Source organism: Zunongwangia endophytica, assembly GCF_030409505.1.
In the GTDB taxonomy this organism is placed as follows: Bacteria; Bacteroidota; Bacteroidia; order Flavobacteriales; family Flavobacteriaceae; genus Zunongwangia; species Zunongwangia endophytica.
Genome location: NZ_JAUFPZ010000002.1, coordinates 3,402,634 through 3,517,976, shown reverse-complemented (window position 1 = coordinate 3,517,976; position 115,343 = coordinate 3,402,634). Strand labels below are relative to the sequence as shown.

Annotated in this window: 104 protein-coding genes, 1 tRNA gene and 1 pseudogene (2 of these 106 only partly in view); 43 read left to right on the top strand and 63 right to left on the bottom strand. The window is 35.0% G+C overall.

Translation table 11 applies throughout. The annotated features are described in order from the left end of the window. Both QWY91_RS15405 and QWY91_RS15400 read right to left on the bottom strand, forming a co-directional pair. Window positions 1-726: the beginning of a TAT-variant-translocated molybdopterin oxidoreductase gene (locus tag QWY91_RS15405; protein ID WP_290236395.1), read on the bottom strand. 2,340 nt of this gene lie to the left of the window's left edge; the window shows 726 of its 3,066 coding nt (coding positions 1-726); the start codon lies at window positions 724-726; its stop codon lies beyond the left edge, outside the window. A 47-nt stretch (window positions 727-773) separates the two neighbouring features. Further along, window positions 774-2,123 carry a c-type cytochrome gene (locus tag QWY91_RS15400; RefSeq protein WP_290236394.1) on the bottom strand — a complete coding sequence of 450 codons (1,350 nt, stop codon included), beginning with the start codon at window positions 2,121-2,123 and terminating at the stop codon, window positions 774-776. 224 nt (window positions 2,124-2,347) lie between these two features. Here QWY91_RS15400 and QWY91_RS15395 point away from each other — a divergent pair, with 224 nt between their 5' ends. Continuing rightward, entirely contained in the window at window positions 2,348-2,737 is a 390-nt protein-coding gene (locus QWY91_RS15395) for an SPOR domain-containing protein (RefSeq protein WP_290236393.1), read from the top strand. Window positions 2,738-2,820: 83 nt separating this feature from the next. Here QWY91_RS15395 and infB read toward each other — a convergent pair whose 3' ends face one another. The 3 genes from infB to rimP are packed head-to-tail and all read right to left on the bottom strand — an operon-like array spanning window position 2,821 to window position 7,441. Further along, on the bottom strand, window positions 2,821-5,688 hold the full coding sequence (infB, locus tag QWY91_RS15390; RefSeq protein WP_290236392.1) for a translation initiation factor IF-2: 2,868 nt from the start codon (window positions 5,686-5,688) through the stop codon (window positions 2,821-2,823). Between the two features lie 45 nt (window positions 5,689-5,733). Further along, the gene (gene nusA / locus QWY91_RS15385) at window positions 5,734-6,966 is read right to left on the bottom strand and encodes a transcription termination factor NusA (protein ID WP_290236391.1); all 1,233 of its coding nucleotides are present in this window, start codon (window positions 6,964-6,966) and stop codon (window positions 5,734-5,736) included. 10 nt (window positions 6,967-6,976) lie between these two features. After that, a complete protein-coding gene (rimP, locus tag QWY91_RS15380) occupies window positions 6,977-7,441 on the bottom strand; it encodes a ribosome assembly cofactor RimP (protein ID WP_290236390.1) in 465 nt (154 codons plus the stop codon). 161 nt (window positions 7,442-7,602) lie between these two features. On the opposite strand from rimP, the gene QWY91_RS15375 reads away from it, so the two are divergent. Further along, window positions 7,603-8,430 carry a universal stress protein gene (locus QWY91_RS15375; protein WP_290236389.1) on the top strand — a complete coding sequence of 276 codons (828 nt, stop codon included), beginning with the start codon at window positions 7,603-7,605 and terminating at the stop codon, window positions 8,428-8,430. On the opposite strand, the gene QWY91_RS15370 is transcribed toward QWY91_RS15375, so the two are convergent. Continuing rightward, window positions 8,427-9,941: a hypothetical protein gene (locus QWY91_RS15370; RefSeq protein WP_290236388.1), complete on the bottom strand. Its 1,515-nt coding sequence runs from the start codon at window positions 9,939-9,941 to the stop codon at window positions 8,427-8,429. The genes QWY91_RS15375 and QWY91_RS15370 overlap by 4 nt on opposite strands. 179 nt (window positions 9,942-10,120) lie before the next feature. Between QWY91_RS15370 and QWY91_RS15365 the strand changes: the two genes are divergently transcribed. Further along, window positions 10,121-10,339: a hypothetical protein gene (locus QWY91_RS15365; protein WP_290236387.1), complete on the top strand. Its 219-nt coding sequence runs from the start codon at window positions 10,121-10,123 to the stop codon at window positions 10,337-10,339. Between the two features lie 13 nt (window positions 10,340-10,352). Next, window positions 10,353-10,976, top strand: coding sequence for a metallophosphatase domain-containing protein (locus QWY91_RS15360; RefSeq protein WP_290236386.1), 624 nt, complete (start codon window positions 10,353-10,355; stop codon window positions 10,974-10,976). Here the strand turns inward: QWY91_RS15360 and QWY91_RS15355 are convergent. The 23 genes and pseudogenes from QWY91_RS15355 to QWY91_RS15245 form a co-directional block, all read right to left on the bottom strand. Then, window positions 10,973-12,313: a capsule assembly Wzi family protein gene (locus QWY91_RS15355; protein ID WP_494338489.1), complete on the bottom strand. Its 1,341-nt coding sequence runs from the start codon at window positions 12,311-12,313 to the stop codon at window positions 10,973-10,975. The genes QWY91_RS15360 and QWY91_RS15355 overlap by 4 nt on opposite strands. Before the next feature lie 148 nt (window positions 12,314-12,461). After that, a complete protein-coding gene (locus QWY91_RS15350) occupies window positions 12,462-14,849 on the bottom strand; it encodes a GumC family protein (RefSeq protein ID WP_290236385.1) in 2,388 nt (795 codons plus the stop codon). Between the two features lie 7 nt (window positions 14,850-14,856). Further along, window positions 14,857-15,645: a polysaccharide biosynthesis/export family protein gene (locus tag QWY91_RS15345; RefSeq protein WP_290236384.1), complete on the bottom strand. Its 789-nt coding sequence runs from the start codon at window positions 15,643-15,645 to the stop codon at window positions 14,857-14,859. 70 nt (window positions 15,646-15,715) lie between these two features. Continuing rightward, window positions 15,716-17,059 (bottom strand): undecaprenyl-phosphate glucose phosphotransferase, encoded by a 1,344-nt coding sequence (locus tag QWY91_RS15340; RefSeq protein ID WP_290236383.1) that lies wholly within the window; start codon window positions 17,057-17,059, stop codon window positions 15,716-15,718. A gap of 14 nt (window positions 17,060-17,073) precedes the next feature. Beyond that, window positions 17,074-18,261 carry a glycosyltransferase family 4 protein gene (locus QWY91_RS15335; protein WP_290236381.1) on the bottom strand — a complete coding sequence of 396 codons (1,188 nt, stop codon included), beginning with the start codon at window positions 18,259-18,261 and terminating at the stop codon, window positions 17,074-17,076. A gap of 10 nt (window positions 18,262-18,271) precedes the next feature. Next, entirely contained in the window at window positions 18,272-19,630 is a 1,359-nt protein-coding gene (locus QWY91_RS15330) for a nucleotide sugar dehydrogenase (protein WP_290236380.1), read from the bottom strand. Between the two features lie 19 nt (window positions 19,631-19,649). Further along, complete coding sequence (locus QWY91_RS15325) at window positions 19,650-20,501, bottom strand: sulfotransferase (RefSeq protein ID WP_290236379.1); 852 nt, start codon at window positions 20,499-20,501, stop codon at window positions 19,650-19,652. 4 nt (window positions 20,502-20,505) lie between these two features. Continuing rightward, window positions 20,506-22,386: an alginate lyase family protein gene (locus QWY91_RS15320; RefSeq protein ID WP_290236378.1), complete on the bottom strand. Its 1,881-nt coding sequence runs from the start codon at window positions 22,384-22,386 to the stop codon at window positions 20,506-20,508. 16 nt (window positions 22,387-22,402) lie between these two features. Then, a complete protein-coding gene (locus QWY91_RS15315; protein ID WP_290236377.1) occupies window positions 22,403-23,452 on the bottom strand; it encodes a glycosyltransferase family 4 protein in 1,050 nt (349 codons plus the stop codon). Between the two features lie 7 nt (window positions 23,453-23,459). Beyond that, window positions 23,460-23,849 (bottom strand): serine O-acetyltransferase, encoded by a 390-nt coding sequence (locus QWY91_RS15310; RefSeq protein WP_290236376.1) that lies wholly within the window; start codon window positions 23,847-23,849, stop codon window positions 23,460-23,462. A 58-nt stretch (window positions 23,850-23,907) separates the two neighbouring features. Then, on the bottom strand, window positions 23,908-25,119 hold the full coding sequence (locus QWY91_RS15305) for an O-antigen ligase family protein (protein WP_290236375.1): 1,212 nt from the start codon (window positions 25,117-25,119) through the stop codon (window positions 23,908-23,910). Between the two features lie 71 nt (window positions 25,120-25,190). Beyond that, window positions 25,191-26,399: a hypothetical protein gene (locus QWY91_RS15300; RefSeq protein WP_290236374.1), complete on the bottom strand. Its 1,209-nt coding sequence runs from the start codon at window positions 26,397-26,399 to the stop codon at window positions 25,191-25,193. Window position 26,400: 1 nt separating this feature from the next. After that, on the bottom strand, window positions 26,401-27,258 hold the full coding sequence (murB, locus tag QWY91_RS15295) for a UDP-N-acetylmuramate dehydrogenase (RefSeq protein WP_290236373.1): 858 nt from the start codon (window positions 27,256-27,258) through the stop codon (window positions 26,401-26,403). Next, on the bottom strand, window positions 27,255-28,550 hold the full coding sequence (locus tag QWY91_RS15290) for a flippase (protein ID WP_290236372.1): 1,296 nt from the start codon (window positions 28,548-28,550) through the stop codon (window positions 27,255-27,257). Before QWY91_RS15290 ends, murB begins: the two co-directional genes overlap by 4 nt. After that, a complete protein-coding gene (locus QWY91_RS15285) occupies window positions 28,550-29,863 on the bottom strand; it encodes a UDP-N-acetylglucosamine 1-carboxyvinyltransferase (protein ID WP_290236371.1) in 1,314 nt (437 codons plus the stop codon). The genes QWY91_RS15290 and QWY91_RS15285 overlap by 1 nt, the downstream gene beginning before the upstream one ends. Before the next feature lie 567 nt (window positions 29,864-30,430). Next, a pseudogene (locus QWY91_RS15280) lies at window positions 30,431-31,183 on the bottom strand (GDP-mannose 4,6-dehydratase); the annotation flags it as partial. A 125-nt stretch (window positions 31,184-31,308) separates the two neighbouring features. Then, window positions 31,309-32,703, bottom strand: coding sequence for a nucleotide sugar dehydrogenase (locus QWY91_RS15275; RefSeq protein ID WP_290236370.1), 1,395 nt, complete (start codon window positions 32,701-32,703; stop codon window positions 31,309-31,311). Window positions 32,704-32,748: 45 nt separating this feature from the next. Beyond that, window positions 32,749-33,522, bottom strand: a complete 774-nt coding sequence (gene cysQ, locus QWY91_RS15270; RefSeq protein WP_290236369.1) for a 3'(2'),5'-bisphosphate nucleotidase CysQ — start codon at window positions 33,520-33,522, stop codon at window positions 32,749-32,751. 41 nt (window positions 33,523-33,563) lie between these two features. Continuing rightward, window positions 33,564-34,823, bottom strand: a complete 1,260-nt coding sequence (locus QWY91_RS15265) for a sulfate adenylyltransferase subunit 1 (protein WP_290236368.1) — start codon at window positions 34,821-34,823, stop codon at window positions 33,564-33,566. A gap of 38 nt (window positions 34,824-34,861) precedes the next feature. Then, on the bottom strand, window positions 34,862-35,767 hold the full coding sequence (gene cysD / locus QWY91_RS15260) for a sulfate adenylyltransferase subunit CysD (RefSeq protein ID WP_290236367.1): 906 nt from the start codon (window positions 35,765-35,767) through the stop codon (window positions 34,862-34,864). A gap of 14 nt (window positions 35,768-35,781) precedes the next feature. Then, on the bottom strand, window positions 35,782-36,378 hold the full coding sequence (gene cysC, locus QWY91_RS15255; protein WP_290236366.1) for an adenylyl-sulfate kinase: 597 nt from the start codon (window positions 36,376-36,378) through the stop codon (window positions 35,782-35,784). Window position 36,379: 1 nt separating this feature from the next. Further along, the gene (locus QWY91_RS15250; RefSeq protein WP_290236365.1) at window positions 36,380-37,381 is read right to left on the bottom strand and encodes a mannose-1-phosphate guanylyltransferase; all 1,002 of its coding nucleotides are present in this window, start codon (window positions 37,379-37,381) and stop codon (window positions 36,380-36,382) included. Window positions 37,382-37,711: 330 nt separating this feature from the next. After that, window positions 37,712-38,185, bottom strand: a complete 474-nt coding sequence (locus QWY91_RS15245) for a UpxY family transcription antiterminator (RefSeq protein WP_290236364.1) — start codon at window positions 38,183-38,185, stop codon at window positions 37,712-37,714. Window positions 38,186-38,488: 303 nt separating this feature from the next. Between QWY91_RS15245 and QWY91_RS15240 the strand changes: the two genes are divergently transcribed. The 3 genes from QWY91_RS15240 to QWY91_RS15230 all read left to right on the top strand — a co-directional run bounded on the left by QWY91_RS15240 (window position 38,489) and on the right by QWY91_RS15230 (window position 40,972). Continuing rightward, window positions 38,489-39,025 (top strand): YceI family protein, encoded by a 537-nt coding sequence (locus tag QWY91_RS15240; RefSeq protein WP_290236363.1) that lies wholly within the window; start codon window positions 38,489-38,491, stop codon window positions 39,023-39,025. 21 nt (window positions 39,026-39,046) lie between these two features. Next, window positions 39,047-40,327 carry a hypothetical protein gene (locus QWY91_RS15235; protein ID WP_290236362.1) on the top strand — a complete coding sequence of 427 codons (1,281 nt, stop codon included), beginning with the start codon at window positions 39,047-39,049 and terminating at the stop codon, window positions 40,325-40,327. A 72-nt stretch (window positions 40,328-40,399) separates the two neighbouring features. Continuing rightward, complete coding sequence (locus QWY91_RS15230) at window positions 40,400-40,972, top strand: YceI family protein (protein ID WP_290236361.1); 573 nt, start codon at window positions 40,400-40,402, stop codon at window positions 40,970-40,972. A 2-nt stretch (window positions 40,973-40,974) separates the two neighbouring features. On the opposite strand, the gene QWY91_RS15225 is transcribed toward QWY91_RS15230, so the two are convergent. Then, a complete protein-coding gene (locus QWY91_RS15225; RefSeq protein WP_290236360.1) occupies window positions 40,975-42,768 on the bottom strand; it encodes an SLC13 family permease in 1,794 nt (597 codons plus the stop codon). Window positions 42,769-42,979: 211 nt separating this feature from the next. Here QWY91_RS15225 and QWY91_RS15220 point away from each other — a divergent pair, with 211 nt between their 5' ends. After that, complete coding sequence (locus QWY91_RS15220; RefSeq protein WP_290236359.1) at window positions 42,980-44,116, top strand: MFS transporter; 1,137 nt, start codon at window positions 42,980-42,982, stop codon at window positions 44,114-44,116. 30 nt (window positions 44,117-44,146) lie between these two features. Next, window positions 44,147-44,914 (top strand): helix-turn-helix domain-containing protein, encoded by a 768-nt coding sequence (locus QWY91_RS15215; protein ID WP_290236358.1) that lies wholly within the window; start codon window positions 44,147-44,149, stop codon window positions 44,912-44,914. 48 nt (window positions 44,915-44,962) lie between these two features. On the opposite strand, the gene QWY91_RS15210 is transcribed toward QWY91_RS15215, so the two are convergent. Further along, window positions 44,963-45,035 (bottom strand) — tRNA-Gln (locus QWY91_RS15210). A 233-nt stretch (window positions 45,036-45,268) separates the two neighbouring features. Between QWY91_RS15210 and QWY91_RS15205 the strand changes: the two genes are divergently transcribed. Continuing rightward, a complete protein-coding gene (locus QWY91_RS15205) occupies window positions 45,269-48,574 on the top strand; it encodes a glycosyltransferase family 117 protein (protein WP_290236357.1) in 3,306 nt (1,101 codons plus the stop codon). 54 nt (window positions 48,575-48,628) lie between these two features. Next, window positions 48,629-49,276 carry a polysaccharide deacetylase family protein gene (locus QWY91_RS15200; protein ID WP_290236356.1) on the top strand — a complete coding sequence of 216 codons (648 nt, stop codon included), beginning with the start codon at window positions 48,629-48,631 and terminating at the stop codon, window positions 49,274-49,276. Here QWY91_RS15200 and QWY91_RS15195 read toward each other — a convergent pair. Both QWY91_RS15195 and QWY91_RS15190 read right to left on the bottom strand, forming a co-directional pair. Next, the gene (locus QWY91_RS15195; protein ID WP_290236355.1) at window positions 49,273-49,569 is read right to left on the bottom strand and encodes a thioredoxin family protein; all 297 of its coding nucleotides are present in this window, start codon (window positions 49,567-49,569) and stop codon (window positions 49,273-49,275) included. The genes QWY91_RS15200 and QWY91_RS15195 overlap by 4 nt on opposite strands. A gap of 120 nt (window positions 49,570-49,689) precedes the next feature. Then, entirely contained in the window at window positions 49,690-50,904 is a 1,215-nt protein-coding gene (locus tag QWY91_RS15190) for a metallophosphoesterase (protein ID WP_290236354.1), read from the bottom strand. A 202-nt stretch (window positions 50,905-51,106) separates the two neighbouring features. On the opposite strand from QWY91_RS15190, the gene QWY91_RS15185 reads away from it, so the two are divergent. The 9 genes from QWY91_RS15185 (at window position 51,107) to QWY91_RS15145 (ending at window position 61,566) form a co-directional block, all read left to right on the top strand. Further along, the gene (locus QWY91_RS15185) at window positions 51,107-52,081 is read left to right on the top strand and encodes an isoaspartyl peptidase/L-asparaginase family protein (protein ID WP_290236353.1); all 975 of its coding nucleotides are present in this window, start codon (window positions 51,107-51,109) and stop codon (window positions 52,079-52,081) included. Window positions 52,082-52,100: 19 nt separating this feature from the next. After that, on the top strand, window positions 52,101-53,417 hold the full coding sequence (locus tag QWY91_RS15180; RefSeq protein WP_290236352.1) for a sugar MFS transporter: 1,317 nt from the start codon (window positions 52,101-52,103) through the stop codon (window positions 53,415-53,417). A 115-nt stretch (window positions 53,418-53,532) separates the two neighbouring features. Beyond that, a complete protein-coding gene (gene polA / locus QWY91_RS15175) occupies window positions 53,533-56,358 on the top strand; it encodes a DNA polymerase I (RefSeq protein WP_290236351.1) in 2,826 nt (941 codons plus the stop codon). A 152-nt stretch (window positions 56,359-56,510) separates the two neighbouring features. Next, a complete protein-coding gene (locus QWY91_RS15170; RefSeq protein WP_290236350.1) occupies window positions 56,511-57,551 on the top strand; it encodes an AI-2E family transporter in 1,041 nt (346 codons plus the stop codon). A 422-nt stretch (window positions 57,552-57,973) separates the two neighbouring features. Continuing rightward, a complete protein-coding gene (gene rplM, locus QWY91_RS15165) occupies window positions 57,974-58,429 on the top strand; it encodes a 50S ribosomal protein L13 (protein WP_290236349.1) in 456 nt (151 codons plus the stop codon). After that, window positions 58,429-58,815 carry a 30S ribosomal protein S9 gene (gene rpsI / locus QWY91_RS15160; protein ID WP_290236348.1) on the top strand — a complete coding sequence of 129 codons (387 nt, stop codon included), beginning with the start codon at window positions 58,429-58,431 and terminating at the stop codon, window positions 58,813-58,815. Before rplM ends, rpsI begins: the two co-directional genes overlap by 1 nt. A gap of 163 nt (window positions 58,816-58,978) precedes the next feature. Then, a complete protein-coding gene (gene rpsB, locus QWY91_RS15155) occupies window positions 58,979-59,863 on the top strand; it encodes a 30S ribosomal protein S2 (protein ID WP_290236347.1) in 885 nt (294 codons plus the stop codon). A gap of 89 nt (window positions 59,864-59,952) precedes the next feature. After that, complete coding sequence (tsf, locus tag QWY91_RS15150) at window positions 59,953-60,780, top strand: translation elongation factor Ts (protein ID WP_290236346.1); 828 nt, start codon at window positions 59,953-59,955, stop codon at window positions 60,778-60,780. Between the two features lie 63 nt (window positions 60,781-60,843). Continuing rightward, complete coding sequence (locus tag QWY91_RS15145; protein WP_290236345.1) at window positions 60,844-61,566, top strand: tRNA1(Val) (adenine(37)-N6)-methyltransferase; 723 nt, start codon at window positions 60,844-60,846, stop codon at window positions 61,564-61,566. 6 nt (window positions 61,567-61,572) lie between these two features. On the opposite strand, the gene QWY91_RS15140 is transcribed toward QWY91_RS15145, so the two are convergent. After that, a complete protein-coding gene (locus tag QWY91_RS15140) occupies window positions 61,573-62,802 on the bottom strand; it encodes a DEAD/DEAH box helicase (RefSeq protein WP_290236344.1) in 1,230 nt (409 codons plus the stop codon). Window positions 62,803-63,011: 209 nt separating this feature from the next. Between QWY91_RS15140 and QWY91_RS15135 the strand changes: the two genes are divergently transcribed. Both QWY91_RS15135 and QWY91_RS15130 read left to right on the top strand, forming a co-directional pair. Further along, window positions 63,012-64,187, top strand: coding sequence for an acyl-CoA dehydrogenase family protein (locus tag QWY91_RS15135; RefSeq protein WP_290236343.1), 1,176 nt, complete (start codon window positions 63,012-63,014; stop codon window positions 64,185-64,187). Between the two features lie 336 nt (window positions 64,188-64,523). Beyond that, entirely contained in the window at window positions 64,524-65,291 is a 768-nt protein-coding gene (locus QWY91_RS15130; protein ID WP_290236342.1) for a DUF3050 domain-containing protein, read from the top strand. Between the two features lie 58 nt (window positions 65,292-65,349). Here QWY91_RS15130 and QWY91_RS15125 read toward each other — a convergent pair whose 3' ends face one another. From QWY91_RS15125 to trmB, 7 genes are all read right to left on the bottom strand, one after another. Then, a complete protein-coding gene (locus QWY91_RS15125) occupies window positions 65,350-65,685 on the bottom strand; it encodes a 2Fe-2S iron-sulfur cluster-binding protein (RefSeq protein WP_270062611.1) in 336 nt (111 codons plus the stop codon). 42 nt (window positions 65,686-65,727) lie between these two features. Continuing rightward, window positions 65,728-66,789: an NAD(P)/FAD-dependent oxidoreductase gene (locus QWY91_RS15120; protein WP_290236340.1), complete on the bottom strand. Its 1,062-nt coding sequence runs from the start codon at window positions 66,787-66,789 to the stop codon at window positions 65,728-65,730. Between the two features lie 22 nt (window positions 66,790-66,811). Continuing rightward, entirely contained in the window at window positions 66,812-67,054 is a 243-nt protein-coding gene (locus tag QWY91_RS15115) for a NifU family protein (protein ID WP_290236339.1), read from the bottom strand. Then, a complete protein-coding gene (locus tag QWY91_RS15110) occupies window positions 67,055-68,197 on the bottom strand; it encodes an Mrp/NBP35 family ATP-binding protein (RefSeq protein WP_290236338.1) in 1,143 nt (380 codons plus the stop codon). A gap of 188 nt (window positions 68,198-68,385) precedes the next feature. Further along, window positions 68,386-68,730 carry an MGMT family protein gene (locus QWY91_RS15105; protein WP_290236337.1) on the bottom strand — a complete coding sequence of 115 codons (345 nt, stop codon included), beginning with the start codon at window positions 68,728-68,730 and terminating at the stop codon, window positions 68,386-68,388. Beyond that, the gene (locus tag QWY91_RS15100; RefSeq protein ID WP_290236336.1) at window positions 68,727-69,350 is read right to left on the bottom strand and encodes a LysE family translocator; all 624 of its coding nucleotides are present in this window, start codon (window positions 69,348-69,350) and stop codon (window positions 68,727-68,729) included. The genes QWY91_RS15105 and QWY91_RS15100 overlap by 4 nt, the downstream gene beginning before the upstream one ends. 7 nt (window positions 69,351-69,357) lie before the next feature. Then, complete coding sequence (gene trmB, locus QWY91_RS15095; protein ID WP_290236334.1) at window positions 69,358-70,032, bottom strand: tRNA (guanosine(46)-N7)-methyltransferase TrmB; 675 nt, start codon at window positions 70,030-70,032, stop codon at window positions 69,358-69,360. Between the two features lie 190 nt (window positions 70,033-70,222). Between trmB and QWY91_RS15090 the strand changes: the two genes are divergently transcribed. Continuing rightward, window positions 70,223-71,281: a glycosyltransferase gene (locus tag QWY91_RS15090; RefSeq protein WP_290236333.1), complete on the top strand. Its 1,059-nt coding sequence runs from the start codon at window positions 70,223-70,225 to the stop codon at window positions 71,279-71,281. Here QWY91_RS15090 and QWY91_RS15085 read toward each other — a convergent pair. Together QWY91_RS15085 and QWY91_RS15080 are read right to left on the bottom strand one after the other, a co-directional pair. Then, window positions 71,213-72,298, bottom strand: coding sequence for a sensor histidine kinase (locus tag QWY91_RS15085; protein ID WP_290236331.1), 1,086 nt, complete (start codon window positions 72,296-72,298; stop codon window positions 71,213-71,215). The two genes, QWY91_RS15090 and QWY91_RS15085, sit on opposite strands and share 69 nt — an antisense overlap. After that, window positions 72,298-72,981 carry a response regulator transcription factor gene (locus QWY91_RS15080; protein WP_290236330.1) on the bottom strand — a complete coding sequence of 228 codons (684 nt, stop codon included), beginning with the start codon at window positions 72,979-72,981 and terminating at the stop codon, window positions 72,298-72,300. Before QWY91_RS15080 ends, QWY91_RS15085 begins: the two co-directional genes overlap by 1 nt. Before the next feature lie 175 nt (window positions 72,982-73,156). Between QWY91_RS15080 and QWY91_RS15075 the strand changes: the two genes are divergently transcribed. From QWY91_RS15075 to QWY91_RS15060, 4 genes are all read left to right on the top strand, one after another. After that, window positions 73,157-75,910, top strand: a complete 2,754-nt coding sequence (locus tag QWY91_RS15075) for a TonB-dependent receptor (RefSeq protein WP_290236329.1) — start codon at window positions 73,157-73,159, stop codon at window positions 75,908-75,910. Window positions 75,911-75,964: 54 nt separating this feature from the next. Continuing rightward, entirely contained in the window at window positions 75,965-77,215 is a 1,251-nt protein-coding gene (locus QWY91_RS15070) for a beta-helix domain-containing protein (RefSeq protein WP_290236328.1), read from the top strand. 161 nt (window positions 77,216-77,376) lie between these two features. Beyond that, window positions 77,377-77,718, top strand: a complete 342-nt coding sequence (locus QWY91_RS15065; RefSeq protein WP_290236327.1) for a T9SS type A sorting domain-containing protein — start codon at window positions 77,377-77,379, stop codon at window positions 77,716-77,718. Between the two features lie 116 nt (window positions 77,719-77,834). Further along, window positions 77,835-78,812 carry a LuxE/PaaK family acyltransferase gene (locus QWY91_RS15060; RefSeq protein WP_290236326.1) on the top strand — a complete coding sequence of 326 codons (978 nt, stop codon included), beginning with the start codon at window positions 77,835-77,837 and terminating at the stop codon, window positions 78,810-78,812. Window positions 78,813-79,021: 209 nt separating this feature from the next. Here the strand turns inward: QWY91_RS15060 and tyrS are convergent, their stop codons facing one another. Further along, window positions 79,022-80,317: a tyrosine--tRNA ligase gene (gene tyrS, locus QWY91_RS15055; RefSeq protein ID WP_290236325.1), complete on the bottom strand. Its 1,296-nt coding sequence runs from the start codon at window positions 80,315-80,317 to the stop codon at window positions 79,022-79,024. A gap of 81 nt (window positions 80,318-80,398) precedes the next feature. On the opposite strand from tyrS, the gene QWY91_RS15050 reads away from it, so the two are divergent. Further along, complete coding sequence (locus tag QWY91_RS15050) at window positions 80,399-81,421, top strand: NAD-dependent epimerase/dehydratase family protein (RefSeq protein WP_290236324.1); 1,023 nt, start codon at window positions 80,399-80,401, stop codon at window positions 81,419-81,421. A 5-nt stretch (window positions 81,422-81,426) separates the two neighbouring features. Here QWY91_RS15050 and QWY91_RS15045 read toward each other — a convergent pair whose 3' ends face one another. From QWY91_RS15045 to QWY91_RS15035, 3 genes are read right to left on the bottom strand one after another with little or no spacing between them, the layout of a single operon-like run. Next, window positions 81,427-81,960 carry a DUF4296 domain-containing protein gene (locus QWY91_RS15045; RefSeq protein ID WP_290236323.1) on the bottom strand — a complete coding sequence of 178 codons (534 nt, stop codon included), beginning with the start codon at window positions 81,958-81,960 and terminating at the stop codon, window positions 81,427-81,429. Further along, window positions 81,960-83,303: a dihydroorotase gene (locus QWY91_RS15040; protein ID WP_290236322.1), complete on the bottom strand. Its 1,344-nt coding sequence runs from the start codon at window positions 83,301-83,303 to the stop codon at window positions 81,960-81,962. The genes QWY91_RS15045 and QWY91_RS15040 overlap by 1 nt, the downstream gene beginning before the upstream one ends. A 2-nt stretch (window positions 83,304-83,305) precedes the next feature. Then, on the bottom strand, window positions 83,306-84,034 hold the full coding sequence (locus QWY91_RS15035) for a polyprenol monophosphomannose synthase (RefSeq protein ID WP_290236321.1): 729 nt from the start codon (window positions 84,032-84,034) through the stop codon (window positions 83,306-83,308). A gap of 176 nt (window positions 84,035-84,210) precedes the next feature. On the opposite strand from QWY91_RS15035, the gene QWY91_RS15030 reads away from it, so the two are divergent. Both QWY91_RS15030 and QWY91_RS15025 read left to right on the top strand, forming a co-directional pair. Continuing rightward, window positions 84,211-84,801: a DUF4271 domain-containing protein gene (locus tag QWY91_RS15030; RefSeq protein WP_290237110.1), complete on the top strand. Its 591-nt coding sequence runs from the start codon at window positions 84,211-84,213 to the stop codon at window positions 84,799-84,801. Window positions 84,802-84,824: 23 nt separating this feature from the next. After that, window positions 84,825-85,571 (top strand): uroporphyrinogen-III synthase, encoded by a 747-nt coding sequence (locus tag QWY91_RS15025; RefSeq protein WP_290236320.1) that lies wholly within the window; start codon window positions 84,825-84,827, stop codon window positions 85,569-85,571. A gap of 86 nt (window positions 85,572-85,657) precedes the next feature. Here QWY91_RS15025 and pckA read toward each other — a convergent pair whose 3' ends face one another. After that, window positions 85,658-87,268, bottom strand: a complete 1,611-nt coding sequence (pckA, locus tag QWY91_RS15020; protein WP_290236319.1) for a phosphoenolpyruvate carboxykinase (ATP) — start codon at window positions 87,266-87,268, stop codon at window positions 85,658-85,660. Window positions 87,269-87,346: 78 nt separating this feature from the next. Continuing rightward, window positions 87,347-87,727: a DUF423 domain-containing protein gene (locus QWY91_RS15015; RefSeq protein ID WP_290236318.1), complete on the bottom strand. Its 381-nt coding sequence runs from the start codon at window positions 87,725-87,727 to the stop codon at window positions 87,347-87,349. A 45-nt stretch (window positions 87,728-87,772) separates the two neighbouring features. Between QWY91_RS15015 and QWY91_RS15010 the strand changes: the two genes are divergently transcribed. From QWY91_RS15010 to QWY91_RS14995, 4 genes are all read left to right on the top strand, one after another. Beyond that, entirely contained in the window at window positions 87,773-89,146 is a 1,374-nt protein-coding gene (locus QWY91_RS15010; RefSeq protein WP_290236317.1) for a saccharopine dehydrogenase family protein, read from the top strand. A 45-nt stretch (window positions 89,147-89,191) separates the two neighbouring features. Continuing rightward, window positions 89,192-89,662 carry an Lrp/AsnC ligand binding domain-containing protein gene (locus QWY91_RS15005; RefSeq protein WP_290236316.1) on the top strand — a complete coding sequence of 157 codons (471 nt, stop codon included), beginning with the start codon at window positions 89,192-89,194 and terminating at the stop codon, window positions 89,660-89,662. 41 nt (window positions 89,663-89,703) lie between these two features. Beyond that, window positions 89,704-90,009, top strand: coding sequence for a hypothetical protein (locus tag QWY91_RS15000; RefSeq protein ID WP_290236315.1), 306 nt, complete (start codon window positions 89,704-89,706; stop codon window positions 90,007-90,009). 78 nt (window positions 90,010-90,087) lie between these two features. Then, a complete protein-coding gene (locus QWY91_RS14995; RefSeq protein WP_290236314.1) occupies window positions 90,088-90,621 on the top strand; it encodes a ferritin in 534 nt (177 codons plus the stop codon). Between the two features lie 72 nt (window positions 90,622-90,693). Here QWY91_RS14995 and QWY91_RS14990 read toward each other — a convergent pair whose 3' ends face one another. Further along, entirely contained in the window at window positions 90,694-92,238 is a 1,545-nt protein-coding gene (locus QWY91_RS14990; RefSeq protein WP_290236313.1) for a glycine--tRNA ligase, read from the bottom strand. A gap of 62 nt (window positions 92,239-92,300) precedes the next feature. Next, a complete protein-coding gene (locus QWY91_RS14985; RefSeq protein WP_290236312.1) occupies window positions 92,301-93,185 on the bottom strand; it encodes a DUF8428 domain-containing protein in 885 nt (294 codons plus the stop codon). Between the two features lie 61 nt (window positions 93,186-93,246). Here QWY91_RS14985 and QWY91_RS14980 point away from each other — a divergent pair, with 61 nt between their 5' ends. Together QWY91_RS14980 and QWY91_RS14975 are read left to right on the top strand one after the other, a co-directional pair. Further along, window positions 93,247-93,927: a ComF family protein gene (locus QWY91_RS14980; protein WP_290236311.1), complete on the top strand. Its 681-nt coding sequence runs from the start codon at window positions 93,247-93,249 to the stop codon at window positions 93,925-93,927. Between the two features lie 84 nt (window positions 93,928-94,011). After that, on the top strand, window positions 94,012-95,628 hold the full coding sequence (locus QWY91_RS14975) for an Ig-like domain-containing domain (protein WP_290236310.1): 1,617 nt from the start codon (window positions 94,012-94,014) through the stop codon (window positions 95,626-95,628). On the opposite strand, the gene QWY91_RS14970 is transcribed toward QWY91_RS14975, so the two are convergent. Further along, window positions 95,620-96,405: an amidohydrolase gene (locus tag QWY91_RS14970; protein WP_290236309.1), complete on the bottom strand. Its 786-nt coding sequence runs from the start codon at window positions 96,403-96,405 to the stop codon at window positions 95,620-95,622. The two genes, QWY91_RS14975 and QWY91_RS14970, sit on opposite strands and share 9 nt — an antisense overlap. Before the next feature lie 148 nt (window positions 96,406-96,553). On the opposite strand from QWY91_RS14970, the gene QWY91_RS14965 reads away from it, so the two are divergent. After that, a complete protein-coding gene (locus QWY91_RS14965) occupies window positions 96,554-97,057 on the top strand; it encodes a DUF1440 domain-containing protein (RefSeq protein ID WP_290236308.1) in 504 nt (167 codons plus the stop codon). Window positions 97,058-97,339: 282 nt separating this feature from the next. Here QWY91_RS14965 and QWY91_RS14960 read toward each other — a convergent pair whose 3' ends face one another. Genes QWY91_RS14960 through QWY91_RS14950 form a run of 3 tightly spaced genes read right to left on the bottom strand, consistent with a single transcriptional unit; the run spans window position 97,340 to window position 102,463 of the window. After that, on the bottom strand, window positions 97,340-99,808 hold the full coding sequence (locus QWY91_RS14960) for a ligase-associated DNA damage response DEXH box helicase (RefSeq protein WP_290236307.1): 2,469 nt from the start codon (window positions 99,806-99,808) through the stop codon (window positions 97,340-97,342). Window positions 99,809-99,857: 49 nt separating this feature from the next. Beyond that, complete coding sequence (locus QWY91_RS14955; protein WP_290236306.1) at window positions 99,858-101,450, bottom strand: ATP-dependent DNA ligase; 1,593 nt, start codon at window positions 101,448-101,450, stop codon at window positions 99,858-99,860. Then, the gene (locus tag QWY91_RS14950; protein WP_290236305.1) at window positions 101,447-102,463 is read right to left on the bottom strand and encodes a ligase-associated DNA damage response exonuclease; all 1,017 of its coding nucleotides are present in this window, start codon (window positions 102,461-102,463) and stop codon (window positions 101,447-101,449) included. Before QWY91_RS14950 ends, QWY91_RS14955 begins: the two co-directional genes overlap by 4 nt. Window positions 102,464-102,675: 212 nt before the next feature. Here QWY91_RS14950 and QWY91_RS14945 point away from each other — a divergent pair, with 212 nt between their 5' ends. Beyond that, window positions 102,676-103,104: a tellurite resistance TerB family protein gene (locus tag QWY91_RS14945; RefSeq protein ID WP_290236304.1), complete on the top strand. Its 429-nt coding sequence runs from the start codon at window positions 102,676-102,678 to the stop codon at window positions 103,102-103,104. Here QWY91_RS14945 and fbp read toward each other — a convergent pair. Further along, window positions 103,101-104,111, bottom strand: coding sequence for a class 1 fructose-bisphosphatase (gene fbp, locus QWY91_RS14940; protein WP_290236302.1), 1,011 nt, complete (start codon window positions 104,109-104,111; stop codon window positions 103,101-103,103). The genes QWY91_RS14945 and fbp overlap by 4 nt on opposite strands. A gap of 107 nt (window positions 104,112-104,218) precedes the next feature. Between fbp and QWY91_RS14935 the strand changes: the two genes are divergently transcribed. The 5 genes from QWY91_RS14935 (at window position 104,219) to QWY91_RS14915 (ending at window position 109,104) form a co-directional block, all read left to right on the top strand. Continuing rightward, complete coding sequence (locus tag QWY91_RS14935; protein ID WP_290236301.1) at window positions 104,219-104,701, top strand: GNAT family N-acetyltransferase; 483 nt, start codon at window positions 104,219-104,221, stop codon at window positions 104,699-104,701. 76 nt (window positions 104,702-104,777) lie between these two features. After that, a complete protein-coding gene (locus tag QWY91_RS14930) occupies window positions 104,778-105,251 on the top strand; it encodes a GNAT family N-acetyltransferase (RefSeq protein ID WP_290236300.1) in 474 nt (157 codons plus the stop codon). A 3-nt stretch (window positions 105,252-105,254) separates the two neighbouring features. After that, window positions 105,255-106,511, top strand: coding sequence for an aspartate kinase (locus QWY91_RS14925; RefSeq protein ID WP_290236299.1), 1,257 nt, complete (start codon window positions 105,255-105,257; stop codon window positions 106,509-106,511). Window positions 106,512-106,556: 45 nt separating this feature from the next. Then, entirely contained in the window at window positions 106,557-108,359 is a 1,803-nt protein-coding gene (locus QWY91_RS14920; protein WP_290236298.1) for a GNAT family N-acyltransferase, read from the top strand. Window positions 108,360-108,453: 94 nt separating this feature from the next. Next, window positions 108,454-109,104 (top strand): SDR family oxidoreductase, encoded by a 651-nt coding sequence (locus QWY91_RS14915; protein WP_290236297.1) that lies wholly within the window; start codon window positions 108,454-108,456, stop codon window positions 109,102-109,104. A gap of 59 nt (window positions 109,105-109,163) precedes the next feature. On the opposite strand, the gene QWY91_RS14910 is transcribed toward QWY91_RS14915, so the two are convergent. The 7 genes from QWY91_RS14910 to QWY91_RS14880 form a co-directional block, all read right to left on the bottom strand. Then, window positions 109,164-109,580, bottom strand: coding sequence for an arsenate reductase ArsC (locus tag QWY91_RS14910; RefSeq protein WP_290236296.1), 417 nt, complete (start codon window positions 109,578-109,580; stop codon window positions 109,164-109,166). 225 nt (window positions 109,581-109,805) lie between these two features. Next, a complete protein-coding gene (locus QWY91_RS14905) occupies window positions 109,806-110,789 on the bottom strand; it encodes a 2-hydroxyacid dehydrogenase (protein WP_290236295.1) in 984 nt (327 codons plus the stop codon). Window positions 110,790-111,061: 272 nt separating this feature from the next. Further along, window positions 111,062-112,417 (bottom strand): magnesium transporter, encoded by a 1,356-nt coding sequence (gene mgtE / locus QWY91_RS14900; RefSeq protein WP_290236294.1) that lies wholly within the window; start codon window positions 112,415-112,417, stop codon window positions 111,062-111,064. Then, on the bottom strand, window positions 112,401-113,243 hold the full coding sequence (rsmA, locus tag QWY91_RS14895) for a 16S rRNA (adenine(1518)-N(6)/adenine(1519)-N(6))-dimethyltransferase RsmA (RefSeq protein ID WP_290236293.1): 843 nt from the start codon (window positions 113,241-113,243) through the stop codon (window positions 112,401-112,403). The genes mgtE and rsmA overlap by 17 nt, the downstream gene beginning before the upstream one ends. Window positions 113,244-113,264: 21 nt before the next feature. Then, window positions 113,265-113,573, bottom strand: coding sequence for a DUF4286 family protein (locus tag QWY91_RS14890; RefSeq protein ID WP_290236292.1), 309 nt, complete (start codon window positions 113,571-113,573; stop codon window positions 113,265-113,267). A 114-nt stretch (window positions 113,574-113,687) separates the two neighbouring features. After that, window positions 113,688-114,116: a hypothetical protein gene (locus QWY91_RS14885; RefSeq protein WP_290236291.1), complete on the bottom strand. Its 429-nt coding sequence runs from the start codon at window positions 114,114-114,116 to the stop codon at window positions 113,688-113,690. Further along, window positions 114,113-115,343: the 3' portion of a tetratricopeptide repeat protein gene (locus tag QWY91_RS14880; protein ID WP_290236290.1), read on the bottom strand. 554 nt of this gene lie beyond the right edge of the window; the window shows 1,231 of its 1,785 coding nt (coding positions 555-1,785); the start codon falls outside the window, past its right edge — the gene reads right to left on this strand; it ends in the stop codon at window positions 114,113-114,115. The genes QWY91_RS14885 and QWY91_RS14880 overlap by 4 nt, the downstream gene beginning before the upstream one ends.

Here is a 115,343-nt window from a genome sequence, read left to right as displayed (position 1 = left end):
TATAGCTTCGGCTTCACTAAAATCGTAGTTAGGCAAAGCTCTTCTCCCGTACCTAGACTCAAACGCAGAAAGCGCAGCATCTTCTGAAATAGCATCATAAGTAATATGCTTTACATTAGGATACTTCGCACTAAATTCCTGAATAAGTTTAGTTGTAGTAGGACTAGCAAATGTTTGGGTAAGTAAAACAACATCACCTGAAACTGCATTTAGCGCAGCACCCATTTCGCGGTCAAACTGTTCCCAAGATACATTCTTACCATCTATCATTGGTCGCTTTACTCTTTTCTTATCATATAAAGAAAGAACTGAAGCATGAACACGAGCACCACCGGCAGCTTTTACTTTTGCAAGATCATTATTCTCAATCTTAATTGGTCTTCCCTCTCTGGTCTTAACCAAAACACTTTGAAAATCAAAACCATTTGCAATTGTAGAAGCGTAATAATTAGCCACTCCAGGAACGATTCGTTCTGGCTGCACCACGTAAGGAATCGATTTTACAACCGGACCTTCACAGGCAGCGAGAGAAGCAGCAGCAGTACTAAACCCTACATACTTAAGAAAATCCCTTCTAGAAGTTTTTGAATTACTTAAAGATTCTTCATCTCCAAGAAAATCCTCAACAGGAATCTCTTCTGCAAATTCTTTTTGTTTTAGCGTCTCAACAACAGAGCTACCTTTTAGCTCTTCAACACTTTTCCAGTATTTTTTGTTTGATGACATATATATCTAGATATTTACTTCTTAATTTATATCTGCTATCGCAGTTATTAATAGTGGCATTTACCACATTCAAGACCACCCATTTCTGCTATCGTAAGCTCTTCTACACCATATTTCTTAGAAAGCTCTTCGTGGATTTTCTCATAATATTCGTTTCCTTCCATCTGCACACTAGTTTCACGGTGACAGTTTATACACCACCCCATAGTAAGAGGAGCTTCCTGATGTACAACTTCCATTTCCTGAATAGGACCATGACAGTGCTGACATTGTACTCCCGCTACGGTAACGTGTTGCGAGTGGTTGAAATAAACGAAATCTGGAAGATTATGAATTCTAACCCATTTTACTGGCTTCTCTTCTCCCGAGTATGTTCTAGTTGCAGGATCCCACCCTACAGCATCGTATAATTTTGCAATCTCACCGTCATAGAATTCTTTAGAATGATCTTCAGTAGCAGTTTCAGGTGCAACTTCAGAAATCGCTTTATGACAATTCATACAAACATTCAACGATGGAATTCCCGAAGATTTTGAAACTCTTGCTGAAGAGTGACAATACTTACATTCTATTCCGTTGTCTCCTGCATGAATTCTATGTGAATAATGAATTGGCTGTATTGGCTGATAACCTTGATCAACTCCAACTTGCATCAAAAATCCGTAAGCAAAATAACCAACCCCTAGAAGAACAACTATAGAGAAAACCAACACTAAAAATTGATTTTCTACAAAAGATTGCCAAATTGGCTTTCTTGTTGGTTTTTTAGGTAGTGATACTCCACTAGCTGCAGCAAAATTATTAAGAGTTTTATTCACCAAGAATAAAACGACTAACAGCATGATTAAAACGAAGATCAAAATACCCATTATGATATTCACGGAAACACCTCCACCGGATCCTTCCTGACCTTCAGCCCCTGCACCACCAGCAGCTGCCGGAGCAGATTCTTTTTGCGGCTGCTCTACATATGCAAGTATATTATCAATATCTTCATTAGATAATTGAGGAAATACTGGCATTGCAGTTCCATTGTATTCTTGATAGATAGCTTCCGCATCTGCATCACCAGAAGCTCTTAGCTCTGCATTGTTTTTAATCCATGCATAAAGCCAATCTTTGTCATGCCTAAGTGTAACTCCATGCAACGCAGGACCAATACTCGCAGAGTACGGTTTGTGACAAGCTGCACATAAAGAATTAAACAAACCTTTACCAGCGGCTGGATCTCCTAATTCTGCTGAGGCAGATGCATCATCTTTTCCTGCAGCTGTCTGCGGCTCTCCAGCCTCGACATCTGTAGAATCCTGAGAAAACCCCGTTGCAGAGAACGAAAGAAAAAACGCTACAATTAAGAGTAGTCGCGAAGTTGAGTGGCGGTATTTCACCTTTTTCATATTACAAGTTGAATTAACGTCTAAACTTTGGTACGGTTTTTAAGATTAAAATCTGTACGTAAAAACTCAGAATCGCACCATTAAATTCAGGCACAAAAGTAATACTTAAGTTCGATTTTGGGAATGTTACAGAAGTGTTAATCGGTAATTTATACTAGTTCTAAATAATAAAATGCCTAGAATCTTAGTTATTAAGTTTTACATTTGTCCATAAAATCATAGCTATGAATATTTTAAGCATACAAAATATCTCCTTAGGCCTATTCCTTAGTTTTTCAGGAATAGCTATTTGCCAGGAAAATTCAGGAAAGATTAACATTTCAGAAGATGCAATAGTTAGTAACTTAATAGATACTAAAACCGATCTTCAAAAATCTTATAAAATAGGTGATCGATTTGCCATTCAGGTCTTTAGCGGTAATTCTAAAGCTGCAAGTGAAGAAATAAAAAGCTATGAAGCACTTTATGATTACAGTGCCAGAATCAAATATGAAGAACCAAATTATAAAGTTTGGGTAGGAAACTTTAGAAACCGATTAGAGGCCGATAGAGCGCTTTTAATTTTAAAAGAGACTTATCCTTCAGCTTTTATTCCAAAACCTAAAAGAAAGTAGATCAACCAAATTTGTTGAGTATAAAAAAAAGGCCGCAAATTGCGGCCTTTTTTTATTCTTCATGATCGCCCTAAGGCGCACATTTATTTCAAGGTTTTCTTAACCTCTACTTCTCTAAAGGCTTCGATAACGTCGCCTTCTCTAATATCATTATAGTTTTTAACCTGCATACCACAGTCATACCCTTTAGCTACTTCTTTCACGTCGTCTTTAAAACGCTTAAGTGAAGAAAGCTCTCCGGTATAAATCACAACACCATCTCTAATTAATCGAATACCTGCGCTTCTGTATATTTTGCCTGAGGTAACCATACAACCAGCGATTGTACCGATTTTGGAGATTTTGAAGGTTTCTCTTATTTCAGCAGTACCAGTGATCTCTTCCTTCAATTCAGGAGAAAGCATACCTTCCATGGCATCTTTAAGATCGTTGATAGCATCATAGATAATAGAATATGTTCTGATGTCGATTTCTTCCTTATCGGCTATCTGTCTGGCGTTACCAGCAGGTCTCACGTTAAATCCGATTATAATGGCATCTGAAGCTGAAGCTAACAACACATCACTTTCAGTAATTGCTCCTACTCCTTTATGTATAATGTTTACCTGTATCTCTTCAGTAGATAACTTCTGGAAACTATCTGTTAAAGCTTCCACAGATCCATCCACATCACCTTTCAGGATAATGTTAAGTTCTTTAAATTCTCCAAGAGCTATACGACGACCAATTTCATCTAATGTAATATGACGTTGCGTTCTCACATTTTGCTCACGTTGCAATTGAGTTCGTTTAGATGCGATATCTTTAGCTTCACGCTCATCTACCATCACCTTAAACTTATCCCCTGCTTGTGGAGCTCCATCCAATCCTAAAATTGAAACAGGAGTTGATGGCCCAGCTTCTTTAATCTCGTGACCACGCTCATCATGCATTGCTTTTATCTTACCACTATGGCGACCTGCTAACACATAATCTCCGATTTTTAGTGTACCGGCCTGTACAAGTATCGTAGCCACATAACCACGACCTCGGTCTAAGAATGCCTCTACAACAGTACCATTAGCCACTTTATTTGGATTCGCTTTTAGCTCAAGAATCTCTGCTTCAAGAAGTACTTTTTCAAGTAATTCCTTAACACCCAATCCTGTTTTAGCTGAAATATCATGCGATTGAACTTTACCTCCCCAATCTTCTACTAGAAGATTCATTGAAGCTAATTTCTCTTTAATTTTCTCTGGATTCGCAGTTGGAAGGTCTGATTTATTAATTGCAAATATAATCGGAACTCCTGCTGCCTGAGCGTGAGATATTGCTTCTTTAGTTTGCGGCATCACATCATCATCTGCAGCAATCACAATTATCGCGATATCGGTTACCTGTGCACCACGAGCACGCATCGCAGTAAAAGCCTCGTGACCAGGTGTATCAAGGAAAGCTATTTTTTGACCTCCTTCTAATTCTACACCATAAGCACCAATATGCTGAGTAATACCACCGCTCTCTCCTGCAATTACATTTTCTTTACGAACATAATCCAGAAGTGATGTTTTACCGTGATCAACATGTCCCATTACAGTTACGATTGGAGCTCTTTCTACTAAATCTTCTGGAGCATCCTCTACAACTTCTACAGTTTCTTCTACATCTGCAGTTACAAAATCTACTTCGTAACCAAATTCGTCTGCAACGATAGATAAAGTTTCAGCATCAAGTCTCTGGTTCATGGTTACCATCATACCAAGAGACATACAAGCTGAAATCACTTTTGTTACAGAAACATCCATCATTGTAGCCACTTCACTTACCGTAACAAATTCTGTAACTTTAAGCACTTTAGAATCCGTTTCTTGTTGTGCAAGATCTTCTTCTGAACGCTGACGGTGTTGATCCCTTTTATCTCTACGATACTTAGCACCTTTACCTTTACTAGATTTACCCTGAAGTTTCTCTAGTGTTTCGCGCACTTGTTTTTGCACTTCTTCATCACTAGGCTCCGCTTTAGTAACTGGCTTACTACGCTGCTTTACATTACGCCCTTTATTGCGATTGTTACTAGCACCACCGCCTTGGTTAGGACCACCTTTAACGTCTTTGCTAATTCTGCGACGACGTTTCTTACGATTACCTTTCTTATCGTCGTTAGCCGCTGCTTTTTTATCGTCTTTCTTCTTTACAGGCTTTTTAAACTTAGAAAGATCAATCTTCTGACCAGTAAAATTAGGACCGTTTAATTTTGTATAGTTGGTTTTTATACGATTATCACCTTCTCCTTCAGAAGCTTCAGATTTCTCTTCGGCTTCTTCTTTTGTAGTTTCCTGTTTAGGCTCTTCTTTTTTAGGGGCAGCTTCTTTTTGATCCTTAGAATCCTCAGATTTTGGCTTAGGCTTAGGCTTTTGATCAGCTGGCTCTTGGGCTGGCTTGTCCTGCTGATTTTGCTCTTCCTTTTCCTCTTTCTTTGGTTCTTCTTTTTTAGGCTCTTCCTTCTTAGGCTCCTCCTTAGCGGATTCTTCCTTTTGAGGCTCTTCCTTCTTCTTATCTCCCTGTGGCTGATCTAGATCGATCTTACCTACCGGTTTAAGACCAGAAAGTTTAGTTCTAGAGGAAATCGCTTCTTGCTCTTCCTGCTTCTTGCGCTCTTGTTCCTCTTTCAGTTTTGCCTGATCGAGTTTTTCCTGCTCTTTTCTTTTCTCTTCCAGCTCGCGCTCACGACTCAGACGTAACTCCTCTTTCTCCTTTTTTCGCTCTTCACTTACCTCTTTGGAAGCTACTTTTTTGCTTTTATCTGTCTGAAACGCATCAAAAAGAACTTGATAAGTCTCCTGAGAGATTTTAGCAGTAGGACGTGCTTCAATATCGTGACCCTTAGAGTTTAAAAACTCCACAGCCCGGTCTAGCGAAATATTGAATTCACGTAATACTTTATTTAATCGCATTGTTTTTGCTTCAGCCATAAATTGCCCTCTAAATTAACCTCTTTTGTTTATTACTACAATATTTTATTCTTCGAATTCTTCGCGAAGAACATTGAATACTTCACGAATGGTCTCTTCCTCCAGGTCGGTACGCTTAATAAGATCGCTTACATCTTGCTCTAAGATACTTTTTGCAGTATCTAGACCAATTTTAGCAAATTCCTTAATCACCCAGTCTTCAATTTCATCAGAGAATTCGGATAATTCAACATCCTCTTCTACTCCTTCTCTAAAGACATCTATCTCGTAACCTGTTAATTGGCCTGCCAGTCTAATATTATGACCTCCACGACCAATTGCTTTAGAAACCTCTTCAGGCTTAAGCATTACTTCAGCCCTTTTATTTTCTTCATCAATTTTTATAGATGTAATTTTCGCAGGACTTAAAGACCTGGTTATAAATAACTGATCGTTATTTGTATAATTAATCACATCAATATTTTCGTTACCAAGCTCTCTCACAATACTGTGAATTCTTGATCCCTTCATCCCAACACAAGCTCCAACAGGATCAATTCTATCATCATAAGAATCTACCGCTACTTTTGCTTTTTCGCCAGGCACTCGTACTACTTTTTTTATGGTAATCAAACCATCAAAAACCTCAGGAATTTCCTGTTCAAATAATTTTTCTAAAAATACAGGTGCAGTTCTTGATAAAACTATGTTTGGTTTATTCCCTTTAAGCTCTACACTTTCGATAACACCCTTTACATTCTCTCCTTTTCTAAAGAAATCTGATGGAATTTGGCGATCTTTTGGAAGAACGATCTCATTCCCTTCATCATCTAAAAGGATAATTGCACGATGTCTAATATGATGAACTTCTGCAGTATAAATCTCTCCTTCAAGATCTTTAAAATGCTTGTAAATATTTGAATTATCATGTTCATGAATCTTAGAAATAAGATTTTGTCTTAATGCCAAAATTGCTCTACGTCCAAGATCTATTAACTTAACTTCTTCAGAAACATCTTCACCAACTTCAAAATCGGGTTCAATTTGTCGTGCTTCTTCTAGTGATATCTCCTGATTTGGATCTTCTACCTCACCATCGGCAACAACGACACGGTTTCTCCATATCTCCAAATCTCCTTTATCAGGATTTACAATGATATCAAAGTTATCATCCTCACCATACTTCTTTTTTAAAGCATTTCTAAATACATCTTCCAAGATCGCCATTAATGTTACACGATCTATCAACTTATCATCCTTAAACTCTGAAAATGAATCTATTAAGGCGAGATTTTCCATACTAAGACAATTAAAATGTTATCATAACTTTTGCTTCAACAACTGCTGAATATTCTAATACAGCTTCCTTCTCTACCGTTACCTTACCTTTACCAACCGGTTTAGGTTCACGTGCTTTCCAATGAAGTTTAATATCAGTTTCTGTAGCATCGATTAAATTTCCTTCAAATTTTTCATTTTCAGTTTTAACCTGCAACTTTCTACCAATATTTTTTTTAAACTGCCTAGGGAGCAGCAGTGGCTCAGATACTCCTGCAGAAGTTACTTCTAAAGAAAAATCCTCTTCCTCTCTATCTAAATTATGCTCTACCTTACGGCTCACATTAATGCAATCTTCTACAGATACTCCTTTATCACCATCAATAACCACTCTTATTTGATTATCAGGCAGCACCATAAGATCAATCAAAAATAAGGAATTATTCTCATCGAATGCCTCTTGTAGTAACTTTTCTACTTTCTCCTTCAACTCCATATTGGTTATAAAAAGAGGGGACTTTATGTCCCCTCGCTGTACTTTTTTTTAGTTTCAACGCTGCAAATATAATAATAATTCCCGAGAAAGAAAACCAGGCAATTAGGCAAAAATCTTTGTAAATTCAATATTGGTTTAAAAATACTCTAAAACTAACCGTTATGAAAAGGATTCTGGTTCCAACAGATTTTTCTAAAATCGCAGAGAATGCATTGAAATCTGCAGCAAAAATGGCTTCAAAATTTAATGCTGATATTTATTTGCTTCATATGTTAGATCTACCACTTCATCTTGTAGACCCGGTCTTGAAGAGCAGTGAAAATGTACCGGAAGCACTATATTTTATGAAGTTGGCCCATCAACAATTCAGCAAAATAAAAGATATGGATTTCCTAAAAGGCCTGAATATCTATGAATCTGTTCAGTTTAATTATGCTTTTAAAGGCATTACTGAATTTGCTAAAAATAACGACTGCGATCTCATTGTTATGGGATCCCACGGAAGCACTGGCTTTGAAGAAATGTTTATCGGATCGAACACCGAAAAAGTAGTTCGCCAGTCTGAAATACCAGTTTTCGTAGTAAAAAAAGAAATTTCTGACATCAATATTAAAAACTTCGTTCTTGCTACAGATGCAGATTTAGACAATAAAAAATCACTTTTGAAAGCCGTGGAATTTGCTAAATTATTCGAAACAGATCTTCATCTATTGTTTGTAAACACTCCCAACAACTTTACGACTACAAAACAGGCTTATGCAGATTTGGAGGAATTTCTTGAGGAAATAAAATTAAAGGATATTAAAAAACACATTTATAATGATGTGAGTATCGAAAAAGGGATTTTAAATTTTGCCGAAAAATATAACGCAGATGTAATAGGAATCATCACACACGGTAGAAAGGGACTTTCTCATTTTTTTAATGGAAGTATTAGTGAAGACTTAATAAATCATGCTACTAGACCAGTAATAACTTTTAAGCTTTAAATAAAAGTTTTAAGAGCGCCTTTTCGAATACATAACCACAGATAATTCCAGAATGATTTTGTTTTATCACGTTCTATTTCTAAACCCTTATTTGCATTTTCTCCACTTTCGCCGTTATGATTCACAAAAACATTTGCAACGGTTGTTAGAAAACCGCTTTTTTCTGTACCATCATTTTTAAGTACTTCAATCTTAAAATCTTTATAAGCGATATTCACCCCACCTGTCGCTTTAAACCTATTTCCAGAAAAATCGTATCTCATAGAGGTTATAGAACCTTCAGCTTTTACATTCATACCCGGCTTTAAAAAGCCATTCATACTTTTGGCAGAAAGTACTCCCATATTTCCGGAGACATTAAAGAAATCACTTGGATTGTTTACCTTAAACCCCCATTGAAGATTTAATGGAGCTTCATTCATAAAATCAGCGTTAGCACTAACACTTGTAGTAGGAAATTCTTTTTGATCGCTAAAATTTGTAAGATTGGCAATTGTTGCGTTAAGATTAGCAAAAATAACCTTTCCCGGTTCTCGATCAGCTTTCATCTTCTCTTCGTAAACAATCTTTGAATTTGAAATTTTTAGTGTATCCATCTTAAGTAAAAGTGACATTTTACGTAGCATTTCACTATACATTGGTTTTATTGAAGTATCATCTGGCAATGTTTTATCTCTGTAAATATCGAAATTGGCATTACTAATAAAAGCATTACCTATAAGGATTTTTAAACTATCGTTTCTAAATCCATAATCTGTATTTTCGAACCCCAAACTATCAATAGTTAGCTCGTACATATCCTTTTCTATCGGAGTATATTTTTGAAATTCCTGACGTGAATACTTTGAAGTTAAATGAAGGCTTTCTAAAAGCGTTTTTTTATTCTGAATATTGATTTTCGCAACATCTAATTGTTGTCTTTTATCCAAATTATATGTTACTGAATCTACTTCTAGACCAAATTGTCCAAATTCGAATGGAATTTTATTCTTAATAGTAGTACTATCGGCATGAATGTTTTCAATTTTAAAATCGAAGGATTTTACTATTAATTTACTTTTTGAGATACTATCCAAGATTTCAAAACTTCCTTCCTTGATCTGTATCTTATCAACCGTAATATCTTTATTGAACTTTTTAGACTTACTATCAGATTTATCAGCACTCTTAGATGTTTTATTTTTCGAATTATAAACTATTTGAGGGCTCTGAATTTCAAGTTTGTTCAATTTAATATTCTTACCAAAGAGAATTTTCCAATAGTTTAAGCCTGAGACCGTCAATTCATCAGATTTTAAATTAATAGTAGGTTTATTGAAATCTATCTGCGTTAAGCTGGCTTCATTTTGAAAAATATTAATGTCTAAAGTCTCGAATTTGAGTTCTGGCACCTCTTTTTCAAGTAAAGAAATTGCTTTTTTTTCGACAAATGAATTAGCGAAGAAACTTGCGATAATCACTAAGATTATAATTACTGAAATTACCGCGAGACCTATTTGTTTTTTGCTCAAGATGTTTATATTTAATTGAAATGTACAACTCTCAAAGCATGATGATACGCTGATTAAGAATTTTTAACTAAAATCTTTAAATTCAGTATTTTGCCGAAGTTAAATTTACGTCAAAAGCTAAAAATTATTACTGAAATACGGGATTAGAAATTATATTTGCAACAACTAACTACTAACCAATGATTTTTAAATTAAGCCTTAAGATATTGTTTGTAATTGCTGAAGTATTTTTGGCTTTTTACAGCTTTGCTATGAGCGATAGCTTATTGGTTAAATTTATTTTCTTCGCTTTTACAGCAGTAATCATTGCATTTGCTCTTACAAAAATCACTAATAAATTTTTACCTGTAGATAAAGATTATATCTCCAAAGAGCAGGAAGACGGTACTGGCGAATAATCTAAAGTAGCCTATGCGCTTAGTTTCCATTTCAGACACTCACAACAAACATGAAGCACTTAGTATACCAGATGCTGACGTAATCGTACATTGCGGCGATTTCACCGAAGCAGGATCGGAAAAAGAAACATTAGACTTTCTTGAATGGCTTTCTGCTCAGCCATACCAGCATAAAATACTCATTGCAGGAAATCACGATTTTTACTTAGAAAAACATCAGCAGGAAATTTCGAATATCATTCCTAGCAATATAATATATCTTAAAGATAGCGGAATCAATATTGAAGGGATTACTTTCTGGGGAAGCCCTTATACTCCAAGTGATGTTCATTGGGCATTCGCTTTAGAAAGAGGAAAAATGATTAAGGAAAAGTGGGATATGGTTCCGGAGGATACAGATATACTGATAACGCATACGCCGCCTTACAGCATTCACGATGAAAATATAGAATATAAGAATATTGGATGCGAAGAGTTGCTTAAAAAAGTGGTCGATATAAAACCGAAGTTTCATTTATTTGGACACGTCCATGATGATTTTGGAAGTAAGAAAATAGGACCAACGACATTTATAAACTCATCAGTTATGGATAGCAAATACAGACTAATGAATAAAATCTCAGTTTTTGAGATTTAGAAAAAAGATTTGGATACAGATAAACCTGCGGCGAAGTTGGAATTTTTGTCTGAAAAATCAACAGCACCCATTACATCTAAATCAAGAAAACTTCTCAATAATCCTACTTTTAGATAGGTAGATACGACTTCAGGCTGAACCTTAAATAAGGAGCGTTCATCATCTGCATCGTAATGCCTATATTTTAAAGAACCTACATTTTGATTAAATCCATAATTTCTCCTATAGCTTGCCTTAAATTCATAAGGAAAATAAAGTTTACCCTGAACACCAAAATGATGAGCAATCAATCTATTATTACCGACAGCTATATAATCACCACCATAGTCAGATAAATAAGTACTTGTTATAAATGGCAAACCAATCACTTTATTTTGATATGTCCATCCACTACTATAAACACCGTGATTAAAATAATTATCCCAAAGGTGCGGAGCGGTTTGGCTTTGATTCTTCGTATAAATAAATTCGTACACAAAAGAATTTATTAAGTGATCCTTTTTACCAGAGTCATAAAAAGCTCCATATCGACCATCAGGAAAATTTCTCATTGCACTACCAGATCCGTCTTCGAAAATACTGTTATAAAATAACTCAAATTCACCATTTTCAATTTTTCTATTGTACGACAACTCATAACTACCTAAATGATTACCTATCGCATTTTCCTGATCAGTAGGAAGAGAATTATCGCTACCTGCCCTACCTAAAAACATACGAACATATTCTTCAACTCCAATCGGTTGATTCTCATAACGGGAGTCTGAAGGATTTCCACCATATTGAACAATATGCCGAACACCCAATCTTAAAGTTGATGCGCTATTTAACTTATAGACTAGAGACAAATACTTATGGTGCACATGGGCATTCTCAGTAGCTCTATTATCATTCAAATAATATTCACTAAATAAAGCCTCGAATCCCAAATGATTATCTAATAGAAAATAAATAGGTCTGGATGTTTTCACCTCTATTCCCGGTAGAGAACGTGAGTTATTAGACCAAAGAATACTCTGATTTGTTGAAGCCAAACCATTGTACTTTAAGTCATCATGTTTTACTCCAACATTTATATTCAGAAATTTTGAAGAGTAATTAGCATACAATTCATCTACAAAGACATTATTATCGCCCCCTATTTCATTAAACTCATTACGATAAGTAAATCCAGAATGAAGAGTAAAAGCCGAGTTTTCGTTAAGATTTAATTTATAAGATGATTCAATAATAGCATATATATCTGTTTGCCTACCAACTCTTCCATAATTATTACTACGTAACCAAAATGGCAATGCACCATCGCCATTCACGAATGCGCCAGACTCCATATTCAATTGAAAACCCGTTTGCGAATACCCGACCGAGACAAAAAAATAGAATAAAACTAAAAAAAGACTTTTATTAAAATACATATTTTATCTCATATTAACATCAAAAAAATTTATGTATAGAAAATAACAATGCTTATTAATTTAAGGCTCACTAAAAGTGTTCCTTAAACTTTTCCCAAAAGCTTTTTTTATCAGCTCCATAAGAATATCCGTATTTATTGCCGTAACCAAAATTAGCGAGATCCACATCATTTAAAACAAAACTAACATCATGAAGTTTCCCTGCTTTTTTGGAATCAATTGGAAATTGTAACAAAGCCTTCTCAGTATACGCAGCCCTAACTACATAAAGCGTAAGGTCTGCATACTGACTAATCAAGAAAGTATCCGCTACTAACATACAAGGTGCCGTATCAAGAATAATGTAATCATAGCTTTCTTCTAGTGTACTAAGCATTTCACCCAAGCGACGATGCCTTAATAGTTCAGAAGGATTGGGTGGTATACTTCCTGAAGTTAAAAAATCTAAATTCTTATTATATTTGGTTTGCTCAATTAGATCATTCAATTTTAAATCTTCATTAATTAAGTAATCACTAACTCCTAATTGTTTTTTAGAGCCTACATCATACCGTTGTAATTGCGGATTTCGTAGATCAGCCCCAACCACGATCACTTTTTTGCTCATATTCGCCAATGTTAGCGCCAAATTTATGGAAGTAAATGTTTTTCCTTCTCCCTTCACTGTAGAAGTAACCAACATTTTAATTCCTTTTTGTTTATCACTTTTATTAATCAGCAAATATTGCATATTGGTAATTGCAATTCTAAAAGATTCTGCCAGTACAGAACGATCAGCCTCCGTTATTAAATGGCTTTGCTTTTTATCAATTCTAGGAATCTCACCAACAATTGGAATCTGCTTAGCCTTTCTCTCCAAATCATCTCTATGCTTAACTTTATTATTAAGAATATTCTTCCCATAAATAATACCGATTGGAATTAAAAAGCCTATTAGTAATCCTCCAAAAATTATCACTTTAGATTTAGGAGCTACGGGATTAGCATTTGTATAAGCATTATCCACTATTTTCGCTTTAGGAGCTGTTACCGCAAGGGAAAGTGAGTTCTCTTCCCTTTTCTGCAATAAGAACAAATACAATGCTTCTTTTATTTGTTGCTGACGGTCAATACCACGAGATTGTCGTTCTATGGAAGGAACCGAAGAAATTCGGGATTGAATTACTTTAGCCTCATTATTGAGCTCTTTCATAGAAATATCAAGATTGGCCTTTAAACGCCGCAAACTTTTTTCAACCACAGATCGCATTTGATCAATTTGCTGATCTAAACTTACTATAACAGGATTCTTTAATGTTGAAGACTCCAATATACGGTTCCGTTCTAAAACCAATTTATTATAGTCTGCAACCTGCTGGTTTACGCCATCTCCTTCCAAACCTAGGTTTGCAGGTAAAAGATCTGAATTATTCCCATCCTGCAGGTAATTCAACATAGCAGAAGCTAGTCCCAATTGGGTCGTCAACTCTTGCCGCTTTTTTTTATATTCACTTGCATTTTCCAAAAACAGCTCTGATTCCGCTTGAATATTAGTAAGCTGACGATCTTCCTTAAAAACTTCTTTATCGGTTTCCACGGAGTCTAATTCAAAATTTATAATTTTTAAGCGTTCGTTAATAAATTCAGCTGTATTTGAAGCTACTAAATTTTTATCTATAATAGCCTCTTTATTATATTCTATTATCAATTGATCTAGAACGTCCTGTGATTTGGCAGGAACCGCACCTTCTAAACCTAGTTGGATTAATGTGGAATTATCGTCTACCAATTGAGCGATCAGTCCTTTCTGGTAATAAGCTACAACCGACTCTATAGGCATAATACGAAATCCATATTCCAAAATTTCATTATTTGCTATAGGCTTATAATTCTCATCTTTCCTTATTACAATTTCAGCAAATCCTATATTTATAGGCTCTCCAAATTTCGCTTCAATTTTTTTGCCATCTTCATTATTTATTAAAATAATATTATTTTCCTCCCAAGAAATCCGAAATTCATTCTTCGCTTCCGCTGCAGAGTTAGCGAGCTGTTGTTCATTAAGTTTAAGAATATCCAATTTAAATGGTTCTTTAGAATACGATTCCCGTGTTACAAAAAAATCATAATTCAAATATTTAATATTAAGATCTAAAGAACTTATAGTTTTAGTCATCATCCTCTTAGACTTCAACAAGCCAATTTCATTTTCAATACTACTGGTTTTAAGCCCCTCTAATATACCCAGGTCTGTAAAAGAGGACAACCCTGAGGTTGCAGGAGACTTGGTATCCTCATCTTTAATTATAATTGTAGCATTTGTTAGGTACACCCGTTTCGATAAATTTAAATATATAAAAGCCAAAACAATCGCAACAAATACCGAGACTAAAAACCAAGGCCAGTACTTTAAATATTTTTGAATCTCCTCTCTTAGGTTAATCTCTTCTTCTTGAAAATTTTTAAATTCGCTACTCATAAGTAAACTATCGGGTTAATAACACAGCTAAAGAAACCAATACTGAGGCTATAGAAATATATACAGATGCATTACGATTATAATTTGCTGATTGCAACTGAGGTCCATTCGGCTCTACGTAAACCACATCGTTTTGCTGCAGATAATAAAATGGAGAATTAACAATATTCGAATCAGTCAAATCCAAATAAGCATGTTCTTTCTCACCATCTTTGGATTCACGAACAACGAGTATATTTTTACGTCTTCCATAAATAGTCAAATCCCCGGCGAGGCCTAAGGCCTTTGGCAGACTAAGATATTCATCGGTAACAGGAAAAGTTCCTGGTTGCTTCACTTCACCTAATATGGTAACCTGAAAATTTGATATCCTTACAAACACAATCGGGTTTTGTATATACTCAGAAATTTTTCCCTTCAATTTTTTAGATAATTCTTTTCTATTAAGACCAGCAACCTTAATAGTTCCTAAAATCGGAAACTGGATTTCGCCTTCAGCATTTACCAAATAATTTTGCAGAACGGGCGTACCATTCACTCGTAAATCTCCCATTTGCCCTCCGGCCATACCAGCTACAAAAGGTAGGTTAAATGGTGTTGCTGACTCCATATTTTCTGCGGACACAGTAATACTCAGTTGATCATTAGGTTTAATCTTCAAATTATCGTAAATAGAAGCATCTCCCATATCTTTAATTTGATCTAGGTTTTGAAAATATACCATCTCTTCACGTGACACACAAGACGATAGCAGCGCTAAACAAAATAAGCAAATAATAAATTTGGGTTTGAACATCAAAATAGATTTTAGGCTAAAATAATTTTTTAAAAAGATCTAAAAAATAAATTCTTAAATTTAAATAATATCAATAGGCATTTTCTTCTCCTCCTATTGCATTTAGTACGGTTTTAATAATGATTTTGACATCAAGTAATAATGACCACTTCTCTACGTAAAAAATATCCAAACGCGTACGATTAATTATATCAGATTTCACAACTACCTCCCCGCGATATCCCTTTATTTGAGCCAAACCGGTTATTCCAGGTTTCGCATAATGACGGACAAGGTATTTATCTACTGAATTTTCATACTCTCTCGTATGAGCTTCCATGTGCGGCCTTGGTCCTACCACACTCATATCACCATTAAAAACATTTATAAATTGAGGTAATTCATCAATACTGGTTTTTCGAATAAACTTCCCGATTTTGGTAAGCCTAGCATCATTTTTGGTCATCATCTTTGTATCTGCTTCTTTGTTTACTGCCATTGACCGAAATTTATAACAAAAAAAAGATTGTTTGTTTACCCCATGCCTTTTTTGTTTAAAAAAGATCGGTCCTCTAGACTCCAACTTTATTAACAAACCTATAACCGGAATCAGCCAGGATAATATAAAAAGAATGACCAAAGAAGAAAAAACGACATCAAAGATACGTTTGGTGTAACGTGCTACATCAGTATCTAGGGGCAATTTTCTTAAATTCAAAATCGGTACATTGCCAAAAAGCTCTACATTCATTGCCCTGGTATAAATTTCTTTATTATCCGGTACCATTTTTATTTTTACCAGATTATTATCACAAAAAGCTATCAATTCATTTATCTGATCGGAAGACAATCTTGAAACCATACAATAAACTTCATCTACAACATTATTCCGAATAAAATCAAAAGCTTTATCTACCTCTCCTAAATAAGTAATACTTTTAGAAGGATGATTATCAAAATATCCTTTATATCTATATCCCAATTCCGGCTGATCAAAAATCTGACGAATTTTTTTAAGCTTACGATCCCTACCAATCACCACAACGCTCACAAAGTTCCCGCCTTCCACGCGATAAATATCTCTTAAATAATAAAAAATATATCGGTATATAATAATGGTTACAAAAATAACCAATAACACTTTCAACTGATATGCCGGATAAATTGTAAGATTCCGAAAACTAAAATTAGTAAAGTAAGCCAATGAAAAAATTAAAAACAGACTTAATACTTTATGAAAATTAGTAAAAAAACGCTCATTACGCTTTGTTGGGTAAAAATCTATAGCAAAAGTAATAAGCAGCCAACTAAGATTATAATAAACGATGGACACCATATTATTATAAGTCTCATAACTTAGTGTAAACAGCGTTAGGTTAATAATGACCAAATGAATTAGAATAGAGAATGGTATGATTAAAACAGATCGTTTCATTTTTATCGATTAGATTAAGTATCTATATGAAGCAACCTTTGATAGAAAGAAATCAATTTAACGGACTCATAATCCCAGGATAACTCGTTAACCACCCTATTGTAGCCGAAATCTCCCATATAGCTTCTCACTTCTTTATTATCGAGCAAATATTCTATTTTATTTGCAAAATCTGTAACATCCTCAGCATATAAGGATGCCTCTTGAGCTGAAAATTGACCTTCTTTCAAATTGAATTGAACAATTGGTTTTTTCAGGGCCATATATTCCATAATCTTATTCATGGTAGAGAGGTTGTTCATCTCTGTTGGTTTATCAGGATTCACACATACATCTGCTGTATTCAATATATCGACTAAAAGTTGATCGGATACCCGACCGTAAAAATCCACATAGTTCTTAAGCCCCATCTCTACAGCCAAATCTTTGAGTATATCAAGATCAGATCCTCCACCTACAATAGCAACTTGTACATCATTTCTTTTTGCTACAATTTGCTTAACACTTTCCAACAACAAATCAATCCCTTCTTGCTCACCTATAACTCCTAAATATCCAATAAGATATTTTCTACCTTTTTTATATTCCAGTTTTGGCGGCTGCAATTTAAGCCTATCTAGTTTAGGCCCGCTTCTTACCACCTGTACGTTATCTTCCCTCATACCCCCTCTTCGAATGGCTATTTCTTTATAGGATTCATTTGTTGCGATACTCGCATCAGCATGTTTAAAAGTCTTCTTTTCAAAATACAGCATTAACCTATAAAAAAAATCCTTTTTATCATACTTGGCAATATAAAGCTCAGGATTAATATCATGGTGATCAAAAACATATTTGACACCTTTCTTCTTAAAAATTTTCGCTGTAAGATAAATTAAGTCCGGTGGATTACATCCATGGATCACATGGAATGGTTTTTTCTTATAAATCTGCCTAGCAAGTTTTATCTCCCAATATATTGCCCCTCCATACTCTATCAAATATCCTAATGCCCCTCTAGCTTCTAAAGGCAATGGGTGCCTATATATTTCTATACTATCTATTAATTCATAATCTTCCGTATACCCCTTCATTTTAGGGCAAATTATAGAGACATCCGCTCCATTAGTTTTAAGAGTGGTTGCTTCTTGCCAAACCCTTCTATCAAATGGAACGGGTAAATTTTCAACAATTATTAATATATGTTTTCCGTGTAGACTCATTTATTTTTCCTTAAATCACAGTATCTTCTGCTGATATATATTTTCCAGTTTCTAAATCTGTAGCCCAGTTTATACCGGTATAGTTTTTCTTATTCAAGAATTGATCTCCGAGCCGCACAAAATCGATAATAACCTTACCTTCAATATCTTCTAATTTTTCAATAAATTCTTTCTCCTTAGTATTAACTATTAACACATCCGAATCTTGAATTACCTGCTCCAAATCTGATGTTAACAATTTAGACAAATGTGGAATTCTAGCATCCACATAATCCTTATTTGTACCTGTAAGTAACGTCATATTTACATTCTTATCATAAATAGTAACATCTGCTCCTTTTCCTAATAAAGCTTCAATAACCCTCACAGCGGGACTATTTCTTAAATCGTCTGTCCCTTCTTTAAAACTTAACCCTAAAAAGCCTAACTTCTTGTTCCAGTATTTATAAATCAATTTGGTAGCCCTTGCAATTTGATTCTCATTAGTTTTATCGATACTATCTATTACAGGGGACTCTACATATAAGTCGTGCGCCAAAGTTTGAAGCCCCTTTAAATCCTTAGGCAAACATGAACCACCGTAAGCAAAGCCTGGTTTAAAATAATAAGGTGAAATATTCAATTGTTTGTCTTTACAAAAAATATTCATAACCTCATGGGAATCAATATCCAATTCACTACAAATATTACCCACCTCGTTTGCAAAAGATATTTTTAAAGCATGATAAGTATTGTTTACATACTTCATTATTTCCGCCACCTTTAGATCGGAAATTACAATCTCTCCCGGTAAGTCCTTATATAGTATGGCTAATTTCTCTGCAGCCTCTTTATTATCTGAGCCAATTAAGGTTAAGGGCGGGTTATAGTAATCCTTTACGGCAGTCCCTTCCCTTAAGAATTCCGGATTATCCACTACCGCGAAAGCCCTATTTCTTTTCTTTCCAGAACTTTTTTCTATGATATTTGCAATTTTATCACAGGTGCCCGGCATTACAGTAGAACGTAACGCAATAATATGGAAGCTATCTTTCTTACTAATCGCCTCTCCAATACTTTCGGCTACAGCAAATATATATTGCAAGTTTAAGTGCCCTTTTTCAGAACTAGGCGTACCTACAGCTATAATACTAACCTCAGAATCCATTACCGCCTTTTTAGCATCTTTAGTAGCCGAAATTCTTCCCCACTTATGTTGTTCCTGGATTATTTTATTTATATCCGCTTCAATAATAGTAGGTTTCCCATCATTGATTAAATCAATTTTGTTTTGGTTTACATCTACACCTATTACATTGTGCCCATTTTGGGCTAAACAACCAACGCTTACGCAACCAACGTATCCTAATCCGAAAATACTTATATTCATAGTTTTATTTTTATGCGATTTACTTTATATAATACCAAAAACCATTAATCAATAATGTTAGGTAATCTTTAATTCCGTTCGGACTTATTTGTTGATCACTCTTTTTAAGTATCACTCCACTCTTTAATCGAATACGATTCCCTTCAAAAATAAATCCCGTTTTTAGCTCCTTATTTTCTTTTATTAACTCAACAGAACTACTTAAATTTATCTTAAATTTAGATTGAATCTTATTTAAAACCTCTTCTGGCCTAGAAATAAAGTCTTCATATCTTATAGTGATTTTTTCATCTCTTTTAATAGTACATAAAAAACATAAACAACAAAGATTAACCAAAAAATAATATGCATTAGATGCTAAAAATCCCTTAGATGGTTGCTCGACATTTTTTTTCGAAAATGAATTAACAACGCTAATTGGATTTCTTTTTATATACACATAATTAATATTATGCCTTGAATTCACATGATTTTTCAATGACAATGCTCTCCCAGGATATTTTGAAGAATCTACTATATAATTTTCCCCTATTTCTTCATCCAAGGCATCTATAAATTTGTTTATATAATTCTTGTATCTAACACTTCTTTTTCTAAGGAAAAAATTCTTGAAAAAATATTTATGATATTCAATCTTATGTATAGTTTCGTCTAAACTATGATTAATATCTACTCTATCTTTTAGTTTATTAAAAATGCCTTTCCAAAAAATATAATTGGGAGTTGAAGAATCAAATCCGTGCGGCTCTCCTCTAAGTTTACAAAACTTTAAGATCTCCCCTGTATCAAAAATATCAGAATTATTACTTAGTGCAATACCAAGAAGTGTAGTCCCAGTTCTACCAGTTCCTAATATATAGATAATATTCATACTTCTAAAAAGTTATTACATAGTCCATTTTTTCGGACATATTATTTTTAAATTTACTAATTACCGTTAAGCCAACTTCTTTGTGTTCAAACTTTTCTGAAAACCAAGCTAAAAGAGGTTCTATATTCCCAGATTCATAGGATAATAAGCTCTTTTTATTTAAAACATTTAAAGAAACTCCATTTATCAATTGGAAACCATCCTCATTCTTCTCAGTTAAACTTAATGAAGGATGAATATTAAATATACTATCTATTGATATCTCCTTATTTTGAGGATTAATAATTTCATCACTGATTATAATTTTCCTATTCCTTTTATTGAAATTAATCCCCCTTACTAAAGTTACTCCAAATCTTTCTTTATACACATCAGAACTTACCAAAACAAAAGCTTCTTCATTATTATTCTTATATTGTAAAAGTTTGGCTTTAGAAGTTTTATCCCAACTCATTCTCGTTAATATTTTAGCATGATTTTCACCGTTAACAGAGAGAGTATTATGGGCATAAACCCCCCTAAAATAATCTCGAAAGTTTTTATAACGTTCGTGATATTGAAAAGTTCCATTATCCACAAAAACAGGTTTACTATTCACTCCTAATGTAAATGATAACTGATCAGAGTGCCCATGAGCCGACAACAAGTTATCCCCAATTGCTCCAAAATCAAATGTTAATTTTGTCTTACTCTTATTATCATATAAGAATAAATAACCAGAGTCTTTAAAAATAGTGTCTACAGGTTCATCAATAACTTTTCTAATTTTACTACAAACTACATCTCCACCAAACAACAATAAATTTCGACTATCAATAACTTCTGAAGTACTATATTTTGTATCATATAAGATATCTATAGATTGCAAGATGGATTTATGATAGTCAAAATTTTTATCCATAAATGGATATATTAAATGTCCATCATCACAATCACCAAAATGTGATAAATTATAGACCTCACAGTTAAACAAAAAGCACCCTCCAGCTATAATTTTTTCCCTTAATGACTCAATATTATACAAATAACCTAATTTAAGTTTTTGTATTAAAGATATAACAACGAGAGTATAATCTAGTGTTTCTGCATGATATCCTGTAGACAATTCAAAGTTAACTCCATCTTCATTAAATTGTCTGTCTACCTCCTTCAAGAACCATTTAACATATTTATTATGATTTGTTTCAAAAATCAAATCAAAAACGGCCAAACCACACAATTCAGCAAGCAAATGATTATTTGCTGATGAATACAAGGATAAATTGTTCCTTAAAAAAGTAACACCCTTAAATATCAATTCCTTAATTTCATTCTTGAGAATTTCATCTACTTCCGCTATTTGATCCAAAATCAATAAAGTATATATTAGATTTATATTTCTAATAGCTACTTCTATTCCACTTGTCCAGTGAATAGAATATAAAAACTTAACATCTCTATTAAAACTATTTACATGCTTTCTAATTACGTCAAGAGATTCGTTGTTTTTATTATTAAAGAAATTTAGTGCCAAAAACGGCAAAAAGTGTAATCTTCCTATATCTGAAATATATTTTACGTCTCCATACAAATCATAATTTTGTTTGTTATATAATGTAAAATACATTAACGGATGTCTTTTATTAGTATATGGGTCTGAATACCAATCAATACTTTCTTTAAGATTAACCGTCACTTTATTAAATATATTATATTCATAATCTACTGTAAAATCATTCGTATTCCAATCAATTACGGGAACATTCAGTTTATATGATTTTTTAGAATTATTTTTTAAATATTTAAGTTTAATATTTTGATTGAAAAATTGAAAAGTTCTGTAAAAGAGTAGTTCTTGAACAGAAATAGATTTAATTCTATTATAATAAAAGCCTAGACTTTTCATTAAAAGATAAATTTTATTATACTATTGAATTATAATATCCCATCAATCTTTCGCATACAGAACTAGGCATAAACATAGAACTCTTTTCTATATTATTCTCTGAAATTTTAGAATACAAATTATTATCAGAAGACAACCTTTTTATCACATTTGCAAAGTCCTTAGCATCTTTACTTTCTATAATGAATCCATTTCTTTCATGAATTATTATATCAGAAATTCCTCCTACAGGCCTAGAAATAACTGGCAATCCATACATAATTCCTTCTAAAATCGTTAATGGCAGACCTTCTGGATAGTAAGTAGGAAAAAATAAAATATCTGAGTTTAATAATGCCTTATGTTTATCTTCATCCCTAATATAACCAAGAAAGTCAATAGAGTCATCATTATTTGCCAAAGCAGCTATTTTCTCTTCTTCATTACCTGAGCCAGCAATAATTAACTTATATTTATTCTTCTGTTCTTTATTCAACAATTTTAACGTTTCAATTGCTTCATAAACCCCCTTTTCTTTTTGTAATCTAGCTATAAACAGTAACTTTATTTCATCATCCTGATTGATGACTCTTTTTTTTAATGGAAATGATAGAAATCTAGATTCAACGGCATTGGTCTCTATAATAATTCTGTTCTGAAAACCTAAATTTTTTAGTTTATCAGAAAAAACCTGACCTAAAACAATAGATAGATCTGCTTTCGCAAATGTCTTTTTAAAAATCCATTTCAAAAATTTAGACTTAAATATTGCCTCTTCATAATCATTTTCCCAGCCGTGCCAATAAACTACTAGTTTTTTCTTAGCAAGTTTAGCTATGTAAGCATAAATAGAATCTCTGAAAAAGGATTTTTTATTCAAAGATGGATTTAACTGAATGATATCAAAAAGCTTAACTAAGCTAAAAAACTCTATATACTTTTTTATAAAACCTAAAAAAGAAGGTAATTTACTATGTATTTGAAAAAGTTTAACATTATCATATCTATCTTGAATTTTCAAAACATTATATAAGACTGACACACCTCCGGGATTCGATAATTTTGGAACATTTATAAGTATTCTCATAGTATTTTTAGATATAATCCTCTATTTTAATATTTTCTTTTATCACCTTGGCTGGAACCCCTGCAACCACACAATTAGATGGAATATCCTTTACAACTACACTATTTGCCCCTATAACAACATTGTCTCCTATAATAACCGGCCCTAATATTCTTGCACCTGAACCAACATAAATATTATTTCCAAGCTTCGGAACAATATCTATTTTATTAGTTCCGCCTATAGTTACACATGTACTTATAGTGCAACTATATCCTATTTTCGTTTTTTTATTTATAACTACACCAAGACCACCATGACCTAGTTTAAAATTCTTTCCTATCTCGGCTTGATAGGGTACCGAGCATGAAAAAACAATATGGGATAATTTCGTTAAGATACTAGCTACAATAGACATATTATGTAAATATAACCAATTTGAAAATCTATATAAACGGACTACCATATCATTTCAATTAATATTTATAATTTTCATGTAAATTTCTTTTGGATATTATTTCAGCAAATAGAAAAGCTATTATTATAAGTAGCCAATAAATTTGGTGAGATTGAAATATACAAGCAATAACTAACATCCAAAGAACAACGTAATGCTCTACTTCTAAGGCGTACTTAAAAAGAGATTTTATATAAAAAATAAAAAAAAATAAACCAATAAAACCTGAAGAAACTAAAACATCCAAAAAACCATTATGCGAAAAAAGTCGCTTACCTATAGCATATTGCATATAATCCATACCACTATATCGCCCAGTACCAAAAAGAAAACTAACTATATCTAGAGTTCCCAGATATTGTAGCATGGTTTCCCAAAAAACTAAGCGTCCAGATCCTACCGACAACCCCGAACTATCATATACGTTCTTCTCATATAACCTCATCTGCAAAACTTCTGAAGTAATAAATGCATACAACAAAGCCATAACCGCCAAACTTGACATAGAAATAAAGCGTAATATCCGTCTATAATTTTTTTTGCTATATAAAAAGTTAAAGAGATATGCAGCTCCTAACATAGCCCATGCAGTTCTTACATAAGTTTTATATACGCATAATAACCCAAACAAAATTATTACACCAAGAACTATTTTCCCCCACAACTTTTCTATATTCTTCATCCTATAAAGTAAAATAATTGAACTTACAGAAAGTGTTATTGAAGCATTGTGTATATTTTTAAAATAACCAGTAAATAAAATTCCACTCGCTCCATATTTTTTCATATCATAAGATTCCACATCAATAACATCATTACTTAAAAATCCAAAAAAGTAAGGAGTACAGGCTAGTATCAATCCAATATTCAAATACATTATGAACAAACTAATTTGACTAGGTCTCAAAACAGAAAAAATAAAAAAAGAACCTAAAGGAATTATCAATTCAAGCATAAACATATCCAACTGCTGGGACATGTAAGCAAACTTATTAGTAAATGTAATAATGTGACATAAAGCTAAACAAATTCCCAAACGAAAAAATTTTGGCTTAGGGAATTTATACAATGGAACAAAGTACAAAGGAATTAGAATAATTAGGCCCTTTAGAAGAGCATAAACACTCGATAATTCATTTTTGGTTCCAGGAAAAGTAATTAAAAAAATACTTATAGAAGAAATAATTACTAAACTCCATTTTATCTTAATATTTCCTACACTTTTTTCCAACCGACTTTTTTATTATAGCGATAAACCAATTTCATAACGAAATAGCTGAACTTATATTTTCCTTATATATATTATTTACTTGCATATATATTTTTGAATATCACTTTTCTCAATACTTTTTGCAATCCATTAATTTTAATATATTTATAATACATAAAAATTTTAAATAGGATACGGTCTCTTAATGGCAAGTTATATGGTTTCTTTATAATTTTTAAATACAAATCAATATAAATACTTCTAGCCGACCTTACATCAAAAAAAGTTGTAGATATATATCTCATATATCTAGAGCATTCCTCCAAATAAGCTTTATCAGAAAGCACCTTTTTAAAATCAACTAAACGATCAAGATCCTTTTTCTCAGAAACCGACCTCTCCGAAAAATTGTAGGCAAAAAAATTATTAAAATTTGTTGATTCAACTAAATTTGGAAAAGAACCATTTTGACTATGTGTACCCGAAGGAATACCTAAACACGCAGCTTCCATAAAACTACGTCCACTACCAACACATATGTCTGCGATAGACAGTAAGCCTTTGGGGTCCCTAATATATTTCTCCTTATTTACGATTACAATTCCTGGAATATTCTTTACTCTATTATTAAAATCATTAAAAAAAAGTTCATCTTGAACAACCCCTATTATTATCAGTTTTATTCTTTTTGACGGCATTGAATCAATTAATTCCTCATACAATTCCACCGTTTGAATCAAAGACCTCTTATAGTATGAGGCGAATCTTGATATTTTAACTATCACTAAGTCATCTTCTTTAATTGAATATTCAATCTTAAGCTCACGAATTAAGGAAACATTTTGTTCAAAAGGTTTTATTCGGTTAGGTATCAAACTAATGTAGGAATCTTTAAATTTTTTGTTTTGTTTTAAAAATTCAAAATTCTCTTTAGAAAACAGCGAAATAAACTTGGATTTTGGAAAATAAGCAGGATTAACTCCTCCACATTTGGTTAAAAGACAATGATTAGAAACCTTTGAAACAAAATAAAATGAGAACATATCAAAACAGTGGATCATAGATAAATCCTCAGTCTTAATTACATCTAAAATATCTTTGGAGATAGAATTAAATGGCCTAATGGAGTCGATGTGAATGTAAGGCAATCCAGAATCTACAATAATAGGACTCATTTTTTCACTAACACATATTACAAAAACCTCAAACTCTTGAGATATTTCACCCGCAATTGTAACTAGACTATGAAAATGTCCTCCAATGCCCTCCTTAATACCAAAAATAGCATATCCAATTTTCATATTAAATGATTCTTTGTTCTATTTCAAGGTTAACTTCAAACTTTGTTAACACCTGATTTTGAACATACTTTATAAGATTAATAATATCTTCCCCAGTAGCGTTATCATAGTTAACGATAAAACCAGCATGTTTATTCGATACCATGGCTCCTCCTATTCTATAACCTTTCAGTCCTAATTCCTCAATCATTGGACCAACAAACTTATTGGGTGGTCTTTTAAACACACTGCCAGAATTTGGGAAATCTCGCGGTTGCTTAGCCCATCTCTTTTTCTCTATTTCTAGCATCTTTTTTTCAATCGCTAATTTGTCATTCTTCACTAATTTCAACAATGCTTTACATACAATCATATGTGGATTCCTTTGAAAGAAACTATTCCTATATTCAAAACCAATTTCCGACTTATCCTTACATTCAATTTCATCTGTATCTGGATTATAATACCATACTTTCACAATTAATCCATTCATATCCTCACCACTTGCTCCTGCATTCATAACTACAGCACCCCCCAAAGAACTAGGAATATCATAAAACACTTCCAACCCAGATAAAGAATGTTCCAACGCAAATGCTGTTAATTGTTTCATATTAGCCCCAGCTTGACAAATTAACTGATCTTCCCCAATTAACTCTATTTTATCATAATTACCTGAAAATACAACGAAATCTTCTCTATATTTTTTTTTTGATAAAATAATATTGTGCCCGCTTCCTATTAAAATTTTTTTTTTGGATTTGTTTGAGAATAAAGTCCGAATATCCTCATGGCTATCCGGAAAAAAAGCTCTTTCACAAACTGCTTTAAGTCTATATGAATTATAATTGGTTAAATCAAAATTGACAAAATCTCTCATTTTTTTATTTTATTTTTTACTTCCCTCAAAAAATCAAAATCATCTTTTTTAAACATAAGTATTTCCCCAATAGATATGTTTACTGTTCTAGAATAAACTATCAAAAAAATAATTGCACTAACAGAATAACTAATTGTTGAAGCCAATGCAGCACCATTTGCTCCAAACTCGGCAGCCCAACTATAATTTAATATTATGTTTAAAACTAAAGCAGGTAAAGTTGAAAATATAGCCAACCAAGGCTTGCCCCTCCCAGCTAAATCCATATTTAACACTTTAAATAATGTTAATAAAAAAATTCCTGGCAATAAATATTTTTGCACCGTCGAACTCTCTAAAAATTCTTTACCATAGAGTGCTACCATAATAAATTCTGAAAGTAGATAAAACACAATAGAACCAAACAGAATTATTACTAAACAAATGCGTAATAATTTGGTAACTTTAAAAGAAAAGTCTTTAGGGGCTTTTGAAGAAGCACTTCTAGCAAACACAATTGTACTCAATAAGGTTGGTACTTCCCATAGATATTGCACAATTGAAACTCCTTTTGTGTATAGTCCTACTTGCCTTTCAGAGGATAATCTTTCTAAAATTATGACATCAACTTTATAATTCAGATTAATAATAAGTAATGATATTGCATAAATAGCACCTAAACTAATCATCCGTTTCAGCACCTCTGATTTAAGTATAAATTTAAAACCTGTTATAATGGGCTTTAATTTCTTCCAAACGAAAAAAGTTAGAATTACATAACCAAGCGCTAAACCGATAAGAGCTCCTTTAACATCTAAAGGAAATACTATTATCAACAATACAAAAACTATTAACTTTATAACATTTGGTATCCAATTTACAGCGTTAAATTCTTTAATTTGGTTTTTACCTAAAAATATTCCGGAAGAGTATGTATTGAAAAGAGCGAAAGGGATAGGAATAATAGCCAGAAACAAAAGATGATTACTATATTCATTTTTTATAGTATAATTAACTAGAAAATAACAGACAATCAGACTAACAACACTACTAATAAACCATAATAATGAAACCGTTGAAAAAATTTCATTATCACTATATTTTTTTTGACCTACAAAATAGGTTGTTACCTGACGAATTCCAAGAGAACCGAATACCATAAATATATCAGGATAAACGGTTAAAGCGGCTATTACTCCATTACCTTCTGGACCTAAAAATCTAGCAGTTATAATACTTGTTGCAATACCACAAACTAAAACAGTGAGTCTACTTTTTGATACTGCAATTAAATCACTCCTAAATGAACCCATTACATCTTTTCAGGAAAATTTTCAGTTATTTCAATATTAATTCCGAGACCTTCCAATTTCTTTTCTAGATTATTATATCCTCTCAAAGCCATTTCTACATTTTCTATTTTAGAATCTCCATCAGCCATTAATGCTGCTAATACTACTGCCATACTTCCTCTTAAATCTGTGGATTTAGCTGTAGCCGAAGAAATTTTAGATTTCCCAACTGTTTTGATTTTACCGGTCTGCCATTCTATCGCATCATTATAAAATTTATTAAGCTCTTCGCAATATTTTAATCTTTCCGGATATCGATAGTCATATATTCTACTAACTCCATCAGCATGTAAGCCTAACAAAGTGTAAAAAGGTTGCATATCTGAAATAATACCTGGATGCGTTCCACAAGCTAATTCAAATGGCTGAATTTCTCCGTTTACCAAGCAATCCGGTCCGACCACCACGTTCTTATCGTTTCTATAAATGTTTATTCCAGCATCCTCCAAGTGAATCAATGGGATATCCATTATTTCAAAGGGAACATCTTTAACTGTTATATTACCTCCTGATATGATGCCATAAATGATCCAGGTTATAGCTTCTATTCTATCAGGTATGACATTAAAAATTGAACCTCTTAAGTATTTCGCTCCTTCAACTTTGATATAACTATTTCCTACAGTTTCTATTTTAACTCCCATGCTCTTCAGAAAAGCAATAAGACTTTCAACTTCTGGACTTATATATGCATTTTTAATAATAGTCTCATTATCAGAAATTGAAGCTGAAATAAGAGCGTTTTCAGTTCCTCCAATGGTAGAAATTGGAAAATTAACAATCCCACCTTTAAAACCTGATGGGGCGGTTACTTCAATATAATCTTCTTTCTCCTCAACTTTAGCCCCGAGACTTTTCCATACCATTATGTGAAGATCATAACCTCGGTTGCCAATTTTGCAGCCACCAGGATAAGGTATTCTAGCTTTACCTGATCTTTTGATTAGACCTGCAACTAATAAATATGTAGTCCTGATAGGATACTCATAATTATCCAACAAAGAATCGACATACCCTGATGGATCAATTCTAACCGTATCCAAACTATTATCCAAAACAACTTTTCCACCGCTCTTATTTATAAAATCTACCTTGTATTGTACATCCACAAGCTCAGTAGGAAAATTATTAAGTTGAACTATTTCATCAGAAATTGTAGCTGCTGCTAATAAACGAGTACCTGCATTTTTAGCTCCACTAACTTTAACAGTGCCATTAGGCTTTTGACCACCTCGTATTAGTGCCGAAAGATTCTTATTTGTATTTGTATTCATATTAAATTTAAATTTTAAAAGACTATATATTTTAATAGGTTTAAGAAAATTTTTTATAAAATTTTCTTAAACTAACTTACAGTATTTGTTTCTCCTTTCAATTGCAATTTTGTTTTTATAGCTATAATTTTCAATTGCTTGTACATTGGATGAGGTTTTTAGAAAATCTCCTGGTTCCATCGGCAAAAATTCTCTTCACGCTTTGTTACCCATACTTATTCAATTGTTAACATAAAATTCATTAATGATTGAAGTCTTTCAATTATTAATTTTAGCAAACCAAAAAGATGGAGAATTATTCATTCCTTGTTTTTCATCGATTAGGACTTTAAATTCATCTACTATATCATCGATGTAAGTAAAATCAAAACTAATATCATGATTATTAAAAATCTTATCATCTTAAATTTTGCAATTGCAGATGTAAATAATATTTTCATAAGAAACTAAATTTTTAATATATCAATAATCTACTAAAAAAATCAGATTAACTAAAACCTAATAACTAATATAATCTGAGCCTATTTAAAACATTAACAATATTTTAGAGCTTCAAAAAACTTCAATCTATTCAACCTGTTTTAAAACCCTATGCCCTACCATTAAAAGATTAACATCTCTTTTCATTAGCTAAACAACGCCTTTCACCACATCTCTTACTAATTCCTTTAGATCATACTCCGATACCCATCATATTTTTTTTGCTTTGGACAGATTCCCTAATAATAAATCTAATTCAGTAGGACGAAAATATGATGGATCTACAGAAAGCACTTCCTTACCAATGTCAACATTGTAATCTCCATTACAAGCTACTACCAAAGCTTTTTCATCAACTCCTTCTCCTTTAGACAATTCGATTCCTACTTTCTTAAAAGTAATACGAACAAATTCTCGTACCGTTGTTGTCACACTTGTGGCGATCACCCAATCTTCAGGTTTGTCTGCCTGTAAGATCATCCACATCATGTATACATAATCCCTCACATGTCCCAGTCTCGTTGCGCTTCTAGGTCCCCTAAATAAATTTTACCCTGTAAACCAAGAGCTATTTTTGCTACGGCTCGCGTAATCTTTCGAGCCACAAAAGACTCTCCTCTTCTTTTGCGATTAATGATTAAACAGGATTCCATTACAGGCATACATATTATAGGCTTCGCGATAATTTTTTGTTATCCAAAAACCATAGATTTTAGCCAGACCATATGGAGAACGTGGATAAAAAGGACATGTTTAATCATAGCAACCATTTGCATTCTTATTTTCCGGTAAACCTCCGTATAATTCAGAAGTAGAAGCCTGGTAAATTCTTGTTTTTTTCTAAAGCTCTCCAAATGGTACTACCATACCGCGGTGTCCAGCTAAATATATTTTAGAGTTTTTACCCATGTCTAAAAATTAAGTCTAACTATTGATAAAATGAATTATCTTATATCATTATTTAATTAATTCCCTATAGCATAAAATTTAAAACCAGAATCAATCATTTCTTTCTTATTCAGCAATTTCCTTCCATCAAATAAAAATGCCGGTTTTAACATTTCATCATATATAGCATCCCAATCAAGATCTAAAAATTCATCCCATTCGGTCATTAAGGCAGCAGCATGAGCATCAACACAAGCTTCTTCCGCTGTATTGACAATCTTCACTGATTTTCTGTTCTCCTCGCCTGTTCTCGAACCTAGATAATCCAAATCTGCATAGATCTGCTCTTCAGTAACTTTTGGATCATAAACAACAATTTCTGCCTGCTCACTTAACAAATAATCGGCAACATATATAGATGCGGCTTCACGAGTATCATTTGTATCCTTCTTAAAGGCCCAACCCAGCATTGCTATTTTCTTTCCGGAAACCGTATTATATAGGGTTCTTACAATATTAGCAGCAAAACGTCTTTTTTGATGATCATTCATAATAATCACCTGCTCCCAATAATCAGCTACTTCATTCAATCCAAAACTTTTGGCTATATATACCAGATTTAAAATATCTTTTTGAAAACAAGAACCTCCAAAGCCAACGGAGGCTTTTAGAAATTTTGCTCCTATCCTAGAATCCATTCCTACAGCTTTAGAAACTTCATTAACATCGGCACCAGTCACTTCACATAATTCAGACATGGCATTAATGCTTGAAACCCGTTGAGCTAGAAAAGCATTGGCCGTTAATTTCGATAATTCTGAAGACCAAACATTAGTGGTCAAAATATGATCATTAGAAACCCAATGTTCATATACATCAACCAAAGCTTGCATAGCTTCTCTGCCTTTTTCATTATCGATATCCCCACCGATTAAAACCCTATCAGGGTTTAACAAATCATCTACTGCGGTTCCTTCTGCTAAAAATTCAGGGTTTGATAATATCTGGAAGTTCACACCATTACCAGTGTTTTCAAGAATATTCTTAAGCGCCTGAGCGGTTCTTACAGGTAATGTAGATTTCTCAACTACTATTTTATCCGAAGTAGCTATTTTTGCAATTTGTCGCGCACATAATTCTATCCATTTTAAATCAGCCGCCATTCCTTTACCGATACCATATGTTTTGGTTGGCGTATTTACCGAAATAAATATCATATCTGCTTTATCGATGGCTTCATCAACATCTGTAGAGAAAAAGAGATTGCGTCCCCTTGCTTCTGAAACTACAGCTGAAAGTCCCGGTTCGTAAATCGGTATATTTTCTACATCTTCATCATTCCAGGCTGCAATTCTTTTTTCATTAAGATCTACCACAGTTACATTTATGTCCGGGCATTTTTGAGCGATAACCGACATTGTTGGTCCCCCAACATACCCGGCACCTATACAGCAGATATTTTTGATTTTCATAATTTAAATTGATATAAAAGTTTTTTAAGTTTTACTGATAATTAACTATTGCACTATAAACCAGTTATTAAGTAAATCCTTTCTATTATATAGCATTTCTTCACCTGTCTCTTGGTCAATAACTCTTTTACCCGCAAAAGAGCAAATAGCTTGTCCCGCTGCAGTATCCCATTCCATCGTGGGGGCAAATCTTGGATAGCAATCGGCTTCACCTTTAGCTACCATACACAGCTTAAGTGAACTACCTTTTGAGATTGTCTTAATCTCTCCCTTTTGTGATTTAACCTTATCTATAAAATCTTGTGTTTCTTTAGACAAGTGTGACTTACTAGAGACGATAGTATATACCTTTTCTGGTTTATAAACGGGAATTTTTGTTGCGTTTCCGGCTATATCATCAAAGGTGGTGTTCGAATCTATGTCTTTAACATGAAAAGAACCATCACTAGAAGCAAAATATAAATCTTTAAGAGCAGGAACATATATTACCCCTAGAACTGGCTTTTTGTTTTCTATCAAAGCAATATTAACAGTAAATTCACCATTCCTTTTTATAAATTCTTTTGTTCCATCAATTGGATCCACTATCCATAATTGATCCCAAACCTTTCTCTCGGAATAGTCGATATCGCGACCCTCTTCTGAAAGCACTGGAATATTTGTTTTCTTCAAAGCCGTCATTATAATCTTATGAGATGCCAAATCCGCTTTTGTTAAAGGCGAATCATCACTCTTAAAATCTATACCAAAATTTTCATGGTTATATATTTCCATAATTCTTTTCCCAGCTCCTAAAGCAGCAAGAATTGCGGTTTTCATTAAATCCTTCAAGGTTTTGTTTTTAAAAATTAGTCAATAGATTACACGATCATTCCTGCCGCTACTGTTTCGTTCGTTTGCTCATCAATTAGCGTGATGCTACCCGTGTTTCTATTGTCTCGATAAGAATCGACCATAAGCCTGTGGGTTGTTCTTATCTTTACGCGAGCAATATCATTCATTTTTAAGTTTGAATCCCCTTCTATTCGATCATAACTATTTATATCCATTTTATAAACCACTTCTTTAATAATAGCTCTTTCCTCATTTGAAGTATGCTGTATCACATATTTCGCTCTCGGCTTAGCAGCATCATTATTCAACCAACAAAGCATTACGTCAAATTCTTGTGAAGATTCCGGTTGATTATTTTTCTTTACAATCATATTCCCACGACTTATATCTATATCATCCTCTAAAGTAATAGAAATGGACATTGGAGCAAAAGCTTCTTCCACCTCTTTTTCTCCAGCGTTCATGGACTTAATTTTAGAGGTGAAACCTGAAGGTAAAACTGCAACTTCATCTCCTTTCCGATATATGCCGCTAGCAATTCGACCAGCGTAACCTCTATAGTCCCGATTCCCATCATCTTGTGGACGTAGTACCGTTTGCACGGGGAAACGAGCGTCTATTTTATTTATATCACTACTTATATGTAAGGTTTCAAGAATATTCAATAATGTTCCTCCTTCGTACCATGGCATATTTTCAGAACGATTGACAACATTATCACCAATAAGTGCACTAATGGGAATAAACCGGATATCTTTCATCAAAAGCTTAGAAGAAAATTGTTCGAATTCTTTAGATATTTGTTCAAATTTTTCTTCGGCAAAATCAACCAAATCCATCTTATTTACGCAAACAATTAAGTGAGGTATATTTAATAAAGAAGCTATGAAAGAGTGACGTTTCGTTTGTTCAATAACTCCATGCCTAGCATCTATTAGTATAACTGCTGCATTAGCAGTAGATGCACCAGTAACCATATTACGCGTATATTGAATATGTCCTGGGGTATCCGCTATTATAAACTTTCTTTTTGGTGTAGTAAAGTAACGGTAAGCGACATCTATGGTAATTCCTTGTTCTCTTTCGTCTTTTAGACCATCTGTAAACAGCGCTAAATCAACCCCATCATGCCCTTTTTTAGAACTGGTAGCAGTAACAGAAGCCAGTTGGTCTTCAAATATTGATTTAGAATCGAAAAGGAGCCTTCCTATCAGCGTACTTTTACCATCATCTACACTTCCTGCAGTAGTAAATCGAAGTAGTTGATTATTGTCTTTAATTTCCATGTTTTGTTTTTTGAATAAATAAAGTGATAATACTAATTTTAGAAATATCCCTGTTTCTTTCGATCTTCCATTGCAGTTTCTGACCGCTTATCATCCGATCGATCACCACGTTCTGTTTTACGCATAGCTGAGACTTCTTGAGCAATTTTACTAAGCGTATCAGCATCAGACTCTATTCCTCCTGTAATTGTAATATCTCCTAAGGTTCTAAAACGTATTTTCTTTTTTTCTATTTCCTCACCTTCTTCAAGCATTAGAAATTCTGATACTGGTATCCATGAGTCATTCCTTCTAACAACTTCTCTGTCGTGAGCAAAATATAAGGATGGTATGCTAATGTTTTCTCTTTTTATATAATTCCAAACGTCCATCTCTGTCCAGTTACTTATTGGAAAAGCTCTAAAATGCTCGCCTTCAAACTGCTTTCCGTTTAATAAATTCCAAAGTTCTGGACGTTGGTTTTTAGGGTCCCATTGTCCAAAATCATCCCGATGTGAGAAAAAACGTTCCTTAGCTCTTGCTTTCTCTTCATCTCTACGTCCACCTCCTATAGCACAATCCACCTTATTAGCTTCAATAGCATCTAATAATGTCGTGATCTGCAAAGCATTCCTTGTTGCATTTTTCCCTTTTTCTTCGGCCACTCTTCCTTTATCAATAGCATCCTGAACAGAACCAACAATCAAATTAACACCTAATTCTTCTATTAAGTCATCTCTAAACTTAATCGTCTCAGGAAAATTATGCCCAGTATCGACGTGCATAAGAGCGAACGGGATTTTACTCGGATAAAACGCTTTTTTTGCCAAATGGGTAACCAATATTGAATCCTTACCTCCCGAAAATAATATCACCGGATTTTCGAACTGTGCCCATACTTCTCTCAGTATATAAATAGCTTCAGATTCTAACTCGTCCAAATAATTTAAATAATATTTACTCATAATAAGTTGTTACATTAATTAGATAATTCAATTCTAGGCAAAATATAGTTAATAACCTTATTAATAGATTCCTCAATCGAGGAAGATTCGGTTTTAATAATAATATCTGGATTACAAGGCCTTTCGTAAGGGGCGCTAATCCCAGTAAAATTCTTAATTTCTCCGGCTCTTGCTTTCTTATAAAGACCTTTCACATCTCTTTTTTCGCACTCTTCTACTGAAGTATCTACGAAAATCTCGATAAAGTCATCCTTACCTATAATATTCTTAACTTTATTTCGATCTTCTTCTAATGGACTAATAAATGCGCCTATTACAAGAACACCAGCATCGACAAAAAGTCTAGCAACTTCGGCTATGCGACGTAAATTCTCTTCCCTATCCGAAGCGCTGAAGCCCAAACCTTTATTTATCCCTCCTCGAATATTATCCCCATCAAGTGAATAGGTATGAATTTTACGTTTGTATAATTCGTTCTCCACTAAACTCGCCAATGTTGATTTTCCCGATCCAGACAATCCGGTAAACCAAACAACAAGCGATTGGTGCTTCTTAGAAGAAGCACGATCATTTCTTGAAATGTGATAATCTTGAGGAATTATGTTCTTCATTTTAATCAACTAAGATTGAATTTGATTCTTTTAATTTTTGATAGACACCTTTCACGTCTTGCGAAGCTTCTTTAGATAAGATTAGAGTGGCATCACCTGTATTTACAAAAATACAATTTTTTATTCCAACAAAAGCTGTGAATTTTTCGCATCCAATCACCATATTTCCGTTATCATCCACAGGATATCCTGATTCTACAAAATAATCATAAACAGCTTCAAAGCTTCCCATATCACTCCAGTCGAATTCAGCATCAACTACCTTTATTAATTCACTGCGCTCCATGACGGCGTAATCTACACTTATGGAAGGTATTTGCATCGATAATTCTTCGCTAAGCCTTCCTTCTTCTGTCTGTTCAAAAGCTGACTTGGAATTTTCAAAGACTTCGGGTTCGTATTTTTTTAACTCTGATAAAAACACACCTGCTTTAAAGCAAAACATACCGCTATTCCATAAAAAGTTACCTTTTTGTAAAAAATCTTTAGCAGTCTCCAAGTTTGGTTTTTCACGAAAAGATAGTACAGATTGTCCGTCACTTTCTATATAACCATAACCTGTTTCAGGTCTTGTGGGTTTCACTCCGAAAGTTACTATATTATCCGATTTTGCTAATTCGATTGCATTCGTAACTGCTTTATCATAAAAAATGTCTGCCTTGATAATATGATCTGCTGGCGTCACCACTAATATGTCATCTGCTTTTACCTGAAACGCAGCAAAAGCTATTGCTGGAGCAGTATTTCGGGGAGTGGCTTCGACTATTTCGTGATAATTATCCACTCCAAGTTTTTCTAAACTTTTGATGGAAAGATTTCGATTGTCTTTATTCCCTACTACTATAAGTCCGTCGGAAAATTTTTGATTTCTTTTTACAGCAAGCTCGAATAAAGAATCATTCTTAAATATTTCTAAATATTGTTTGGGTCTGGATTTTCTGGAAAGTGGCCATAAACGGCTCCCTACCCCACCCGTTAATACAACATGATACGTAGTACTCATATTTTCGTTGATTAATTTACTTTAAAGATAAAATTTTCCACGGCTTCGCCGTTAGAGTCACAGATAAAATCACTCAAGTAATTCACTTTTAACTTCCTAGAATAAAAAAAGAAGGAGTTAAATTTGTATAAAAATCGACCTCATTTTCTATAAAATAGAAATCCAAAACTATTTATTTAGAATACACTAACCTATAAATAAATGTTAATTTAACAAAATGAAAAATTAACAATTTTTTACTATTACTATATTTTCAAAAACAGCCGAAACGTTTGAGTGATTTTTCAATAATCAAACTGTTAATTTACGAATGATGCAGTATTTGTAAACCTAAATAAGTTCATTAATGTCAGCAGTTAAAAATATTCCGAAATTTGGCAGAACTAATTTCAACTTTGTTTTACTTATTTCCTGAATAACAGCCTTTTTATTTTTAAAAGCACCGTTTTTAATATTTATACTTTCTCCAGGTTTAAATTGCGAAACTTTAATATTATTAATAGTTTCATTACATAACCATTCTTTGATCACTTCAATTTCTTTTTGATGAACTGTTGCAGGTTTACCTAACCAAAATAAATATTTTAACACTCCTGATACTTCAAAAACTACAGAACGCTCCTTATCTAATAATTTTACGAAAATATAGCCACGAAATAAAGGAACAATAAATTTCTTTTTTCGATCGCTCCATTGTCGTACTTCCTCAATTACTGGACAAAATACTTCAACACCCATATTTTCTAAAATCTCAGATGTTCTGATTTCAGACTTAGGCTTTGTTATTATTACATACCAAGGCATAGTAAATTTTTAATTTGAAAAAGAAGCTATTTTTGGGGAATATCACTAGAAACATTGTTTGGGGAAGTTTCTATAGGAATCATAGCTTCAAAAATGAAGCTGTAAATATAAAATCTTTTCAATTACATCAGGAAAAATATATGACATAATTTTTCATTTAGGCTTAGTTCATCAAAAAAACAACTATATCGAAATAGTTAACAACTCCCCACTAAACACCTATGATTTCGGCAAAACATGACATTAATCATAAATTCTCAGGGCTTATTATGAGAAATTTGTATCAAACAAAACAGATAAGCCATGAGAACCAAATCCCTTAATTATTCAGTGATCACCATAATCCTTCTAGTTTTTGCAGGATTCAATGTAAACAGTCAAAATCTCAAATCTATCAAATCAAATATAGTGGTAGAAGGAACTTCTAATATCCACGACTGGGAAATGACATCTAATACTGCCGTCGGACATATAGAAAGTCAAGCAGGAAAAGTCTCTAAAATTAATATTGAAATTCCTATCAAATCTTTAAAAAGCGGAAAGGGTGGTATGGACAAAAATGCTTATAAAGCATTGAACGAAGATGATCATCCGAAAGTAAAATTCACTTCAAAAGAGGTACACGCAAACAAAATAGTTGGCACACTCAGCATGAACGGAAAATCAAAAACAGTTTCAATACCAATAAGTATAAAAAATTCTAATCAAATCATCAAAATTTCAGGAAAGCAAACTATCAATATGACCGATTACGGTGTAGAACCTCCAACAGCTTTGATGGGCACCATTAAAACCGGAGAAGAGGTAACGGTAAACTTCAATTTTCAATTCAAACAATAACTAATTCATAAATCAAACAATATGAAAACTATATTTAAAATCTCCGCATTAGCTTCCTTTTTATTCCTTGGCGTGAGCTCTATGCAAGCACAAGAAAACAGAAGCCTTGATAACTATCGCGAACCTGATAGAGCTGGCATAAACGTTTTTGAAGCTCCAAAAGATACCGTTTCTACTTTTGACGGATTAAAAGTTAGAATTGGAGGAGCGTTTGCTTTACAGTTCCAAGCTATAGATAACGAAAACGCAAATCTTGAAAATTATCAAATACAAGGTATTGGAGAAAACTTTAATCTTCCTACCGCTAACTTCGATTTAGATGTTGCCCTATATGACGGAGTTAGAATGCACCTTCGTACATATTTATCATCAAGACACCACCATGAACCTTATGTAAAAGGAGGATATTTAGTAGTCGATAAATTAGACTTCGTTCAGGAAGGCTTCCTAGACGATGTTATGAAATACACCACTATTAAAATCGGACATATGGAAAACAACTATGGTGATGCCCATTTCCGAAGAACAGATAATGCACAAGCTATTTATAATCCATTTGTAGGAAACTTAATTATGGATGCTTTTACTACTGAAGTAGGGGCTGAGCTTTACTACCGTCGTAATGGCTTTATAGGAATGGTTGGTTTTACCAACGGTAAATTAAACCAATCGGTAGAAGAAAATGAATATAACAAAACAGGAGGCGCATCTTTCCTTGCAAAATTAGGGTACGACAAACAAATTACTAATGATTTACGTGTTCGTCTTACTGGATCTATGTACAACACCGGTTATATCCCAAACACCTACTTGTATAGCGCAGATAGATCTGGAGCAAGATATTATAACGTAATGCAGGCACTAGGTAGCGAAAGTGACGACTTTAGAGCATCAAGATACGACCCTAAACTTGCTAACGAAATAACTGCTATTATGATTAATCCTTTTGTAAAATACAGAGGTCTTGAATTCTTCGGAACCATCGAAACTGCTACTGGAAAAGCTAGCGCTGAAGTTGATGAGAGAACTGCTAACCAATATGCAGGAGAGCTAATTTACAGATTTGGACTTGATGAAAACATTTATGTAGGTGCCCGTTATAATATGCTTGATGCTGAAGATCCTTCAGGACAAGACATAAACATCAACAGATTCCAGGCAGCCGCAGGATGGTTTATGACAAAAAACATTCTTTTGAAAGCTGAATATGTAGTTCAAAATTATGATGACTTTAGTCAAACAAGCATTTTAAATGAAGGTAAATTTAATGGTGCAACGGTTGAAGCAGTGATTAGTTTTTAGATAAATTCAATTTGGAAAAAGGAGAGCGAATTTATCGTTCTCCTTTTCTTGTTTAATCAGATCCCCTTAGCGATGAAAACTTACATATACATATTGCTTTTTGCTTTTTTCGGAATTCAAATATCCTTTGCTCAATCTACTGAGCAAAAAAATCTTAAGATCTCAAAGAATTCAAGGCTTTATATTACAGGAGATACCAATATTAATAGTTTTAACTGCAAGTTTAATTCCGATGAATTACCAGATCACCTAAAAGTTATTTACAACAAACAACAAAACGCACTAACCTTCAAGAACACTACCTTAAAATTAAATTCCAAGGCTTTTGATTGTGGAAGTCGACCAATAAATAAAGATTTTGAGGCTTTAATGAAGGCTGAAAAATTCCCCTATATTTTACTGAATTTGAAAAAACTTCAGTTTAAAAACTTAAAATCTGCTGAAATTACAATCGAAATAAATATCGCAGGTGTAACAAAACAATTTGAAGTTCCCGTGCAAATAGATCAGACTACTTCAAATTATAAAGGAACCATTCTTCTAAACATCAATGACTTTAAATTAGAACCTCCTAAAAAAGTTTTCGGTTTAATTAAAGTCAAAGAAGAAATCCAAATAGAATTTGATCTATATTTTGAAAATTGAATTCAAAATTGATAAAGAAGGGGAATCATTACGGTAGCTATAATCCAAAACAAGATATTTAAAAGGCTACCTACTTTAAGAAAGTCTTTAAATTTGTATTGCCCCGCACTGTAAACCATCGTATTGGTTTGATAGCCAACGGGAGTCATAAAACTTGCTGATGCCGCAAACATAATAGCCATTAAAAATGGCATGGGATCTAAACCTAAATTTAAGGCGGTTGCAATGGCTATAGGTGTTAATAATGCTGCAGCAGCATTGTTAGACATGATTTCAGTAAGTAAAGAGGTTACTATATACAACCCGGAAACAATGGCTACCGGGCCCCAACCTCCTAGACTATAAACTAGGCCATTCGCAATCATTTCATCTAAACCAGTATTACTCATCGCAGTCCCCATACTCAATGCCCCTGCCAATAAGAAAATTATTTTCCAGTTGATTGCCTGATACACTTCTTTCATAGAAATTGTTTTCAGCAACACAAGCAATGTAACTCCGGTAATGGCGCCTACCATGATATCAAGAACATTAAAAGCAGCTAAAAGAATAACTCCTAATATCACACTGATTACTGTATAAAATTTCTTTTTATCAAAATCGGTAATTACATCTTCAGAAAGCACTATAAAAGGGGCATTCTGCGAACTTCCTCTCTTACGCAATTCTTTAACGTAATGTGTTTTTACCTCAGCAAGTACTACATCTCCGGCTTTTAGTTTAACATCATAAAGATGGTCATGACGTACTTCCTCTCTATGTCTAATAGCTAAAGGAATAGCTCGATAACTTCTTCTAAAATCCATTGATTTTAAGGTCTTACCGTCAATCTCTGAATTTGCAGTTAATACTAACTCAACTATAGTTGAGTTTGTTCCTTTTAAATCATCATCTCCTATCTTTATAGAAGTACCAATTAAAATTTTAGCTCTATCCTTTAGAAATTTAATTTTCTGAACATCACATCTAACCTTTAAAACATCTTCCGACTTCAAAATAAAATCACCTGCAGGCAAGGTAAACTTCTGTTCATTTCTACGAATTTCAATGATATCCATTTCTAATTCCTTAACTAAATCGGAATCCATAATCTTTTCACCAACAGAACTAGAGTCTTTCATTAGCTCTATTTCCGTGAGGTAATCCCCCATCCGAAATTTATCCTTCAGGCTCTTTTCTCTTTTTCTATCAGGAAGTATTTTAACACCAAAAAAAATCATATAAACAAGACCGACAACTAAAAAAATAAGACCTAAAAAAGTCATGTCAAACATGTTTATAGAGAGTCCTATCTCCTTTTCTGCTATACTACCTACTAGGATATTAGTTGAAGTTCCGATTAAAGTACAAGCTCCTCCGAAAATTGAAGCAAAAGAAAGAGGGATAAGCATCTTGGATGGACTCTGTCCTGAAGAATGCGCTATTTGAATAATTACTGGTATAAAGACAGCAACCACCGGTGTATTATTGATAAATGCCGATATTACCGCTATAAGAACCATCATTAATACAATTCCTAAATTAAATCTATGTCTAAATATTGCAGACAATTTATGCGCCATTATTTGTAAAGCTCCAGTTTTTAAAAGTGCTGCAGACAAAACAAACATAAAAGCAACTGTCATAGTTGCCTTATTACTAAAACCATCAACACCTTCTTGCGGCGAAATAACTCCAGAGAGGACTAAGATTATCATAGCCAAGAGCGCTACCAAATCAATAGGAACTAGCTCAATAGCAAAAAGAATAATTGCTCCTATAATCACAAGAATGGTAACAATTATACCTACTGTCATCTTTACTTTTTTAAGCTATTGTGGGGGTAGTAAACTTTAATTAACAAATATTAAGATTAATTAGAAGTTTTACAAGCAAAATAAAAAAGAATTGAATTTTATAAAGCAGGTAAAACTCAAAAGAAATTCAGACTCTAAAATTTCCAAAATTGAAAAGGATTTTATCAAAAATGCAAATTAAATTCAATTATTCAGATAGAACTTTGCAGCTATGAAAAAAGGCTCCATTTTTACCATAAGCACAATTCTTTTAAACAGCAGTCTAACTATAATGGTAGGTTCTGTTATTGCTCCTGCCCTCCCGGAGATTGTAAAAAACTTAAAGTTTGACTTTGCTCCTGGATTATTAGTTACTTTACCATCATTAGGAGTTGTCTTTTTCTCATTAATTGCAGGGAGATTAATTAATAAGATAGGACCTTTTAAACTCCTTAGCCTCGGCTTAATTCCGTACGGAATACTAGGCTTTATCGGTTTATTTTTAACGAATAATTATTTATTAATTTTAGACCGTCTTTTATTAGGAGCTGCCTGTGTAGCAATTCAAATATCGGTTACGACGTTCATTGCACAATTATATGAAGGTAAAGAGCGATTGAAGATTATTGCATGGCAAGGTATGGCTATAGAGTTGGGTGGTGTCATTTTTCTTTCACTAGGAGGCTTCTTAGGTGAACAAAGTTGGCAATATCCTTTTTATATTTATTTGATAGCCATTCTATTCTTCTTTTTAAGCTGGAAGAGCTTACCTAAAACTACGAGTACAACTACTACTGAAAATCAAAATTCAACAAAAACCATTAAAAAAAACAGAACTATATATCCTATTTTAATTGGCTCATTTTTTTCAATGGCAATTTTCTTTGTTTGTTATGTAAACTTACCGCATTATTTACCGGAAAAATTTAATTTCTCGGAATCTTATACTGGGTATTTTATGTCTTCAATATCACTTATAGCGGTACTTGTTGCAAGCCAACTCCCTAAAATTATTGAAAAAGTTGGATCTAACAACACAGTGTCTTTAGGTTTCTTCTTTTTTAGTATAGGATATTTTGTATTTGGCTTAGCTAGCGCAAGCTGGTTAATGGGCCTTGGAGTAATTGCTACCGGAATTGGCTTTGGTTTTACTGTTCCCTTACTCAACCATATGATAGTAGATAATAGTAATTCTCAAAACAGAGGTAAAAATCTAGGGCTCTATTCTATGATGGTTTTTTCAGGTCAATTTTGCGCTACGTTTACAGAATTTTTGCCAACAAGTATGAATATTTCTTTTTTATATGTTGGTTTTATTGGAATTGCTGTGAGTATACTATTAATAATTCTTTTTAAAAAGTTTAAATAAGTAACTTTGAGTGTTTATCATTTTAAAATAATGGACACTGATACCTGGAAACAAAAAATAGAAATTACTGAAGCCAAAAACATTTCTAGAATTCTATTTCCGAATAATGGCTTTGGGATAGTTTTTATCCAAAAAGAGAAAAATGTAGTTGCTCATTTCATCCCAATAAATGAAGCTATCCAAATAGCGAATACACAAAACGAAAAAATTTTGGTTCTTTTATTTGATCGCGATTTTATAGAAGAAGACGATCCTGAATATGCATTAGACATTCTCAATCTTTTCAATTTAACTAAAAATCAAAGATTACCATTAAGCAATTACATTTGGTCTGAATTAGAAAAAGTTTTTAAACTTTTAAAAAAGGAATACGAAAAGATCAATAGTTCTTATCTGATAGTGAAATCATTTCTGAAAATCATCTTATTAAACCTAATACGATATCAAAAAGGGAAATTTTTAGAGCAAGATCTTCAGCAAAAGCGTGTTTATACATTTTTAAAGCTGATGGAACAAAATTACCAAACTCATAATACTGCAAATTTTTACGCAAAGGAATTAGGCGTTAGCCCAAAACGTTTGAATCAAATTTTAAAAGGAAAATTAAATCTCACTGCTAAACAGATAATTCAACAGCGTTGTGTTACTGAGATTAAAAGAGAACTTCGGAATTCGAATATCTCAATAAAAGAAATTGCCTATCAATTTCATTTCAATTCATCCGCTTCTTTTAGTCGATTTTTTAAAAAATTTGAAGGAAGAAGCCCTAAGGAATTTCGAGAAACGCATCAGCAATAGCTAAAATATATTCAAAAAAAAAGCTCCAAACTATTGTTTGAAGCTTTGTTGGCCTACTAGGGCTCGAACCTAGACTCTTCTGTACCAAAAACAGACGTGTTGCCAGTTACACCATAGGCCAGTAATTATTTCGGGTGCAAATATAAAACAAACTTTCATTTCCACAAATATTTTTCAAAAAAAATATAAAAATTAATTTAAACTGCTTCTAGCGTAGCTTTTAAAGGCATACTAATTTCAAGAATTTCAGCACTTTTCTGGATTCATGAAAAAATAAACACTTTAGATAAGCGTTATTCAGACGTTCCTAATTTTATTACTAAATTCGCCACACAAGATTCAACATTACCGAAAATGACAAAATTCAACTTTAAAAAGTGGAATATAATCACCGGTTGGGTGATTTTTGCTATCGCCCTTTTTACCTACAGCTCAACGCTAGAACCTACAGCCAGTTTTTGGGATGCAGGAGAATATATTGCAACTTCAGCTAATTTAGAAGTAGGCCACCCACCGGGTGCACCGCTATACCAAATGCTTGGTGCCTTCTTCTCTACTTTCGCTCCAGATAATGCCCACATTGCATTAATGGTAAATTTTATGTCGGGTTTAGCCAGTGCTTTTGCCGTGCTGTTTATGTTCTGGTCAGTTTCTTTACTTATTCGTAAAATTTCAGGACCTGCAAATACACTGAGTTCTTCTGGACAAATTGCGATTCTTGGGAGTGCAGCTGTTGGATCTTTAGCATTCACGTTCACTGATAGCTTTTGGTTTAGCGCGGTGGAAGCTGAAGTTTACGCTGGTGCAGCATGTTTAATGTCTCTCATGTTTTATCTTGGATTATTATGGGAACGTGATATGTTTGAAACCCGTGGTAATAAATGGCTAATCTTAATATCTTTAGTTACCGGACTAACATTCGGAATTCACTTTATGGGACTTCTTACGATTCCTGCGATTGGATTTCTATATTTCTTTAAAAATTATCCTAAGGTAACGATCAAGAACTTTATCATTGCCAATGTTGTGGTGGTAGCAGTTCTTCTGTTTATATTCAAATTACTTCTGCCTTATACCCTAACCTTCTTTTCTGCTTCAGAGGTTTTCTTTACGAACTCGCTCGGGATGCCTTTTAACACCGGTACAATAGTAGCTTTCTTAGTCGTTATTGCTGCTTTTTACTTCGGAATTAATTGGAGTATCAAAAACAAGAAGACTGAAATAAACACGCTATTACATTGTATCCTCTTTATCTTGATAGGATTCTCTTGTTGGATCATGTTACCTATACGTTCTAACGCACCGACTGTTATTAATGAAAACAGCCCAGATAATGCGCGTGAATTATTAGCATATTATAATAGAGAACAATACGGCGAAACACATTTGTTTTTTGGACCACAATGGTCTGAGATGTATTCAGGTTTAGATGAAGATAATCCGTATAGCGATAAAAAACCTAAATACGAGAAAAACGAAGAGCTTGGCAAGTATGTGATCACCAATAACTGGAAAAATACGAAGCAAAATCTGGATGACGATCACAAAACTTTCTTACCAAGAATGTGGAGTACAGAGCATGCTTCAAATTATATGGATTTAACGGGAGCACTCAAATTCACCGTTAAACCAGAATATCAGGGAGAAGAACGTTTAATGCAAGCTATTTCTCAATTTAAACAACGCTATTCTGGCGGAGAATTAGATAATTCAGATTATCATAAATTTCTTCAACAATTTAGTGATTATATTGATGTTGAAAAACCAACAACTTCAGCTAATATTTCCTACTTACTGGAGTACCAAATTGGTTATATGTATTGGAGGTATTTTATGTGGAATTTTGTTGGAAGACAAGATGATATTCAAGGTAAATACACCGATTTGCATGGAAACTGGCTAAGTGGTATTACGCCAATTGATGAATGGCACTTAGGCCCTCAGGACAATCTACCTGATGATGTTAAAAACAACCCAGCTAGAAACACCTACTATTTCTTACCATTTTTACTTGGATTTATAGGTTTCTTTTTTCATTTAAACCGTGATAAAAAGAACTTCTGGGTATTACTTGTATTTTTCTTATTCACGGGTATAGCGCTTAAGATTTATCTGAATGAAAGACCATTTGAACCTCGCGAGAGAGATTACGCATTAGTAGGTTCGTTTTACGTATTTGCGATGTGGATAGGTTTTGGGGTTTATGCGATTTACGATAAACTGAAGCATTATCTATCACCAAAAATTGTGGCTCCGGTTGTGATTTCTGCTTCGTTAATTGTACCCGCTATCATGGCAGCCCAAAACTGGGACGATCACGATCGTTCAGATAAATATTCGGCCTTAGCCATGGCGAAAATGTATCTGGACTCTGTAGACGAAAACGGAATAATATTCACCATTGGTGATAACGACACCTTTGCGCTTTGGTACGCGCAGCAGGTTGAGCGTTACAGGATGGACGTAAGAGTTGTAAATACAAGTTTATTTGCAACCGATTGGTATATCGACCAGATGAAGCGAAAATCTTTCGATAGTGATCCAATACCTTCGCAATTAGAGCATGATTTCTATTCCGGTCAAAACGATATTGTGATCGGCCGAGAAGTTACCCAGGACACGCTAAATATCAAACAATGGATGAATTACATTGAAAGCGACGATGCTAGAACAAAACTAGAATATTCTGAAGCCGAAACTTTCAACACGTATCCTTCTAAACATGTTAGAATTCCGGTAAATAAACAAACTGTAATTGATAACGGAATCGTAGATCCTAGCGAAGCCGATCAGGTTGTTGATCATATAGATATAGAAATAGGTTCAAATCTTATCTATAAAAACAGATTGTTAATGTTGGACATTATTGCTAACAACAATTGGGAACGTCCAATTTATTTTACCGGTGGAAGCTACGGTGATGATGATTATTTATGGATGAAAGATTACCTTCAACTAGAAGGAGTAGCTTACAAACTTGTACCGATTAAAACACCGGTTAATCCTAGAAACCCATTTGATATGGGAAGGGTAAATACCGACAAGATGTACAACATGGTGAAGAACTGGGATTGGGGTAATATGGGAGATCCAAATATCTACCACGATCCAGAAACACGTAAAAACTCCATCACCTACAGAAGTAATCTTGCAAGATTAATAGAGAACCTTTTAAACGAAGGCGATCAGGAACGTGCAAAAGAAATTCTTGATTTAGGAATGGAAAATATGCCGGTAGATTATTACGGCTATTATACGCTTTTAGAACCGTTTATTAATGGCTACTACAAAGTTGGAGAAGATGAAAAAGCACGAGATCTTTGGAATCAAGTTGCTGAAAAATATAAGCAAAATCTGGATTGGTACAGCACTTGGAGTTTCGAGAGACAACGAAGATATGCTGAAGAAATTTTTACCGACGTAGAACGTTACCGTGGTCTGGTTGACATTTTGGTTAGAAATCAGGATGAAAAAATCATGAAAGAGAAAGCTGAAGAGTTCAACAATTACCTAAAGAAATTCCAGCATTTCTATGCAGAAGATGAAGGTATCGAACCTGAAGTATCTCCGGCAGATCAATTACGCCAGCAAGAATTAGAACAGGAACTTAACCAGGGCCAAGCAGCTCAAGATTCCCTAAGAATTGATCCTGTTGAATAAACAAATAAAAAGGTCTCAGAACATCTAAATTCGATATTTTGAGACCTTCTTTTTATGAATCGTTTTATACTTAAATATCCCTGGATTCTAAAAAAGCTTTACCCAAAAAGACTTTCGAGAATTACTACGGAAAAAACGCTGTATTTAAGTTTCGATGACGGTCCAATTCCTGAAGTTACTCCGTGGGTGCTACAACAACTTGAAAAATATGCCGCAAAAGCTACTTTTTTCTGTATTGGAGACAATATTAGAAAGCACCCTGAAGTTTTTCGTCAAATTGAAGCTAAAGGACACGCAATAGGAAATCATACCTTCAACCATTTGAATGGCTGGAAGACATCGACTTCAGATTATTTAGAGAATTTCAAAAAAGCAGAGGAAATCATACAATCTCGGCTTCAAAATTTATTGACTTCCGAAGAAAAATTGTTTCGACCTCCCTACGGAAAGATTAAAAATAAACATGCTGCTGAAATCACCAAACTCGGTTACAAAATTGTAATGTGGGATGTAATTACGGGAGATTTCGATACTGACTATAATGAAGAGAAATGCCTTAAAAATGCAAAAAGACTAATACGCCCGGGCAGCATAGTTGTATTTCACGACAGTTTAAAAGCTGAAAAAAATCTCAAATATGTTCTCCCCAGAATATTAAAAGAATATGCTGAAAAAGGATGGGAATTTAAGGCACTCTATTAAGCGTATTCCTCTAAACGTGAAAGAATAGCCTCTGCATTCTGTTCCCCGCTTTTGCGCCACATCATTTCTCCTCTTTTGTAAATCATAAGCGTTGGTAGACCTTTTACACGAAGGGCTTCAGCCAGCTGTGTATTTTTATCTACATCTATTTTTATTACTTTCGCTTTATCACCAATAGCTGAAGCAACATCCCTTAAAATAGGATGCATTTTTACAGAAGCTTCATTCCATTCCGTATAAAAATCGATAAGTACAGGTACATTAGACCCTACTAATTCTCCAAATTTTGACATAAAATTGCGCTTTACTCGATACCCGAGATTTTAATTTTTCAACATACACCTTATTTAAAGGTGATTTCTTTCTTTAATTACAACTCCCAGACGCTAACCAAATATAATAATTAATCCTTATTATGCTGAAGCTTTTCCTTTTCGTAATTCTATAACACTAATCTCTGGCCAAATCCCTACTCTGCCGGGAAAAGCCAAATAACCAAATCCGCGATTCACATTAATATACCGCTCATTCTCTTGGTATATTCCTGCCCAGTTTTTATAACGATATTTCGCCGGACTCCATTTTATAAAACCGGGAATCTCTATTCCAAATTGCATACCATGGGTATGACCACTTAGCGTTAAGTGATAGAATTTATTATGCTGCTTCACTTTCTCCTGCCAGTGGGATGGGTCATGACTTAGCAATATTTTGAAATCTTTATCAGCAACATTTTTACCGGCAAGATCCAAATCTCCGGCTTTTTTAAAATGGCCACCTCCCCAATTTTCTACACCTATAACGGCGATTTTCTCCCCGTTTTTTTCTAAATACCGATGTTCGTTAAGGAGCAAATCCCAACCCATCTCGGCATGCGTAGCTTTTAATTTATCCAGATTTTGCGCTTTTGCTTCCGCACTACTCCAATCTACATAGTCGCCATAATCATGATTTCCTAATATTGAATAAACGCCGTCTTTTGCTTTTATTGTACTGAAAAGTGATTTCCAATCATTCATTTCAGTAGCCATATTATTTACTAAATCCCCAGTGAAGAAAACCACATCAGCTTCTTGTTTATTAAGTAAATCTATTCCGTAGGAAACCTTTTCATGGTTATCAAAACTACCACTATGTACATCACTAATTTGGGCAATTCGGTAGCCATCGAAAGCATCGGGAAGATCTTCAAAATGCAATGTGTAGTTTAATACCCTAAAATCATATTTCCCTTTAAACATTCCGTATAAAACAGAAACAAAAGGAATCGCAGCTAAACCGAGTGCAATCTGACTCACAAATTTTCGCCTTCCGGGCGCGCTATATCCACTTCCAGAAAATGCTTTAAAAACTCCAATAAAAAATCGTGTAATATCTTCTCCAAAAAGAAAAAGTACGATGACAATTTTAGCCAGTAAAAATGCAAGGACAATCCCAAAAGCAAATCCAATTGCACTAAAAAAACCTCCACCTGCACTTTGCCATTGATATATAAAATTACCAATTACTGCGGCACTAATAAGAATATAAATTATAGTAACCCACCAGGAACGGTTCAAACTTCTTAAAGCTTGATAGGCATAAATATCAATAAGCAAATAGAAGGCAATAAATAACAGCCAGCGCATAATTGAACGAGATTTTTAACGAAGGTACTTTTAATCAATTCTTTATTATCCCTCTTTAAAATTAATTTAACGTAATAACCCTTATAAACACTAGGCTTAAAATCAAAATTCCTTAAAATTAACAGCGCTAAAATTGTAAATTTACCCCGTAAAGTCTACCTTTCCAGCCTAATTCTCAGCTAAAACCTTATAGCTACGCACTATGAAACGTAGAAACTTTTTAAAAAAGGCAGGAATCACGGGAGCTGCGATAAGCGCCACCCCTTCTATTTTCGCCCAGAATATTTCCGAATTTCAAAAATCTGAAAAAGCATCTCTTCCTATCGCCATTGCCACGTGGAATTTCCATGAAGCAACAAAAAAAGCAGGAGAACTTTTAACCGAAGGAACCTCGGCTCTTGATGCTGTAGAGCAAGGTGTGATGATTGAAGAATCTAATTTAAAAAATACCACCGTAGGTAATGGAGGTGCTCCAGATCGTGACGGGAATGTAACTTTAGATGCTTGCATCATGGATCCAGACGGAAATGCAGGATCTGTGGTTTATCTTAAAAATATTGAACACCCTGTTTCTGTTGCAAGAAAGGTGATGGAACAAACTCCACATGTAATGCTTGCAGGAGAAGGTGCTTTACAATTTGCTATTCAGCAAGGCTTCAAAAAACAAGATCTTTTAACCGATCAATCCAAAGAAGCCTGGAAAGAATGGCTTAAAGAAAAAGAATACAAACCTATCATTAATATCGAAAATCACGATACGATAGGCATGCTTTGCATGGATAAAGATGGTGATATTGCAGGTGCATGTACCACTTCTGGCTTGGCTTATAAAATGAATGGCCGTGTGGGAGATTCTCCCATTATTGGCTCAGGTTTATTTGTAGACAACGAAGTTGGCGGTGCTGCTGCCACAGGCATGGGAGAAGCAATCATGAAAAGCGTAGGTAGCTTTTTAGTAGTAGAATTAATGAGAAACGGTAGATCTCCACAACAAGCCTGCAAAGAAGCCGTTGAAAGAATTGTAAAAAAGAATGCTAACCATAAAGATTTCCAGGCTTGCTTTATTGCTATAAATAAAGCTGGTGAGGTTGGCGGTTATGCTATTCACGATGGTTTTTCGTACGCCAAGTATCAGGATAACCAAAATAAAAATGTAAAATGTAAAAGCTTTCTTTAAAAGAAAGTCTTAATCCACTATGAGTAACAACACAAACAAGTCGCATCGTACCGCATTTATTTTCTTAACCATTTTATTTTTCCTTTGGGGATTTATCACTGTATTAGTAGATTCCTTAATTCCTCGATTAAAAGAAGTTTTCACCTTAAGCTACTTTCAGGCAGGAATGGTGCAGTTTGCTTTTTTTGGTGCTTTCTTTTTACTTTCTATTCCTGCGGGATATATTTTATCTAAGATTGGTTATAAAAAGGGTATTATTTTAGGCTTAAGTACTATGGCTGCTGGTTGCTTGCTATTTTGGCCTGCAGCATCTTTTAGATTGTTTTGGGTATTTATGGTTGGTTATTTTGTGCTAGCAGGAGGGATTACTATTCTTCAGGTGGCAGCCAATCCATATGTAACGATATTAGGCCCAGAAAAATCAGCTACAAGTAGATTAAATCTTTCGCAAGCCTTTAACGCTCTAGGAACCGCAATTGCACCAGCGATTGGCGCATTATTTATTCTGAAAGATAAAGTAATGACTACCTCTGAAATTGAAGCATTATCTGCTGCTCAGCAAAAAGCCTATTATATATCTGAAGCAGGCGCTGTACAAAAACCATTTGTTGGTATTGCAATTTTTATAGCGGTGATCGCTTTAGTTTTTGCTTTCGTTAACTTACCTAAAGTAGGAGATAAAGCTGCGTCTAATGATTACAGAAGTGTTCTGAAAAACAGAAATCTTGTAATGGGAGCTTTCGGGATATTTTTCTACGTAGGCGCTGAGGTAGCTTTAGGAAGCTATATGGTAAATTACTTTCTAAATCTGGAGTTATCTGAAATAATAAAATCTACTCCTTTTTTACGTAATATCGCTCAATGGATATTAGATTCAGGATTAGAAGAAGCTAGCAATATGGCTGTAGTTGGTGTATTTGTTACCTTTTATTGGTCAGCGGCTATGATTGGCCGATTTATAGGGTCGTATCTAACTAAGAAATTTAATCCGGCATTAGTATTATGTGCATTCGCATTTTGTGCATTTTTAATGATTAACATTTCTAATCTTTCTGTTGGTATAGTTGCTATGATTACGATAATTTCTGTAGGATTATTTAACTCTATCATGTTCCCAACAATATTTAGTTTAGCACTAGATGGTTTAGGAGATGATAAACCACAAGGATCGGGAGTTTTATGTACAATGATCGTTGGTGGTGCGGTATTACCGCCTTCTTTTGGGTTTTTGACCGATAGATTTGGATTTGGTATCGCATTCTTTTTAGTAATGATTGCGTATGCTTATATATTCTTTTATGGTTTTATAAATCGCAAAAGACAGGTAGAAGTTTAAGACAAATAAGATCAATAACATATATAAAAACCGTTCATAAAAATGAACGGTTTTCTTTTTGTATAATATTATCTTCGTAGTTTTGGGAAGATACAGATAAAATATTTCAGTAAATATGGCTGCTCAAAAAAGACTTTTCTTAGTAGATGCGTACGCATTGATCTTTCGCGGATACTATGCTTTTATAAAAAATCCCAGAATAAACTCTAAAGGATTCGATACTTCAGCAATAATGGGGTTTATGAATTCTCTTTTTGATGTTATAAGAAGAGAAAAACCAGATCATCTGGCGGTATGCTTCGATAAAGAAGGAAGCCAGCTTAGAACTGAACTTTTTTCAGATTATAAAGCCAATAGAGACGCCACGCCAGAGCCAATTCAGGAAGCTATTCCTATAATTCAGGATATCCTGAAAGCCATGCATATTCCTGTTGTAGAACTTCCCGGATGCGAAGCCGATGATATTATAGGCACTTTGGCGAAACAAGCCGAAAAAGAGGATTATCAGGTTTTTATGGTAACTCCCGATAAGGATTTTGCGCAATTGGTTTCAGAAAATATTTTCATGTATCGCCCGGCTAGAATGGGTAATGGTATAGAAATTTGGGGAATTCCAGAGGTTCAGAAAAAATTTGAAGTCGAGCGACCAGAACAGGTAATTGACTTTTTAGGAATGATGGGAGATGCTGTAGATAACATCCCTGGTCTTCCTGGTGTCGGTGAGAAAACCGCCAAGAAATTCCTGAAACAATTTGGTTCTATGGAAGAGCTTTTAGCAAATACCGATAAGCTAAAAGGTAAGATGAAAGAGAAAGTTGAAGCGAATGCTGAACAAGGAATTTTATCAAAAAAGCTTGCCCGAATTATTATCGATTGTGACGTAAAATTTCATGCTGAAGATTACGAACTTTCTATGCCAGATTCAGAAAAAGTCCAATCTATTTTTGATGAACTGGAGTTTAGAAGACTTAAAGATCAATTTATAAAATTATTTAGCGGAGAAACTGAAAGTAACCAAACTCAGGTTACCAATTCTCCTTCTGCTAAGCAAAATGCACAGGTTGCTGGCGCAGGACAATTTTCTTTATTTGGAGGCGATAATTCAGAAAAAATAGAGGACTCCAATAGTAGAAAAACGCTAAAAGACACGGCGCATGTTTATCAAAAAGTAGACACCGGTTTAGGTATCCGATTGTTTCTTCAGAAATTAATGAAGCAAAAATCGGTTTGTTTTGATACTGAAACTACAAGCCTTAATCCGCTTGAAGCACAGCTAGTAGGAATTGCGTTTTCTTGGGAAGCAGGGAAAGGATATTATATTCCGTTTGAAGAAGACACCGAAAAAACACAACAACTCATTGAACTTTTACGCCCGTTCTTTGAAGATCCTGAAATTGAAAAAGTAGGTCAAAACCTAAAATATGACATCAAAGTTTTAGATAAATACGGCATAAAGATTAAAGGGAAGACTTTCGACACGATGATCGCTCATTACCTAATTAATCCTGATATGCGCCATAACATGGATATTTTAGCAGAAACCTATCTAAATTATAGTCCGCAACCTATTTCAGAATTAATTGGTAAAAAAGGCAAAAATCAAAAAAGCATGCGTGATGTTCCTTTAGCCGAACAAACCGAATATGCTTCTGAAGATGCCGATATTACTTTTCAGCTTAAAGAATTTTTCGAAAAAGAATTAGCTGAAGCCAACACTCGAAAATTATTTGATGAGATTGAAATGCCGTTGGTAGAAGTGCTTTCTGATATGGAAATTGAAGGAATAAATCTAGATTTGAATTTCCTGAATTCACTTTCTGAAGCTTTAGATCACGATATAAAAGATTTAGAAGCTAAAATATACGAAGAAGCAGGAGAAGAATTCAAAATCAGTTCTCCTAAACAATTGGGAATTATCCTTTTTGAAAAATTAGAGTTAGTTAAAAAACCGAAGAAAACCAAAACCGGCCAATATTCTACAAGCGAAGATGTACTTTCTTATTTAGCCGAAGAGCATAAAATCGTTCAATATGTACTTGATTACCGCGGACTCGTAAAACTGCAAAACACTTATGTAGATGCTTTACCGGGACAGGTTGAAAAAACCGGCAGAGTACATACCGATTATGTGCAAACTATTGCGGCTACAGGAAGATTAAGTTCTAACAATCCTAACTTGCAAAATATCCCGATTCGTACCGAACGCGGCAGACAGGTTAGAAAAGCTTTTGTCCCAAGAAACGAAGAATATATATTATTAGCTGCCGATTACTCGCAGATAGAATTACGTATTATCGCTGCTCTTAGTGAAGAAGAAACCATGATTAAAGCCTTTAAAGACGGTGAAGATATTCATGCTTCCACTGCATCTCAGGTTTTTAATGTTCCATTGGAAGAGGTGACTAGAGAGCAACGTAGCAATGCAAAAACGGTAAACTTCGGAATTATCTACGGTGTTTCTGCTTTTGGGTTGAGCAATCAAACAAGCTTAACCAGAGCCGAATCTAAAGATTTGATAGATACCTACTACAAAACCTATCCAAAACTCAGCAATTATATCGCAGATCAGGTTGCTTACGCTAGAGAAAATGGCTACGTTTCAACGATTTTGGGCAGAAGAAGATATTTAAAAGATATCAATTCTCAGAATGCGGTAGTTAGAGGCGCGGCAGAGCGTAATGCTGTGAACGCACCCATCCAGGGAAGTGCTGCCGATATCATAAAAATAGCTATGATCAATATTCAGAGAAAACTGAAAGAGGAAAAGTTTAAAACAAAAATGCTTCTTCAGGTACATGATGAATTGGTTTTTGATGTTTTCAAACCAGAACTTGAAATGATCAAAAGTCTTATCAAAACTGAAATGGAAAACGCATATTCGCTTAGTGTCCCATTAGATGTTGACTTAGGAGTTGGGCAAGATTGGCTGGAAGCACATTAAACAGAATTTTAATTTATACAGGCAAAGATTTCTGGAGCAAAACTTAAAATTTAGTTATTCAGTACATCACTAGCTTAAAATTAAGCATTCGTTAAGATAGTTGGGGCAAAACTTTGATAACTTGGAAGAAATTTCAATTCCAGACCAAAAAAATGCCTGCCAATCAACCATCTGAACCGCAATATTCTTTCGTTAAGAAAGTTTGGATTGTAGGTCTTATCTTTTCTTTAATTGCAATTATTCTTCTTCTTTTAGAAGCAACTTTCGACATCCTAATATTAATATTAGCGGGAAGTCTTATTGCTTGTTTTTTTAGAGGTTTGAGTAAATTCATTCAGAAAAAAACTTCCTGGAGTTCTAAAATATCGCTTTTAACATCTGTTATTGGTATTGTTCTAATAGTGGCAGGAATCTTCTGGCTTATTGGAGCAACTGTTTCTTCTGAAATTGCAAAAATGGAAGAGACTTTTCCAACTTTACTAGAAAATGCACAGGATTCCCTTAACGGAAGTAGCCTGGGACGTGAAGTTTCGCATCAATTAGAACAGATTCAGTCCTCTGACAAATTACCCGCATTTCTTTCCAGATTTTTTATGACCACCTTTGGAGGAATTGGTGATATTTATATCATATTATTAATAGGAATCTTTTTCACTGTTTCACCATATATTTATAAAGACGGTGTTGTTAAGTTAATTCCACCTTCCAAAAGAGACAGAGCCAACGATATCCTGAAACGCCTGGTAAACGGACTAACAAAATGGTTAGCTGGTAAATTTATTGCCATGTTAGCGGTATTCGTATTAACTGCAATCGGCTTGGCAATTATGGGCATGCCTATGTGGCTAACTTTAGCGATTATAGCAGGAGTCCTAAATTTCATACCTAATTTTGGTCCTTTAGCAGCCATGATTCCTGCAGTGCTAGTTGCACTTACTGAGGATCCTACTACAGCACTTATTGTTGCTATTATGTATTCAGCAATACAATTATTTGAAAGTAGCTTTATTACTCCAAGAGCTCAGCAACGACTTATTAAAATACCACCGGCGCTCATTATAATTTCTCAAATTTTTGTTGGAGCATTAACGGGTATTTGGGGAATCATATTTGCTACTCCGCTTATGCTAATTCTTATTATATTGGTACAGGAACTTTATGTTAAGCCAATGGAAAAATATAGTGAGAAGTAGATTATATTTCAGTTTTTGTAAAAATCAGTTGAGATATTTCTAGACATAAGTTATTGCCTTTATACTTCAGAAAAATAAAATTGATTTTGAAGTTTTCATATAAATTGGTTCCATGACAAACAAATTTTTGTGCTACCAACACCTTAATAAATCTGAATTGTAAATTTTTTTGAGATTTTTAGTAAGAACTCACAAAATACATCAGAAATAATTATAACATCTTCCATTTCCGAAGCGAGAAACAAAGACATTCAAGCTAAAAACGTATATCTTTGACTATCAAAACACTTCCAATAAATTTTAGATAAAAATGATGTTTGCTATATAAATTTATAATTGTACATTTGCACCCCTGAATTTCCCCTTGCTACAACTTTGGGGTTCAGGAATGGAATGTTTAATAACAAGTAAATTTAATTAGTGTGGACACATTAAGCTACAAAACAGTATCAGCCAATAAGGCGACAGTAACCAAAGAATGGGTACTTGTAGATGCTGAAGGACAGACTTTAGGCCGCCTATCATCTAAGGTTGCAAAAATCATTAGAGGTAAGCACAAGCCAGACTTCACCCCACACGTTGATTGCGGAGACAATGTAATTGTTATCAACGCAGAGAAAATCAACTTAACTGGAAAAAAGTGGGATGCTAAAGAATACATCCGTCACACAGGTTATCCAGGTGGACAGAGAAGTCTAACTGCTTCAGAATTATTTACAAAAGCGCCAGAGCGTCTTATTGAAAAAGCAGTGAAAGGAATGCTTCCTAAGAACAAACTAGGATCAGCTCTTTTCCGTAATTTAAAGGTTTATTCTGGGACTCAGCACGATCATGAGGCTCAAAAACCGAAAACTATTAACTTAAACGATCTTAAGTAATGGAAGTTATTCACAAAATTGGCCGTAGAAAGACGGCTGTTGCACGTGTATATGTTTCTGAAGGAAATGGAAACATCACTGTAAACAAAAAAGATCTTAACGATTACTTTACCACAAGTACTTTACAATATAAAGTAAACCAACCTTTCAATCTTACTGAAACTGCTGGAACTTTTGATGTAAAAGTAAATGTTTTTGGTGGAGGAATCACCGGACAAGCTGAAGCTATCCGTCTTGCTTTATCTAGAGCAATGGTAGAGCTTAACGAAGAAAACAAAGGAGCGCTTAAACCAGAAGGACTACTTACAAGAGATCCAAGAATGGTAGAACGTAAGAAATTCGGTGAGAAGAAAGCCCGTAAACAATTCCAGTTCTCTAAACGTTAATATTTACTGGGTCGTTACCCAAACAGTTTATTTAAATTAAAAATTTTGTTGTTGTCTCAACTATAATTGGGAGTTAGTTTAGCATCTAAACGCTCAGGGCCATACTTAATAAAAGTAGCCACCTGAATGTTGCTATCTCAACAGAACGTAAACTATTACAAAAATGGCAAACAAAGTAGAAGTTAAAGAATTACTTGATGCAGGTGTACATTTTGGACACCTTACAAGAAGATGGAATCCAAACATGGCTCCTTACATTTATATGGAGCGTAACGGAATTCACATCATCAACTTATATAAAAGTGCTGCTAAAATGGAAGAGTCTGGTGAGGCTCTTAAAAAAATAGCAGCAAGCGGCAGAAAAATACTTTTCGTTGCTACCAAGAAACAAGCAAAAGAAATCGTAGCAGAGCAAGCTGAAAAAGCAAACATGCCTTACATCACAGAAAGATGGCCTGGTGGTATGCTTACCAACTTCGTTACTATCCGTAAAGCTATTAAGAAAATGGCTTCTATCGATAGAATGAAGAAAGACGGTACTTTCAACACTCTTTCTAAAAAAGAACGTCTTCAGGTGGATCGTTTAAGAGCTAAGTTAGAGAAAAACTTAGGTTCTATTGCAGATATGACCAGACTTCCAGGTGCATTATTTGTAGTAGATATCACTCGTGAACACATTGCTATTAAAGAAGCTCAAAAATTAAACATTCCAATTTTTGCTATGGTAGACACGAATTCAGATCCACGTGAAGTGGATTACTTAATTCCTGCCAACGATGATGCTTCAAAATCTATCGACAAAGTAGTTTCTTACGTTTCAGATGCTATCGTTGAAGGTTTATCTGATAGAAAATCAGGTAAAGATTCTAAGAAAGCTGATAAAGAAAATAAAGAAGAAAAAGCAGCTCCTAAAATGCCAAAAGCTGAAGGAGAAGTTCCATCTAAAGATGCATCTGATCAAAAAGCCATGAGTGAGGCTAAGAATGATGTTAAATTAGAATCTAAGGAAGAAACTTTAAAGAAAGCTTCTTCTAACGAGGAGGAATAAAATAACATTTTGGTAAATTCTATGAGTCGTTTAGTTTTTTTCTTTGCAGAATTAACTAAGCGACTTATTCATTAAAAACTAAAACAACTATGGCAAAGATAACCGCCGCTGAAGTAAATAAATTAAGAAAAGCTACAGGAGCAGGAATGATGGACTGTAAAAAAGCTCTTGTTGAAGTTGATGGTGATTTTGATAAAGCTATTGAAGTTCTTCGTAAGAAAGGACAAAAAGTAGCTGCTAAGAGAGCCGATAGAGATTCTGCTGAAGGTGCTGCAATTGCAAAAGTAAATGCAGATAACACTAAAGGAATCGTAATTTCTCTTAACTGTGAAACAGATTTCGTAGCTAAAAACGATGATTTCGTAAAATTAGCTAATGATTTCGCTGAACTTGCATTAACTGTTTCTACTAAAGAAGAACTTTTAGCTGCAGATTACAACGGAACTTCTGTTCAGGATAAATTAACTGAGCAAACTGGTGTAATCGGAGAGAAAATTGAAATTGGTGCTTTTAAAACTTTAGAAGCTCCATTTGTAGGTTCTTACATTCACGCTGGTAACAAAATAGCTGTTTTAACTGGTCTTTCTAAAAATGTAGAAGGTGCAGAAGATGCTGCTAAAGATGTATCTATGCAAGCTGCTGCAATGAATCCAGTTGCACTTAACGAAGAAGGTATCGACCAAACAGTAATTGATAAAGAAGTAGAAATTGCTAAAGATCAATTAAGAGCGGAAGGTAAGCCAGAAGAAATGTTAGACAACATTGCTAAAGGAAAAATTAAACGTTACTTTAAAGATAATACTTTAGTAAACCAGGCGTTTATTAAAGACAGCAAACAAAGTGTTGCGCAATACGTTAAATCTGTAGATTCAGATCTTACCGTTGTTGCTTTTGAAAGAGTTGCTTTAGGAGAGTAATTTCTTTTTAAAATATATAATCAAAAACCGCTTCAATTGAAGCGGTTTTTTTATTTTCAAACCATGTCTAAAAAACCATTTCGATTTAAGGAATTTGAAGTTCATCAAGATAGATGCGCTATGAAAATAGGCACCGATGGTGTTCTTCTTGGCGCCTGGGTAGATCTGCCTGAAACTTTGGATAGCATATTAGATGTTGGCACAGGGACTGGTATAATCTCGCTTATGCTAGCACAACGATCACCTGCTCAACTTATCGACGCTTTAGAAATTGACGAAAATGCCTACGAGCAAGCCGTAGAGAATTTTGAAGCTAGCGATTGGGGAGATCGCCTTTTCTGCTATCATGCTGAATTTAGTGAATTTGTCGAAGAAATGCAGGAAGAGGAAAAATATGATCTTATTATATCGAATCCTCCTTTTTATAATTCAGATTACAAAACGAATTTAAAGGAACGCGATATGGCAAGATTTCAGGATGCCCTTCCTTTTGAATTATTATTAGAAGGAAGCACCTATCTTCTTTCAGAAAAAGGAAAATTAGCGGTTATTATTCCGAAGAATGAAGAAGATAAATTTCTAGACACAGCCAAAAACTTCAAATTATATCCTGAAAAAATGACTTACGTAAAAGGAAATCCTGATTCAGAAATAAAAAGATGCCTCATATTACTAGGTTTAAACGACACTGAAATTCAGAAGGACGAATTGACCATCGAAATAGAAAGGCATCAATATACTGACGATTATAAGAAATTAGTAAAGGATTTTTATTTAGCGCTATAAATAAACCTATCTTTTGGGTTTGGATTTCTTATTTCTTCTTGAGTTATTTCGCGGTTTATTCTGTGTTTTACCAGCTCCCTGAGCAGCTTTAGCTTCAGCAGATACTTCTTTAAAATCATGATTATCAATTACTGGCAATCGTTGCCCTGTAAGCTTTTCTATAGATTTTAAATAAGGGCGTTCTTCTGTATCACAAAAAGCAATTGCGCTTCCACTAGCTTTAGCACGACCTGTTCTTCCAATTCTATGCACATAAGTTTCTGCAACATTTGGCAAATCAAACTGCACCACAAGAGAAAGCTGAGAAACATCAATACCTCTCGCAGCAATATCTGTAGCCACTAAGACTTTTATCTTTCCGTCCTTAAAATCATTCAGCACATTTTGTCGCTGGTTTTGGGACTTATTACCGTGAATTGCTGCCGACTGAAGACCAGACTGACTAAGTTTTTTCACAATCTTATTAGCGCCATGTTTAGTTCGTGAAAATATAAGTACTGTATCAAAAGGCTCCGTCTCTAATAAATGGACAAGTAATTTAACTTTGTTCTGTTTCGGAACAAAATATACCGCTTGATCTACCCGCTCTGCAGTAGTTTTCTTAGGTGCAATATTCACACGTTCAAAATCACCTAGAATTTGTTTAGAAAGATCAATAATAGATTTCGGCATAGTTGCAGAAAAGAAAAGCGATTGGCGTTCTTTAGGCAACTTTTTCAGGATTTTCTTGATCTCATGCACAAAGCCCATATCTAACATTTGATCGGCTTCATCTAACACAAAATGATCAATATTACTTAGGGAAATGAAATTCTGACTAATCAAATCTAGTAACCTTCCAGGTGTTGCTGTAAGAATATCTACACCACTCTGTAATTTCCTGACTTGCTGATGTTGTTTAACTCCGCCGAATATTACCGTATTTCGAATACCTGTATATTTTGAATAGGTATCGATATTTTCAGCAATCTGGATAGCCAACTCTCTAGTTGGAGTGATAATAAGCGCTCTTATTTTTCTTTTCCCTTTGGGAGGAAAACCCTCTACCAAAGATTGTAAAATAGGAATTGTAAAAGCAGCAGTTTTACCTGTACCTGTTTGAGCAGATCCTAATAAATCTTTTCCTTTTAGTAAAACAGGAATGGCTTGTTGCTGAATTGGAGTAGGCTCTGAATAACCTTTCTCTTCTAGTGCTTTCAAAATTGGGTCTATAACACCCAGTTCTTTAAATGTCATATAATAATATAAGATACAAATATATAGCTAATAAAATAGACTACATCATTGCTTAACATCTCGCTTTTTATCAAATTGTCAGAGAATTATAAGATGTATACAGGTAAATAACTTTTCAATTAAAATTACCTCAATAATATTTGAGATATAATAGTTATTCATTAATTTTCATACATAATCCTTACGTTAAGGATATTAAATCCATTAGCATGAAACCAGATCTTTTTACTGCACCAGATTATTACAACCTTGATGATTTATTAAGTGAAGAACATAAAATGGTTCGTGAAGCGACACGAGCCTGGGTTAAAAAAGATGTTAGTCCTATAATAGAGGATGCTGCGCAGAAAGCAGAATTTCCAAAATCTGTTTTAAAAGGTTTAGCTGAAATTGGTGCTTTTGGACCCTATATTCCTGAAACTTATGGAGGTTCTGGATTGGATCAGATTTCATACGGACTTATAATGCAAGAAATTGAACGCGGAGATAGTGGAATACGCTCTACCGCTTCAGTTCAATCGTCCTTGGTAATGTATCCGATTTTCACTTATGGATCGGAAGAACAGAAGAAAAAATTTCTTCCAAAATTAGCTAAAGGAGAATTTATAGGGTGCTTCGGCTTAACCGAACCCGACTTTGGTTCTAACCCAAGCGGTATGGTTACCAACTTTAAAGACAAAGGAGATCATTATTTATTAAACGGAGCTAAATTATGGATCTCTAATTCCCCTTTTGCAGATATCGCCATTGTATGGGCTAAAAATGAAGAAGGAAGAATACACGGGCTTATTGTGGAACGAGAAATGGAAGGCTTCGCTACTCCAGAGACGCACAGTAAATGGTCGCTACGCGCAAGTGCTACCGGAGAATTAACTTTTAACGATGTTAAAGTCCCTAAAGAAAATCTATTACCGGGCAAAAGCGGATTAGGAGCTCCATTAGGATGCCTGGATTCTGCCCGATACGGAATTGCATGGGGAGCAATTGGCGCAGCAATGGACTGTTATGATACCGCTTTAAGATATGCCAAAGAAAGAATTCAATTTGGGAAACCAATTGCCACAAAACAACTTCAGCAAAAAAAGTTAGCTGAAATGATTACTGAAATTACAAAAGCTCAGCTTCTAGCATGGCGCCTGGGGACCTTAAAAAATGAAGGCAAAGCAACTTCAGCACAAATCTCTATGGCTAAGAGAAACAATGTAGAAATGGCATTAAAGATAGCAAGAGATGCCCGGCAGGTCCTAGGTGCTATGGGAATTACGGGAGAGTACAGCATTATGCGTCATATGATGAATTTGGAGAGCGTTATTACTTACGAAGGCACTCACGACATCCATTTACTAATAACAGGTCTTGACATCACAGGGCATTCGGCATTTTAAAAAAACTGAAATTCGATAATTTCGGCTTCGCTTTATAAGAATTGCTATAGAAGATCAAAACAAGGGCAGCGTTTACAGCGCTTTCCCTTTTTATATTTTTCACAGCATTTAGATTTCAACTTCAGCTCTTTTTTAGGCACAACACCCTCTACCCTAAGATAATCTTTAGATTTTTCTGAATAAAAAACGATGATATGTAAATGCACTGATCCCATCATAGTGAGAACGAATTTAAAGAGATTTAGCGAAAATCGTTGCCAAGATTATTTAAAAAGAGTGTTATTATTTTAAAATCCGAACCTAGCTAGTATTTTTGTAGGAAATTTAAGCATAGTCATGATTAAAGACATTAATGAAGTTTTAAAACCTAAGGTAGAAACTTTACTCAACCACTCCTTATACTCCAAAATTAAGTCTCCGAAGGAATTACAGGTTTTTATGGAGCACCATGTATATGCGGTATGGGATTTTATGTCTTTGCTAAAAGCTTTACAACAAAATTTAACAAAAACGACTAATCCATGGTTTCCGGTAGGTAATCCTGAAACTCGCTATTTAATTAACGAAATTGTTCTTGCCGAAGAGACCGATATTAATTTCTACGGAAAGCACCAGAGTCATTATGAGATGTATATTGATGCTATGCAAAAAGCTGGGGCAAATACTACCAAGATCAATAAATTTTTAGACCAGGTAATCCACGGTACAGATATTTATTTGATTATTGCCACGAGCGAGTTACCATGGAGTATAAAGCAATTTCTGAAATTCACTTTTGAATTAATTTCCGAAGGGAAACCTCACAAGATTGCTGCCGCTTTTACCTTTGGAAGAGAAGGTCTTATTCCCGGCATGTTTACTTCGATTATAAGCAATATTCAACAAAATTTCCCTGAAAAAGATTTAGAGCTTTTTAAATATTATTTTGACAGGCACATAGAACTAGATGACGATGAGCATGGCCCAATGGCATTTGAAATGATTGAGCATTTATGTGCTTACGACGGTAAAAAATGGGAAGAAGTAGAAACCATTGCTAAACAAGCTTTAGATGCCCGTATCAAGTTATGGGACGGAATAGAAAAAGAAATTGTAGAACTATAACAACAAAGCCGATTGGTTTCCCACATCGGCATTGTTATATATTTTCAGATAGAATCAATTATGTTGATTCTGGTGCTAATTTTACTTCCAGTCCATCTAAATCTTCTGTGATTGGAATTTGACAGCTTAAGCGACTATTGTCTTCAACAAAAAACGCCTGATCTAACATATCTTCTTCTTCAAAACTTTGCTCAGGTAACATATGTTCTAAATTCATCACATAACATTGGCAGGATGCGCACATTGCCATTCCTCCACAAATACCAATAGTTCCTTCTGGCGCTAACTCGTAAGAACGAATTACTTCCATTAAATTCATATTCATATCTGTAGGGGCATCTACCGTATGTGCCTCTCCTTCTCTGTCGATGATGGTAATCTTTATATCAGACATTTTTTTATTTTTTGAAGCTTTACGCCTCGCTTGTACTACTTATTAACTTATACTCTTAACTACTTCTTTCTTTGCCTCTTTCTTACTTCCGTCAAAACCATTAACTCCACTAACAGTGGTGTATTTCATTACATATTTTTTATCGGGAAAAATGCGCTGGTAAGCACTTTGGCACATAATTGCTGACTCATGAAAACCACAAAGAATAAGCTTCAATTTACCAGGATAGGTATTTACATCGCCAATAGCATACACCCCGGGAATATTGGTTTGATAATCGTAAGAATTGTTAACTTTTATCGCATTTTTTTCAATCTCCAATCCCCAATCAGCGATAGGGCCTAATTTTGGAGAAAGTCCAAATAGCGGAATAAAACAATCTACTTCCTTAACTTCTTCACCACGGGCGGTATCTTTATGTCGAATGACCACCGCTTCAAGATTTTCTTCTCCCTGAAGATCGACAACCTCAGCATTGGTTATCATTTTAATTTTCCCGATTTTAGAAAGTTCTTCAACTTTTTCTACGGAATCTAAAGCGCCTCTAAATTCTTGCCGGCGATGTACCAAAGAAACTTCTGAAGCAATATCTGCCAAATAGATCGCCCAATCTAATGCCGAATCTCCACCACCTGCGATCACTACTTTTTTGTCACGATAAATTTCTGGCTCTTTTATAATGTAAGCCACTCCTTTATCTTCAAAATCAGTAATGGTAGGAATAGGCGGTTTTCTAGGTTCAAAACTACCTAAACCTCCTGCGATCACGACCACTGGTGCGTGATGCTGAGTTCCTTTATTGGTAGTAACGATAAAACTTCCGTCTTCTTGTTTATCGATTGTCTCTGCACGCTCTCCTAAAGTAAAGCCCGGCTCAAAAGATTTTATTTGCTCCATAAGATTACTCACTAGATCACCAGCAAGAACCTCTGGAAATCCCGGAATATCGTAAATAGGCTTTTTAGGATAAATTTCTGAACATTGACCACCAGGCTGTGGCAAAGCATCAATAAGATGGCATTTTAACTTTAACAATCCTGCTTCGAAAACAGTAAAAAGCCCTGTTGGCCCGGCACCAACAATTATCATATCTGTTTTAATCATTCTCTTGGCTTAAGTCGATGATTTACTTCTGTATATTTATAACTTCCTCTATTTGTGGAGCATATTTTTTTATGGTCATTTCTACACCCGACTTTAAAGTCATTTGATTTACAGAACAACCAACACAAGCTCCTTCAAGCTGTACCTTTACTAAACGGTCGTTTTCAATTGCAACCAAAGAGATATCTCCACCATCACTTTCTAAAAAAGGACGGATTTCGGCTAATGCCTTTTCTACATTAAATTTTACTTCTTCGCTTGTCATTTACTTTGTTTTAACCGCACTACATCCAGCCATCGTGGTGATCTTAATCGCCTCGGTTGGAGGTAAGCTTTTGTTTCTTTTTACCGTCTCTTGTACAATATTTCTGGTGATTTCTTTAAAAGACTCCTCTAGAGGTGTGTTTTCCTGAAGTGCAGCGGGACGGCCTATATCTCCAGATTCTCTAAGACTCTGCACCAATGGCACTTCTCCCAAAAATGCTATTTGTAAATCTTCGGAAAGGTTTTTAGCTCCTTGTTCTCCAAAAATGTAATATTTATTTTCTGGCAACTCTTCTGGAGTAAAATACGCCATATTTTCTACAATACCCAGCACAGGTACATTTATACTCTCCTGCTGAAACATTGCTACTCCTTTTTTCGCATCTGCCAATGCCACATTTTGCGGTGTACTTACAACAACTGCACCTGTTATTGGCAATGATTGCATAATAGACAAATGAATATCACCTGTTCCTGGAGGTAGATCTACTAGAAGAAAATCCAATTCTCCCCATGCTGCATCAAAAATCATTTGATTTAATGCTTTTGCAGCCATTGGTCCTCTCCAAATAACAGCCTGGCTAGGTTTGGTAAAAAATCCTATAGAAAGAATCTTTACCCCGTAATTTTCTACAGGCTTCATTTTAGATTTACCATCTACATTAACCGATAGTGGTCTTTCTGTAGCAACATCGAACATAATTGGCACTGAAGGCCCATAGATATCAGCATCTAATACACCTACTTTAAAGCCCATTTTAGATAAAGTAACCGCCAAATTTGCAGTTACCGTAGATTTCCCTACACCACCTTTTCCAGAAGCTATAGCAACTACATTCTTGATCCCGGGAATTGCTTTTCCTTTAATTTCAGGAGCCTTTTTTTCAGTCTCGGGAGCTTCAATTTTAATATTTACTTTAACCTTTGCTTTTTCGTAAACTTTGTCGTGAATAGTTTTCATCACATCCACTTCAGCTCGCTTTTTAATATGCAAAGCAGGCGAACTTAATACCAAATCCACAACAACCTCGTCACCAAAAGTCATTACATTTTGCAATGCACCACTTTCTACCATGTTTTTGCCTTCTCCGGCAACACTAATAGTTTCTAGTGCACTTATGATTTCTTTTCTATCTAATTTCATAAAATTTATCAGTAAGAATATCTTCTAATTAGACCGATTCTAAATGCAAATATAACTTGAAATGCTAAGAACACGAAGCTTTTGCAAAGAATTGATCTACTCTTGTATTTCTCAAATAATTCAGTTTTTCTGAATTCATATTACCATAAAATAAGTGTGATAATAATCAAAAACCTTACAATTATCTGCTACTTATCTTCAGTAAAAAGCTCTTGCATGGGATCCCAAAATATAGTTTCAAAATCTATAATTTTAAGATCTTTAACTGTGACACCTTCTGCTTCTAACAATTGTTGCATCGCATTTGTGCCGCCAAAATGAATTTTACCGGTTAATATCCCATTTCTATTTACCACACGATGCGCAGGAACCTCTTCTCTATCTTTAGAGGCATTCATTGCCCAACCAACCATTCTTGCACTTTTGGCTGCGCCTAAATATTTGGCAATGGCACCGTAAGAAGTAACACGTCCTTCCGGAATTTGAGAAGCAACTTCGTAGACTTTTGCAAAAAAACCGGCATTAGCACTCATGAGTTGTAAATTCTAAAAATAGTCACGATGATCAGGATCAGCATTAGACCAGCCATGAAGTAATTAGAATATTTAGCGAATTTCTCTGCTTTACTTTCAATCTTAATAAAAGAAAGTACATATAAATAGAGGCTCGTAAAACTTCCTAATGATGCTGCAATAGCAAAAGCTATAATTTTAAACCAGTTGTAACTTACACCCACACCTACGTTAAATCCGCCTGCAATCGCGCAGAAATAAGGAATCGGAAATATGTTTAGGGCTGCGATTAGCATACCCTTATACAAACTGTTTTTATTTTTTTTCTTGGAATGAGAGGGAGCGCCTTTTTTATTTTTTGCCTGAATAAAAAAATATACTCCTAAAATAATGAAAATCACCAATGCAGCTCTTAGCATTACGCGCTGCACAAAAGGATGATCAAATATATATTTAGCTAACAGAACGGCCACAAGAGCCTGAATTAAGATAACTATAGAAGCGCCAATAGCGACCAGCATTCCGTTTTTCTTACCGCGTTCTATGCAGGTTTTAGCCACAGTCATATTTACAAGACCGGGCGGCAAAACTCCAAAAAGAGCAGCAAAATATACGATGAGAAAAATCCGTGCTTCTTCCAAAAACCTTTTATTTTATTCTGAATTTAATATACGTTATGGGTTTTCCTTTTTCAAGATACTGTTTTTCATAGAAAGTTTGGATATCTGTCACCTCTTTTGGTGCTCCTTCATTCTTATAAACATGGTGATTAGCATAAATAACCTCGTGCCCGGCACCGTGAAGCAAGCCCAAAGTATAGCCATGCATAAATTCACTATCGGTTTTTAGATTTACCTCTCCATCTGGCTTCAGGATCTTTTTATACTTCTGTAAAAACTCCGCATTCGTTAAACGATGCTTTGTTCTTTTATATTTAATCTGGGGATCTGGAAATGTGATCCAAATTTCGCTAATTTCGTTCTCTGCAAAAACATGATCAATAAGTTCTATTTGAGTTCTTAAAAACCCAACATTCTCTAACCCATCTTCTAAAGCTGTTTTAGCTCCTCGCCAAAATCGAGCTCCTTTAATATCTATACCAATAAAGTTTTTATCGGGATAAGCCTCTGCTAAACCAACGCTGTATTCTCCTTTACCACAACCCAATTCTAATACTATAGGCTTATCATTTTTGAAAAAATCACTACCCCATTTTCCTTTGTATTCAAACTGAGCATCAGTTAAATCTTCTCTTTTAGGTTGAACTACATTAGAAAATACCTCGTTATCTTTAAAACGCTTTAATTTATTCTTACTTCCCACAGTTAAAAATTGAGTTTCGACAAATTTATAGAATATTATTTGAGTTTTTGGCAAAGCTGCGCTGACAATTGTATAATTTCCAGCTTTAGGAATGATGGATTGTGAATCTAAAGGTCATATTTAAAACTTTGGTGATGTTTTTTTAATCGACAAAAACGCGCTGTTCTTCATACAAACATATATTTGTGGTATGCATAAAGGTAGAATTTTAGTAGCTGCTTTAAATTGGGGGCTTGGCCACGCCGCAAGGTGTATTCCTGTAATTAAGGCGTTATTAAAAAATGACTTCGAGCCTATTTTAGCCTCAGATGGTGATGCGCTTAAATTATTACAAAAAGAATTTCCTCACATTATTTGTGTAAGCCTACCTTCTTATAATATTGAATATTCTAAAACTCCAGAAAATTTAAAATGGAAGTTACTTTTTGATAGTCCGCGAATTTTAAAAACTATTAAGGCTGAAAAAAAAGCGACTAAAATTATAGTCAAAGAATATGGCATTATCGGAATAATTTCAGACAATCGCTGGGGAGTTCGACGCAAAAAATTGAAAAGTATATTTATAACCCACCAATTAAATGTACTCTCGGGCAGCACCACATATTTCAGCAGTAAAATTCAACAAAAGTATATTGAAAAATTTGACGAATGTTGGGTTCCCGATTATCCCGGGCCTAAAAACTTAAGCGGTATTCTAGGACATTTGAAAACTGAAAATTCAGCAATAAAATATATAGGTCCTTTAAGCCGAATTGAAAAACGAACCTGGCCTAAAATCTATGATTATCTTATCATTTTATCTGGTCCAGAACCTCAACGAAGCTTTTTAGAGCAGCGATTACTGAAGGTATTTGAAAAGACAGAAAATAAAATTCTATTTATTCGCGGAGTATTTTCTACGGAAGAAATCTCATCAAAAAACGCCAATATTAATATTCGGAATAACCTTTACGGTGCTGTTTTACAACAAGCCCTGAATAGTTGCAATGTAGTTATTGCCAGATCTGGCTACACCACGATTATGGATTTGAATAAAATTGAAGCAAAAGCGTTTTTTATTCCTACACCAGGGCAGTTTGAACAAGAATATCTAGCGGAAAGACTTCAGAAATTGGTAATTGCTCCATTTTGCACTCAAGATGACTTCTCTTTAGAAAAATTGAATGATTTAGAAGAATTTTCAGGATTCAGAAGCATCCATTTCGATCACTCTTTTCGGGATCTCTTTGCTCTTTTCGAGCGTAAATGAAAATTCACTTCCTACTCCGAACACACTTTCTACATAAATTTTCTCCTGGTGCGCTTCGATAATATGTTTTACTATAGACAAACCTAAGCCAGAGCCACCTTCTTTACGAGAACCACTTTTATCTACGCGATAAAATCGCTCAAATAAACGAGGAATATTTTCTTTTTCAATCCCTTCTCCATTATCCGTCACTCGTACAATAACTTTGTTTTTGATAAGGTTTTCTATACTAATTTCTGTAGTACCTCCTTCTTTACCGTATTTAACTGAGTTCACAACAAGATTCGTAATTATCTGCTGAATTCTCTCTTTATCGGCCTTCACGAAAATGGCTTCTTGATAAGGCATATCGAAGGTTAAGGTGATATTTTTCTTGGCCGCTTTCATTTCCAGAAGATCGAAAGTATTCTGGATAAGCTCTACGATATTAAAATCTTCTATATAAAGATGTAAATCACCAGTTTCTAATTTGGTGATCATATCAAGATCTTTTACAATATAGATTAGACGCTCAACTCCTTTACTGGCACGTTGTAGATACTTTTTTCGCACCGTTTTATCTTTCATAGCACCGTCAATCAAAGTCAAAATATATCCCTGAACGGTAAAAAGTGGTGTTTTAAGTTCATGAGAAACATTTCCCATAAACTCTTTTCTATAATTTTCACGCACTTTTAAAGTTTCGATTTCTAACTTTTTATGCTCGGCAAATTTCTCTACTTCTCTGGTTAAAGAAGCCATATCTGTAGTTACCTGATTGGGTCTTAAAGTCGAGGAATCTAGCAAGGATACATCATCGTAGATTTTCTTGATCCTTTTATAGATAAAGTTCTCTACCCGATATTGAGTGATAAAAAAAGAAAATATATAACAAACTGCAACAAAGCCGAGCAAAGCCCACCAATGAAAATTACCTGATAAATAAGAAAAAGCAGCCCAAAGACCGCTTAAAAATAAGGTTAAGTACAAAGAGGTCTTTATTGCGAACGTGTAGGACTTCTTAAATTTTTTTGCCATTAAACTACAAACTTATAACCAACTCCTTTTACGGTTTTAAAGCTGTCGTCTCCAATTTTCTCTCTTAATTTACGAATATGAACATCGATAGTACGACCGCCAACAACAACTTCGTTACCCCAAACTTTGTCTAGAATATCTTCTCTTTTAAAGACCTTACCCGGTTTAGAAGCTAATAATGAAAGTAACTCAAATTCTTTACGAGGCAAAATCATTTCCTCTTTGTTTTTCACTACTTTATATTCGTCTCTATTAATTACAATTTCTCCCACCTTTACGATGTTAGAAGTTGCTTCTTCATCTCTAAACCTTCTTAATAAAGCTTTCACCTTACTAATTAAAACTTTTGGCTTTATTGGCTTAGTGATATAATCGTCTGCTCCGGCATCAAACCCGGCCATTTGAGAATAGTCTTCACCTCTTGCCGTTAGAAAAGTAATTATTGTTTCATCAAGCTCAGTGATTTTTCTCATTTGTTCACAAGCCTCAATACCATCCATACCCGGCATCATTACATCTAATATTATAAGATGCGGAGTTTTCTTTTTTGCCACTTTTACCGCATCTGCGCCATTATCGGCTGTAATAACCTGATACCCTTCGGCAGAAAGGTTATAGCCAACGATTTCAAGAATATCTGGCTCATCGTCTACTAGAAGGATACGGATGTCTTTTTTCTTCATTTTATTGTATAGATTTTAACAAATACGGGGTAAATGTAATTATTAATTTCAACCTACAATTTAAGCATTTATTTAGTAACCTTTACATAACACTAAAATGACAAAGCGTTAATTTGCCGTTAACACAAGCTTTACATACCCCCCTTTAATTTGCACTCAAGAATCAAACAAAGGGATGAATAAATTTTTAGTACTAATTGCATTTTTACTTACTATCGTAGTAAATGCTCAAGAAACAACAGGTTCGATCGCAGGGAAGCTTACCGACCGCGAGATGAACGGTGAACCACTAGCGTTTGCCAACGTAACAATTAAAGGAACTTCTAAAGGAACAACATCAGACTATGACGGTTTGTACGTCCTAAACAAATTAGAGCCCGGCACTTACACTGTGGTATTCAGTTTTGTAGGTTACGAGACCTTAGAAATACCAAACGTACAGGTGGTTGCAGATAAAGTTACAGAAATAAATACAGATTTAGGCGCCAGTGCTGCATCTTTAGATGAAGTTGTAATTACTACAGTTTCCAGAAGAGATAGTGAAGTTGCACTTTTATTAGAACAAAAGGGTGCCATTGAAATGATCGAAAACATTAGCGCACAGGAATTAGCGAGAAAAGGTGTTGGTGATGCCCAAGGCGCTTTAACAAAGATGGCTGGTGTAAGTAAACAAGAAGGAGTAAAAAATGTCTTTGTGAGAGGTCTTGGTGACCGTTACAACTCTACCACTCTTAATGGATTACCTCTTCCTTCTGAAGATCCAGAATACAAAAACGTCGCTCTAGATTTTTTTGACAGCAATATTATTAATAGTGTTGGAATAAATAAAACATTCCAAAGTTCTTTGTATGGAGATTTTGCTGGAGCAAATATTGATATCATTTCAAAAGAATTATACGGCAAAGAAACGATACAGCTAGGAATTGGATCGGGAATCAATACCCGTGCAGTAAGCAAAGACTTTGAAACTGTGGATGGAGGATCCTGGTTTGGGTACGGTTTATCTTCAGACAGCCCAATAAGCAGTTTAGACAATTATAGCTTCGAAAACTCTTTGGCTCCAAACAACCAAAATTCTCAAGTTAATCTGAATGCAAATTTCCAAATAGGGAAAAAATTCGACATAGGAGAAAACAGCTTAAAAACTCTATTAATAGGATCTTTCGACAGTAAATACAGCTACAACGAAGGAAATACTAAAGAAATCAATGCACAGGGATTACCGCTTCGTGATCTCGATTTTCAGAAATATCAATATAATGTTTCTCAGATTTTAATGGCGAATGTAGATTATGGCTTTGGGGATCATAATATAGGTTTCAACTCGCTATATATTCATAATAATAACCAAAGCGTTGGTAATTATTTTGGGCAATCAGCAAATATATCTGAAGAAACAGACGATTCCGCTTATATAAAAAGACAGCAGATAAATGATAATACTGTGCTAGTAAACCAGATCTTAAGTGAGTTTACTTTGACGGATAGAATTAATTTAGAAGCTAAAATAGGCTACAACATCACTAGAGCGAACGAACCTGATCGTAGACAGAATACTTTTGTTTACAACCAAACTAATGACAATTACCGCGTCGCCGTAGGAACACCCGGCTACAATTTACGTTTCTTCTCAGAATTAGAAGAAAATGAAATTGTTGCTCATTTAAAAACCTCTTATAATTTCGGAGTAATAGATAATGACGAGGAGCCAAAAGGAAAAATTGATTTGGGTTACGATTACAGAAACACAGACAGAAGATTCGACTTCTTACAATTCAATCACGATTTTGGTTCTCCAATCGTTATAGATCGCTCTAATCCAGATTTAATATTTAACCAACAAAATTTGACTGATGGCACTTTTAGGCTGGTAACTAATAGTGGTTTTGGAGCTGATTTTGACCCTCTAGACCCATTTTTCTATGAAGGAGAAAAAGACATCCACGCAGGATTCGCAAGTGCTTTTTATCAATTCAGTGAGTCATTTACATTAAATGCAGGGCTACGTCTGGAGCATATTAAACAATATGTAAACTGGGACACAAACTTATCAAGCAGTGAAAATAATCGTAACACCGATCCGTCGACTTTAGAAAATACATATTTGCTACCAAGTTTTACTGGAAAATACAATTTTAATGAAAATAGTATTCTTAGACTTACCGGAAGTAAGACGTATACATACCCACAGTTTAAAGAAGTCGCTCCATTTCTTTATGAAAATGTGAATTTTTCCAGTTTCGGTAATCCAGATTTAGAAGCCTCGGATAATTATAACTTAGATCTAAAATATGAATTTTATTTCGGTGGTAATCAAATCATATCTCTAACCGGTTTTTACAAAAAAATTATAGATCCAATAAATCGCGTACAGGTGAATTCTGCGGCTAACCAATTATCTTATATTAATTCGGGGGAAGAAGCGGATGTTGCAGGGGCCGAATTAGAAGTTCGCAAAACAATTTTCAACCTTGAATCTAGTGAGAACAGAAAACATGAATTAGCATTTGGTTTAAACACATCTTATTTATATTCCAGACAAGATCTTTCAAATCGTAATACTAATTTCACAAACAGTGAAGATGAATTAGAAGGAGCATCTCCATGGGTTCTTAATACAGATCTTACTTACAACTACGATAGCACTAACTTCAACTTAATGTCATCTGTTGTTCTAAACTATTTTAGTGATCGTATTTACTCTTTAGGGGTGCAGCAACAAGGTAATATTGTTGAGACTGGTATTCCAACATTAGACTTTATCGCCAAAGGAACTATCTCTAAGCATTGGGGTGTTAGTGCCAAAGTCCAAAATATTTTGGATCCGGAATTTCAATTAACTCAGGATGATATTAATGGCGGAACGAACGTAATTAACAATTTTAATAAAGGAATTGTCTTTTCGTTGGGACTTAGCTACAGTCTATAACCAACCATGTAATCTAAACACTTTTATATAACCCAATTATTAAATTAAACACTTATGAAAAAATTAAAATTATTTTATGCTTTTTTTGCACTAGCGCTATTATTGACTAGCTGTTCTAGTGACGATGACAACAATCTGGGAACAGATGACGACACTCCAGTAGTAACAGATGACGACGGTGGTGCCGTAGAAGAAAAAGATGATGTAATTGATTCTCAAGATGATCCAGATTTCGACCCTGAAGATCTAAAAGGTGAGGTACGTGCTGATGTTACTATTACCGCCGATACTGAATGGATGCTTACTGGAGCTTTAGAAGTAATGAACGGAGCTACACTTACAATCGAGCCAGGAGTAACTATCAATGCTCTTGCCGGTGGAACCAATGTTTACATTGCAATTGCGCAAGGTGCAAAAATTGATGCCCAAGGTACTGCAGACAGTCCTATCATGATAACTTCAGCTGCAGAAAACCCAAGATCTGGTGACTGGGGAGGTGTTATGCTTGCTGGATATGCGCAAATTAATTCTGGAGATGTTGCGGAAACTGAGGTTGCTGGAATTTCATACGGTGGTGACGATGATACCGACAACTCTGGTATAATTGACTATATGATTCTTGAATATACTGGTGCTAGAATTAATGGTGATCAGGAATTTAACGGTTTTACATTTTATGGTGTAGGTAGCGGAACTTCAATAAGCAACATCATGGTTAGATATGGTGATGATGATGGTATCGAATGGTTTGGTGGAACTGTTGATGTTACAAATGCATTAGTTGTAAATGCAAAAGATGATTGGTTTGACTGGACTGAAGGTTGGACTGGAAATGGTAAAAACTTTTACGGTATTAGAGAATTTGGATTTAACGATGTAACTGAAGACCCTCGAGGAATAGAAGCTGATAGTAATCAAAGCAACAGAGATGCTTCTCCTAGATCTAATCCTACTATTGACGGACTTACTCTTTACCATCAATCTACCATCAACATGGCAGATATGATTAAAATTAGAAGAGGAAGCTCTGCTACTATAACTAATGCAATTGTTGCGATTTTTGCAGCAGAAGATGAAGATGCAGGAACTGCCAGTGATTTTATTGACCTTACTGATGATGCTGGGGACGGATCTAGCGAAACTTCTATTAATGTAACTGCCTTAGGAGGTATCGATGCAACAGCAATTAAAGATGCAGGTGCTACAGATATTACAGTAGAAGCTGGAAACACAGGAGCTGATGTTTCTGTATTCGCTTGGACTGGTTACGATTTTCCTTCTTTGGGATCTGAAGATGAAGATTAATTTCTTCTAATATTAACAACAAAAAACGGCTGCCTTTCGCAGCCGTTTTTCATTAGATAAACTTCTTAAAATTAGCCTACATACATACCTTCTAATTATGCAAATTTTAGGGATATTTTTTCAATATTTATTGTAAGTTTGCAACAATCGACTAAGAACGAATGAAACAAAAATATCTCTACAGTCTTATCCTAGGTTTATTTTTACTGATAGCTGCTCCTGCAGCTGCTCAGGAAAGTGACCTGCGCCTTAAAAAAAGGACTGAAGAGACTATTGACGGTCTTAGTATGTACCCTAACCCTGTATCTGGAGATAAAGTTTATATCACCAGCACTAAAAATCTTGACAAAGAAATCGAGATCTACAACGTGCTCGGGAAAGCCATTAAGAAAACTAAACTTATTGGTAAAGAACTTGACATCTCTTCTTTAGATGCCGGTATTTACATTGTAAAGATCAAAGAAAAGAATGAGATTGCTACGCGCAAGCTCATCATTAAATGAAGAGGAGAGGCTTCGGCCCACGACGTTCTTCCCCAAGAAAAAGAAAAGCTTTATTATTGCGATTAACTATTCCTTTATTTTTTATTCTTTCTAACTTTGCTTAAAAATTGCAGACAATGCAGAAAAGCAAAATTTTTGATATTCAGTCTAAAACTGATTTTAAAAAAATAAGTCTTGAAATCTTCAAATTTCAGTATAAGAATAACAAAACCTATCACGATTTCTGCAACCACTTACATAAAACTCCAGATAACGTTCAGCAATTAGAGGATATTCCTTTCTTACCTATTGAGTTTTTTAAGAGTCACACTGTACTTTCAGAAAATAAACCAATAGAGATCACTTTTACCAGCAGTGGAACCACCGGAAATAAAACCAGTAAGCATTTGGTTACCGATCTGTACATCTACGAGCAAAGTTTCGAAAAAGCATTTCAGCAATTCTATGGTTCTGCCGAAGATATTACCATTTTAGCACTTTTACCTTCTTATTTAGAACGCGAAGGTTCTTCGCTTATCTATATGGCAGAACATCTTATTCAGCAAAGTCAAAAAAAAGAAAGCGGCTTCTATTTACACAATCTCGAGGAATTAAAACACAAGCTCGTTGAGCTCGATAAGAATGGCGAAAAAACGCTGCTAATTGGCGTTTCTTTTGCTTTACTCGATCTTGTAGAAAATCACCAATTTGACCTTAAAAACACCATCGTAATGGAAACTGGTGGAATGAAAGGTCGGCGTAAAGAAATGATTAGAGAGGAACTTCACAGTATACTTGCCAAAGGTTTTGGCGTTGATACCATACATAGCGAATATGGGATGACTGAATTACTCTCACAAGCCTACTCTAAAGGCAATGGCGTATTTGAATGCCCGCCTTGGATGGATCTTTTAATTCGGGATCCAGAAGATGCTTTATCTCCCGTAAAAAACGGGAAAACTGGCGGAATAAATGTTATCGATCTTGCGAATATTAATTCCTGCTCTTTTATTGCTACTCAGGATCTAGGAAAAATTAATGAAGATGGAAAAGTAGAAATTTTAGGACGCTTTGATAATAGCGATATTCGCGGGTGCAACCTTATGGTTTTGTAAGCTGAGTGCAAGACTAAAAATAATTTCAAACTAATTGTAAGCAAATCGTTTTCCTTGCGACTTATCTTCAGCAGAATAGATGATTAATACCCTACCTATTTTAGCGAATAAAATTTTCATATTAGATTGGTTAGTTAGTTGAATCCCCTTCTAAAATTTAGAAGGGGATTTTTTATTTTAACTGCTAGCCAATATAAAAGGTATTCAACTTAAGCTACAACCAGGATATACGTATTCTTTTTCCCTTTATTCAGGATTACATACCTGTTATTAATCAAGTCGTCCAAGGTAATTTTATAATCTTCTTTTACTTTCTCTTTATTTACTGAAACTGAATTCTCCTTTAAAGCTCTTCTTGCTTCTCCGTTAGATTTCAAAAATCCGGTTTTAGCAGAAAGTGCAGCAATCATATCTAAACCTGCTTCAACATCAGCTCTGGAAACTTCAGCTTGAGGCACGCCTTCAAATACATCTAAAAAGGTTGCTTCATTTAAAGATTTTAGATCTTCCGCAGTACTTTTTCCGAATAATACTTCCGAAGCTTTTACCGCATTGTTATACTCTTCTTCAGAATGCACCATTATAGTAACTTCCTTCGCCAATACTTTTTGAAGTTCTCTTAAATGAGGCGCTTCTTGATGCTTTGCCGTCAATTCTTCAATTTCCTCTTTACTTAAAAATGTAAAGATCTTTATATATTTTTCGGCATCAGTATCACTGGTATTTAACCAATATTGGTAAAATTTATAAGGTGAAGTTCTATTAGCATCCAGCCAGATATTTCCGCCTTCAGTCTTTCCAAATTTTGTTCCGTCGGCTTTAGTAATTAGCGGGCAGGTAAGAGCGTATCCTTTGCCTTCACCAATTCGACGAATCATCTCTGTTCCCGTAGTGATGTTTCCCCATTGGTCGCTACCTCCCATTTGCAGCGTACAGCTATGCTCTCTAAACAAATGTAGAAAATCGTAACCTTGCACCATCTGGTAAGTAAACTCTGTAAAAGACATCCCTTCTGAAGCATCTGAAGATAGACGTTTTTTTACCGAGTCTTTGGCCATCATATAATTTACAGAAATATGTTTCCCTACATCTCGAATAAAACCAAGGAACGAAAAGTCCTTCATCCAGTCGTAGTTGTTCACTAAAACCGCAGTGTTTTCTTCAGCTCCATCAAAATTTAAAAATCTTGAAAGTTGTTCTTTAATCGAGTTCTCGTTATGTCTTAAAGTAGCTTCATCTAAAAGATTACGCTCTGCAGATTTCCCAGAAGGATCACCAATCATTCCTGTTGCTCCACCAACCAATGCATACGGTTTATGCCCGGCTAATTGAAAATGACGTAACATCATTACACCAACCAGGTGACCAATATGTAACGAATCTGCCGTTGGATCGATACCTACATAAGCAGCACGCATTTCTTCGTTTAAATGTTCCTCTGTTCCCGGCATCACATCGTGAATCATACCGCGCCAGGTAAGCTCTTCAACAAAATTTTTGTTCATAATTAACAATTTGTTCTTAAAACAGCTGTAAAGATACCATTTACTCTTATTTTTCCTAAGTGCTTTAATTATATTTACCACATGATTTTAGTAACAGGAGGCACTGGTTTGGTAGGCGCTCATTTGCTTTTAAAACTAGCAGAAGAAAAACAGCATATAAGAGCCACACATCGCGCTACAAGCGATTTGCATAAAACGCTAGAGGTATTTTCGTACTATCATTCTAAGGAAGAAGCAGAACGATATTTCAAAAAAATTGAATGGGTTGTTGCTGAAATTACCAACATTCCTCAATTAAACGATGTTTTTAAAAATATAACGCAAGTTTATCATTGTGCCGCACTGGTTTCTTTTAATCCTAAAGATGAAAAAGCCTTACGAAAAATTAATATCGAAGGAACCGCGAATATCGTTAATCAATGCATTGCTAACAAAGTGGATAAGCTTTGTTATGTAAGCAGTATTGCAAGTTTAGGCAAGCCTGTAATTTCTTCTGAACCTACTACGGAAATCACCAATTGGAATCCTGAAGCAAATAACAGCGATTATGCTATTTCTAAATATGGTGCTGAAATTGAAGTATGGCGAGCTTCGCAGGAAGGTGTAAAAGTTATAATTGTAAACCCTGGAGTGATTCTTGGACCTGGATTTTGGAAAAAAGGAAGCGGACAGATTTTTACCCGCATCCAAAACGGACTAAACTATCATTTCCCTAAAGTTACAGGCTTTGTAGGTGTAAAAGATGTAGTTGATGCCATGCTAAAATTAATGGCTTCAGAAATTTATAATGAACGATTTATACTAGTAGCAGAGAATCTAAGCTTTCAGAAAATATTTAATCTTACTGCAGAAAGTATCAATAAACTAAAACCCACAAAACCTCTAAAAAAATGGATGATTGCTTTGGGCTGGTTCTTTCAGAAAATAGCATCTATTTTCGGAGTTAAACAAAGTATCACCAAAAGCGATATTTCTGGAATTTTCCAAAAATCTACTTACGATAATAAGAAAATTAAAAAGGATATTATTTTTAAATTTACTCCTATAGAAAAAGTAATCGAAGAAACCGGAAGCTACTTTTTAAAAGATCAAAAAGTAAAATAAAAATCTTAACGTGTAGCCTTTCTAAGTCGCGTAGTTTCTTTAGCTTTTATACTATCCAATATTGCTGCATCTGCGCTGTCCTTAGCAATGCTATCAACTTCAACTTCGATAGAATCGATCTCCTTTTTTAAATCTGGTCGGTTTTTATCTAATTTGATCTTGTTTAAAGAGTCCTCGATTTTCTTCTCCTCTTCAGTTAGCTTATTATAATGTTCTTTAAGAGCATCAAGTGAGTCTTTCACTTTATCGAAAATACTTACGTAGTCGTTGTAATTTTCAGAATAATACTCGTTGCTTTTTTCAAACTGAACACTGTCGATAGCAAATTTTTGGTAGATATATTGATTAGGTTTTATTCCGCTTTTTTCCAACATAACCTTATTATAATTTCGCGCGGAATTCACCAAAACAATCTCTGTAAGTATATCCACCATCTTATCCTGAGGAATAAGATTATTTGGTTTACTTACATGCTTTACATCCTGGCAAGAAATACCAATAAAGATTACAAAAATCAGGCTGTACTTAAAGAATCTCATTATCTATCAAACTCCAATTGCTGTGCCACATTCGCAAAAGGCTGGTGCTTAAAGTTCTTGTACACCAATTTCCCGTTTACAAAAGTATGGGTGATTCTAGATTTAAAGGTAACTCCTTCAAAAGGAGACCATCCACATTTGTACAAGATATTATCAGATTTTACCTGCCATGGTGCGTTAAGATCTACAAGCACTAAATCTGCTTTATATCCCTCACGAATGTAACCACGATCTTTAATATTAAACAATATTGCAGGATTATGACACATCTTTTCTACAATCTTCTCTAAAGTTATTTTCTCCTGATGATAAAACTGAAGCATTGCCGGCAATGCATGTTGTACCAATGGGCCGCCACTTGGCGCTTTAGTATATGGATTTTGCTTTTCCTGCTTGGTATGAGGAGCATGATCGGTCGCAATAACGTCTAACTTATCCTCGTTTAAAGCCTTCATTAAAGCTTCCTGATCTTTCTCTGTTTTTACAGCAGGATTCCATTTAATAAACGTACCCTTTTTTTGATAATCAGTATCGTTAAACCAAAGATGATGAATGCAAACCTCTGCAGTGATCTTTTTATCCTTTAATTGTTTTTTATTGCTGAAAAGCTCTAACTCCTTAGCCGTAGAAACATGAAAGACATGTAATCTCGCTCCGGTTTTTTTAGCAAGCTTTACTGCATTTGAAGAAGATTTATAACAAGCTTCTTCACTTCTTATTTTGGGGTGAAGCTCTATTGGAATATCGTCGCCATAACGCTCTATACATTCCTTTAGATTATTCTGTATCGTCGCCTCGTCCTCACAATGTACTGCGATCATTAATGGCGACTTCGAGAAAATTTCCTCTAATACTTTTTGATCGTCCACCAACATATTACCGGTAGAAGAACCTAAAAACAATTTTAGAGCTGCTGTCTTTTTAGGATCAACCTTTAGTATTTCTTCTAAATTATCGTTAGTACCGCCAAACATAAAAGAATAGTTCGCGTAAGACTTTTCGGCCGCCAGCTGAAATTTCTTATCGAGCTCAGCTATCGTAGTGGTTTGTGGTAGCGTATTAGGCATTTCGATAAATGAAGTAATCCCACCAGCCACGGCTGCCTTACTTCCTCTTTCGATATCCTCTTTATGAGTTAAACCAGGTTCTCTAAAATGTACCTGATCATCAATAACTCCAGGTAAAAGATGACTTCCTTCAGCATCAAAAATCTGCACATCTGGCGATTTTGCACTAATGGTTTCAGCAATCTCTCTTATAATTCCATCTTCTATAAAAACGTCACCTTCTGTAATCTTGCCTTCGTTTACGATTTTGGCGTTTTTTATCAGGACTTTCTTCATCACTATCTTCTTCTGTTAAACAGACTTTTTACTTTCATTTTTATTACTCCAAAGACAGCTTCATAAATAATTGAGCCGCTCATTTTGGAGGTTCCTCTGGTTCTATCGGTAAAAATAACTGGAACTTCAGTAATCTTATATCCCAATAGATGAGATTTAAATTTCATCTCTATTTGAAATGCATAGCCCACAAATTGTATTTTATCCAACTTGATCTGCTCTAAAACATCTCGCTTATAACAAACATATCCCGCCGTGGTATCATGAATGTCCATACCAGTAATTAACCGAACATATTTAGAAGCGAGCCAAGACATTAAGACCCTATTCATAGGCCAATTAATCACATTAACCCCGGTTACATATCTGGATCCTATTGCCACATCTGCATCTTCTCTTTTACAAGAATTATATAAACGTATAAGATCGTTGGGATTATGGGAAAAATCGGCATCCATTTCAAAAACGTAATCATATTCCCTTTTTAAGGCCCACTTAAAACCATGTATATAAGCAGTACCTAAGCCCGTTTTTTCTTTTCGCTCTTCAAGAAAAAGTGAATCAGGATACTCTGCCTGTAACGTTCTTACTCTGGTTGCGGTACCATCGGGTGAACTATCATCCACCACCAAAATATGAAATTTGCGCTGTTGGGAAAAAATATTTCTTACCAGCCGCTCAATATTTTCAATTTCATTGTACGTGGGTATTATAATTAGCCCATGAACCATTCTATCAAATTTTGCACAAATGTAGGGATTTTAAACCATGCTTTTGCTTTCTTTTGTTTTTAAGCTTAGTTTTTCTCGCATTACTTTAAATTTGCAAAAAAAATAGTGTGCAGACCATAGAACGTTATACCGAACCTTTAGATTGGATTACCATCATATTTTTGATCTGCTTTATAATGATTGTAATCGTTAGGAACCTTTACACGAATCGTTTTAACGAATTCCTTTCCATACTCACTTCCAACAAATTTATGCTGTTTAGAGGAAAAGAGAACAATCCTTTTCATGGATTTAACATTTTGCTATTCAGCGTGAATGCGCTCTCAGTCTCGGTTCTTATTTTCTGGTTTTATAAGTTTTACAATAGTCCTCCTGCAGAGAATTATATATTCATTTACATTAGGATTCTTACTGCTTATGTATGTTTCATACTTCTTAAATTCGGAGTTGAGAAAATTCTTTCTAATATTTTTGATATGGATCAGGCGATAGACCTCTATCTATTTCAGAAATTAAGCTATCGGAACTACATCGCATTACTAATTTTCCCGATGACGCTTTTATTAATTTACACCATAAATATTACTGATTTATGGGTTTATGGGATAGGTGGCTTTATACTTCTAGCAAATTTAACAGGTATATTTAACATCTTTAAACAACATCAAAAGTTAATAACAGGCAACTGGTTTTATTTTATTTTGTACCTTTGCGCTCTCGAAATTGCCCCTTATTATATTTTATATAAACTGATTGTAGTTTATTAAACGATCTGATAAAGAATTGATATATGAAAGTGAAAACAATTTTGGTTTCTCAGCCAGAACCTAAAATAGAAAACTCTCCATATTTTGAACTGGAGGAAAAGCTAAAGGTTAAAGTTGATTTCATCCCATTTATACATGTAGAAGGTGTTTCTTCTAAGGAAGTTAGACAACAAAAAGTAGATCTTTCTAAGCATACTGCCATAATACTTACCAGTAGAAATGCTGTGGATCACTTTTTTAGAGTTGCTGAAGAGATGAGGTTTAAAGTGCCAGATTCTCTAAAGTATTTTTGTCTTAGTGAAGCAGTCGCCTATTACCTACAGAAATACGTAGTTTACAGAAAACGAAAAATTTACGTTGGTAAACGTACTTTTGAAGAATTATCTCCTCTTATAAAAAAATATAAGAACGAGAAATTTTTGCTACCATCTTCAGACATGCTTAAACCTGTAATTCCTAAAACTTTAGATAAGTTAGGCGTGCAATGGAAACAAGCAGTTTTTTATAAAACGGTAGTAAGTGATCTTACTCATCTTAGCGAAGTAACTTACGATATTCTAGTATTTTTTAGTCCTAGCGGAATCAAATCTTTATTTGAAAACTTCCCGGATTTTAAACAAAACAATACCCGAATTGCTGTTTTTGGTAACACTACGATTAAAGCAGCGAAAGATCACGGATTAACAGTAGACATAAAAGCGCCAACATCAGAGACTCCTTCTATGACGATGGCTCTTAACAAATACATTGCAGAAGTTAATAAGAAATAAATTTTTACTTCTATAAAAATCAAAATCCGGTGCTTTGTCAATCAAACACCGGATTTTTTGTTGAAGAAAGCAACTAATTAAAAAGACTAAGAGTTATATTCGTAATTAACAGGACCTCCCGCTAAAATCTCAGGATTAGCATATTTCTCAAATTTTTCGAAATTTTTCACAAAACTATTAGCTAAATGTTCCGCTTTTTCGTCGTAAGCTTCTTTATCACTCCAGGTATTTCTGGGCTTTAAAACTTCTGATGGCACGTTTGGACATTCTTTAGGAATTTCCAGACCGAAAGATTCCTCTTTTTCAAAATTAATATTTTCGAAAACTCCCGCTAAGGCAGCATCGATCATAGCTCTGGTGTATTTTAATTTCATCCGTTCGCCTATCCCGTAGGGTCCACCTGTCCAGCCTGTATTTACTAACCATACATTCACATTGGCTTTTTTCATTTTCGCACTTAGCATTTCGGCATACTTTGTAGGGTGTAACGGCATAAAAGGAGCTCCAAAACATGCTGAAAAACTTGGTTTCGGTTCATTAATACCTTCCTCTGTTCCTGCCACTTTTGCGGTATAGCCACTTATAAAATGATAGGCAGCCTGCCCGGGATTCAGCTTACTTAATGGAGGCAGTACTCCGAAGGCATCGGCAGTTAAAAAGAAAATATTCTTAGGATTTTCGCCTACAGATGGTTTCTGAATATTTTGAATATGATCAATTGGATAGCTTACTCTGGTATTTTGCGTAATACTGGTATCAGAATAATCAACCTCCCCATCCTTAAAAACAATATTCTCTAAAATTGCACCAGGTTTAATAGCCTGGAAAATATCGGGTTCATTCTCCTTGGATAAATTAATAACCTTTGCATAGCAACCACCTTCAAAATTAAAGATCTTATCTTCCGGCGACCAGCCATGCTCATCGTCCCCAATTAATTTTCGTTTAGGATCGGCAGAAAGTGTGGTTTTTCCTGTACCCGATAATCCAAAAAATATGGCAGTATCTTCTTGCTCTCCTACATTTGCCGAGCAATGCATTGGCAATGTGTTTTTGTAAACAGGCAGAATTAAATTTAATGCTGAAAAAATTCCTTTTTTAATTTCTCCCGTATAACCAGTGCCACCAATTAAAGCAATCTTTTTATTGAAGTTTAATATTGCGAAATTCTCCTGTCGCGTTCCGTCAACTTCAGGATTTGCTTTAAAACCGGGAGCATTTATAACAACCCAATCTTCTTCGAATTTTTCTAAGTCTTCTTCCGAAGGTCTTAAGAACATGTTGTAGGCAAACATATTAGACCATGGATATTCGTTAATAACTCTAATATTTAGACGATATTGTGGATCGGCACATGCATAAGCATCTCTAACATAAAGCTCCTTAGCCGAAAGGTACTTCGTAACTTTATTATATAATTTATCGAATTTGGACGCTGAGAACGGAATATTAATATCTCCCCACCATACCTGATCTTTAGTAACTTCATCTTCAACGATAAATCGATCTTTGGGAGATCTTCCGGTAAACTTACCGGTTTTTATAGCGAGTACACCATTCTTCGTTTCTTCACCTTGGCCTTTTTCAATAGTTATTTTTTGAAGTTTTTTAGGTGATAATTGATAATTTACGTTGCCATTTTCAATTCCGTACTTACTCAACGCAATCGTTTTCGAAACTATGCCTTTAGAATCCATAATTCATCTGTTTATGTAGTTCGTAACTACAGACAAATTTAGAAATCTTCAATAAAATAACTAATTTTAAAGAATAAATTATTGATAATTTAACCTAAACGCTTTAAATATAAGAAGTGTCCAACCAACAATTAAAAAAGCTCCTCCAAGCGGAGTCACCAATGCGATGCTACTAAGATCTAATCCAGCTAACTGATCCAGGCTCAGTAAATAAATAGATCCGCTAAAAAATATAACACCTATACAGAAGAACCAATATAAAATAGTAGTCTGAATTTTTCCAAAATTGGCTAAAGCAATAAACAAAAGCGCATGATACATTTGATATTTTACACCGGTCTCAAACGAATTTAAGGTTTCTGCATCTAGCACACTCTTTAATCCATGCGCTCCAAAAGCACCAAAAATAACTGCTAGCATGCCAAATATTCCTCCCGTAATTAAAAATCTACGTGTCATAAGTTTTAATACCTTAGTTAATCGCTACACAAAACTAAATCAATTATGAAACAAATCCTTTTAATTGGTGCAGGAAAATCTACCGCCGTCCTTATTCGCTATCTTTCTGAAAAATCTTTAGAAGAAAACTTCAAAATTATTGTTGCTGATAAGGAATTAGCTGCTGCAGAAAAAGCCATTCAAAATCACCAAAACTGCAGCGCAGTTCAATTCGATATTTTTAAGCCTGAAGCGCTCGAAAAACATATCGCTTCGGCAGCTATTGTAATTTCCATGCTACCGGCAAGATTTCATATAAAAATCGCCAAAGCATGTCTTAAATTGAAAAAGAATCTGGTTACTGCCTCTTACATAAGTGCAGAGATGAAAGCTCTAAATGCTGAAGTGAAAAAGGCCGGACTTATATTTATGAATGAAGTTGGCGTTGATCCCGGAATAGATCACATGAGTGCCATGCAGGTGATTGACAGAATTAGAGATGATGGAGGGAAAATGATTATGTTTGAATCTTTTTGTGGCGGACTTATAGCTCCTGAAAGTGATACCAATTTATGGAATTATAAATTCACATGGAATCCTAGAAACGTAGTGGTTGCCGGGCAAGGTGGTGTTGCTGAATTTATTCAGGAAGGCAAATACAAATACATTCCTTATCACCGGTTGTTTAGAAGAACAGAGTTTTTAGACATTGAAAATTATGGCAGATTTGAAGCTTACGCCAATCGCAATTCTTTAGATTATCGCGAAGCTTACGGACTCGACGATGTCCTAACACTTTACCGCGGCACGATACGCCGGGTAGGTTTTAGCCGAGCCTGGAACATGTTTGTACAACTGGGGATGACGGATGATAGTTTCAAAATGCAAAACTCAGAAAACATGACTTATAGAGAGTTTGTAAATTCTTTCCTTCCCTATTCCCCAACAGATTCGGTTGAGCTAAAATTGCGACACAATCTTAAGATCGATCAAGACGATATTATATGGGAAAAGTTACTAGACTTAGATCTCTTTAACCCTAAAAAGACTATTGGAATAAAAGATGCAACACCGGCGCAGGCACTTCAGAAAATTCTTGAAGAACAATGGAAATTATCTTCAGAAGATAAAGATATGCTCGTAATGTATCATAAGTTTGGATATGAACTTGATGGCGATAAAAAACAGATTGACGCCACTATGGTATGCATTGGCAAAAATCAAACAGAAACCGCAATGGCTAAAACCGTAGGATTAACTGTTGGCATCGCGACAATAAAAATTCTAAAAAAAGAAATTACCACTCCAGGTGTGCATTTGCCAATTTCGAGGGAAGTTTACAAGCCCATTTTAAAAGAACTTCAACAAAACGGTATCATTTTTAAAGAAAAGCAAACGAACTACTTAGGCTATAACGCAATAGGTGGTGTAAGCAATTAGGAAATGAAATCTTTTTTCCTATTTTAGCTTTATAACCACAACCAAATGAAGATTATAGACCAAAATGTCGTTATCGATGGTATCGACAAAACCATCCTTAATTTCTTAATGGAAGATGCCAAACGACCAATTTTAGAAATTGCAAAAAACATCGGGATTACAGGAGCCGCAGTGCACCAAAGACTTAGAAAATTAGAAAAATCTGGACTAATTGAAGGCTCCAGACTAATTATAGATCCAAAGTTACTAGGCTACAAAACGATGGCTTATGTTGGTGTTTACTTAGATAAGGCCGTTAGCAATCCACTTGCCGTGAATAAGCTGAGAGAAATACCAGAAGTTATCGAATGTCACTATACCACTGGTAATTGGTCTATATTCATAAAAGTACTTTGTAAGGACAACGAACACCTAATGAAAGTATTGAATAAAAACATCCAGGGCATCGAAGGTGTTTCGCGTACAGAAACCTTTATTTCGTTAAATCAACAAATAAGTCGACAAATTAAGATTTGATATTTGGATTTATTCTAAATTAAAATTAATTTTGGCCACAGATGAATGCGATTTATACATCCAAATTCTTTGTCGCTAGCCAGTGTGACCATAACCGAAAGTTCTATATCGACTTTGGGCATAAGACGGTGAAATTTTCGTTCTGCCAATTATTGGCTTTTCGACACAAATTGAATTCTATTCAAATCGAGAATCATTTAAACGGAATCAATCCGCATGGGCTAGAAGTCTTAAGCCTTTGTAATAGAGAACATCTTTTTGTTTTCAATACACACGAGATCCTTGATCTAAGAGAATTAATAGGCGGAACTTTCGCTATGATGGAAATCAACTCGGTTCTTGCTTGATATTAGACTACTTCTAAATTAACTCTCCCATTAGCTAATTACTTCTTTTTTAGGTAATTTTACATAAAAATAAAACCTATGAAAGACCTTGTAAGACAAAATCTACTAATTAATGTAGATGTTTTAGATCTATTAAATAAACAGATCAAACAGGAAGCGCAGTCTTCCGCAGCTTATCTTGCAATGGCCTCTTGGTGCGATCACAATGGACTAGTATATAGTGCTGAATTCTTCTACGAGCAATCTAAAGAAGAACGTGACCATATGATGAAAATATTCCACTTTATAAATGATAATGGTGGAACAGCATATTCTCCCGAAGTAACAAATATTAATCACGATTTTACTTCTTTAGAAGAAATTTTCGAAACCGCGTTAGATCAAGAAATAGCCATTACAAAGAGCATTCACAATATTATCTACGAATGTAGAAATAAACGTGATCTTACTACTGAAAACTTTTTACAGTGGTACGTGAATGAGCAGATGGAAGAAGAACAAACGATGCGTAGAGCGTTAGAATTGTTCGACCTTATTAATACTGAAAATGTTGGACTTCGATTCTTAGACGAAAGAATCAAAGAAATTAGAGAAGAATCTAATCCTGAATAATTTCAGAGAACATAATGCATAAAAAAAGACGGTCTAAAAACCGTCTTTTTTTATTTTATAGTAATGCGTTACTTACTTCGCATTTTTCAACCAATATTTGAAATTTACTTCTTTATCGATAATCGAAGCTAATTCAGTTATTGGCACTCTTTTTTGTTCCATTGTATCGCGATAACGTACAGTAACCGATTTGTCTTCCAAAGAATCGTGATCCACCGTAATACAAAGTGGTGTTCCTGCTGCATCCTGGCGACGATAACGTCTACCCACAGCATCTTTTTCGTCGTACTGAACTCTAAAGTCCCACTTAAGCTCTTCTACAATCTCTTGTGCTAATTCTGGTAAACCATCCTTTTTAACCAACGGCAAAATAGCTGCTTTAGTAGGCGCTAAAACTGCTGGTAATTTAAGAACTGTTCTTGATTTTCTATCACCTAAATCTTCTTCTTCTAAAGAAGAGGAGAACACGGCTAAGAACATACGATCTAAACCAATGGAGGTCTCAATAACATACGGTGTATAATTTTCTCCCATTTCAGGGTCATAAAAACGTAATTTTTTACCTGAATGTTCTTCGTGCGCTTTAAGATCGAAATCGGTTCTTGAATGAATTCCTTCTAATTCTTTAAATCCGAAAGGAAAATCAAATTCAATATCGGTAGCTGCATTGGCGTAATGTGCTAACTTTTCGTGATCGTGGAAACGATATTTTTCATCTCCAAGTCCTAAAGAAGCGTGCCATTTTTGACGCGTTTCTTTCCATTTTTCGAACCAACTAAGTTCTTCTCCAGGACGTACAAAAAATTGCATCTCCATTTGCTCAAACTCACGTTGGCGGAAAATAAACTGTCTCGCAACAATTTCATTTCTAAATGCTTTCCCTATTTGTGCAATCCCGAAAGGAATTTTCATTCTTCCGGTTTTCTGAACGTTCGCAAAGTTCACAAATATTCCCTGTGCAGTTTCTGGCCTTAGATAAAGATCGGTTGCACTATCTGCTGAAGCTCCAAGCTTAGTCCCAAACATTAAGTTGAATTGCTTAACATCGGTCCAGTTTTTAGAACCACTTTCTGGGCAGGCTATTCCCAACTCTTCAATCAAAGCTTTTACATCTGCCAGATTTTCTTCCGTTAAAGATTTTGCCAAACGCTCCAAAATTTCTTTTTCTTCAGCTTTGTATCGTTGCACCCTTGGATTGGTGGCTACAAACTGTGCTTCATCAAAAGTATCGCCAAATCGCTTTTTAGCTTTAGCGATTTCTTTTTGTGCTTTTTGATTGATTTTTTCAGCGTAATCTTCCACCAAAACATCGGCGCGATATCGCTTCTTAGAATCTTTATTATCAATTAATGGATCATTAAATGCATCAACGTGCCCAGAAGCTTTCCAGGTTGTTGGGTGCATCAATATTGCGGCATCTATGCCTACAATATTTTGATGCAGCTGCACCATACTTTTCCACCAATATTCTTTTATATTCTTCTTTAGTTCAGCACCATTTTGACCGTAATCATAAACAGCGCTTAATCCGTCGTATATTTCACTAGACGCAAAAATATACCCATACTCTTTAGCATGGGATATCACATTTTTGAATGTATCATCTTGTTTTGCCATACAGCAAAAATAAAAAAACCGCCATGATATAACTCATGGCGGTCTCTAAAATTTTGAGTTTCTTATCTTAAGCCAAAAGAAGCTGTCCCAATTAGTGCTGCATCGTTGTAAACATACACTTTATAATTTCCTTCTAGCAGTTTTTCTTCAACAGTATTTGCTAGAATACATACGTCCAGCTCCTCATTCTCGTAATAAACACTGCTTTTAGCACTGTAAACCATTACTCCGCCATCATGCGCAACCGGAATTTTGTCTCCTACCAGATCATTTTCAGGATTGTAGACCTGCACATAAAGATTTTTTTCTCCGGCTTCAGTAAGCTCGTTAGCGGTAATAGTAAAACATGTTCTTATTTGATCGATTCTTCTTGTACGATCGTTTTCTACAACTTTACCGCTATTTCTAACAATTACACCTTCCCCACGCAAACTTGTGATTTTTAATTGCGAAGCTCTATCAACTTTATTCGCCAAACTCTGATTTGTAGTTTGAAGCGAATCAGAAAGTCTTGTTTTTTGTGAAAGTTCAGTTTGTGTACTATCGATTGTCATGGCCATACGCTGATTTTGCGCACTTAAACTATCCACTACTCTAAACAATCTATCTTTTTCAGCCTTAAGATTACTTATCTCTCTTCGGTATCGCGTGATCAACACCAAATTGGCATCGTAATCTTTTACTGAATCTAACAAACGATTAATCCGCTCTCTGGCATTTACAAGGTTTTGATCCATGATTTCATTCTCATCGATAGCTTCGTCATACTTAACAATAAGTTCGTTCAGCTCGTTCTCTATCGCCGCTTTTTCCTTCTGAAGAATCACCTTGTTCTCTTTTTCTTCATTATAGAATCTTACGGTATAAATAGTAAGAGCCACTAAGGCAACCGCTAAAACACCAATAAGAATCTTCAATGCAGTATTATTCTTCTTTTCAGTCATCATAAAGTTTTTAATATTTTATAAATTTAGAGGATTAAGGCTTTCCGCCACAACCGCTTAACAAATGTTTCACGATTTCATAAACCTGTTCTATCCAATCACCTGCAATTGCTGTGACAGTCCTTTATTAAATCATGAAGATGTAATTTGCACCTCTTGTTTACATCAACTTCCGCTATCAAATTACCAACCTAATAACGTTAACCAGGCCGATAAAGTATTTTATGGAAGAGCTGAAGTTAATGCGGCCTATTCGCTGCTACTTTTTCGCAAAAAAAGCATGGTACAAACCTTACTTCACAACCTCAAATATAAGAGACAATTTGAAATAAGCTATTTTTTAGGAAGATGGACAGGCGAAATTCTTAAAAACACGACAAGATTTAGGCAAATTGACCTGGTAGTACCAGTTCCGTTACATAAAAAACGTTTAAAAGAGCGTGGTTACAATCAGGTAGAAGGTTTCGGGAAAGAAATTGCAAAAAGTCTGGATGCAGTTTATCGTGATGATCTTTTACTAAAAACAAGCTCTTCTAAAAAACAGGCGCTAAAAAACCGAATATCAAGATGGAATCTTATGGAAGAGTCTTTTCAGCTTAAAAAGCCTTCAGAAATTTCAGGAAAACACATTCTTTTAGTAGATGATATTCTAACCACCGGAGCCACTCTAGAAGCCTGCATTAATTGTTTACGTTATTCAGAAAAAATAAAGATCAGTATCGCTACCATGGCAATTACCATATGATTGTTACGTTTAAATTTAAAATAATCGTTTCTTTGCGGGAAGATTTTTAATCTAATTTTTGAAGAAATTATAGCTCTTTTGAAGATGAATAGGAAGCTTATCAACTTTATTCTTTTTATAATTATAATCACATCTGTAGTCCGATGTGCAAAAAAAGGAATGCCAGAGGGTGGTCCTATAGATGAAGAACCACCACGTTTTATAAGAGCAAATCCCGAGAACTACACCACTAATTTTGATGCTGAAGAAATTAGAATCTTATTTAATGAGTATATAAAACTTGAAAACCCGCAGCAACAGATCATTATTTCGCCGCCAATGGATCCTAAACCTAATATTCTTCCGCTAGGACAGGCTAGAAAAGATGTAATAATTGAAATTGGTGACACGCTAAGAGAAAATACCACTTATGCTATCAACTTTGGTAAAAGCATTGTAGATAATAATGAAGGGAATCCTCATCCATACTTCAAATATGTATTTAGTACCGGAGACTACATTGATTCTCTAGAAGTATCAGGGTTTATTGAAGATGCGTATTTAAAGGAAACGCCAGAGTATGTTTCGATTTTTCTTTACGAAATGGACAGCACCTACAGCGATTCTGTAGTTTATAAAGATATTCCTAGATACGTGAGCTACACCAGAGATAGCAGCGTAAACTTTGATTTAGAAAATCTAAAAGCGGGAAGATACCAAATGGTCGCTATTCTTGATGATAACGACAACTATAAATTTAACCCGGGAAAAGATAAAATTGGATTTTTAGAACATCCAATTACAATACCTACCGATAGCGTTTATACGCTTTCCATTTTTCAGGAAGAATTAGCTTTCGAGGTTAAACGACCTAAGCTTTTTAAAGGAAGACAATTGCTCATTGGCTATCAGGGAATGCCGAATTTGGACGATTTGGAACTCAATTTTCTTTATCCTCCAATAGAACCACCGGTATCCAGAATTACCCGTGATGCTGAAACCGATACGCTTTACTATTGGTTTAGAGATCCTATCGAAACCGATAGTGTTTCTTTAGAAGTAGTAACACCGCGCCAGCGCGACACCGTTTATATAAGAATGGCGCAATTAGAAAGAGATTCTTTAAATGTAAGTCCAGAGCCTTCAGGAAATATTGAATATAAGCAACCATTTTTGCTAAAAGCAAATACACCTTTAGTTGAAAAAAACGATGCGCTAATTACCATTCTGAATAAAGATTCTATTGAAGTGCCTTTTACTTCTGAAATTAGATATTTAGAGAATCAATTAGAAATCTATTTCGAGAAAGAACCTGAAGACACCTATTATTTTAAAGCTTTACCGGGAACGCTAACCGATTTATTTGGAGATCAAAACGACACCATAAATCAGAAGTTAACCACCAAACCTTTATCTGACTACGGAAGCATCATCATGTCGCTTCGCAATGTACGCAGCTATCCTATTATTGTTGAGCTTACTTCATTAAAAGGAGAACTAATAAAACAGCAAACTTTAACTGAAGGCACCCAGTTTACTTTCGAATATCTAAATCCTGGTGATTATTTTCTAAGAATTATCTACGACGAAAACGAAAACGGCTATTGGGATACCGGTAGCTGGCTAGAACGTCGAAAACCTGAAAAAATAAGTTACTATCCCGATACACTTTCGGTTCGTGCAAGTTGGGATAAAGTTATTCCTCCGTTCTATTTAGATTAACTTAAATTGATCTCGATCTTGTAAGAATTTGAACTGTTTTCTGGTATCCTGAAGGTAGGATTTATCGAGAGTAATTTCTTTAGAGAATTCCGATTCGGCATTTTCTTCGGTTAATATTTTTCCGAGGCAATCGTAAACAGCGCTATGCCCACTATAAATATGTCCGTCACCATCTTCACCAACACGGTTTAAACCAATACAAAAGCTTAAATTTTCAATAGCTCTTGCCTTTAACAAAGCGTCCCAGGCAGCAACTCGCTTTTTCGGCCAATTGGCTACGTAAATTAACAGATCGTACTCTTCAGTATTTCTTGACCAAACCGGGAATCGAAGATCATAACAAATAAGCGGACAAATTTTCCAACCTTTATATTCCACAATTAAACGATCGGTTCCTGCAGAATATGTTTGGTCTTCTTTAGCTAAGGTAAATGTATGCCGCTTATCGTACTTCTGGTAAGAACCGTCAGGAAATACAAAATACAAGCGGTTATAATAATTCCCATTTTCAGTAATTATAACACTTCCGGTAACTGCCGAATCTTTGATCTTAGCCTGTTCTTTCATCCAAAGAAAAGTTTCCCCATCATCTTCTTCAGCAAGATTTTCAGCATTCATACTAAAACCTGTGGTGAACATTTCTGGCAAAACAATAAGCGCTACAGAATCACTTAAAGCTTCCATCTTTTTACTGAAAAGACTTCGATTAGCGGAAGCATCTTCCCATTCGAGATTCGCCTGAAGTATCGCTACATTTAAATTTTCCTTTGTACTCATATCCTAAAAATAAGGCTTTTTTAGAAGCTGCTGTCAAATGATTGTTAAATCATTGCAGAAGCGCCGCTTATTAGATAGCTTTAGTGTCGCAATCTCTTTCTTAGAGATGATAATTAATCTCACCCGGTGAGCAACAAAATCGATTTTTATGTTTCTAGATACAATTAAAAATAACAAAACAATAAATAATACGACAACCAGAAGTGTCGTAGCAGGAGCTATTGGCGGACTTGCAGGAGGCGCGGTTAAAAGTTTGGTGGAGTATTTTTTACCAGTTAGAAAAGCTGAAAATCGAAGCGCTCAATTAAAAATTATAGATGATCTTTCTACGAAGATTACCGGAACTCCAATTAGCGTTCAAAATGAAGAACTTGCAGAGCAACTTGTTAACTTCCCGGTAGGTGTTAGTGTGGGAGCTGCTTACGGCTACGGAAAGAAAAACAAAGAAGGATTAAATATTGCTGAAGGAATTATCATGGGAACCTCAACATGGATTTCTACACACCAGACTTCCTTGCCACTTATGGGACTTAAAGACAAACCAACAGATGTTCCTATGAAAATGCAAGCCAATGAATTTATAGCGCATTTATTATTCGGAATTACTACAGAATTGGTTAGAAATAAGGTCAATCAAACATTGAAGAAGTAAGCAAAATTTTACAGCTTACGGTTTACAGTTGATAGCTAGTAACCAGCATTTTTATTCAAAATTTAAATTTCATCATTCATAATAATTGCATGATCTATTTTGCAATTTCTCTTATTGAATCATGAATCTTTATTCTATAAGCGAAAAGATCTAAAATTCAGCCTTAGATATTATCCAGCCCATTTATTTAGAATATAAAATTTAGTATTCAAAATTTTCCAAAAATCATCATCAAATCAGCACATTTTCAAATTTGAAAATCATCTAATTTCTAACTACTAACTATCCTTCCAAACTTTTCATCATTCGCCGAATTCGATCTTCTAATTTTTCTGAAGATAATTTTTCTCGTAGTCGATCGGTAATAATTGGAAATGAAAACGGTGTTGCTTTTTCACAATTTTTCCATACCATTTTTTGGTGATCAATTCGCTCTAAAGCCTGTCGCAATCGACCTTCTTCTAATTGATGCTCGAAGGTTTCTCGAAAAGATTGCAAGTACAATAAATTATCATCTTCATAATCTTTAAAAACACTGAATAATAATTGCGAGCTAGATTGCAGATGCTTGCTCTTTACAACCTTATTGGGATACCCCGTAAAAACAAGTCCGGCAATTACCGCGATATCCCGAAATTTTCGGCGTGCCATTTCAGTGGCATTTAAACTTTTATAGAGATCGTCCATTAAATATTCCGCAGAAAAAAGATTATTATCCAACACCTGTTGCATATCAATTTCTTGATCACTCAGCAATTCAAAACCATAATCGTTAAAAGCGATAGAAAATGAAATAGGCGACAACAAACTAATTCGGTACGCCAGTAAACTCCCTAGAGCTTCATGAACAAATCGTCCTTCGAACGGATAAAAAATTGCATGATAACCTTCACGATCTTTAAAAGTTTCAATTAAAAATTCATTGCTTTTCGGAATTATAGATTCCTTTTTTTGGCGATCAAAAATACCTGTTAACGCTGAAAGTTCTTCTGAATTTCCGGTAGCCGGATCATATTCAGAAGCTAAATACATTTCTTCACGAAGCAGTTCACTCATTTGTGCAGAAAAAGTCATTCGTCCACCCATCCAGCTCGGCACTTTTGCAGTTTTTTTCTTCGATTTTTTAACTAAGACCTGCATATTTTTAATCCGAACCAGCTCCAAGTTTCGGCCGGCAAACGTAAATACATCGCCGGGGTTTAGTTTAGAGATAAACCACTCTTCCATCGTCCCAATGTAGCCGCCTTTCATGTATTTCACACTCAACATCGCATCACTTACAATCGTCCCGATTTGTAAACGATGCCGCATGGCTACTCCTCGATTTTCGATTTTGAACAGACCATCTTCTTCAATCTCTACTTTTTTATATTCATCGTAGGCCTGCAGGCTCTGACTTCCTTTTGTGATAAAATTGAGAATCCATCGCCAATCCTCTTCGGTAATTGCCTGAAAACAAAAAGTCGATTTAATTTCAGGATAAATATCTTTCGGAAAAAATCCGTTAGAAACCGCCAAAGTCGTTAAATACTGCACCAAAACATCGAAACTTAGTAAATACGGAATCCGATCTTCTACTGCTTTTTTCTCTACCGCTTTTTGCAAGGCCGAAGCTTCAATCAATTCGATCGCGTGGGTTGGCAGAAAATAAATCACACTTTCCTTCCCCGGCTGGTGACCACTACGCCCGGCACGCTGTAAAAATCGCGCCACCCCTTTTGGACCACCAATCTGGATAATGGTTTCTACCGGCGCAAAATCTACGCCCAAATCTAAACTCGAAGTACAAACCACCGCTTTTAGACTTTCGTTTCTTATCGCCTGCTCTACCCAAAGTCGCGTTTCTTTATTGATGCTTCCATGATGCATCGCCAACTCTCCCGCAAACTCAGGATACTTACCTATAAGTTTCTGAAACCACAGCTCGCATTGCGATCTGGTATTGGTAAAAAGCAGTGTTGTTCTAGAATTTTTAATAATCGGCACCACCTCATCTATCAAATGCAATCCCATATGCCCGCGCCATGGAAATTTATCCATAATTTCGGGGATAATCGATTTTACTTTGATTTTCTTTTGAAGATTCGCCCTAATTAATTCTGAATTCTGAAAAGCTTCCGACTCGGGTCCCAGCAATACCTCTCTGGCTTGCTGAAGATTTCCTATAGTTGCTGAAATTCCCCAAATTCGGAGTGTTTTTGAAACCGTTTTTAATCGCGACAAAGCCAGCTCTATCTGTACTCCGCGTTTGGTTCCTAAAAGCTCGTGCCACTCATCAACAACAATTGCCTCCAGGTTTTTAAATGTTTTATCGTAATTTTTAGAGGAAAGTAAAAGGTGTAAACTCTCAGGAGTGGTAATTAACAAATCTGGCATCGAGCGCTTTTGAGCTGCCCGTTCTTTTTGTGGCGTATCACCAGTTCTAATTCCGACCGTCAGATTTGTCCCTAAGCCACTTGCAAATCGCTCAGCTGCTTGTTCAATTTCTACGGAAAGTGCTCGCAGCGGAGTTACCCAAATGGCTTTTAGTCCTTTTTTGTGTTTGGTTTTATAATCTGGATTATTTTTAATGTAGCTCAAAACAATCGGCACCCACAACGCGTAGGTTTTCCCACTTCCGGTAGGTGCATTTAAAAGTCCGTTTTTCTTTTGAAGATAAGCTTTCCAGGTATCCTTCTGAAATTTGAATGGTTTCCAATCTTGATCGGTAAACCAATTTTCAGCAATTTTCAAAAGTTCCGGTCTTGTCATTAACTCTAAAATATATTCTGATATTATCGAATATCGCTTTTAACGCTTTCTATGGAATTAATGCTTTTAAATCTTCCAGGGTATTGGCTTCTTCCATTTTCTTATCGGTTCTCCAACGTAGAATTCTTGGAAACCTAGTAGCTACACCACTCTTATGACGTTTTGATTCAGCGATTCCTTCAAAAGCAACTTCAAATACATGATGCGGAGTCACACTACGTACCGGGCCAAAACGTTCTAAGGTATTTTTCTTAATCCAGGCGTCCAGTTTCCGAAATTCGGCATCGGTTAAACCGCTATAAGCTTTCGCAAAAGTGACCAGTTCTTCTTTCTCTTCATCCCATAAACCAAAAGTATAATCGGTAAACAAATTACTCCGCCTACCGTGGCCTCGCATCGCATACGTAAGTACCGCATCGATAGTTAATGGATCTACTTTCCACTTCCACCAATCGCCTTTTTTACGCCCTACCAGATAAGGCGAATCCAAACGCTTAAGCATTAAACCTTCAGATTTCACTTCGCGCGATCGTTCTCTCTCCTTCGCTGCTTCTTCCCAAGTTTTAAACTGAATGGTATGCGATAGATGTAATGGTAATTCTTCAGCTTTTACTTCAGTATATAATTTTTCTAAAATAGCTCTACGATCCTGAAAAGCTTGTTGCCGAATATCCTCGCCTTTCCATTCTAAAATATCGTAAGCCTTTAAAATAACCGGTGTCTTTTTTAATAGATTTTTTGAAATGGTTTTTCGTCCAATTCTCGTTTGTAAATCTTTAAACGTTCCTATTTCGCCATCAGGAAAAGGCAAAATTTCACCGTCGATCACAGTACCATCGGGAACAATTCCTATAAATTTTTCGAATTCCGGATATTTATCGGTCACCAATTCTTCTCCTCGACTCCACACGAACAATTGTTCATTTCGAACAATTACCTGAGAACGGATTCCGTCCCATTTATGCTCGGCACTCCATTCCGTCACATCGCCCAAATCTTCCGGCTTATCTTCAATAGCATAAGCCAAATAAAATGGATAAGGTTTCGATAAATAATCTTCCTCGTTTTCTTCTAATATTAGTTTAGTATAGGTTGTTTTTGCGGGACTCCAATTCCCCATTAGTTTATAAGCCAGAATATCCTCGTCAATTTCGGTTGCTTTAGACAAGGCACGCGTCATTAACTTTTGGCTTACTCCAATCCTGAAACTCCCGGTTATCAGTTTGGTAAACACAAAACGCTCGTAATAATTTAAACTGAGCCAATTATCCCGTAAATATTCCTTTTTCTCTTCTTCAGATTTCGGTTTTAAATCGATAATCTCACTTAAAAACTGAGTCAAACTTTTTTCTGAAGAGGCTTCGGAAGGCGGAATAACCAGCGATATAGTTTCCGCTAAATCTCCGACGATATGATAGGATTCTTCGAAAAGCCAAAGCGGAATATTTGCAATTTCTGAAGCCCATAACCTCATCAATGTAGTATTTACTGGCCTTGGCGGCCTACGATGAGAAAGTATAGCAATTGTCCAGACCTTATCGGGATCTGGTGCGTTATTGAAATACCTTGTTAAAGCTTCAACTTTTAATGTTGTTTTATTAGTAGTATCTAATGTTTTTATTAGTTCTGCAAACTGTCTCATTCTGTACCTGTTTTAGAAGTTTGCTCGGCATTTTCTTCTTCATACTGCGTTTGCTCGGTACGTGCATCGTAACCTAACTCTCTAAGATATCTGGAAAATATATCGGTATAGCCGTGTGTACAAATAATCTTTTCAGCACCCGTTTCTTTTATAGAAGATAATAAACCTTGCCAATCACAATGGTCTGAAAGTACAAAGCCACGATCTATGGCTCGCCTTCTTCTTGCTCCTCGAAACGTCATCCAACCGCTGGCAGAAGCTGTTACATAAGGCACCATTTTTTTTATCCATGGTGTCCCATGCGCACTTGGTGGCGCAATAACAATATTCCCCTTTATTTCTTCTTTCTTCACATCCCGAGTTATTCTTATGGTTTCGGGCATTTCTAGCTGAGGTCTTAAAACCTCTGTCATATTTTCTATAGCACCGTGCGTATAAATTTTCCCGATCGAAGGATCTAAATATTTCAGAATTCGCTGTGCTTTACCTAAAGAATATCCAAAAATCACCGAAGTTTTACCTTCCGACTGGTTTTGTTGCCACCAGTTATTAATTTCAGCAAAAACCTCTTGTTGTGGTTGCCATTTAAAAGCCGGCAAGCCAAAAGTACATTCTGTTATAAACGTATGGCATTTTACAGGTTCGTATGGTTTAGCTACGCCATCGTCCTCGGTTTTGTAATCGCCGGTAAACACCCAAACTTCACCTTTATGTTCCACCCTTATCTGTGCCGAACCAATAATATGACCGGCAGGATGAAATGAGAACTTCACATTATTTATACTAAATGTCTCTCCCCAATTTTTTCCGCTTACATTAATATCTCCCAAGCGATGTTTAATAATCGGAACATTGCTATGATGTGTAATATAATTTTTATGCCCCCAACGAGAATGATCGGCATGTCCATGCGAAATAATCGCCTTATCTACCGGCTTCCAGGGATCCAGATATACATCGGCCTGAGCGCAGTAAATTCCGTTATCATTAAAAGCTAGTAAAGGTGGGGTCATAGTGATATTTTAATTTTCATAAAACAGCGTCAACCTCATTTTTGAATCTTCAAATAGTTTATAGGAAATGCTGTAATTGATGAAATTAGTCAAAATCTAAGGCTCAAAAAAAGGATTAGGAAAAGATTAGCAAATGTTCGGTTTGTGAAAAAACTAATTTTTCAGCAAAATTTTAAAGCCTTTATTTATATTTGCTGCCAAAATCCCTAAATATGTCATTTTCAGATTTATTCGGCTCGGGAGAGCATTTAAGAAATTTAAGCCATTTTGCAGCGATTGTAAACCTTGCAGCTATAGACGGCGATATTAACACTGAAGAAGAAGAGTTGTTAAGACGTTTTGCAAGAAAGCTGGATATCACAGAAAGTGAATATCAAAAAGTATTAGAAAACCCTAGAGCTTACCCTCTTACTCCTTCGCACGATACCGAGCGAAGATTGGAGCGCCTACATGATTTATTTAGAATCATTTTCGCAGATCACTTGATAGACGATGAAGAAGCCGAGCTGATTAAACGTTACGCTATTGGTCTTGGTTTTTCCAGCCAGGCTTCAGAAACTATAATCAAAAGATCGATCCAGATTTTTAGTGGTCAACTTTCTTTCGATGATTATCAGTACTTGTTAGATAAGCAGGATTAATCCTCATATTCTTTCATAAATTCTTCTGCCTTTTCTACCATTTTTTTGCTTCCGCAGAAAATTGGAGAGCGCTCATGCAATTCTGTTGGCTTAATATCCATAATGCGTTGGTAGCCATCACTGGCTTTTCCGCCGGCCTGTTCTACGATAAAAGCCATAGGATTGCATTCGTACAATAGTCGAAGTTTTCCTTTTTCGTGCTTAGAGCTTTTAGGGTAAATATATATCCCGCCTTTGATCATATTGCGATGAATATCTGAAACCATCGAACCAATATATCTCGACGTATAAGGACGATTTTCTTCTTCTTCCTGGCAGTATTTGATATACTTCTTTACGCCTGTTGGAAAATGTGCATAATTCCCTTCGTTGATGGAATATATATTTCCGATATCAGGAAATTTCATATCTGGATGCGAAAGATACCAGGATCCTAATGCAGGATTCAGCGTAAAACCGTTAACACCGTGACCGGTGGTATATACTAACATTGTTGAAGTTCCGTAGATAATATAGCCAGCTGCAACCTGTAAATTTCCGGGTTGTAAAAAATCTTCTGAAGTTACCGGAGTTCCCAAAGGTGTTACCCGACGATAAATAGAAAAAATCGTTCCAACAGACACATTCACATCTATATTCGAGCTTCCATCAAGAGGATCCATAAGCACCACATATTTATTATTGTGATCTTTTCGGCTACCTGCAATTGTAATGTACTCGTCGTTTTCTTCGGAAGCAATTCCGCAGACAATTTCTCGATTCGTAAGGGTCTGGATAAACGTCTTGTTGGCGAAAATATCTAATTTTTGCTGATCTTCACCCTGAATGTTTTGCTCTCCCACCGCACCGGTAATATCCACGAGTCCTGCTTTATTTACCTCGTGATTTACTACTTTTGCGGCTAGGCGAATTGAACGTATTAATCTTGATAATTCTCCCGTAGAATATGGGAAATCCTGTTGATTGTCGATGATAAATTCACCGAGCGTTGGTCTGGTTTTACTCATTTCGATTTACAGTAGTTTGTTATCAAATTTATTGAAAAAATGCCATCTTACAACGATTTCGTAAACGTTTTAACACAAATAAAAACTTTAACCAAAAAATCTCTAATATGAAAATTGAAGTTAGAAAAGCAGCAAAAGAAGACATGCCTGCGGTACTAGAGCTGATAAATGAATTGGCCGAATTTGAAAAAGAGCCTGATGCTGTCGAAGTTTCTGTAGCAGATCTAGAAAGAGATGGATTTGGTGAGCGCCCGCTTTTTGAATGTTTTGTAGCTGAAACTGATGGGAAAATTGAAGGAATGGCGTTATTCTATTATCGTTATTCGACCTGGAAAGGGAAAACTATTCATTTGGAAGATCTGGTTGTTAGAGAAGAATTTCGCGGAAAAGGGCTTGGTGGCGCGTTATACAACCAAGTAATCGAATACTCTAGAGCACAAGGCTGTAAAAGAACCGAATGGGTGGTATTAGACTGGAACACCAAAGCGGTAGAATTTTACAAAAAAACCGGCGCTACTGTTTTTGACGAGTGGAGAACGGTACAAATGGATGAAGCTGCTATGCAATCTTTTTGCAACAAAAGGAGTTAATATAACGCAAAGTCCCATAAAACATGGGAGCTTCTAAAAGCATATTGCTACTTTTGTTAAAACTAAAGCAAAAATTATGGAATATCAGATACGTGAAGCCAAGAGGGAAGATATGCCCCATGTGCTCGAATTAATTATGGAACTGGCAAAACACGAAAATGCACCAGATCAGGTTGAAATCTCAGTAGAAGATTTAGAAACTGAAGGTTTTGATCACGGTAATTTTAAATGTTTTGTAGCCGATGTAGATGGCAAAATATCCGGGATGGCATTAGTTTATTTTAGATTTTCGACCTGGAAAGGCCGTACCGTGCATTTAGAAGATCTTATTGTTACTGAAAGTATGCGAGGTACCGGTTTAGGTGGAGCGTTATATAATCAAGTTGTAAAATACGGTTACGAGCATGGCGTAAAACGTGTAGAATGGGTTGTTTCTGAAGGAAATAAAAATGCGATCGAATTCTACGAAAATACCGGAGCCGATATTAAAAAGAATTGGTTTACCGTACACATGAACGAGAGTGTTATCAAAAAGAACATACAAAAATAACGAATGAAAGTCTTCAAATTTGGAGGAGCTTCTGTAAAAGATGCAGAAGGCGTAAAAAATGTTTTAAAGGTTCTGGAGAAACACCATAATCCAGATAAACTGATTGTAATTTCAGCAATGGGTAAAACCACCAATGCGCTAGAAGTTATCATTCTAAAATATTTAGGCGGCAGTTCTCCAGAGGAAGAAATTAAAAATCTTAAGCTTTTTCATTTCAATATCATCAATGTTTTATTTGAAAATAAGCAAGCCGCAGTTTTCGAAAAAGTAAATCAATTTTTCACCAATCTCAGCAATTTTCTTCAGCATAATAAATCCTTGCAATACGATTTTGTATACGATCAGATTATAGGTTTTGGAGAACTAATTTCTACAACTATTGTGAGCGAATTCTTATCGCTTAGCGGCATTAGAAACGACTGGGTTGACGCTCGAGAATTTATTAAAACCGATAGTACATATCGGGATGCACAGGTTGATTGGGAAAGCACGCAGAAAAAGATTGTTGCTGAAATCAATCCTGAAACGATCACGATTACTCAGGGTTTTATAGGTTCAGATACTAACAATTTCACAACTAGCCTGGGGCGTGAAGGAAGTGACTATACTGCAGGGATTTTTGCCTATTGTTTAAATGCTGAAAGTGTGACGATTTGGAAAGATGTTCCCGGAGTTTTAAATGCGGATCCTCGTGAATTTACTGAAACTACATTGCTGAATCAGATTTCTTATGAAGAAGCGATCGAACTTGCTTTTTATGGCGCTTCGGTAATTCATCCAAAAACATTGCAACCATTACAGCGCAAGGAAATTCCGCTTTATGTGAAATCTTTTTATCATCCCGAAAACGAGGGAACAAAAGTTTGCCGTGGTAATGGCTGCGCGGTAGTTCCGCAGATGCCCTGTTTTATTGTTAAGAAAAACCAGGCGATTATTTCTTTATCATCTTTAGATTTCTCGTTTATGGTTGAAGAAAATATTAGTGAAGTATTTCAGTTATTTCATCAATATCAAATGAAGGTTGATCTTATTCAGAATTCCGCGATTAGTTTTTCAGTTTGTGTAGACAACAAATTCAACCAGCTCGAAAAATTAATTCAACACTTAAAAGCAAAGTTTCGCGTTAACTATCAAACCGGAGTTTCGTTGTATACTATTCGTCATTTTGATGAGAAAGCAATTAATTCCGTAGAAAAAGGAAAAAAGGTGCTTTTAAAACAACTTACGCATAACACCGTACAAATGGTGACAGATTGTTAAAACTTATCACCTATCTTTGTACATTTGATTAAAACCAACTAACCAATGGGATTTATAACCGCTAATGAAGTCGCCAGAGTGATGAATCTGGATAAACTAGGTTTTCTGGGAACCTCTGCAGGTTGGATGATCTTAAAAACAACAAAACTTTCCAGACTTAATAAAGAATATCAAAAACGGAAAGATCTTGAAGGTGTTGAGTTTATCGATTCGATATTAGAAGCTTTTGAGATTAAATTTGATATTCCTGAAAAGGATTTAAAGCGCATTCCCAAAAATGGACCTTTTATCACCATCTCCAACCATCCTTTGGGAGGGATTGATGGGATGATATTAATGAAACTGCTCCTAGAACAGCGTGACGATTACAAAATAATCGCTAATTTCTTACTACATCGTCTGGATCCTTTGCGACCGTACATTATGCCGGTTAATCCTTTTGAAACTCACAAAGATGCAAAATCGAGTGTGGGTGGCATAAAAGAGGCGATCTCACATTTAAGGGAAGGCCACGTACTGGGCATTTTTCCTGCTGGAGAAGTTTCTACTTATAAAGACGAAAAATTAATTGTAGATAAACCCTGGGAACCGGTGGCGATGCGTCTTATCCAAAAAGCAAAAGTTCCCGTTGTTCCTATCTATTTTCATGCAAAAAATAGTACTTTTTTCTACCGACTTGCGTCGATGAGCGATGTCCTTCGAACGGCAAAACTGCCTAGCGAGATGCTATCGCAACGAAAACGTAAAATAAATGTGCGTATAGGAAATCCAATTTCTGTAGAAGATCAATCTGCACATAAAGATCTGGAAACTTTCACAGCATATCTTCGTCGTAAGACTTACATGCTTGCAAATACCTTCGAAAAAAAGAAACTTTTTGAAAAAATACCACATACCTTAAAACTTCCCAAAACGCCTAAAAAGATTGCTTCGGAAACCAAATCTGAATTGATGGAAGCTGAGGTTGAAAACTGCCGGAAAATGGACAAGCGTTTGTTAATGTCTAAAAATTACGAGGTTTTCTTAGCAAAGCGAGAAGTTATTCCAAATATCGTTCAGGAGCTGGGCAGATTGCGTGAAATTACCTTTCGTGAGATTGGCGAAGGCACCAACAACCCTGTCGATCTGGATCCTTTTGACGATTATTACTATCATTTATTCCTTTGGGATAACGAAGCAAATAAGGTAGCAGGAGCTTACAGAATGGGAATGGGTTCTGAAATCTTTAAAGCATACGGAGTTAACGGATTTTACCTTCAGGATCTTTTTAGGTTTGAACCAGAACTTTACAAGATGATGAGTGAATCCATAGAAATGGGAAGAGCTTTTATCATCAAAGATTATCAGCAAAAACCAATGCCTCTTTTTCTACTTTGGAAAGGAATCGTGCATTGCACCCTTCGATTCCCAGAGCATAAATATCTAATTGGTGGGGTAAGCATTAGCAATAAATTCTCAAACTTTTCTAAGTCATTGATGATCGAATTTATGCGATCTAATTATTACGATCCCTATGTCGCACAATATATTCGACCTAAAAAAGAATTCAAGGTTATTTTAGAAGATGCAGATAAGGACATTGTATTCGACAAAAGTGAAGCCGATTTAAACAAATTCGATAAAATTATTGATGAAATTGAACCGGAAAATCTTCGGCTACCTGTGCTTATCAAAAAATACATTAAACAGAATGCAAAAGTGGTGGCGTTTAATGTAGATCCGCTATTCAATAACGCTGTGGATGGACTAATGTATATTAGAATTGCCGATATTCCTGAAAGTACCGTGAAACCGGTAATGGAAGAACTGCAAAAAGAACTGGAAGAAAAACATAATCAGAATCAATAAATATTGCCAGCTGTTAATTTCGTGTTATTCCCGATTTCAGCTTAGGTAATTTTTATTTCAATTATTATATTCCTTGAAAACAGAAAAGAAAAAAATGGAAAATATATTGATTGCCGGTGCAACCGGATCTACAGGAAAAAGAATTATCGAAATACTAAACAACTCCGAGAGTTTTAGCCCTATGGCTATGATCAGAAAAGAAGAGCAAAGGCAGATGTTTGAAGATATGGGGGTAGAAAGTATTCTAGCCGATTTAGAAGATGATGTATCTCACGCTTTTAAGGGAGTTGATAAAGTAATTTTTGCTGCAGGATCTGGAGGAAGCACAGGACCGGAAAAAACGACCGCAATAGACGAAGAAGGAGCTATTAAAATGATTGATGGTGCTAAAGCTAGCAATGTAAAGAAATTTGTGATGCTTAGTTCTATGGGTACAGATAGTCCAGAAGATGGTGGAGATTTAGAACACTATTTAAGAGCTAAGAAAAAAGCAGATGATCATCTTCGTGCCAGCGGAATGCCTTTTACCATCGTACAACCAGGAAGTTTAAATGACGAAATGGGGCGTGCTCGTGTAAAAGTTGCTGAAAAACTTGATGAATATGGAGAAATCTCTAGAGACGATGTAGCCTTTTTACTAGTAATGTCTTTAGCAGATCCTCTTACAAAAAATATGAGCTATCAAGCTGTTGAAGGTGAAACACCGGTAAAACAAGCGCTAATAGAACTTAGTGGAATTGGATAATCTTTAATTCCTATTTTAAAAAAACAAAAAAAGAATGGTTTACGCCATTCTTTTTTGTTTTATAGATTATGCTTCACGAAAGAGCGGCAATAATCTTTTATTTGGTTTCTCGTTTCCTCGAATGCATCATAAATTTTCTGGGTATTCCCTCTTACTTTTGAAGGGTCACGAAAGTTCTGATGAAATCTAACGGATTGGTTTGAAGCAATTTCTGGACAAACTTCTTTTGCATGATCGCATACGGTGATCACAAAATCAAACTCTATATCTAAATACTCTTCTACCAGATTACTCGATTGTTCACTAATGTCTATTCCATCTTCCTGCATTATAGCGATAGCTCTAGGATTCACACCGTGCTTTTCTATTCCTGCACTATAGATATTGGCTTTTTTGAAAGAAAAATATTTTAAGTAGGCGTGCGCAATCTGGCTACGACAAGAGTTTCCAGTACATAGCACAAGAATATTTTTCATGACTTTTAATTCAGCGATGAGCATCGGTTAAAACTAACCGAGTAGATTACTTTAAAAATTGGTGTTCATCACGAAAATAGAAAGGTTTCTTTTAGTCTTTGTTTCTGAATTGTTAAGCATTAGCATCAGAATATAAAAAAATAGCTGTTTTACAAATGCTTATAAATAACACTGCCTGAAATATAGGTATATCTCAGGCAGTGTTACTTTTAAAAAAAGAATAACTTATTCCTGATGCTCTCCTTGTCCAAAGGCATCAATAATTTTATTCGCTGTTACTGTAGCTAATTTTTCATGAGATTCTTGCGTCCACCCTGCAACGTGCGGACTCAGAATGGTATTTGGCATGAACATCAACTCACGCATAGCTTCCGGTAAAGATTCTCCTGCGCTTATAGCTACGTTCTTCTTATTGGCAAATAGACTTTCAAAAGATGCTTTTTCGTATTCCAGAACGTCTAATCCTGCTCCTAGCACTTTCCCTGATTTAAGTCCGTTTACTAAATCTTCGGTTTCCACATTTTTACCACGGGCAGTATTTACAAACCAAAATGGTTTCTGAAAAGATTCGATAAATTCTTTATTTATCATTTTGTTTGTTTGCTCGGTCCAAGGAGTATGCAAACTTACGATATCACATTTTTGAGTGAATTCTTCCCAATCTACCTGCGTAGCATTACTGTCTTCTACATCTTCTTTAATGTCGTAGCAAAGCACTTCTACATCAAAACCTCTTAATTTTCTAGAAAAAGCTTTACCCATGTTACCGTAACCAATGATACCAACAGTTTTTCCGTCTAATTCGATACCACGATTATCTTCACGATTCCAAAGACCTTCTCTTACTTCTCTATCGGCTTTATTCAGCTTATTAAAAAGCGAAAGCAGCATTCCAAGCGAATGTTCTCCAACTGCATTTCGATTTCCTTCAGGAGCAGAGAATAATTTTACGCCACGCTCTTCAGCATATTCAACATCTATATTTTCCAATCCAGCTCCTACTCTTGCAATAAACTTAAGATTAGGCGCCGCATCAAGAAAATCTTTATCGATAGAATACCTACTTCTTATTACAATCCCATCATATAAATGCTGATTTTGTAATGTTTCTTCTCGACTCTGTGAAAATCCTTCAATATTGTGATGCCCTGCATCTGCTAATAACTTCATCAGACTTGGATGATTGGTATCAGCGTGTAAAATGATCATTTTAATCGTTTTTTATTAATATTTTGTTTTGGCTATTGTTTGAATCGCACCAGCATTTCAGCAAAAGACCTAGAAACCAGATATTTTACATTTTTCAATAGTTTTCTGAAAAAAATAGTATCTAAAGTTGTGACAGATTTAGCTGTTTTGATAAAGCTAGATCTGCTTTCTAAATGAAATTGTTGAAAATAGGGAAGTGTCATATTCAACCAATACAATAGCCTGCAAATTTAAGCAATGCGAGCAATATGAAGAAGAAATATGGCAATTTCTTAGAAACCAAGGATGGCTTTTGCAATTAAAAAGTAGGTAAGAATACCAAAAACATCATTACTGGTTGTAATAAATGGTCCTGTAGCTACAGCAGGATCAATTTTATTTTTGTCTAAAATTATCGGGATAATTGTCCCGATCATAGCAGCAAGAAGTATGACTGCGATTAATGCGATACCAACACTTATAGACTCTCTGAAACTTGTTCCAAAACCAAAATGACTTATTCCAAAGACAATTAAAGCAATACAAAGGCCATTTACTAAAGCCAATGAAACTTCTTTAACCAGACGTTTGGCAATGATATTTCCTTTTAAACTACCATTGGCTAATCCCTGTACTACGATAGCACTAGACTGTACACCAACATTTCCGGCAGTTGCCTGGATTAAAGGAACAAATAATAACAATTTAGGAAAAACAGACATGGTATCCTGAAAGCCGCTAATAATTCCGGCAGCTCCTAAGCCACCAAACATCCCAATTAACAACCATGGGAGACGCGCTCTTGTTTGTTTAAAAATATTGTCATCTGCCTCTACACCTTCAGAAATACCAGCAGCCATTTGATAGTCACGCTCGGCTTCTTCTTTGATAAAATCTACGATATCATCGATAGTAATTCTCCCTACCAATCTTCGCATTTCATCTATAACAGGAATAGCTTCTAAATCGTATTTCTGCATTATTCTGGCAACTTCTTCACCTTCGGTATGCACATTTACATAATCTACATTAGGTATGTAAATATCCCGAATATTAGCATCGCTTGATGCAGTAAGTAAATCCTTAAGAGATAACCGACCTTTAAGATGATTTTTGTGATCTACCACATAAATTGAATGCACTCTAGTTACATTTTCAGCTTGCGCTCTCATCTCGGTCATACAACCCGTAACGCTCCAGTTTTCTTTAACGCGAACAAGTTCTTTGGCCATTAATCCCCCAGCAGAATCTTCCGGGTAGCGCAGTAGCTCTACAATATCTTCTGCATGTTGCTCGTCCTGAATTTCAGAAATCACCTGCTTTTGTAGCTCTGGTGAAAGCTCGTTCATGATATCTGCAGCATCATCGGTATCCATTTCTACCAACTCGTCTGCGATTTCTCTGGCAGAAAGTTTATCAAGAATACGCTCTCTTACCCCTTCTTCAAGCTCCATTAAAGCTTCAGAAGTTTTTTCGCTATCTAAAAGTTTTACTAAGTAAGTCGCCTCATCCAGGCTAAGTTCAGTAATAATTTCAGCAATATCGGCATGGTGAATATCCTCTAAATGCAATAACAATTCTTCATCGTCTTTTGTTTCGATGAGGTATTGAATTTTTTGAATCAGCTGGTCGCTAATTTGAAAGTGCATAGGGCTCGATATTTAAAGTAAGGGAAATAAAATCTTGTGTACTAAGCTGCTCAGGCCGTTTACCAAAGATAGTCTCTTCTCGTAAACTATCAGGTAAATTAAGACTTTTTAAACTATTTCTTAAGGTTTTACGTCGCTGCTGGAATGCCATTTTCACCACTCGGAAAAACAGGGCTTCGTTACAGGGTAAATCGTAATTTTCTTTACGCGTTAGTCGCAATACGCCGCTATCTACTTTAGGCGGTGGATTAAAAACTGTTGGAGGCACGGTAAATAAATATTCAGCCTCGTAAAAAGCCTGAGTTAATACTGAAAGAATACCATAAGCTTTACTTCCTTCTTTCTCACAAATTCGTTTGGCTACCTCTTTTTGAAACATACCTGAAAACTCAGGAATCTGATCGCGCATCGCTAAAACCTTAAATACAATTTGCGTAGAAATATTGTACGGAAAATTCCCTGTAATAGCGAAAGGCTGCTCTCCAAAAATTTGAGTGAAATCATATTTTAAAAAATCCTGTTCGTGGATTCTGCCACCTAGTTTTAAATAATTTGCATTTAGATATTCTACACTTTCTGAATCAATTTCTACAACATGAACTTCGGTGTCTTTCTTCAATAGAAATTTAGTTAAGACTCCCATCCCAGGGCCAATCTCCAAAACATATTTATAGCCGGAAAGCGCCAAGGTATCCGCAATTTTTTCAGCAATACTTTCATCATTAAGAAAATGCTGTCCCAAATGCTTTTTAGCTCGTACCTGCCCGCTTAGATCCTCCTGTCTGGCTGCTGGTTTAAAGTTCTTTTTAAATTTCTTTTTGCTCATATTGTTTGTTTTAGCAGCAAATTATTGCTCGTCTTCTACCTGAAGTTCGGTTGAAAACTCTACAAATTTCCCTTTAAAAGGTTCTGTTTTGGCAACCATTTTTGCGTGATCTTCCATATAAAATGTTTTAAGATACGCCATACTTTCTGCTGTGTATTGTACAGAATAGGTAATCCCTCCCATAGGCTCTTTGGCAAGCACTTTCGTCATTAATGCTTTTTTGAATTTCCCAGTTTTCAACATGGCGGGAATAAATTCAGATTTCATCCATTTTAACCATTCTTGATGTACATCTTCCTGAACATTTGTAGTCACATTATAAATAACCATATGCTATAATTTTATTCTGAATTTGCAAAAATACGAATCAAAAGCCTTGCAGCAAGAATTGATTAGAGGAATCGGTAAACTAATTACACACTAAATTACTCTTCAAGGAAATAACTACTTTTTTTCGCGAAAATAGGAAAGAATTAAATTTAAAGGAAATAGTAGCTGAGCGGTAATAGTAATAGCTCCCGCGATAAATGTAAGCATCATTAAAGTTTCCTTTAAAGCATAATCGAATTCCAAATCATTTATAATTCCGTAGAAAATCAGTAAGAATAAAAGTCCAAATATGCTTATAAAGACATGATACGCCGTCATCCAATTAATAAGCTTTTTATTAAAGAAATCTATTAACCAGTAGCAAACCCCAAATAACGCGTAAAATATTACGATTAATCCCGCAAAATCCACATCATGTATCGCATAATAAGTATCATGGATATTAAGCACACATAAATGGTCTTTATTAAACATCCCGTACATAAAAACCAGAGGAATGAAAATCCAAAATAACTTGTACGATTTGGCTAATAATTGCTTCATTCGATGGTATCCCCTCTTAGTGATCGATATTTTTTTCGGGCTTCTATAAAATAAATACTATCCTCAAAATTAAACAATAGCTGCTCGTAATATTGCTGCGCTTTTTCTGGTAAATTTAAGTGATTAGCATAGAGTTCAGCCAAATTCCAGGCTGCGTTATCTGCTAATAAATCCTGACCGTAATTGGCCAATATTGAAAGATAATTTTCTTCAGCCAAAAGATACATACTTTCCTGCTCGTAAAGCTGAGCTTGCTTAAAAAGCACTTCATCTTCAATCTTCTCTCCTTTATGCGCTTCTAAAAGTTCATTTAATTTAGTTATTGCATGCTCATTTTTCCCTTGGTAAGAAAGTAAATCTGCATACGCATATTTCTTTAAAGCTACCTGAGTAGAATCTTCTAAACTATTATCTTTTATAAGCAAACTTAATTCCATCGCATCGTTAGCAATTAACTGCGAAGTCGACTTTTTTAAAACATCCAACTGTGTTTGTGCCCATTCAAAATCGCCTTTATAATAGCTTGTTTTCGCCACTTTAAATTGCGCATCCTGGGCAAGCTGGTCATTTTTTACCATTTTTTGCACTTGCGTATAGGTTATTAGCGCTTCGTTAAATTTTTGCTGAAGCACCAACACATCTGCGATTGCCATTTTTATTCGAGCTTTCTCGTAATCATTGATTGCATTGGTTAGCAGACTTTTTAAAAGATTTTCAGCTTCTGAAACTTTTTCTAATTTGAAGGCTAAAAATCGACCAAAATCAATTTGAAGCGGGATGGTAGCACCAGCATTCTGATATTCTTCAATAACACTACGGAAGTGTGCTTCAATTTCAGCATAATCTGAAGCACTTGCCGTTTCTACCTCTAAACTCAATTTTAACTGTTTTGCTCGAAGTTTTAAAGACTGCGGTGCTTCTTCAATAATAAAATTAGTAACGGTTTTTGCAGCTTCAAGATCGTCTGCTCTTTTTGCAGTATATGCTAAATTCATAATTCGGTTTAAATTTGGCACCGCTGATCGTTTATAAATCGCTTTCTCCTGAATAAGCGCTTTATTATATTCTTTTTGCTGAATGTACAACCAACTCAGCATCTCGTTATAAAAAGGATTTGGGTCGGCTTGCAACCGCTTCAGTAATGTAGTTCTTAGTAAAATATTAGGTTCTGCCGTGGCATCTTCAGTAATAAACTTTCCGAATTCGCGATTAGCGTAGGGAAAATAT

Bases quoted from the DNA above. Each gene is read 5' to 3' on its own strand.
- QWY91_RS15400 (WP_290236394.1), bottom strand. From the start codon at position 2,123: ATGAAAAAGGTGAAATACCGCCACTCAACTTCGCGACTACTCTTAATT.
- QWY91_RS15395 (WP_290236393.1), top strand. From the start codon at position 2,348: ATGAATATTTTAAGCATACAAAATATCTCCTTAGGCCTATTCCTTAGT.
- infB (WP_290236392.1), bottom strand. From the start codon at position 5,688: ATGGCTGAAGCAAAAACAATGCGATTAAATAAAGTATTACGTGAATTC.
- nusA (WP_290236391.1), bottom strand. From the start codon at position 6,966: ATGGAAAATCTCGCCTTAATAGATTCATTTTCAGAGTTTAAGGATGAT.
- rimP (WP_290236390.1), bottom strand. From the start codon at position 7,441: ATGGAGTTGAAGGAGAAAGTAGAAAAGTTACTACAAGAGGCATTCGAT.
- QWY91_RS15375 (WP_290236389.1), top strand. From the start codon at position 7,603: ATGAAAAGGATTCTGGTTCCAACAGATTTTTCTAAAATCGCAGAGAAT.
- QWY91_RS15365 (WP_290236387.1), top strand. From the start codon at position 10,121: ATGATTTTTAAATTAAGCCTTAAGATATTGTTTGTAATTGCTGAAGTA.
- QWY91_RS15360 (WP_290236386.1), top strand. From the start codon at position 10,353: ATGCGCTTAGTTTCCATTTCAGACACTCACAACAAACATGAAGCACTT.
- QWY91_RS15350 (WP_290236385.1), bottom strand. From the start codon at position 14,849: ATGAGTAGCGAATTTAAAAATTTTCAAGAAGAAGAGATTAACCTAAGA.
- QWY91_RS15345 (WP_290236384.1), bottom strand. From the start codon at position 15,645: ATGTTCAAACCCAAATTTATTATTTGCTTATTTTGTTTAGCGCTGCTA.
- QWY91_RS15340 (WP_290236383.1), bottom strand. From the start codon at position 17,059: ATGAAACGATCTGTTTTAATCATACCATTCTCTATTCTAATTCATTTG.
- QWY91_RS15335 (WP_290236381.1), bottom strand. From the start codon at position 18,261: ATGAGTCTACACGGAAAACATATATTAATAATTGTTGAAAATTTACCC.
- QWY91_RS15330 (WP_290236380.1), bottom strand. From the start codon at position 19,630: ATGAATATAAGTATTTTCGGATTAGGATACGTTGGTTGCGTAAGCGTT.
- QWY91_RS15325 (WP_290236379.1), bottom strand. From the start codon at position 20,501: ATGAATATTATCTATATATTAGGAACTGGTAGAACTGGGACTACACTT.
- QWY91_RS15320 (WP_290236378.1), bottom strand. From the start codon at position 22,386: ATGAAAAGTCTAGGCTTTTATTATAATAGAATTAAATCTATTTCTGTT.
- QWY91_RS15315 (WP_290236377.1), bottom strand. From the start codon at position 23,452: ATGAGAATACTTATAAATGTTCCAAAATTATCGAATCCCGGAGGTGTG.
- QWY91_RS15310 (WP_290236376.1), bottom strand. From the start codon at position 23,849: ATGTCTATTGTAGCTAGTATCTTAACGAAATTATCCCATATTGTTTTT.
- QWY91_RS15300 (WP_290236374.1), bottom strand. From the start codon at position 26,399: ATGAAAATTGGATATGCTATTTTTGGTATTAAGGAGGGCATTGGAGGA.
- murB (WP_290236373.1), bottom strand. From the start codon at position 27,258: ATGAGAGATTTTGTCAATTTTGATTTAACCAATTATAATTCATATAGA.
- QWY91_RS15290 (WP_290236372.1), bottom strand. From the start codon at position 28,550: ATGGGTTCATTTAGGAGTGATTTAATTGCAGTATCAAAAAGTAGACTC.
- QWY91_RS15285 (WP_290236371.1), bottom strand. From the start codon at position 29,863: ATGAATACAAATACAAATAAGAATCTTTCGGCACTAATACGAGGTGGT.
- QWY91_RS15275 (WP_290236370.1), bottom strand. From the start codon at position 32,703: ATGAAAATCAAAAATATCTGCTGTATAGGTGCCGGGTATGTTGGGGGA.
- cysQ (WP_290236369.1), bottom strand. From the start codon at position 33,522: ATGAAAACCGCAATTCTTGCTGCTTTAGGAGCTGGGAAAAGAATTATG.
- QWY91_RS15265 (WP_290236368.1), bottom strand. From the start codon at position 34,823: ATGGAAATTAAAGACAATAATCAACTACTTCGATTTACTACTGCAGGA.
- cysD (WP_290236367.1), bottom strand. From the start codon at position 35,767: ATGAGTAAATATTATTTAAATTATTTGGACGAGTTAGAATCTGAAGCT.
- cysC (WP_290236366.1), bottom strand. From the start codon at position 36,378: ATGAAGAACATAATTCCTCAAGATTATCACATTTCAAGAAATGATCGT.
- QWY91_RS15250 (WP_290236365.1), bottom strand. From the start codon at position 37,381: ATGAGTACTACGTATCATGTTGTATTAACGGGTGGGGTAGGGAGCCGT.
- QWY91_RS15245 (WP_290236364.1), bottom strand. From the start codon at position 38,185: ATGCCTTGGTATGTAATAATAACAAAGCCTAAGTCTGAAATCAGAACA.
- QWY91_RS15240 (WP_290236363.1), top strand. From the start codon at position 38,489: ATGAGAACCAAATCCCTTAATTATTCAGTGATCACCATAATCCTTCTA.
- QWY91_RS15235 (WP_290236362.1), top strand. From the start codon at position 39,047: ATGAAAACTATATTTAAAATCTCCGCATTAGCTTCCTTTTTATTCCTT.
- QWY91_RS15230 (WP_290236361.1), top strand. From the start codon at position 40,400: ATGAAAACTTACATATACATATTGCTTTTTGCTTTTTTCGGAATTCAA.
- QWY91_RS15225 (WP_290236360.1), bottom strand. From the start codon at position 42,768: ATGACAGTAGGTATAATTGTTACCATTCTTGTGATTATAGGAGCAATT.
- QWY91_RS15220 (WP_290236359.1), top strand. From the start codon at position 42,980: ATGAAAAAAGGCTCCATTTTTACCATAAGCACAATTCTTTTAAACAGC.
- QWY91_RS15215 (WP_290236358.1), top strand. From the start codon at position 44,147: ATGGACACTGATACCTGGAAACAAAAAATAGAAATTACTGAAGCCAAA.
- QWY91_RS15205 (WP_290236357.1), top strand. From the start codon at position 45,269: ATGACAAAATTCAACTTTAAAAAGTGGAATATAATCACCGGTTGGGTG.
- QWY91_RS15200 (WP_290236356.1), top strand. From the start codon at position 48,629: ATGAATCGTTTTATACTTAAATATCCCTGGATTCTAAAAAAGCTTTAC.
- QWY91_RS15195 (WP_290236355.1), bottom strand. From the start codon at position 49,569: ATGTCAAAATTTGGAGAATTAGTAGGGTCTAATGTACCTGTACTTATC.
- QWY91_RS15190 (WP_290236354.1), bottom strand. From the start codon at position 50,904: ATGCGCTGGCTGTTATTTATTGCCTTCTATTTGCTTATTGATATTTAT.
- QWY91_RS15185 (WP_290236353.1), top strand. From the start codon at position 51,107: ATGAAACGTAGAAACTTTTTAAAAAAGGCAGGAATCACGGGAGCTGCG.
- QWY91_RS15180 (WP_290236352.1), top strand. From the start codon at position 52,101: ATGAGTAACAACACAAACAAGTCGCATCGTACCGCATTTATTTTCTTA.
- polA (WP_290236351.1), top strand. From the start codon at position 53,533: ATGGCTGCTCAAAAAAGACTTTTCTTAGTAGATGCGTACGCATTGATC.
- QWY91_RS15170 (WP_290236350.1), top strand. From the start codon at position 56,511: ATGCCTGCCAATCAACCATCTGAACCGCAATATTCTTTCGTTAAGAAA.
- rpsI (WP_290236348.1), top strand. From the start codon at position 58,429: ATGGAAGTTATTCACAAAATTGGCCGTAGAAAGACGGCTGTTGCACGT.
- rpsB (WP_290236347.1), top strand. From the start codon at position 58,979: ATGGCAAACAAAGTAGAAGTTAAAGAATTACTTGATGCAGGTGTACAT.
- tsf (WP_290236346.1), top strand. From the start codon at position 59,953: ATGGCAAAGATAACCGCCGCTGAAGTAAATAAATTAAGAAAAGCTACA.
- QWY91_RS15145 (WP_290236345.1), top strand. From the start codon at position 60,844: ATGTCTAAAAAACCATTTCGATTTAAGGAATTTGAAGTTCATCAAGAT.
- QWY91_RS15140 (WP_290236344.1), bottom strand. From the start codon at position 62,802: ATGACATTTAAAGAACTGGGTGTTATAGACCCAATTTTGAAAGCACTA.
- QWY91_RS15135 (WP_290236343.1), top strand. From the start codon at position 63,012: ATGAAACCAGATCTTTTTACTGCACCAGATTATTACAACCTTGATGAT.
- QWY91_RS15130 (WP_290236342.1), top strand. From the start codon at position 64,524: ATGATTAAAGACATTAATGAAGTTTTAAAACCTAAGGTAGAAACTTTA.
- QWY91_RS15125 (WP_270062611.1), bottom strand. From the start codon at position 65,685: ATGTCTGATATAAAGATTACCATCATCGACAGAGAAGGAGAGGCACAT.
- QWY91_RS15120 (WP_290236340.1), bottom strand. From the start codon at position 66,789: ATGATTAAAACAGATATGATAATTGTTGGTGCCGGGCCAACAGGGCTT.
- QWY91_RS15115 (WP_290236339.1), bottom strand. From the start codon at position 67,054: ATGACAAGCGAAGAAGTAAAATTTAATGTAGAAAAGGCATTAGCCGAA.
- QWY91_RS15110 (WP_290236338.1), bottom strand. From the start codon at position 68,197: ATGAAATTAGATAGAAAAGAAATCATAAGTGCACTAGAAACTATTAGT.
- QWY91_RS15105 (WP_290236337.1), bottom strand. From the start codon at position 68,730: ATGAGTGCTAATGCCGGTTTTTTTGCAAAAGTCTACGAAGTTGCTTCT.
- QWY91_RS15090 (WP_290236333.1), top strand. From the start codon at position 70,223: ATGCATAAAGGTAGAATTTTAGTAGCTGCTTTAAATTGGGGGCTTGGC.
- QWY91_RS15085 (WP_290236331.1), bottom strand. From the start codon at position 72,298: ATGGCAAAAAAATTTAAGAAGTCCTACACGTTCGCAATAAAGACCTCT.
- QWY91_RS15080 (WP_290236330.1), bottom strand. From the start codon at position 72,981: ATGAAGAAAAAAGACATCCGTATCCTTCTAGTAGACGATGAGCCAGAT.
- QWY91_RS15075 (WP_290236329.1), top strand. From the start codon at position 73,157: ATGAATAAATTTTTAGTACTAATTGCATTTTTACTTACTATCGTAGTA.
- QWY91_RS15070 (WP_290236328.1), top strand. From the start codon at position 75,965: ATGAAAAAATTAAAATTATTTTATGCTTTTTTTGCACTAGCGCTATTA.
- QWY91_RS15065 (WP_290236327.1), top strand. From the start codon at position 77,377: ATGAAACAAAAATATCTCTACAGTCTTATCCTAGGTTTATTTTTACTG.
- QWY91_RS15060 (WP_290236326.1), top strand. From the start codon at position 77,835: ATGCAGAAAAGCAAAATTTTTGATATTCAGTCTAAAACTGATTTTAAA.
- tyrS (WP_290236325.1), bottom strand. From the start codon at position 80,317: ATGAACAAAAATTTTGTTGAAGAGCTTACCTGGCGCGGTATGATTCAC.
- QWY91_RS15050 (WP_290236324.1), top strand. From the start codon at position 80,399: ATGATTTTAGTAACAGGAGGCACTGGTTTGGTAGGCGCTCATTTGCTT.
- QWY91_RS15045 (WP_290236323.1), bottom strand. From the start codon at position 81,960: ATGAGATTCTTTAAGTACAGCCTGATTTTTGTAATCTTTATTGGTATT.
- QWY91_RS15040 (WP_290236322.1), bottom strand. From the start codon at position 83,303: ATGAAGAAAGTCCTGATAAAAAACGCCAAAATCGTAAACGAAGGCAAG.
- QWY91_RS15035 (WP_290236321.1), bottom strand. From the start codon at position 84,034: ATGGTTCATGGGCTAATTATAATACCCACGTACAATGAAATTGAAAAT.
- QWY91_RS15030 (WP_290237110.1), top strand. From the start codon at position 84,211: ATGATTGTAATCGTTAGGAACCTTTACACGAATCGTTTTAACGAATTC.
- QWY91_RS15025 (WP_290236320.1), top strand. From the start codon at position 84,825: ATGAAAGTGAAAACAATTTTGGTTTCTCAGCCAGAACCTAAAATAGAA.
- pckA (WP_290236319.1), bottom strand. From the start codon at position 87,268: ATGGATTCTAAAGGCATAGTTTCGAAAACGATTGCGTTGAGTAAGTAC.
- QWY91_RS15015 (WP_290236318.1), bottom strand. From the start codon at position 87,727: ATGACACGTAGATTTTTAATTACGGGAGGAATATTTGGCATGCTAGCA.
- QWY91_RS15010 (WP_290236317.1), top strand. From the start codon at position 87,773: ATGAAACAAATCCTTTTAATTGGTGCAGGAAAATCTACCGCCGTCCTT.
- QWY91_RS15005 (WP_290236316.1), top strand. From the start codon at position 89,192: ATGAAGATTATAGACCAAAATGTCGTTATCGATGGTATCGACAAAACC.
- QWY91_RS15000 (WP_290236315.1), top strand. From the start codon at position 89,704: ATGAATGCGATTTATACATCCAAATTCTTTGTCGCTAGCCAGTGTGAC.
- QWY91_RS14995 (WP_290236314.1), top strand. From the start codon at position 90,088: ATGAAAGACCTTGTAAGACAAAATCTACTAATTAATGTAGATGTTTTA.
- QWY91_RS14990 (WP_290236313.1), bottom strand. From the start codon at position 92,238: ATGGCAAAACAAGATGATACATTCAAAAATGTGATATCCCATGCTAAA.
- QWY91_RS14985 (WP_290236312.1), bottom strand. From the start codon at position 93,185: ATGATGACTGAAAAGAAGAATAATACTGCATTGAAGATTCTTATTGGT.
- QWY91_RS14980 (WP_290236311.1), top strand. From the start codon at position 93,247: ATGTTTCACGATTTCATAAACCTGTTCTATCCAATCACCTGCAATTGC.
- QWY91_RS14975 (WP_290236310.1), top strand. From the start codon at position 94,012: ATGAATAGGAAGCTTATCAACTTTATTCTTTTTATAATTATAATCACA.
- QWY91_RS14970 (WP_290236309.1), bottom strand. From the start codon at position 96,405: ATGAGTACAAAGGAAAATTTAAATGTAGCGATACTTCAGGCGAATCTC.
- QWY91_RS14965 (WP_290236308.1), top strand. From the start codon at position 96,554: ATGTTTCTAGATACAATTAAAAATAACAAAACAATAAATAATACGACA.
- QWY91_RS14960 (WP_290236307.1), bottom strand. From the start codon at position 99,808: ATGACAAGACCGGAACTTTTGAAAATTGCTGAAAATTGGTTTACCGAT.
- QWY91_RS14955 (WP_290236306.1), bottom strand. From the start codon at position 101,450: ATGAGACAGTTTGCAGAACTAATAAAAACATTAGATACTACTAATAAA.
- QWY91_RS14950 (WP_290236305.1), bottom strand. From the start codon at position 102,463: ATGACCCCACCTTTACTAGCTTTTAATGATAACGGAATTTACTGCGCT.
- QWY91_RS14945 (WP_290236304.1), top strand. From the start codon at position 102,676: ATGTCATTTTCAGATTTATTCGGCTCGGGAGAGCATTTAAGAAATTTA.
- fbp (WP_290236302.1), bottom strand. From the start codon at position 104,111: ATGAGTAAAACCAGACCAACGCTCGGTGAATTTATCATCGACAATCAA.
- QWY91_RS14935 (WP_290236301.1), top strand. From the start codon at position 104,219: ATGAAAATTGAAGTTAGAAAAGCAGCAAAAGAAGACATGCCTGCGGTA.
- QWY91_RS14930 (WP_290236300.1), top strand. From the start codon at position 104,778: ATGGAATATCAGATACGTGAAGCCAAGAGGGAAGATATGCCCCATGTG.
- QWY91_RS14925 (WP_290236299.1), top strand. From the start codon at position 105,255: ATGAAAGTCTTCAAATTTGGAGGAGCTTCTGTAAAAGATGCAGAAGGC.
- QWY91_RS14920 (WP_290236298.1), top strand. From the start codon at position 106,557: ATGGGATTTATAACCGCTAATGAAGTCGCCAGAGTGATGAATCTGGAT.
- QWY91_RS14915 (WP_290236297.1), top strand. From the start codon at position 108,454: ATGGAAAATATATTGATTGCCGGTGCAACCGGATCTACAGGAAAAAGA.
- QWY91_RS14910 (WP_290236296.1), bottom strand. From the start codon at position 109,580: ATGAAAAATATTCTTGTGCTATGTACTGGAAACTCTTGTCGTAGCCAG.
- QWY91_RS14905 (WP_290236295.1), bottom strand. From the start codon at position 110,789: ATGATCATTTTACACGCTGATACCAATCATCCAAGTCTGATGAAGTTA.
- mgtE (WP_290236294.1), bottom strand. From the start codon at position 112,417: ATGCACTTTCAAATTAGCGACCAGCTGATTCAAAAAATTCAATACCTC.
- rsmA (WP_290236293.1), bottom strand. From the start codon at position 113,243: ATGAGCAAAAAGAAATTTAAAAAGAACTTTAAACCAGCAGCCAGACAG.
- QWY91_RS14890 (WP_290236292.1), bottom strand. From the start codon at position 113,573: ATGGTTATTTATAATGTGACTACAAATGTTCAGGAAGATGTACATCAA.
- QWY91_RS14885 (WP_290236291.1), bottom strand. From the start codon at position 114,116: ATGAAGCAATTATTAGCCAAATCGTACAAGTTATTTTGGATTTTCATT.